Origin of the sequence: Stieleria sp. JC731, assembly GCF_020966635.1 — a bacterium.
Taxonomy (GTDB): domain Bacteria; phylum Planctomycetota; class Planctomycetia; order Pirellulales; family Pirellulaceae; genus Stieleria.
In genome coordinates this window covers 115,343-230,685 of the sequence record NZ_JAJKFQ010000001.1, presented here as the reverse complement: position 1 = coordinate 230,685, position 115,343 = coordinate 115,343, and the positions used below count along the sequence as shown (strand labels likewise).

Annotated in this window: 78 protein-coding genes and 1 riboswitch (1 of these 79 cut by a window edge); of the genes, 40 read left to right on the top strand and 38 right to left on the bottom strand. The window is 53.5% G+C overall.

Going from position 1 to position 115,343, the window contains the following annotated elements; genetic code table 11:
* Positions 1–63: 63 nt before the first annotated feature.
* On the bottom strand, positions 64–522 hold the full coding sequence (locus tag LOC67_RS00760; RefSeq protein WP_230260452.1) for an FHA domain-containing protein: 459 nt from the start codon (positions 520–522) through the stop codon (positions 64–66).
* Positions 523–652: 130 nt separating this feature from the next.
* On the opposite strand from LOC67_RS00760, the gene LOC67_RS00755 reads away from it, so the two are divergent.
* The 4 genes from LOC67_RS00755 (at position 653) to LOC67_RS00740 (ending at position 7,502) form a co-directional block, all read left to right on the top strand.
* Positions 653–1,729 (top strand): TIGR01212 family radical SAM protein, encoded by a 1,077-nt coding sequence (locus tag LOC67_RS00755; protein ID WP_230260450.1) that lies wholly within the window; start codon positions 653–655, stop codon positions 1,727–1,729.
* Between the two features lie 49 nt (positions 1,730–1,778).
* Positions 1,779–3,149, top strand: a complete 1,371-nt coding sequence (locus LOC67_RS00750) for a sensor histidine kinase (RefSeq protein ID WP_230260449.1) — start codon at positions 1,779–1,781, stop codon at positions 3,147–3,149.
* A complete protein-coding gene (locus tag LOC67_RS00745) occupies positions 3,131–4,546 on the top strand; it encodes a sigma-54-dependent transcriptional regulator (protein WP_230260447.1) in 1,416 nt (471 codons plus the stop codon). Before LOC67_RS00750 ends, LOC67_RS00745 begins: the two co-directional genes overlap by 19 nt.
* 376 nt (positions 4,547–4,922) lie before the next feature.
* The gene (locus tag LOC67_RS00740; protein WP_230260446.1) at positions 4,923–7,502 is read left to right on the top strand and encodes a glutaminase family protein; all 2,580 of its coding nucleotides are present in this window, start codon (positions 4,923–4,925) and stop codon (positions 7,500–7,502) included.
* Positions 7,503–7,585: 83 nt separating this feature from the next.
* On the opposite strand, the gene LOC67_RS00735 is transcribed toward LOC67_RS00740, so the two are convergent.
* From LOC67_RS00735 to glgA, 10 genes are all read right to left on the bottom strand, one after another.
* Positions 7,586–9,325 (bottom strand): sialate O-acetylesterase, encoded by a 1,740-nt coding sequence (locus LOC67_RS00735; RefSeq protein WP_230260445.1) that lies wholly within the window; start codon positions 9,323–9,325, stop codon positions 7,586–7,588.
* 193 nt (positions 9,326–9,518) lie between these two features.
* Positions 9,519–12,800: a DUF5724 domain-containing protein gene (locus LOC67_RS00730; RefSeq protein WP_230260444.1), complete on the bottom strand. Its 3,282-nt coding sequence runs from the start codon at positions 12,798–12,800 to the stop codon at positions 9,519–9,521.
* 222 nt (positions 12,801–13,022) lie between these two features.
* The gene (locus LOC67_RS00725; protein WP_410001114.1) at positions 13,023–14,165 is read right to left on the bottom strand and encodes a hypothetical protein; all 1,143 of its coding nucleotides are present in this window, start codon (positions 14,163–14,165) and stop codon (positions 13,023–13,025) included.
* A gap of 171 nt (positions 14,166–14,336) precedes the next feature.
* Positions 14,337–15,083: a calcium-binding protein gene (locus LOC67_RS00720; RefSeq protein ID WP_230260442.1), complete on the bottom strand. Its 747-nt coding sequence runs from the start codon at positions 15,081–15,083 to the stop codon at positions 14,337–14,339.
* Positions 15,084–15,252: 169 nt separating this feature from the next.
* Positions 15,253–18,381, bottom strand: coding sequence for a PAS domain-containing protein (locus LOC67_RS00715; RefSeq protein WP_230260440.1), 3,129 nt, complete (start codon positions 18,379–18,381; stop codon positions 15,253–15,255).
* A 99-nt stretch (positions 18,382–18,480) separates the two neighbouring features.
* A complete protein-coding gene (locus LOC67_RS00710; protein WP_230260438.1) occupies positions 18,481–19,587 on the bottom strand; it encodes a Gfo/Idh/MocA family protein in 1,107 nt (368 codons plus the stop codon).
* 6 nt (positions 19,588–19,593) lie between these two features.
* Entirely contained in the window at positions 19,594–20,439 is an 846-nt protein-coding gene (locus tag LOC67_RS00705; protein WP_230260437.1) for a phytanoyl-CoA dioxygenase family protein, read from the bottom strand.
* 151 nt (positions 20,440–20,590) lie between these two features.
* Positions 20,591–22,759: an alpha-amylase/4-alpha-glucanotransferase domain-containing protein gene (locus LOC67_RS00700; protein WP_230260434.1), complete on the bottom strand. Its 2,169-nt coding sequence runs from the start codon at positions 22,757–22,759 to the stop codon at positions 20,591–20,593.
* 579 nt (positions 22,760–23,338) lie between these two features.
* Positions 23,339–24,745 (bottom strand): DUF4921 family protein, encoded by a 1,407-nt coding sequence (locus tag LOC67_RS00695; RefSeq protein WP_230260432.1) that lies wholly within the window; start codon positions 24,743–24,745, stop codon positions 23,339–23,341.
* Between the two features lie 213 nt (positions 24,746–24,958).
* On the bottom strand, positions 24,959–26,452 hold the full coding sequence (gene glgA / locus LOC67_RS00690) for a glycogen synthase GlgA (protein ID WP_230260430.1): 1,494 nt from the start codon (positions 26,450–26,452) through the stop codon (positions 24,959–24,961).
* Positions 26,453–26,699: 247 nt separating this feature from the next.
* On the opposite strand from glgA, the gene LOC67_RS00685 reads away from it, so the two are divergent.
* On the top strand, positions 26,700–29,960 hold the full coding sequence (locus LOC67_RS00685; RefSeq protein ID WP_230260428.1) for a serine/threonine protein kinase: 3,261 nt from the start codon (positions 26,700–26,702) through the stop codon (positions 29,958–29,960).
* A gap of 124 nt (positions 29,961–30,084) precedes the next feature.
* Here the strand turns inward: LOC67_RS00685 and LOC67_RS00680 are convergent, their stop codons facing one another.
* Positions 30,085–31,929, bottom strand: a complete 1,845-nt coding sequence (locus tag LOC67_RS00680; protein ID WP_230260426.1) for an ABC transporter ATP-binding protein — start codon at positions 31,927–31,929, stop codon at positions 30,085–30,087.
* A 141-nt stretch (positions 31,930–32,070) separates the two neighbouring features.
* A complete protein-coding gene (locus tag LOC67_RS00675) occupies positions 32,071–33,864 on the bottom strand; it encodes an ABC transporter permease (RefSeq protein ID WP_230260424.1) in 1,794 nt (597 codons plus the stop codon).
* A 639-nt stretch (positions 33,865–34,503) separates the two neighbouring features.
* Between LOC67_RS00675 and LOC67_RS00670 the strand changes: the two genes are divergently transcribed.
* The 8 genes from LOC67_RS00670 (at position 34,504) to LOC67_RS00635 (ending at position 47,624) form a co-directional block, all read left to right on the top strand.
* Positions 34,504–34,899 (top strand): STAS domain-containing protein, encoded by a 396-nt coding sequence (locus LOC67_RS00670; protein ID WP_230260422.1) that lies wholly within the window; start codon positions 34,504–34,506, stop codon positions 34,897–34,899.
* Positions 34,900–35,180: 281 nt separating this feature from the next.
* Entirely contained in the window at positions 35,181–35,627 is a 447-nt protein-coding gene (locus tag LOC67_RS00665; protein WP_230260420.1) for an ATP-binding protein, read from the top strand.
* A 909-nt stretch (positions 35,628–36,536) separates the two neighbouring features.
* The gene (locus LOC67_RS00660; RefSeq protein ID WP_230260418.1) at positions 36,537–37,805 is read left to right on the top strand and encodes a DUF1559 domain-containing protein; all 1,269 of its coding nucleotides are present in this window, start codon (positions 36,537–36,539) and stop codon (positions 37,803–37,805) included.
* A 260-nt stretch (positions 37,806–38,065) separates the two neighbouring features.
* On the top strand, positions 38,066–39,235 hold the full coding sequence (locus LOC67_RS00655) for a hypothetical protein (RefSeq protein ID WP_230260417.1): 1,170 nt from the start codon (positions 38,066–38,068) through the stop codon (positions 39,233–39,235).
* Positions 39,236–39,305: 70 nt separating this feature from the next.
* Complete coding sequence (locus tag LOC67_RS00650; RefSeq protein WP_230260416.1) at positions 39,306–41,474, top strand: DUF1559 domain-containing protein; 2,169 nt, start codon at positions 39,306–39,308, stop codon at positions 41,472–41,474.
* A 98-nt stretch (positions 41,475–41,572) separates the two neighbouring features.
* Entirely contained in the window at positions 41,573–43,786 is a 2,214-nt protein-coding gene (gene pilM / locus LOC67_RS00645; RefSeq protein ID WP_315861017.1) for a pilus assembly protein PilM, read from the top strand.
* Positions 43,787–44,202: 416 nt separating this feature from the next.
* Complete coding sequence (locus LOC67_RS00640; RefSeq protein ID WP_230260414.1) at positions 44,203–45,321, top strand: PQQ-binding-like beta-propeller repeat protein; 1,119 nt, start codon at positions 44,203–44,205, stop codon at positions 45,319–45,321.
* The gene (locus LOC67_RS00635) at positions 45,318–47,624 is read left to right on the top strand and encodes a tetratricopeptide repeat protein (protein WP_230260413.1); all 2,307 of its coding nucleotides are present in this window, start codon (positions 45,318–45,320) and stop codon (positions 47,622–47,624) included. Before LOC67_RS00640 ends, LOC67_RS00635 begins: the two co-directional genes overlap by 4 nt.
* Positions 47,625–47,634: 10 nt before the next feature.
* Here the strand turns inward: LOC67_RS00635 and LOC67_RS00630 are convergent, their stop codons facing one another.
* Positions 47,635–50,091, bottom strand: a complete 2,457-nt coding sequence (locus LOC67_RS00630; RefSeq protein ID WP_230260411.1) for a tetratricopeptide repeat protein — start codon at positions 50,089–50,091, stop codon at positions 47,635–47,637.
* A gap of 471 nt (positions 50,092–50,562) precedes the next feature.
* Between LOC67_RS00630 and LOC67_RS00625 the strand changes: the two genes are divergently transcribed.
* The 5 genes from LOC67_RS00625 (at position 50,563) to LOC67_RS00605 (ending at position 55,074) form a co-directional block, all read left to right on the top strand.
* Complete coding sequence (locus LOC67_RS00625; protein ID WP_230260409.1) at positions 50,563–51,348, top strand: glycosyltransferase family 2 protein; 786 nt, start codon at positions 50,563–50,565, stop codon at positions 51,346–51,348.
* Positions 51,345–51,728, top strand: coding sequence for a DUF2304 domain-containing protein (locus LOC67_RS00620; RefSeq protein ID WP_230260407.1), 384 nt, complete (start codon positions 51,345–51,347; stop codon positions 51,726–51,728). Before LOC67_RS00625 ends, LOC67_RS00620 begins: the two co-directional genes overlap by 4 nt.
* A 22-nt stretch (positions 51,729–51,750) precedes the next feature.
* Entirely contained in the window at positions 51,751–53,031 is a 1,281-nt protein-coding gene (locus LOC67_RS00615; RefSeq protein ID WP_230260405.1) for a glycosyltransferase, read from the top strand.
* A gap of 45 nt (positions 53,032–53,076) precedes the next feature.
* Complete coding sequence (locus LOC67_RS00610) at positions 53,077–54,180, top strand: glycosyltransferase (protein WP_230260403.1); 1,104 nt, start codon at positions 53,077–53,079, stop codon at positions 54,178–54,180.
* Positions 54,181–54,243: 63 nt separating this feature from the next.
* Positions 54,244–55,074 (top strand): glycosyltransferase family 2 protein, encoded by an 831-nt coding sequence (locus tag LOC67_RS00605; protein WP_230260401.1) that lies wholly within the window; start codon positions 54,244–54,246, stop codon positions 55,072–55,074.
* A gap of 235 nt (positions 55,075–55,309) precedes the next feature.
* Here LOC67_RS00605 and LOC67_RS00600 read toward each other — a convergent pair whose 3' ends face one another.
* Positions 55,310–56,263 carry a glycosyltransferase gene (locus tag LOC67_RS00600; protein WP_230260399.1) on the bottom strand — a complete coding sequence of 318 codons (954 nt, stop codon included), beginning with the start codon at positions 56,261–56,263 and terminating at the stop codon, positions 55,310–55,312.
* A 30-nt stretch (positions 56,264–56,293) separates the two neighbouring features.
* On the opposite strand from LOC67_RS00600, the gene LOC67_RS00595 reads away from it, so the two are divergent.
* From LOC67_RS00595 to LOC67_RS00570, 6 genes are all read left to right on the top strand, one after another.
* Positions 56,294–57,631 (top strand): flippase, encoded by a 1,338-nt coding sequence (locus LOC67_RS00595; RefSeq protein WP_230260397.1) that lies wholly within the window; start codon positions 56,294–56,296, stop codon positions 57,629–57,631.
* A complete protein-coding gene (locus LOC67_RS00590) occupies positions 57,624–58,367 on the top strand; it encodes an FkbM family methyltransferase (RefSeq protein ID WP_230260394.1) in 744 nt (247 codons plus the stop codon). The genes LOC67_RS00595 and LOC67_RS00590 overlap by 8 nt, the downstream gene beginning before the upstream one ends.
* Positions 58,368–58,485: 118 nt before the next feature.
* Positions 58,486–59,367 (top strand): glycosyltransferase family 2 protein, encoded by an 882-nt coding sequence (locus LOC67_RS00585; RefSeq protein ID WP_230260392.1) that lies wholly within the window; start codon positions 58,486–58,488, stop codon positions 59,365–59,367.
* Positions 59,368–59,379: 12 nt separating this feature from the next.
* Complete coding sequence (locus LOC67_RS00580; RefSeq protein WP_230260390.1) at positions 59,380–60,222, top strand: FkbM family methyltransferase; 843 nt, start codon at positions 59,380–59,382, stop codon at positions 60,220–60,222.
* A 54-nt stretch (positions 60,223–60,276) separates the two neighbouring features.
* Entirely contained in the window at positions 60,277–62,169 is a 1,893-nt protein-coding gene (locus LOC67_RS00575) for a hypothetical protein (RefSeq protein ID WP_230260388.1), read from the top strand.
* Between the two features lie 198 nt (positions 62,170–62,367).
* Positions 62,368–63,531 carry an aminotransferase class V-fold PLP-dependent enzyme gene (locus LOC67_RS00570; RefSeq protein ID WP_230260385.1) on the top strand — a complete coding sequence of 388 codons (1,164 nt, stop codon included), beginning with the start codon at positions 62,368–62,370 and terminating at the stop codon, positions 63,529–63,531.
* A 49-nt stretch (positions 63,532–63,580) separates the two neighbouring features.
* Here LOC67_RS00570 and LOC67_RS00565 read toward each other — a convergent pair whose 3' ends face one another.
* The 3 genes from LOC67_RS00565 to LOC67_RS00555 form a co-directional block, all read right to left on the bottom strand.
* On the bottom strand, positions 63,581–64,630 hold the full coding sequence (locus LOC67_RS00565) for a ferrochelatase (protein ID WP_230260383.1): 1,050 nt from the start codon (positions 64,628–64,630) through the stop codon (positions 63,581–63,583).
* A 349-nt stretch (positions 64,631–64,979) separates the two neighbouring features.
* The gene (locus LOC67_RS00560) at positions 64,980–65,534 is read right to left on the bottom strand and encodes a chemotaxis protein CheX (RefSeq protein ID WP_230260381.1); all 555 of its coding nucleotides are present in this window, start codon (positions 65,532–65,534) and stop codon (positions 64,980–64,982) included.
* A 354-nt stretch (positions 65,535–65,888) separates the two neighbouring features.
* Positions 65,889–67,451, bottom strand: coding sequence for a sulfatase (locus LOC67_RS00555; RefSeq protein WP_230260379.1), 1,563 nt, complete (start codon positions 67,449–67,451; stop codon positions 65,889–65,891).
* Positions 67,452–67,543: 92 nt separating this feature from the next.
* Between LOC67_RS00555 and LOC67_RS00550 the strand changes: the two genes are divergently transcribed.
* The 3 genes from LOC67_RS00550 to LOC67_RS00540 all read left to right on the top strand — a co-directional run bounded on the left by LOC67_RS00550 (position 67,544) and on the right by LOC67_RS00540 (position 70,429).
* A complete protein-coding gene (locus tag LOC67_RS00550) occupies positions 67,544–68,278 on the top strand; it encodes a TVP38/TMEM64 family protein (protein ID WP_230260377.1) in 735 nt (244 codons plus the stop codon).
* Positions 68,275–69,837 (top strand): mercuric reductase, encoded by a 1,563-nt coding sequence (locus LOC67_RS00545; RefSeq protein ID WP_230260376.1) that lies wholly within the window; start codon positions 68,275–68,277, stop codon positions 69,835–69,837. The genes LOC67_RS00550 and LOC67_RS00545 overlap by 4 nt, the downstream gene beginning before the upstream one ends.
* A gap of 100 nt (positions 69,838–69,937) precedes the next feature.
* Complete coding sequence (locus LOC67_RS00540; protein ID WP_230260375.1) at positions 69,938–70,429, top strand: DinB family protein; 492 nt, start codon at positions 69,938–69,940, stop codon at positions 70,427–70,429.
* 91 nt (positions 70,430–70,520) lie between these two features.
* Here LOC67_RS00540 and argH read toward each other — a convergent pair whose 3' ends face one another.
* Positions 70,521–71,900: an argininosuccinate lyase gene (argH, locus tag LOC67_RS00535; protein WP_230261571.1), complete on the bottom strand. Its 1,380-nt coding sequence runs from the start codon at positions 71,898–71,900 to the stop codon at positions 70,521–70,523.
* 206 nt (positions 71,901–72,106) lie between these two features.
* Here argH and LOC67_RS00530 point away from each other — a divergent pair, with 206 nt between their 5' ends.
* Positions 72,107–74,851 carry a hypothetical protein gene (locus LOC67_RS00530; RefSeq protein WP_230260374.1) on the top strand — a complete coding sequence of 915 codons (2,745 nt, stop codon included), beginning with the start codon at positions 72,107–72,109 and terminating at the stop codon, positions 74,849–74,851.
* Between the two features lie 75 nt (positions 74,852–74,926).
* Here the strand turns inward: LOC67_RS00530 and LOC67_RS00525 are convergent, their stop codons facing one another.
* The 3 genes from LOC67_RS00525 to LOC67_RS00515 form a co-directional block, all read right to left on the bottom strand.
* On the bottom strand, positions 74,927–75,895 hold the full coding sequence (locus LOC67_RS00525; RefSeq protein ID WP_230260373.1) for a type II secretion system F family protein: 969 nt from the start codon (positions 75,893–75,895) through the stop codon (positions 74,927–74,929).
* Positions 75,896–75,950: 55 nt separating this feature from the next.
* The gene (locus LOC67_RS00520; protein WP_230260372.1) at positions 75,951–76,928 is read right to left on the bottom strand and encodes a type II secretion system F family protein; all 978 of its coding nucleotides are present in this window, start codon (positions 76,926–76,928) and stop codon (positions 75,951–75,953) included.
* A gap of 77 nt (positions 76,929–77,005) precedes the next feature.
* Positions 77,006–78,322 carry a CpaF family protein gene (locus LOC67_RS00515; protein WP_230260371.1) on the bottom strand — a complete coding sequence of 439 codons (1,317 nt, stop codon included), beginning with the start codon at positions 78,320–78,322 and terminating at the stop codon, positions 77,006–77,008.
* 211 nt (positions 78,323–78,533) lie between these two features.
* Here LOC67_RS00515 and LOC67_RS00510 point away from each other — a divergent pair, with 211 nt between their 5' ends.
* On the top strand, positions 78,534–78,848 hold the full coding sequence (locus tag LOC67_RS00510) for a hypothetical protein (protein WP_230260369.1): 315 nt from the start codon (positions 78,534–78,536) through the stop codon (positions 78,846–78,848).
* Positions 78,849–78,970: 122 nt separating this feature from the next.
* Here LOC67_RS00510 and LOC67_RS00505 read toward each other — a convergent pair whose 3' ends face one another.
* Positions 78,971–80,002, bottom strand: a complete 1,032-nt coding sequence (locus tag LOC67_RS00505) for a Gfo/Idh/MocA family protein (RefSeq protein WP_230260367.1) — start codon at positions 80,000–80,002, stop codon at positions 78,971–78,973.
* A gap of 707 nt (positions 80,003–80,709) precedes the next feature.
* On the opposite strand from LOC67_RS00505, the gene LOC67_RS00500 reads away from it, so the two are divergent.
* From LOC67_RS00500 to LOC67_RS00485, 4 genes are all read left to right on the top strand, one after another.
* Entirely contained in the window at positions 80,710–81,108 is a 399-nt protein-coding gene (locus LOC67_RS00500; RefSeq protein WP_230260364.1) for a thioredoxin family protein, read from the top strand.
* Positions 81,109–81,265: 157 nt separating this feature from the next.
* Entirely contained in the window at positions 81,266–82,141 is an 876-nt protein-coding gene (locus LOC67_RS00495; protein WP_230260362.1) for a UDP-N-acetylmuramate dehydrogenase, read from the top strand.
* A gap of 272 nt (positions 82,142–82,413) precedes the next feature.
* The gene (locus LOC67_RS00490; RefSeq protein WP_230260360.1) at positions 82,414–83,328 is read left to right on the top strand and encodes a hypothetical protein; all 915 of its coding nucleotides are present in this window, start codon (positions 82,414–82,416) and stop codon (positions 83,326–83,328) included.
* Positions 83,329–83,520: 192 nt separating this feature from the next.
* Positions 83,521–85,437: a hypothetical protein gene (locus tag LOC67_RS00485; protein WP_230260358.1), complete on the top strand. Its 1,917-nt coding sequence runs from the start codon at positions 83,521–83,523 to the stop codon at positions 85,435–85,437.
* 18 nt (positions 85,438–85,455) lie between these two features.
* Here LOC67_RS00485 and LOC67_RS00480 read toward each other — a convergent pair whose 3' ends face one another.
* Positions 85,456–85,947, bottom strand: a complete 492-nt coding sequence (locus LOC67_RS00480) for a DUF1579 family protein (protein ID WP_230260356.1) — start codon at positions 85,945–85,947, stop codon at positions 85,456–85,458.
* Positions 85,948–86,038: 91 nt separating this feature from the next.
* Positions 86,039–86,365, bottom strand: coding sequence for a hypothetical protein (locus tag LOC67_RS00475; RefSeq protein WP_230260354.1), 327 nt, complete (start codon positions 86,363–86,365; stop codon positions 86,039–86,041).
* Between the two features lie 190 nt (positions 86,366–86,555).
* On the opposite strand from LOC67_RS00475, the gene LOC67_RS00470 reads away from it, so the two are divergent.
* The 3 genes from LOC67_RS00470 to LOC67_RS00460 are packed head-to-tail and all read left to right on the top strand — an operon-like array spanning position 86,556 to position 89,662.
* A complete protein-coding gene (locus tag LOC67_RS00470) occupies positions 86,556–87,353 on the top strand; it encodes a class I SAM-dependent methyltransferase (protein WP_230260353.1) in 798 nt (265 codons plus the stop codon).
* Between the two features lie 4 nt (positions 87,354–87,357).
* A complete protein-coding gene (locus tag LOC67_RS00465; RefSeq protein ID WP_230260352.1) occupies positions 87,358–88,329 on the top strand; it encodes an NAD-dependent epimerase/dehydratase family protein in 972 nt (323 codons plus the stop codon).
* The gene (locus tag LOC67_RS00460; RefSeq protein ID WP_230260351.1) at positions 88,298–89,662 is read left to right on the top strand and encodes a glycosyltransferase family 4 protein; all 1,365 of its coding nucleotides are present in this window, start codon (positions 88,298–88,300) and stop codon (positions 89,660–89,662) included. The genes LOC67_RS00465 and LOC67_RS00460 overlap by 32 nt, the downstream gene beginning before the upstream one ends.
* A 28-nt stretch (positions 89,663–89,690) precedes the next feature.
* Here LOC67_RS00460 and LOC67_RS00455 read toward each other — a convergent pair whose 3' ends face one another.
* Positions 89,691–92,141, bottom strand: a complete 2,451-nt coding sequence (locus LOC67_RS00455; protein ID WP_230260350.1) for a CehA/McbA family metallohydrolase — start codon at positions 92,139–92,141, stop codon at positions 89,691–89,693.
* Between the two features lie 345 nt (positions 92,142–92,486).
* On the opposite strand from LOC67_RS00455, the gene LOC67_RS00450 reads away from it, so the two are divergent.
* On the top strand, positions 92,487–93,269 hold the full coding sequence (locus LOC67_RS00450) for a hypothetical protein (RefSeq protein ID WP_230260349.1): 783 nt from the start codon (positions 92,487–92,489) through the stop codon (positions 93,267–93,269).
* Positions 93,270–93,672: 403 nt separating this feature from the next.
* Entirely contained in the window at positions 93,673–94,221 is a 549-nt protein-coding gene (locus tag LOC67_RS00445; protein WP_230260348.1) for a hypothetical protein, read from the top strand.
* 9 nt (positions 94,222–94,230) lie between these two features.
* Here LOC67_RS00445 and LOC67_RS00440 read toward each other — a convergent pair whose 3' ends face one another.
* From LOC67_RS00440 to LOC67_RS00400, 9 genes are all read right to left on the bottom strand, one after another.
* On the bottom strand, positions 94,231–97,359 hold the full coding sequence (locus LOC67_RS00440) for an Ig-like domain-containing protein (protein WP_230260347.1): 3,129 nt from the start codon (positions 97,357–97,359) through the stop codon (positions 94,231–94,233).
* 175 nt (positions 97,360–97,534) lie between these two features.
* Complete coding sequence (locus LOC67_RS00435; RefSeq protein ID WP_230260345.1) at positions 97,535–101,560, bottom strand: heme-binding domain-containing protein; 4,026 nt, start codon at positions 101,558–101,560, stop codon at positions 97,535–97,537.
* Positions 101,561–101,839: 279 nt separating this feature from the next.
* On the bottom strand, positions 101,840–103,054 hold the full coding sequence (locus LOC67_RS00430) for an AAA family ATPase (protein ID WP_230260343.1): 1,215 nt from the start codon (positions 103,052–103,054) through the stop codon (positions 101,840–101,842).
* Between the two features lie 125 nt (positions 103,055–103,179).
* Entirely contained in the window at positions 103,180–104,751 is a 1,572-nt protein-coding gene (locus LOC67_RS00425; RefSeq protein ID WP_230260341.1) for a type II and III secretion system protein family protein, read from the bottom strand.
* 175 nt (positions 104,752–104,926) lie between these two features.
* Complete coding sequence (gene cpaB / locus LOC67_RS00420) at positions 104,927–105,964, bottom strand: Flp pilus assembly protein CpaB (protein WP_230260340.1); 1,038 nt, start codon at positions 105,962–105,964, stop codon at positions 104,927–104,929.
* A 279-nt stretch (positions 105,965–106,243) separates the two neighbouring features.
* Positions 106,244–106,801: a prepilin peptidase gene (locus LOC67_RS00415; RefSeq protein WP_230260338.1), complete on the bottom strand. Its 558-nt coding sequence runs from the start codon at positions 106,799–106,801 to the stop codon at positions 106,244–106,246.
* Between the two features lie 323 nt (positions 106,802–107,124).
* Positions 107,125–107,304 carry a Flp family type IVb pilin gene (locus LOC67_RS00410; protein ID WP_095736645.1) on the bottom strand — a complete coding sequence of 60 codons (180 nt, stop codon included), beginning with the start codon at positions 107,302–107,304 and terminating at the stop codon, positions 107,125–107,127.
* Positions 107,305–107,446: 142 nt separating this feature from the next.
* A riboswitch (cyclic di-GMP riboswitch) is annotated at positions 107,447–107,527 on the bottom strand.
* A 566-nt stretch (positions 107,528–108,093) separates the two neighbouring features.
* Entirely contained in the window at positions 108,094–108,273 is a 180-nt protein-coding gene (locus LOC67_RS00405; protein ID WP_230260336.1) for a Flp family type IVb pilin, read from the bottom strand.
* A 333-nt stretch (positions 108,274–108,606) separates the two neighbouring features.
* Positions 108,607–109,317 (bottom strand): SGNH/GDSL hydrolase family protein, encoded by a 711-nt coding sequence (locus LOC67_RS00400; protein ID WP_230260334.1) that lies wholly within the window; start codon positions 109,315–109,317, stop codon positions 108,607–108,609.
* A 22-nt stretch (positions 109,318–109,339) separates the two neighbouring features.
* Between LOC67_RS00400 and LOC67_RS00395 the strand changes: the two genes are divergently transcribed.
* On the top strand, positions 109,340–110,410 hold the full coding sequence (locus tag LOC67_RS00395) for a thiamine phosphate synthase (RefSeq protein ID WP_230260332.1): 1,071 nt from the start codon (positions 109,340–109,342) through the stop codon (positions 110,408–110,410).
* 182 nt (positions 110,411–110,592) lie between these two features.
* On the opposite strand, the gene recJ is transcribed toward LOC67_RS00395, so the two are convergent.
* Both recJ and rpmG read right to left on the bottom strand, forming a co-directional pair.
* On the bottom strand, positions 110,593–112,374 hold the full coding sequence (gene recJ, locus LOC67_RS00390) for a single-stranded-DNA-specific exonuclease RecJ (protein WP_230260330.1): 1,782 nt from the start codon (positions 112,372–112,374) through the stop codon (positions 110,593–110,595).
* A 206-nt stretch (positions 112,375–112,580) separates the two neighbouring features.
* Positions 112,581–112,745 carry a 50S ribosomal protein L33 gene (gene rpmG, locus LOC67_RS00385; protein WP_094412046.1) on the bottom strand — a complete coding sequence of 55 codons (165 nt, stop codon included), beginning with the start codon at positions 112,743–112,745 and terminating at the stop codon, positions 112,581–112,583.
* Between the two features lie 227 nt (positions 112,746–112,972).
* On the opposite strand from rpmG, the gene LOC67_RS00380 reads away from it, so the two are divergent.
* Positions 112,973–114,898, top strand: coding sequence for a sulfatase (locus tag LOC67_RS00380; RefSeq protein ID WP_230260328.1), 1,926 nt, complete (start codon positions 112,973–112,975; stop codon positions 114,896–114,898).
* Here the strand turns inward: LOC67_RS00380 and LOC67_RS00375 are convergent.
* Positions 114,861–115,343: the 3' portion of a hypothetical protein gene (locus tag LOC67_RS00375; RefSeq protein ID WP_230260326.1), read on the bottom strand. 282 nt of this gene lie beyond the right edge of the window; 483 of the gene's 765 nt are visible here — the last part of the coding sequence; its start codon lies off the right edge, out of view; the stop codon is at positions 114,861–114,863. The genes LOC67_RS00380 and LOC67_RS00375 overlap by 38 nt on opposite strands.

The following is a 115,343-nucleotide window of genomic DNA, read 5'->3' as shown; positions in this document are numbered from 1 at the left end:
CAAGCGAAAGGGATTCGCTGCCTCATCTGAAGGGCGTTGCGACTGTCTAGAAAGCTCGACCAGCTAGTCGATTTTCTTATTGGTGAATCCTTTCGCGTCGCGTTTGCTGACACCGGCACGGGACATCAGCGAACTTTTCATGACTTCATCCAAGTACTCGTCATCGGCAGGTGGTGGGCCATACGCGCCTAACGTTTGCGGGTCGTATTCGACGGTGTAGACGTGACGAGCGATTGCCAGCTTGCACTTCGGATCCAGGCGTTTTCGGATCACAGGGCGGCCGTCGACTTTGATGCCATTTCGGCTGTTCATATCGCGGATAAACCAATATCCCTGCTCCAAAGTCATTCGAGCGTGTTGACCGGAGACGTTATTAAACTTCAACTGAATGTCGCACTCAGAACGTCGTCCGACGACGAGCCGATCCTTCACTAGAGGGATTGGATCGCCACCGCCCACCGGGACCAATTGCCCATATTTTCCGGCGAAATCCAGGTCGTCATTGTCGTCAAAATCGTTCACCTTCACGCCTCGTGAGTGGTGGCTTGTCGAGCGAGTTAAACTGTGTCACAAAAAATTGCGTGTTCGCAAGTCACTGAAACAACGAACACCCTAATATCGATCGAACACCCCCGCTTGGCAACGGACTCCTTTGACAATTTCCGGTTCTAATGATCGTTTGGCCTGGCAACATGAGGGTCTTTACTTCAATGCCTTCGGTGCATCGCTAAAACGTCGCTTCGGCGGACGAATTCAGCGTGTGAGCATCGATGCGGGCTTCACCTGTCCCAATGTTGATGGCGCGGTAGCTCGTGGGGGGTGCAATTTTTGCGACAATCGGTCGTTCAGCCCTTCTCGCCGGGTTCGTCTAAAACGCGTTAGCGAACAGCTCGAAGGCGGCATCGAAAGTGTCCGTCGTCGCTACGGAAACGTCGCCGGGTTTCTGGCATACTTCCAACCCGCCACCAACACCTACGCTCCGGTCGATCAGCTGGAAGAGGTATTCCGATTGGCTCTGCGGCAGCACCCTGACGTTGTTGGGCTGGCGATTGGGACCCGCCCCGACTGCGTTCCCGATTGCGTGCTGGAGCTAGCCGAAAGCCTTGCGAGCGAGCGTTATGTTTCGCTGGAATTCGGCATGCAAACGATGCACCAGCCGGGTTTGGACTGGATGAATCGTGCGCACACCCATGACCATATGATCAATGCACTCGATCGAGCGAGATCGAGAGGCTTTGAATGTTGTGTCCATATCATTTTAGGCATTCCTGGGGAAACGCACGAAATGATGATGCAAACCGCTGATGAAGTTGCCCGTCTGGGATTCGACGCAATCAAGTTACACAACCTTTATGCGGTCCAAGGCACAAAACTGGGTGATGAAGTCATCAGTGGAAAAATTCAGATGCTGGAGCAGGACACTTATGTGAAAACCGTCGTCGACTTTCTGGAACGCATCCCGCCGACGACAGTCGTCGAACGCATCAGTGGTGACGCGCCGCCCAAATATTTGATCGCACCACAATGGTGCTTGGAAAAGTCGACGCTGAAGCTTCAGATCGAAGGCGAATTTGAAAGGCGGGGTTCTCGACAAGGCACGCATTTCGTTGCACCGGATATCGATCCAGAATCACGCCCTCGTCCCGCCGACAACACGCCGCAATCGATTCGAGATCAGATCGATGTCCGAGGACGTTTACCGGTCTTGAAGATCGAATCTTCCGACTGAGTGCGGAACAGTCTAAGCCAACTGCTTTTATCAACTCGCAAACCGCTGCATGCCAGAGAAACCTTCGCCATCACCCTCCGAGTCGACAGCGCATTGGTCGCCGATGGCATCGCTACGGTTTCGCCTTCTCGGTCCCATCATTCTTTCAACACTGGTTGTTGCGATCGGCATCTCAACGGTTGCCTATCGTTTCGGATCAGAACAGGCGAGCGCCGAATCGGAGCGGCGTTTTGATGATCTACAACGGACGATTTCGCAAGCCAGATATCCCTTCAACGAAAACGTACTCCGCTTGCTAGCCAGTCTAACTGGTGCCGAACTGCTGACTCTTGATGAAAACGAAGCGGTGATCCGAAGCACCATCACTGGCGTCGACACCGCACCGGCTGACCGAACCGACGTGGTGATCAATAGCGTTCCGTATCTTGCACGTCGGATCGCGATCGAAGGCTCGTCCCGAAGACAGGACGGTGTGAAAGAGGTCGCGGTGCTGTTGGATCAAAGCCAACTTGCCAAGCGCCGTAAACAGTACATCGCCCTGCCGATCGCAACCGGCCTGTTGACCGTTATTCCGCTGGGCTTGGTTAGCTACCTACTCGCTTCACGTTTGGTCAAACGCATTCGTCGCTTGCAACAACAAGTTCACACCATCGCCAGTGGTGACCTGCAGCTGACCATCCAAGACAATGATCGTGACGAGCTTTCACGGCTCGCCCATTCGATCAATCAGATGGCGTCGGAACTGGAAACGCTTTGGAAACAGACCGAACGACGTCACGGTGAAAAATTGATTTCCCAAGTCGCCGCTGGCATGGCACATCAGCTTCGCAACAGCCTGACCGGAGCACGGATGGCGGTCGAACTGCATGCGAATGACTGCGATTCGGGTGACGACGAAGGAATTGCGGTCGCGCTTGATCAGATCGAAAAGGCAGAGGAATACGTCCGCCGAATCGTAATGCTCGCTTCGGGAAGACTGGCCGACGCGGTCGAGATGCCCGTATCAGAGTGCTTGAAACAGATGCGTGAAACCATCGGCCCTATCGCCTCGCATCTGCGGCGACCGTTGCGGTGGGAGATCGACCCAACGATCGACGACACCACTGTCGCCGAAGGTTCGACCTTTGTTGCGGGTGTGTCCAACTTGATTCAGAATGCACTTCAGGCAGGCCAACATGTGACCGTTAGCGCGAAACGTTCGGATCAGGTGCTGACCGTCGCGGTGATCGATGATGGCCCCGGCGTGGACAACAAAATCGCGGCGGAAATGTTCGAACCATTTGTCACCACCAAATCGGAAGGCCTTGGGCTAGGCCTATCCGTCGCCGCCCGCGCCGCGATGACGCTTGGCGGGAACGTGGACTATTTTAGAACCGACCAAACGACCGAGTTTCGATTCACATGCAACATCAAGTCCTGATCGTCGATGATGAACCAGCGATTTGCTGGGCACTCGAAAAGACGCTTGCCGGTGAAGGTCACTCCGCAACGATCGCGTCCAGCGCCGAAGAAGGACTACGCTTGGCGGAAGACCAAGAATTCTCGATGGCGTTTCTTGATGTGCGTTTGCCGGGGATGGATGGCATCAAAGCGTTGCCAAAATTCATCGAACGCACCGCAGCGCCGATTGTTATCATCACCGCCTTTGGTGACTTGGAAACCGCTGTCGCCGCTGTAAAAAATGGCGCCAGTGACTATCTCACCAAGCCATTCCGCTTAGAAGATGTCCTACAAGTCTGCAGGCGAACGCTGCAAACCGTCGAACAATCTCGTGTTGAAAAAGCTCAGACGGCAAAGCCGACCCATACACCACCCAGCGCGGCATCAATGGTCGGCGGCTCGGCCGCGATGCAACAGGTGTTCCGGCAAATCGCATTGGTTGCCGATAGCGACCTGTCTGTGCTAATCACGGGTGAAACGGGAACCGGCAAAGAACTGGTCGCTGCCGCGATCGCCAAACACTCGGCCCGATCACAACAACCTTACATTGTGACCGCACCGGTTGCCTTGAACCCGGAACTGATCGAAAGCGAACTCTTTGGTCATGTTAAAGGCGCGTTCACCGGTGCGATCGCCGACCGCGAAGGCTTATTCGAACAAGCCGCCGGCGGCACGATTCTGTTGGATGAAATCGGTGACTTGCCGATGCGGATTCAAGTCAAACTGCTACGCGTGTTAGAGTCCGGCGAATTCAGCCGTGTTGGCGAAGTCCGCTCGCGCATCGCGGATGTCCGCGTTATCGCGGCAACCAATTGCGACTTGGTCAAAGCGATTGGCAAAGGTGAGTTTCGCGAGGACCTTTACCATCGCCTAAGCGGCATGCAGATCCATCTTCCGCCGCTTCGTGAACGGATCGATGACATCCTGCCATTGTGCGAGCACTTCCTTTCTCGCCTATCGACACCGGTTTCGATCGACCTCAGCGACAACATCATCGAAGAACTACAAAGGCGTCCTTGGTACGGAAATATTCGTGAGCTGAAAAACGCGATCGAGCATGCTGCCGTGATTGCCCGAGGACGTCCGCTGGCGATAGAAGACCTGCCCACCACGACGGTGCATCATCCCGGCGACGGCGATGACGCGGTGTCGTCGGGTTTACCGGAAACCGTCGTCGAAAAATGGGTGCACCGTCAACTCGCCGAAGACGACTCCAACAATGCGAATTTACACGCCAAATTTCTTGATGACTTTGAACCCGCACTGATGCGGCGAGTGCTGCAACACACTGGCGGAAATCGTGCGAAAGCCGCGGAAATCTTGGGGATTCACCGCAGCACACTCCGCGAGCGATGCAAGGAATACGGACTGGACTGACAAGGCCTCTCAATGCGCCGACGGCTTGTCTCATGTTCTGATCCGATTCGGCTGCTATCTTGATAATCCCCACGATTCCTCCTCAATCAGCTCTTAATGCGGCGATCGGCCCCGCGCCGAATCGCCACCGATGATGTCCGTCGCTGACTCATGGCGACGTCCCGGTTGGCGGAGGCGTACGTTTAGAAAGTGACGTTCCCCGGTTGCTGCATGGTCGATCGACCCGGCCTTCGATTCAGACGAAGGTGATGCCACTGTAAAGGAGCCTTGTGTTATGAGGCCCGATGCAATCAGGCCTGCGTAATGGGTCTTGGGAAACCGAATTCACGGTGACCGGATAACGTCGTCCAATCTCATCACGGCACTTCAAACCAAAATGATGAATCGAACTCTACAGACCTGCTTGATGCTGGCCAGCGTTGTGCTCGGCATGTCGGTCACGAAAACGACGTCAGCAGAAGAAGCTTTTCGCCCACCCGCGGTCCCCTTGGTCGCATGTGACCCGTATTTCAGTGTCTGGTCGCAAAGTGACAACCTTTGGGAAACCGCGACAACCCACTGGACCGGAAAGTCACAACCGATGGCCGCGCTCGTTCGCGTCGACGGACATGCTTATCGCTTGATGGGTGATTCGCCACAAACGATCGCTGCTCTCAAACAAACGTCCGTTCGCGTATTGCCAACTCGGACCGTTTATCAATTCGAAGGGCATGGCGTGTCGGTGCAGTTGACCTTCACGACGCCGGCACTGCCTGGCGACATGATGTTACTCAGCCGCCCGACGACCTATGTCAACTGCGAAGTCTCGTCGACAGATGATCAAGAACACGACGTTGAATTCTACTTTGATGCCAGCGGTCAGCTTGCCACCAACCTGGCAGAACAAGAAGTCACCGGCTCGACCGAGAAACTTAAGAACGCCACCGCATTGAAACTGGGTACGGTGTCTCAGTATGTGCTTGGAAAGTCAGGCGATGACCTGCGTATCGACTGGGGCTACCTCTACGTCGCGGCAGATCAAAAAGCCAACGCCCAAACCAGTTTTGGATCGTCCGCGTCACTTCGTGAATCGTTCGATAACGCAGGCGTGAAAGGTCTCTCTGAACAAGACGCGGAATTCCCGATCGCTTCGGATCAAGTGGTTGCAGCAATCGCAATGTCGCTGGGCAAAGCATCGAAAACGTCAGCCGCGTCGGGCTATGCCCTGATCGCCTATGACGATCTGTATTCGATCGAATTCATGAAACACCGCTTGCGACCGTACTGGCGAAAAGACGGCTGGAATGCCGAAGATCTGATCAACGCCTCCATCAGCGAACATGCTGACCTGGAAGCTCGATGCGAGAAGTTTGACGACAAGTTGATGGGCGATTTGAAAAACGCCGGCGGACAAGCGTACGCTGACATCGGCGCGTTGGCCTATCGCCAGTGCTTTGCAGCAGGCAAGTTTGTTGCCGATGATAACGGCCAACCGCTGCAATTTAGCAAGGAGAACCACTCCAACGGCTGTATCGCTACCTCGGACGTCTTCTACCCGATGGCACCCCAGTTTTTGCTGTTCGGACCGTCGGTATCGAAATCGTTCATCGTTCCGTTCATGGAATATGCTGCGTCGAGCCGTTGGAAATTCCCCTTCGCTCCGCACGACTTGGGTACTTACCCCAAGGCCAACGGACAGCGTTACGGTGGCGGTGAAACCAGCGAAGAAAACCAAATGCCCGTGGAAGAATGCGGCAACTTGCTGTTGCTATTCGGCGCGGTCGCACAGATGGAAGGCAATGCGGACTTCGCCGGCCAATACTGGAAACAGCTCTCGCAATGGGCTGACTACCTCAGCGACAAAGGTTTCGACCCCGAGAACCAACTGTGTACCGATGACTTCGCCGGTCACATGGCACATAACGTCAACTTGAGTGCCAAGGCCATCTGTGCGCTCGGTGCCTATGCAAAGCTTTGCGAAATGCGAGGCGAGTCTGCCGAGTCAGACAAATTCAACAAGGTCGCAAAGCAATACGCCCAGCAGTGGATCAAAGCCGCTCGCGATGGTGACCACTATCGCTTGGCATTTGACCGTGAAGGCACTTGGAGCCAAAAGTACAACTTGGTTTGGGACCGCATCTTGGGATTGGATCTATTCCCAAGCGAAGTCTACGAAACCGAGATGAAATACTATCGCGATATTCAAAACGAATTCGGTTTGCCGTTGGATAACCGGTCGGACTACACCAAGCTGGACTGGGTGCTTTGGACCGCCACGTTAACCGAAGACCGCGATGACTTTGATGCCCTGGTTCAGCCCGTGCATCATTTCTTGAATGAAACACCTGATCGTTCGCCGATGACCGACTGGTATTTTACGTCGACTGCACGCAAGCGTGGCTTCACCGCGCGTCCTGTGGTTGGCGGTGTCTTTTTGAAGCTCTTGTATGACGCCAAAGTTTGGCAGTCTTACGCTTCGATGGACACGACAAATGCCGCCGGTTGGGCCGACATGCCGACGCCACCAAAAACCGAGAACTTGGTTGCCACCGCTGCCGACACCAAAGCGACTTATCGATTCACGACCGAGCATCCGAGTGGGGACTGGTTTGCTGTCGATTTCGATGATTCGTCTTGGTCAGAAGCTCAAGGCGGTTTGGGGTCGCGTCAAACGCCGAGCGCTCCCGTCGGAACCATTTGGAATACCGACGACGTTTGGCTGCGACGAACGATCAAACTATCCGATGTCTCCGGACGACTAGCCTTGCGTATCTGGCATGATGAAGAAGCTCAGGTATACGTCAATGGGAAGCTTGTCGTGTCACTTGGAGGCTACACGACCGCGTATGATTCATTCGAAATTGAATCAGACGCGTTTCAAGAAGGCGACAACGTCGTGGCAATCCATTGTCACCAATCGACCGGTGGACAGTTCATCGATTTTGGTATCGATAAAGTTGTCCCCGCGAAAAAGTAGTCGACCTATCAGTCTTCGGTGACGAAAGTGACCGATCCTAAAATGCCGGTGGTTCTGCCACCGGCATTTTTTATTGGCAGCTTCTATTGACGGCTGGAAAGCTCCTGCAGTTGCTTTTGAAGCTTTTTTTGTTCGGCAACCACTTCATTGAATTGGTCGGTTCCGCGTTTGAGCTCACTTCGCTTCGTGGCAAGCTGTTTAATCTTTGCTCCTAAGTCACGACGCAGCAGAAGCCTCTCGCGAGCTGACAATGCGGTCTGTGGCTCGACATCCTGCCAGTCATCGGTGCGGAAAACAGAAGCGGGCAAACCTTCGCTGTTGACCAGGTTCGCTCCTTCCGGATTCGCCGCCCAAGCGTATCGAACCGCGACAGGGACACTGACGTCATCGCTGTGAACACGAACAGAATCTTTCCCGATGATCTCGGCATCGGCCCAATGCCAAGCCTGATCTTTGCCAGCGACTTCGAAACGCTGCAAAGGTTCTTCGTCGCGTGATTTCAGCCCCTCACCGACGTGATCAAACGTAATGGTGATGGCTCCATTTTTGGCTTCACTCGATCTGAACAACGGGCCGGAATACACCAAATCCATGTCATAGTCTTTTGCCAATGCCCAGCGAGCTAAGCGTTCACCGACGTCGTGCTTGTTCTTTGGGTGGATGTCTTTGGCTTCACCAACATCATTGATGACCGCCATCCCGGTCTTGGGAACGTCGCCGACGACGCGGCGCATCCTGTCCTGCAACAATGGCCATGGATCGTTATTGCCAGGCTGTGTTGTGGGATCGCGAAAATTAGCAAGCTGAACGAAGTAGAAAGAAAAATCATCGTGCCAGCGCTGCCGCCAATCAGTGATCAACAGCGGTAGGGTTTGATCGTAAGGCACCGCATTTGGCTTCGCGTTTCCTTCTCCCTGGTACCAAATCGCTCCGCGAATGGTGTATCCGACGAACGGGTGAATCATTGAATTGAACAGGACGCCGGGCTGACCTTCGGTATCCAAAGGCCGCTTGGGCGTTGCCGGACGTCGTGGAGCCCTACCACGTTGATCGGCTGGCTTTTCCCGATAGGCCGCCATGGCTTGCTTCCATTGTTCCATCCGCTGTTCGTATTGCTGCTGCGCCACGCTGGCGTCGTAGCCCGCATCAGCTTTCTCAGTCGCTGCGACCAATTTCGCAGTGCCATCGTTGGTACGTAATGCTTCACGGCTGGTGAAGGTCTCAACGGGTTTTCCACCCCATGCCGATTTGATCACGCCAACAGGCACATCCAATTCCTCGTGCAGCTTCTTTGCGAAGAAGAAAGCGACGGCGGAATACTGTGGCACCGATTTCGAGTTGGCAAGCGACCATTCCCCATCGATGTCATCTTGTGGCAGGACACTGGTGACTGTCGGCGCGTTGAAAAAACGCACTTTGGGTAGGTCTGTTTTGGCAATGATGTCTGCATAGGCAGGCACACGGTTCATCGTGAACACCATGTTTGACTGGCCCGATGCGAACCAGACTTCACCCACGAGCACATCTTCGATCTCGATCGATTCATCGCCCGAAGAGATTTTCAACATCGCGCCATCGGCGTCGGCTGCTCCGGATGCTAGCGCCGCTGACCATTTGCCATTTTCGTCAGCCTTCGTGTCGACTGACTTTTCTTTAAACGAAATGGTTACCGTATCGCCAGGATCGGCGCTACCCCACAGGCGCACATCGCGATCACGCTGGATCACCATATGGTCACTAATGAAGTGGGGAACCGTCAGCTCGGCGAATCCGACGCTTGGCATTGCCATGCCAAACATCAGAAGCAAAGATCGAATTTTCATATCGGGTGGGGAAAGTTTGGGTGGGAGATCAACGACTACGCCAGCACACCCCACCATCCTACATCGCCCGAGCTACCGGCGTGCAACCCGGTGGCGAACTCCAGCCGTAGCAATTTGTTGATTGCCAGGTTTGGTCCCTGACATAGTCGCCTTCGACTGCGTGAAAAGCGACAATAGAAAACCAACAAGGCATTTAGACGCTTCCCACCGTCGCATCCACATGGTCGGCCCATTGTGGTGCCAAGGTACTCAGTTCGATTAGACGCTCGTCAGTCAAAACACCGGATTTGATTTCTTCGCTAAAGAGTCTGGCAAAGTTTTCTGGCGTATCGCTTACGGCGGGATAAGTCTTGATCGCAAGCTTCGTCAACACGACAGCTCGTTTATGCCCCGACGATCGGGTGCTTCGATCCCTTCGAAGCGGCGCATCGCCGACCGATCGTAGTATTTGCAGCAACGTCTGGGCACCGAAGAAGCTTTTGATTGCGGTGATCGCCCCGGTCGCCGTTGTTTCCGACTCGCCTCGCTGCAGTTCGATTTCTAAAAGCGTTTCCCGGATCTTATTTAGCAAATCCTGAATCTCGCTACGCTGCAGAAACTCTTCCAGCGACGGATCAACACGTCTGTCGGTGAATGTGCTTAGCAGTTCAAAGTCCTCTGCGGCGCTGTCATCAAACCGCGGCCCGATTAATTGATCCACCACATCGTCGAATGTCGCAACGCCCGCAAGATAGGCTTTCGCGATCACAACCGCATGGCAATGCAAGCGTCGCGCTCCCGGCGTTGGCTCGTCGCACCAGCGCAGCACCTTCCAAATCCGCTCCCACTGCTGCTTGGTCGGTTGGACATTCGGATCAACGGCTTTGGATTCCAGAAAGATCTTGCAAAGCCAAAGCCACTCGTTCGTCCGATACCGTTGATAGGGATCAGCGACTCGGCGATTCACGTCTTCCCGCTTCGCTGTCGGGATAAAACCTGGGTAGTCTTCCTGCGGAATCGACGCGGCGAGGTTTTCGGTAACGTCCAATAGATAGTCCAGCACATCTGATTCAGTCACCGGCATCAGCCAATACTCGAGCACACCTTGGACATGCTCGGGATATCGAAGCGGAGGCGTTTCGCCGTCTTGCCCGATACATTTGAGCAATGCTTTGCGTGACTCAGTTTCTTCAATGAATGGCAAGATCTCTGACCGGTCATAGTCATCATCGCTCTGCATCAAAAACAGTGCTCGCATGACTTCCAAGTTATCGCGGTCCGTGAGCGCTTTCGGTCGTTTGGCAAACCAGTCGTCCCAAAGGTCGGCGAGCGGCAATGCACTGCGTACCTGTTCGATCGTTCGACCGTCACACAGATCGACGAATGCTTCACCCGCTACCGCCAAGGCCTGTGTCATATCTTGTGATCCGTGCCGGAATGTGACCAGCGCAGCACGGTTTTCATCCACCAATTCATCGAGTGCCGACAACAGCTTTCGAGCGGCGGCGGAAACAGCCTGACGACGATTCTTCTTTGGCGTCACAACTTGTGTGCGGCGACTGGGACTGAACAACCCAAAACCGTTGGCTGTGGATAGTTTTGGCTTGTAGCTTTTCAGGATCGCATTGATTTGCAACTGCTCTTCTTTGCTAAGCTTTTTATGTTGTTGGCTATATCCGCTGGCGGCATCGACACAGGCGGAACGATCACGATTTTCCTTTGCCAAGCAACGCAACAATTCCAAACCAGCCAATCGCTGTTGTTTATTCCGTGACGAACACAGCAAGTTCGCCATTTCCATCGCGGTATCATCGTCTTGCAACAGCAGTAGCTTGATGATTTCGTTACGCAGGTCGGCTGACTTTCGCTTTAGAAACTCACAAATCAAGACCAGCTCATCACGCTGAAGGCCATGCTCTCGCAACGCCTTGACGGCGATTTCGCGAACGTCCAAAGAGAGATCGCCGACCATTTCGACCAAGGCGGCCCGTGTCTCTGCATCCCAGTCATCTGAATCAGCAAGATGATTGGCAAGCTTCTCGCGACCTTCGGGACTGAGGTCTTTTCGATGCGGCAACAGCAACGTGGCCGAGCGATTTCCGAGTGCTAGAAACAAAGCCTCTGTCAGATCAATTCGTCTCGCCTTCGTTTCGGTCCAAGGCCAAACGATTGGTGCAAATCGCAGTGTTTTGACCGGCAACCGATCGAACAAAGACTCGACATCCGCGAGGACGAGGTGACTGCTGATTTCGTCTACGGTCAGGGCTTCGAAATCATCGATCCCTCGAAGCGATTTCAGGGCAACGCGTTCGTCTTCATCGCTGACCGCCTTTCCCAGCAGCGGCAATGCGGGGGTGAACTCCAGCCACGCGAGATAGCACACCGTCGCATAGCGGACTTCAATAACGGAATGTTCGATCAGGTTGCCAGCGGCGGCTAACGCGTCTTCGACCGAACGGACTCCCACCGCCCATAACGCGAGATAAACATCGGATGCATTTTCGGCGTCTAAGAATGGATCTGCCAGAAAACTTTCCGCCTGTCCCGGCTCGCTCACAAAATGCGCAAGCGTTTCTTGCGCATCGATTATTTCATCGGTTGATTCTCCGGACCAATGCCAACCCAACCAATCATCCATCGCTTGAACGACCGAACCGTGGCGAGTCATTCCCTGTTCATGCAACAAACCGAAAAGCCGACCGAGCGCATCGGGATGAGCATCAAAAGCTGCCAACAAAATCACTTGCCGCAGACCTTCGCTCGTGTCGGTGGCCAGCAGTAACCGTTCAATGATCTCCCAACCTTCGACGCAATCGCTCGCCCACAATGCGTAGAAAACATGATCACCGAGCACGCCGACTTCATGCTCTTGCTGAACAATCTGATGCAACACGTCCAAGGTTTCTTCGGACTGTTCGTGCCCCGCAGTTAGGTTCGCCGCGATGAGTTGACCGAGTTGTTGCTCGCGAGTGATATACCCGGTCTGAAGATAGGGTGCCCACGCCGCGATCATCGGAAGCGTGAGAATCTCGTCCTGGAACGTCAAGCAGATCTCAATCATCGCCTTCAGCCAGAGCGCACGACGCACCTGGACTGCCGGACCGATACTAGATGATCGGATTGTTTTCTTTTCGTAGTGATAGCTCTCGCAAGTCGTAGCCATCCAATTCCATGTGGTCTCAATCAATGGTGCGATATTGCCGGTCGCTGCGGCAATCAGCTGTGAAACCTCGCTGTCGGATAGCTGTTCTAAGGCGTGATGGGCATCCGCCTCCGCATCGTTGATCTGGCTCCAATCGAAAAAGGAATTTCCTTGGTGATCTCGACCAAATAGACCGAAACAGATTCGCCTCAGCTTGTCGGGAGCCAGCTCAAGTCGCTTGGCCAGTTCTGCCTGCACCTGTTCGTCAAACGTCAGGATCACCCCATCTGCGGAGGTTCGCGGCAGCAGCCACTGAGTTACTTGCTGTTGAGCTTCTTCGGGTGATAGTGCCAATGTTCAATTCCCAACCGACATCGCCAAACAAGTCTGCTCGTTTGGCATTTTCGAAATAGCGTTGCGACAAAACGATCTCGCAGTAGCGACGTTTCCGAAACGTGACCCTGTCCGAGACAACCAGCATCTTGCCCGGAACGGTTTCGATTGCAAAGGCGGGATGAGGTGCGTTTTCGAATTCCTTTTATCACATCGGTAGCTTTGCAGCGACTTTGCAAGAGGCTACCCGAGAAGCTCAAATTCGACAGATTGAAAGATCTTTCCATTGATTTGCACCGACAGCTGATGCGTGCCCGGATAGAGCGTGAACGTCGTCGCGTTGGCGTGCAGCTTGTGACGTTTGGAAAAGCTTTTCGTTGCCCCCCGCTTCAAATCCGTCACACCGATTTTGAAGACCTTGCCAGCTCGGCCGCCATTGGATTTCACAAAATCAATGACGTAATCGATGATCAACGACTCGTCACGTTCGGCGTCAACAGAAAAGGAAAACTCTAACGACTCGCCGGGCTTTACCGAATCATTTTCCAACGTGATTGAGCTGACGGTGATCTTGGGGTCCGGACGATAACCTAGAAACTTCAGCGTCGACGGATGGCCTTGCTTGACCAGCGTTCGCAGCGCATGCTTGGTCATCCAAGTTAGCTCTTTATCATCTTGTCGCTGTTCGCTCCTCCATCGTTGCAGTGTTGTTAGCACCAGATCCGGATCTTTCTTGGAAATGTCATTCAAGTGATTGGCGACGCTTCGAGTGACATAGCGAGTTCGGTCCGAGTGCAGTTGATCCAATAGCGGAATCGCTGCCGTCAATTCCAATGGCACTTTCCCAGACCATGGCAATGACGGCCTGGTCCCTTCACTAACCAAACGCCGGACGTGGTAGTTGCGATGGACTGACCACTTTTCGAGCTCGGCAATCGTCGCCTCTGGATACTTGCGAATGAACGCCCGAATCGCGTCCTCCATCGAGAATCGTTGAGTGATCTCTTTGAGAGTCTTTAGCGAAAGTCGCAGTTGCTTCTTGTCCAGTCCATTGCGCACGACGTATTCACCCAGCGGCGCAAGGATGAAATCGCCAAAGTCGTCGTCTGCCAGGGACTCATCCAACTTCGGCGGCAGCGCCGCGACAATTTGCTTTGCGGCGACCTTGTAGTCCGATGAAAGGTGCTGCTCTAAAACTTCGGCGATATGAGTGATCCGCTGCTTGAGCTCAAGCTCTTTGAACTTCGCCAGGACTTGTTTGACGAAGGATTTGTGATCAAAGCTACTGTCAGCCGCCTGAAACTGATCGGCCAGATAGGTGACCGTTTCTCGATTGAAAAGGTGATCTTTTAAACTGAAACTGCCCACCGCGTTTGTCTCGTAAATGTTGCACTGGATTACGACGCATCATTGATGCAGCAACTTGGTCGGCAATCGCCAAAAGTGCAAGGGCAAACCGTGAGACCTAAAAACACGAAGCCCTCCCAATGATCCAGACAGAATCCGGGACATTGGGAAGGCAACGTGTTTTGGTATTGGCTTCGGTCACTTTCACGTTCAATTCTGAGTTTCGATCAAGACGTCTTCATTGGTATCGAAGTCAGCAAGCGTTTCCTCATCAACCCGAGTGGTTTGGGTTTGCCGAATCGCGGTTCGGCTTGATGTGACACCTCGCAACATCAGTGGATTGTAAAACTGATACGGCTGAAAGCTATTTAGCGTGACCGTTTGATATTTGTAGTACTGGATGAAAGTATCAGTGCCTTCACCTCCTTCCAAGCGATCTTTTTCGCCGTCAGGTCCGCCATGCAGGACATCGGCCCCACCACGCCCGAACAATTTGTCTCGTCCTGGACCGCCCTGGAGGTTATCGCCGAGCATGCTTCCTTCGATATAGTCATTGCCTTCTTCACCGAAGACATAGATCTCGACAGGAACGTCGGGATCGCAGAGCACGACGTCGTTTCCGTCCCGACAAAGAATGAAGACTTTCTGAATGTCATCGAACTCGTTGTCATACTTGAAATCCTCATCTGCCATGTCTTCCAACTCGTCTTCGGTGAAAGCAAACAGATCAGGCACATCGGCGAACTCGTTTTGATCGAACATCAGTCCGCGAATCACCAGTTCGTCATCGTCTCGGCTGATCATGACAAGGTCATGTGAGTCGTCCAAAAAGATTTGAACCCAACCGTCTTCTTCGTGGCAATAGTCTTCGATGTCGTAGTCAACATCCGCTCTGGCGTTCCCTGCCAAGATTGCCAAACAGATTGAGAACGCAGCCAAAATTCGTGTACAACGCATGATTTGATCCCCGTGTTTGCGGTTGCCCGCGGTTAGTTGCCTTGATGGGCAACCAAGCGTCTGCGAGGAATCGATGTGTCGTGTTTTTTATGATTTCGAGACCGCAATCCGAAAACAAGGCCTTTAGATGAACATCATATCACTGCGAATTCAGTGAACCGGAGCGACTTCAACTGTGATGCATGACGTCAGTGACTCGTTGCACTTCCGCTTTCAGGTCGCTGTACAGCTCGGCGAGATCATCACGGCTAGTGTCCGAATCGATCACCTGCAGCCGGTTGGCTTTTTCTGCCGCTCGACTTGCGCCGACACTTCGTGAAGCGCCGCCAAGGGTATGTGCCAAGCGATGGATCTGCTCGACCTGCTGGTTATCAACGGCGGATTGAATCTGGCCCAGCAAAGATTGACTCTCCTGCGTGTAGGCAGTGATCAAATCCTGCAATAGCTCTTCGCTGCCGTTGACCAACTGGCGCAGCTGTCCTAAATCGTACCCATCGGCTTCCGGTTCGTTTGCCGGAATGTTCAATTGCTGTACCGCATCGAATCGTCCGAACTGATCGACCACGTGTGACAGCTTCTCTTTTAACGTTCCGATGCGAATTGGTTTGGGAATGTATTCGTCCATCCCCACTTCGAGGCATTTATCACGATCACCTTTCATCGCATGGGCAGTCATCGCAATGATCGGAACCCGCGAACGTCCTGTTTCCTGCTCTCGTTCTCGGATTCGTTGCGTCGCCGCCAAACCATCGACAACGGGCATTTGAACATCCATCAAGACAAGATCGAAGGATCGCTGTTCCAACAAATCGATCGCGGCTTGCCCATCCCCGACGACGGTCACTTCGATCTGCATTCGCGAAAGAACACCTATCGCCAGCTTTTGATTCACAACGTTGTCTTCAGCCAACAGAACCCGAAGTCCATGGAGCGATTCGTCGGCAATATCAGCAACTGCGTGGGCGTGCTCATCCTCGACGCCGTTGACACCAAGGGTTCGAACGATGGCGTCAAAGATTTCAGATTGCTTCACCGGCTTTAACAGTCGCTCGGCGATTTCCAGTTCGATGTTTCTGGCGTGATCTCCCTGTCTTCCCGCACTGGTCAAAATGATGACCGGTGTTTCGGCAACACTCGCATCCTGCCGAATCTGCTGCACCAAGTCATAACCGCTCATTTCAGGCATGTGAATGTCGGTGACGATCAACTTGCATGGCTGATCGCTGCGTTCCGCTTCACGCAACAATGCCAACGCGACTTTACCTGATTCGGCGACGATGGGGTTCATTCCCCAATTGGAGAACATCTCTTTCAAAATGGCTCGATTAGTCGCATTGTCATCGACAACCAAAACTTTGGTCCCGCCAACTTGAACGAGGCCTTGAGAGGCTGTTGCCTCTGCGTCGGCAGAGACGCCCAAGTGCAAATCAAACTGGAATGTACTGCCGCGGCCGACTTCACTGTCAACTTCGATCGCTCCGCCCATCAAGTTCACCAACCGGGTCGAAATGGCCAACCCAAGTCCCGTGCCACCGAATCGCCGCGTCACCGACGTATCCGCCTGCTCAAATTCACGAAAGATTGCCTCGCAGCGTTCGGCCGGTATTCCGACGCCTGTGTCTTGAACCTTGACCGAAAGGACCAATTCCTGATCGGTCACCTGCTTTGCTTTGGCATCGACAAAGACTTCGCCCTGCTCGGTAAACTTGATCGCGTTGCCGACCAAATTGACCAAGATCTGTCGGATACGCCCGGCATCACCAACCACATAGCGTGGAATTGCAGGTTCGACACGGAAGGCAAGCTCGATGCCTTTGGCGTGAGCCTTCAGTCCCAGCGTTTTCATCGTGTCGCCGATACTTTCGCGAAGATCAAACGTCTGCGGTTCGATCTCCAACTTACCGGCTTCGATTTTCGAAAAGTCTAAAATGTCGTTGATGATCGACAGTAAGGCTTCGCCGGACTCCTGAACCATCGACAAGAAGCTTCGCTGCGTGGCATCTAGCCGCGTGTCGAGCAACAGATCCGTCATCCCGATGATGGCGTTCATCGGGGTGCGGATTTCGTGACTCATGTTAGCGAGGAAATCGCTTTTGGCGCGATTGGCTTTGTCGGCGACTTCCTTCGCTTGAACGATTTCCTTTTCGAACTTCTTTCGTTCCGTGATGTCGTGCCCGATGCCAACGACGCCAACGACCGTGCCTTCTGAATCACGCAGCGGGACTTTGGTGGTCAACAGCCACCGCGGCTGTCCGTCCGATCCCTGATGAGACTCCTCACGATCGAACAGCGCCTTGCCAGTCCGCATCACGTTCTGATCATCGGTCACATAGTTGCACGCCAGCTCGGCTGGTGAAAAGTCATAGTCGCTTTTTCCGATGATTTGATCCGTTGACTCAAGACCAAGCAGACTGACCAAAGATTCGTTGGCGGTCACAAACCGTCCGGCACGATCTTTGACATAGATCAAGTCTGGAACGTTATTGATGATCGTCTTCAACAGGTCGCGTTCTCGCGACAGCTCTTGTTCGGCACGAATCTGTTCGGAAACGTCGCGTGAGATCCCGACGGTACCGACGACCTGCCCGAACGAATCCACCAAGGGCGCTTTCGTTGTGCTACACCAAGTGTCATCGCGATCGAGATAGGTTTCGCGTTCGATTTTGCCTTGGATCATTTCACCGGTTTCTAAAATCCGGCGTTCGTCAGCGAGTGCCTCTTTCGCATGATCGCGACCGAAGAAATCGGCATCGGATTTCCCAATCGCCTCGCGTGCATCCTTCAGACCGAGCTTTGCGGCACAGCTTCGGCTTAATCGAATGAAGCGGCTTTCGGTGTCTTTGAAGTAAATCGAATCTGGAACAGTCTCTAACAGAATCGAAAGTAGATTGCGTTCAAATTCGATCTGATGTTCGGTGTTCTTTTGATCCGTCACGTCCCAAAACATGACTTGGATCCCGACAACGCTTTCCGACTCATCACGCACCGGTGCTTTCCACACCTCGACGTATTTCACGGTGCCGCTTGCATCCTGATGCCGTTCGACGTTGTGGTACAAGGCTTCAGTTTCGATGACATGATGGTCATCGGCCAAATACTTCTTGGCCAAGTCCTCGGGAAAGAGATCGAAGTCAGACTTGCCGATCAGCTCCGCCACGGGGCGTCCGATCGATTGACACGCGAGTTCATTTGCGTATTGAAGTTGACCTTGCAGGTCTTTTCGGATCACGCAAAGTGGCAGACTTTCGATCAAAGACCGATACATCGCCTCGGATTCGTTAGAGCTTGTTTGGGCCATCGCTTGGTCGCCTCGCTAGCTTTGGCTTGTCTCCGCCTTCTCTGTTGAATTCTACGCAGCATCGACCCGTTTGGCTTACAGCACGGACGAGATTTTTCATCACGATTGATTTTCCAGTTCGATCGCGCAGTGAGTCTCCGCCGAGCGATAACAGGCGTCTACCAGCTTCATCGTCGCCAAGTTGTCTTGCCCCGACATGGAAGGCGATTTTTCTTCTTCGAGCGAACAGAGCAGCTCGGCCATCGGCCCCAAGAAAGCGTCCGGAAACCAGACTTCGTTCCATCGTGGCCGATGCCAAGTCGCAGATTCGGTCGTCGTATAGTCCAACGTGCTCGGTGTTCGCTTAGGATAGTCCGGCCATCCGATCGTCCCCTTAGCCAATCCGCGAATCCCCTCGATACGATAGCGAATCCCTAAATCTGCCGCCGCGCCTTCTTTTGCAGGCCCCGCCCACACGTCGTCGCAGATCATACATCGCAATCCACTTTCGTACTCCAGAATGTAAAGCCCGATGCCGTCGGTATGCTCAAATGATGTCCGCGGGTCTGTTCGGAAACTCGCAAACACTCGCTGCGGATTGCCGAACCAAAATCGCATCGCATCGAGATGATGAATCGACATGATCCTGCATGTCATCCACCCCTGTCGCTCTTGCCACGGCATCCAGTGCGGAATAGCTCGCATGTCGATCGTCGCCAATACGGGTTCACCCAAGACACCACGCTGAATCAAGCTTCGTGCGGCCCGGACCGATTGATCGTATCGCATGTTCTGGTTGACACACAAAACGACCCCCGCATCTTCGCAAAGGCGAACGATCTTGGTTGCTTCTGAAAGGCTGCAACCGAGCGGCTTTTGCGCGAGGATCCCACGGACATGCGAAGCTTTAACGATATCCGTGACCACAGACAACAAACAATCTGGCGGTACGGCAACATCAACGACCTCAACCGACCGATCGGCGAGCAATTCTTGGTAGGTCGGATAAGAAGTCGGAATCCTATGGCGTGCGGCGACTTCTGCGGCTCGCGAAGGTGTGCGTGAAGCAATCGCGACCGGCGTTAGCCCGGCGGCGCGATAGGCGACAAGATGGCAATCGGCCATGATGAATCCAGCACCAATGCAGCCGATCCTAAAATCGCTTCGCTCAGGCAGCTTGGGCCGATAATCCAAAGCGGCATTTTCCAAAGGTTGATCGTCCGGCATCGATGCTCAACTACTTTGCTCAAGCGATTTGGCACTGGCATCGTGGTTGGGATCTAAAAACGCAACCTCAGAATCATCGTCATCTGCGAAACGGCGGACACCGATCTGCTTGATCGCCGCATCATCCATGCGCTCCAGTGGTATGTATCGCGGGTGGTGCGAATCTTTATACGGATCATTGGACCTGGCGTTGTAACAACATACCATCGCCCAACGCGGAGAATCGGAACGGTTTTGGTCGCTCCGGTGCAGCAAGTTCGAATGGAAAAACAATGCGTCACCGGGTTCCATTTCCACGTACTGATGCTCCATTCGCTTGATGATTTCCTCAACGCGATCCAGATCCGCGCCGGCTTGCTCACCTGTCAATCGATGGTCAATACGTCCACATTGATGCGACCCTCGGATCACTTGCAAACAGCCATTCAAACGAGTGCTTGGGTCGACAGCGATAAAGACACTTAGCATGTTCGGCGTCAACACACCGTTGCCATACCAGTAGCCATAATCCTGGTGCCACGCCCAAGCGCCACCAACCCGAGCATCCTTCATGATCATCTTGGAGTGATAATGATAGGGCTCGTCACCAAGCAATTGCTCCGCCGCTTCAACGATACGGCTGCACCTGGCGAATGCCCCGTAGATGCCTTCCCCGGGATGATTCCACAACGACAACCGAACGGTGCCACCTTCGCCATCGTTTCGACCAAAGGCATGATCGTCGAGACGCTTGTCTTCCTTGGCTGAACGACGGAGCAGATCAATCTCATCGTGATCGAATAGCGCCCGCCGTAGCAAATATCCGTCACGTTGATAGTCGCTGACATCAACAGCGTCCAAAGAGCTGGTCATTGCGAAAGTGCACAGGGAGGGAAAAGAGGGGGGGAGTGATTTGGATCATACCACGGATACATCGCGCGATAGTGATCCGCAAACAAAAAAACGGCACACCGTATTTGGGTATGCCGTCTTGTTCAATTTGATGCAGCGAGACTCAGGAAGTCTACAACTGGATGACCTGTTCTTGGTCGATGGTTTCCGCGTTTTGCTCGCATGCAGCGGACATCTCGATCGTTACGTGCCAGCGTCCTTCACTGTCTCCACGGACTAGCCAGTGCGGCTGTACGCACACACTTTGGTGGACCAGTTCGAACCCGGCCTCACTTTGACTGACCGTTTCAACTGGAAATGCCCAAATACCGCTCGGTCGGTCCAGCTTCAGCGAAACGTCGATACCAAGCCAACGGTCCGACAGACTGAGCGACGATGCGTCGTGCAAGTCCAGGGGCTGTCCCAATTGACCAAGACGCTGATCGTGTTCGTCTGTGAAATATCGGTCATCGGCACCTGCAGGCAATCCGGCAAAGTTCATCTCGATGCCGAAGTGCAAATCACGATCCTGTGGAAGGTTCTCCAACAGGTAGGTCACCTCCAATGTTTCGCTTCCGGCGACCAAGGTGACGGCCTTTGTCAACACGATTGGGATCCCCCAGGCGTTGCCCTCACGGCGCATCTGGACCTGAACACGGTCCGAGCCTCGGCGGAGCTTTGTTTCGAACGGAAGCTCGACAAAGTCACCACGCTCCATCGCTTCGCCACGCCAAACCGCTTCTAACGAAGCATCGTTGTCATAGAAGTGATCCATCAAGCTCTTGCGTGCATAGCGGTCGTACTGCAATCGCTTGTCGAGATCCGCTTGTTTGAAGACGACGCGATCGTGAATGCTTGCGACATCGTCACCAGCCGCATTGGGACCGGCAAGCACCTTTTGGTGATAGCTTTCCGGACGACGCTGCAGGGTCGCCAGCAGGTTGTGACTGATACTACGGACGTCCAGTTCGTACATTCGACCACCACGGCCAGGCTGCACCCAAGCACACAGCTTGTCGTTGCTGAGACGGACTTCTTGCATGCCGTCAAAGTTGTAATCGTCGTTCGTCGCCGTCACTGCGTTGTCGTTGAACTCGCCAGTCATCTGCGACAGCAAGTTGTCGGCGGTAATCAGGTGCTCATAGATCGCGTTGCGAAGGTGAGGCAGGTAAATCCCGCCAAAAGCACCGTGCCAGTAAGGGCAGTTGCACTGGCCGCGGTACAAGTGATCACGGATGACAGCCAATTGACTCGCATCCACACCGGCCGCTTCTGCGTCAACGATACGGCGACTGACGTGCATCATTCGCGCGTACATTTCGTTGGTTTCTTCATACTTACGCTTGAAGTTTCGCCAGTAACCGCCACGCACAAAGTTCTGCAAATCCTTCCAATGAGGATCAGACTCCATTTCGTGGGTCACATGATCAAGCGTCTGCTGAGCCTTAGTTGGCAGTGACCATTCGCCCATTTCACGGTAGCTGCAATCGGGCAGGTAAACCTTTCCACGCGACGGGGTGCGATTGATCGCTTCGTTCAACGTCACGGTGTGCAACCACGATGCGTTTGCAGTTAACGCATCAAACAGCCCACGCAACCAACCACGCTCGTAAACGTGCACCTTGGTATCTGGCCAGGTACCAAATTTCTCACCGTCGTCACCAAACGTCAGTACCGCACCGGGCGATCGCTCGGCGACTTCGCGGCAGTGATCAATGGTTGCTTGAACCGGTTGGAATGGGATGGTGTAACGGAGATGTTCCGACCCTGGGAAAATACGCAGCAAACGCCCATCGTCTTCGGTGATGAAGTAGCCGGTCATCTCCTCGTTGCGAAGCCCTGCCGCACGAAAGTGATAGTCGTCTAAGACGGTGTAACTGATCCCCGCATCCACGATATCGCGGCTCAACCCCGACTCCCAAACACGTTCGGGCATCCACATGCCGTCCGGGCTGGTGCCAAGATTGCGTTCCAGCCAGCGACTATAAGATTCGATCTGACCGACACGATCTCGCGAAGGCAACATCGTTAGGATGGGCTCGTACTGCGGGCCACCGATGATTTCAACCCGACCGGCCTCCACCAATAACCGCAAACGATCCAGGTAATCCGGATGCCGCTCGGCAAGCCAAAGCATCAACGGCCCTGACGTGTGCAGCGAAATCTGCAACTGATCGTAAGGCTCGAAGACTTCTAAGAACGGTAAATAGCTGTCCTGATACGCTTGCTCGAAGACACCGTCAAAGTTACCGATCGGTTGATGGTTGTGAAGAACCAGGCAGAGATGAACGTGAGCGGACATATCAGGTGGTACGTGATAGATTTGAAAGCAAGTCGTAAATCAGGACGATTGGCAAGCTCGGACGATTCCGTAGCCGTCGCGGATTGTACGGAATCGTCTGACAATCCCGAATAACCCGCACACTAACCATTGTGCTGATAGCAAAAAATGTCGCCGAAGTGAAAGCCAAAACTGGCCCACAGAGCACAGACTCCGCACGCGGCACAGCTTCCCTAGTCCGACTAATCCAGTCTATCGGCAGCTAAAGGCAAACTTCGTAGCCGGAGTGGCTTTAGTTTTTGGAAAACTACAGCCCCTTCATAGTGACTGTCTCCGCGTGTCGCGCAGGGGCAACCGTTTTTTTAGGGCGAAAGCGGCCTCAGCCCAGATTCGGGCTTCCATTTGAGTCCCCCTGCATCTGCATAGACACTCTGCAGATGATGCGAAGGCGTGGAACACAGCCGGTGGGAAACTCGAACTCGCGATTGCAAGCGGCTCCGGCATTAGGCCTCCAACACTGAGCTGTTCGCCGAGCGAGCTTGCGAAGGGGCAAGCTCGCATCAGTGACATTGTTGCAGGATCGTCGAACTGAATCGCAACTCAGCCGAAAGCGAGCACACGTCGTGGATCATCACGTCGTGCGATGCGGCGATAGTTCGCAGCAGCGACTTCGGGAAGCATCGAATTGATCATGCAGTCGCTGCTCCATTCAAAGCCAGCGGCTTTGTTGAGCCGTGGGAAGATATCCAGCCACCACTGAAATGCTTCAGGCTGTGCCGATGAAGGTGGGCAAGTATGAAGCAAGTAATTGTATGCCTTACCCGGGAAGGCTTGGTTCACCCAATAGATGACCCGTGTCAGCATGCTGGCAAGACGGTCGAGCGTCCCGTCGTCAAATGACTCAAAACGCGGTTGATGACTCATCGAAGTCAAGCGGATCATGCCGGCGAAGCGACTTGCGAATGGGCAGTAAGCAACGAAGGAATCCGTCTTGGCGATCACACGGCTTCGCTGACTGCACTCCGCTCGCAACAGATCACACCCTAGCGAACTGCCAACACGGGCGCGATGCGATTCACACCTCGCCATGGTCACGCGTGCCGCCTGTGGAAGCAAACTGGTTGCGATCAGTTGGCTGTGGCTGTGATGCAATGATGCACCTGCTTCCGGCCCACAGTTTTTGAACACGCTGATGTATCGGATCCCATCGACCGAAGCCCAGTGACGGATTCGTTCGCGATAGGCGACCAGGGTAAGGTAGACCAAGGCCGGATCGAACGACGCCATGTTTTCGGCGTGACCCGATGACTCGATGATGACTTCGTGTCCGCCGACCACAGGTGCTGAGGGGAACAGGACATCGGTGGTAGGCTCGGTTCGGTTCTGGGACGCGCCGTCGATCGAGGTGACGGCAGGAAACTTGTTGGGAACAACACGAACGTCCCAGTCGGGTTGCTCGCCATAGCAAATACTGATCGCAGGTCGCGCGAATCGGTCGGAACCCTGATCGGTATGGAACGCGGTCAGGTCACCCAATCGTCCTGTCCACAGGGCTTCAGGGGTCTGCCCTTCGGATCCGGCACAAAAGGGACAACCGACTTGTGCTTCGCCTTGGCGAAACGGGGTTGCCTGCATTGATCGCAAGGATGCAAATTCGTTGGGACGTTCGTCACGCTTGGGCGCGTAAATCGTCCACCCGCCAGTCAATTGGTCGCGACGGGAATGAGATGCCGAGTCGTCATTAAGCCAAGCGTGCTCGGCTAAAATCTGATCCTGTGTATCGGGATCGACTTCCCAGCGGTTGTCGACGCCTCGGCTAGTTCGGCGAACAGATAACATGACCCGTGTCCGCTCGTCTGTCGCCAGGCGAGTGTCCATATCGATAGGGCCATCAGTCTTAGGAGCCGTACGTTTGACAGCAAACTCTAACTCCGCCTCATGCACGCGTTGTGGTGCTGAAGAGTCCGCCGTCTCTGGGTGCGTCTCAGAATCGGCGTTTGGATGCATAACGGACTACTAATGTGGTTGGTCAACAGCGAATGATTCGCATCGGCGAACATTGGTTCTCCTTAGCGAAAAACGTGCGGATTCGGCCTCCAAAACTCTCCGTGTTTCGGTGACTTGCCGCATACTCCCTATCGCACAACTCTAGCGATTCTGTCCGGGGTTCAAGGTAAGAATTTAAATATTTTCCGATGCCGCTAAGATCGGTTCGGTGACCTATCGTGTCGCTGGTGTGGTAAGGGCAACTGCACTTTCATAAAGGGAGACATACTGGGAAGCACTCTTCCTCCAAGACCAGTCGCACGTCATCCCTCGTCGAACGAGGGCATCCCAATTTTTTTCTTCGTGATAGCGGAGATACAGTGCTTTGCCGATGGCTTCGTCGAGTCCGTAAGAGGAAATCTCAGCGAGATGGAACCCTGTAGCGGTCTTTTTAGCGATCGATTCAGGAGTCGTATCTACGACAGTGTCAGCCAATCCGCCCGTGGGTGTGACAACTGGGACCGTTCCATATCGCAAGCTGTAAAGCTGATTGAGCCCACAAGGTTCGTAGTGACTTGGCATCACGAACAAGTCCGAGCCCGCTTCGATTCGATGGGCCAATGAATCGTTGAACCCAATATGCGCGGCAACTTGGTCAGGCGCTGCTTCGGCCAGACGACGTAGTTCCTTTTCGATAATGGGATCACCGCTACCGAGCACCATCCATTGCGTCGGCCGACCCTCGGCAACATGCCGCTCAATGACCGGCAGGATCAAGTCCCAGCCTTTTTGTTCGGCAAGCCGTCCGACGAGCCCGATCATTGGGACGTCGTCATTCTCTTCGAGTTTAAATTCCTTCTGAAGCGAACGTTTATTTGCCAATTTTCCTTCGCGCCAGTTCTCAACGCCAAATTGAGCCGGCAGATTCACATCGGTCTCGGGATTCCAAACGGATGTATCGATCCCGTTCGTGATCCCCTGAACTCGACCGCCGCGTGAAGCAATCACACCATCGAGCCCACATCCGTGGTAAGGCGTTTGGATCTCCATCGCATAGCGAGGGCTGACCGTCGTGACGAGATCACACATTGCGATCCCGGCTTTGAGAAAGTTCATGTAGCCGTAGTACTCGTAAGTCCGATGGTTGAACTCGAGCCAAGGCAATCCGGTTAACGGGAACTCATCGGCCGGGAACTGGCCTTGGTACGCCATGTTGTGGATCGTCATGATCGTTGCGGCATCCTTGACCGTGCTCAGCTGCTTTTGGTTGGCCCTGATCAAGCCAGGGATCAAACCGGTCTGCCAGTCGTTGCAGTGCAGGATGTCGACCTTTTTTCCGATCCGTTGCAGCGCGACCAGTGCCGCACGACAAAAGAACGAGAACCGCTCCGCATTGTCTGGATAGTCACCCGCTGCATCGCCATAGAGCGAAGGGCGATCGAAATATTGCGGCTGGTCGATCATCAAGACATCGACGTTGCTGTCGGGCAATTGGCTTTTCAGCAATCGCCCACCGATCAGCTTTCCAGGGCTCATCGGAATCGCAAAACTTAAATCCGTCGTCTCGATGTCACATCCGGATCGGCGGATGGATCGAAATGCGGGGATGATGACCGTACAGCGATGTCCGAGCGCTGCGACTTCACGTGGTAACGTGCCGCAGACGTCAGCTAACCCCCCGGTCTTTGCAAACGGGACAGCCTCGGAACTCAGGTAGACGATATTCAAAATTCAAGCAAACTTCGATTGGAACGCATGTTGGGCTGCGGTGTAGGCAATCATACGCGCGTCAAATTATCGCTATCGCCCACCCGTACGAAAAATTATGGAACGCAAATAGCGGTCATGCGGCAGTTGCATTGCAGCTATGGGACCGAAATTCTGTTGTATCAGCTAGACTGTGTTGTACGGATCGCCTGTTTGCCCCTAACCCGTTTTTATTGCCTGCATGTCGATCGAGCCGACTGAGTTTTGGATGCGTCTGGTCAGATCCGGTCTGACGGATCAGCACGGTTGTACGAAGTACGCGGACGAATTCGCACAACAATCCGGCGGACCTTCGTCGGACGCCTCCGCCATCGCTGCCTACCTCGTTCAAGCAGGTGCGTTGACGAAGTATCAAGCGAAACAGATCCTCACCCAGCCTGAGCCTTCATTGCGTCTGGGGAACTTCGTCGTCAAAGACGAAACCCCGGTTCGTCCACTGACCCACTGGATACCAGTCCAAACGGCTTTCCAAAGTGACACCCAATCAGCAGCCGGTCAGTCGCCTGCCGAGTCACGACACGGGTTTCTTCTCCGAGCGCCGCTGTCAGCCTTGGACGAATCACGACGCAGTTGGCTTGCCGCCCACAGCGAAATCCGCCATCCAAAATTGCAGAGGATCGAGCTATCCGGCGGCGCACAATCTGGTGATACAGAACAAATCGTCGAGATTTTTTCGCCGTTGCCAACCGGGGCATCTCTTTGGAGCGTCCTGAAAAACAAACCCAAGCTAAGCGTTCGCAAGACGGTTCGCCTGGGCGTGGACCTAGCGGACGCGCTCACAGCAATGCACAACTCGGCCAATGGATGCGTTCCGCACGGAGCAATCGGCGCCGACCATGTCTGGGTGACCGGCAAAGGAAATGCGGTCTTACTGCGTGACCCATCCTCGCCCGCCCGCTCGCCACGAAGCGACCAGTCTGCTAGCTGGATTGAGCGAATCGAATCGCCGGCAACCTATGCGGCGCCAGAATTGGCCGACCCCAGCGTGATGCCATCAGCCGCATCGGACATTTACTCGTTGGGCTGTCTCCTTCTTACCGTCCTTACCGGGCGACCAGTTTTTGGCGATGCGGACACCGCCGATTTGTTCGCGGCGCACAACGAGCTGACTCCGCCAGAACTTAGCGAAGCGATCGCCCTTGGCGCCGATGGCGACCCGCTGTTCCGCGTGCTCGCTTACGCGATGGCCAAAGACCCGGCCGCCCGATTCGATTCAGCAGCAACGTTCTCTGCGGCTCTGCAGCGAGCAGCCGAAGTCAAAGCGAGCCAAACCGATCAGGCACAACCCGAACGAGCTTCCGCAGAAACACCACCGACAGCAAAAACCTCAGCTTCAGAGATAGCTGATCCCGAAGAGCCAAGGGATCCCGCGCCAGCAGAGCCCGAGATCGCGGCACCCAAGGTCACGGCACCCGAGGTCGCCGCCCCACCGGCCGCCGCCCCACCCTCTGAAGCGACTGCGGAGAAACAGCCCTCTGCTCCGATCGTCAGCGAAACTTCCGAGCCCCCGGAAACTCCCGCGGCACCACGGGTTAAGAAAAAGAAAGCGGCTTCTGTCCAATCTTCAAAAACACCCGCGACGCCCAAACCAGAACCACAGCAGCCCGAGGCGAACGAAAGCCCCACTGCCTCCACACCAGCTGCCCCAACAATCACACCGGCGGTGCAGGTCACCGAAACCAAACAGCCGCAACCAACCGTTTCAGCTGAAGGTAGCGCAGCCGAAGACGCTGCGATCGATAGCGGCGCAACGACGGAGTCAACAGCTGCGTCACCAGCCCTCCGCAAGCGTCGCCGCAGAAACAAAAACCGAGTGCCGATTCTGGCCGGCATCATGATCCTGCCGGTACTGTTGCTGGGGCTCGCGGTCGCACTGCGCGGACGCGGACCGGTAGAAAAGCCTAGACCACGACCGACCCCCAACTTAACTCGCAACCTACCCAAGGTCGGCAACGCACGAAACGAAACTCCAGCCACCGATCAACCAACAACGGTTCGTGGGTTCGAAATCGTTGAAAGCGATCGCTTACTGTGGGTACCTCCATTCGAAGCCGACTCGAATTCGCCTTCGCTCGAATTGCTACCTCCAGGACCGGCGATCATCGCCAAGTTGGAAATCGCTGAACTTTCCAAAGCGAACCAGCCGATTCAACAAGCCTTCCAGGTCGAACTCGATTCACTTTTGAACTTTGTTTCGAAACACGCCGGAGTTGCCGCGAATGAGATTCAGAGCTGCGTGATCGGCTTCTTCCCCGGAATCAATGGTATTCCTGAAACGGCAATCACGGTTCGATTGGTGTCCCCGACACCAATCGATACGCTTCTAGAAAACTGGAAAGCCGTCGAAACTCGGGCGGGTGACCAAGTGCTTTACACCGACGAAGACCTGAAAAACGCTTACTACGTCGGCGGCGGAGAAGGCGGTCAACCTCCCGAAGGCGACGAGGTCACCACCTTTGTCTGTGGACCGATGAAGCGAATTCGCGAAGTCGCTGACAACGCAGGCGGCTCGATCCCGCTCGTTCGCAACATGCAAACGTTGTGGGATCATGCCAGCGAACAAACAGACATCGTCATCCTAGCGACGCCGAACTTCCTGTTTGCCGACGGCCGCGAACTGATCAATTCAAGCGTTCCCGAACTGCGTGACGCTTTGAAAGGATGGCTGATTCCAGATATCGCCGCGTTCATGATCGCGATCAAATCCGACGAAGAATCGTGCTACATCGAACTGCGAGAAGTTCCCAGCGGCGGCGCGACCCAGGCCACCCTATTAAGCGACATGCGAGAAACGATGCAATCCTGGCCTGACTGGGCTGATAAGTTTTTGCTCGACACGATTCCTGATCGTTCGTGGCGAGTGCTGGCATCTCGATTGCCGCTGATGTTGCGCTATGTGGCCGACCAGACACGAAGCACCATCGATGGGACAACCGTGGTCGCATCAACATACTTGCCAACGCAAGCGGCCGCGCAAGTCTCACTCGCAACAGTCTTGGCCATGAACACTCCTCCCGGTGAAGCATCACAAGGCGCAATGGAAAGTGTTGCGTTGTCCGTTGACGATATGCTTGACCGTCCGATGTCGATTTCGTTCCTACAACTGTCGCTTCAATTTTCGATCGATGCGGTCGCCGATGAATTCAAGCAAGACTTGCCCAAAGGCGCCTCGACACCGGCCTTCAAAATTGTCGGTGGTGACTTAGAACTTAACGGCATCACGCAAAACCAACAGATCCGTGGTTTTGACAAAGAAGACGTTCCGCTCCGGCAAGTCCTTACCGACATTGTCCTCGCGGCCAACCCAGACCCGACGTCCACAGGACCAGGTGATCCGAAACAGGCCTTGGTATGGGTCGTTCACCCTGTTGGCAAACCACCAGAAGAAACAGAGATCTTGATCACGACTCGCGATGCGACGAAAAAGAAAGGCTATAAACTGCCTGCCGAATTCGAGCTTGAACAATAACGATCAAGCTGCATTTCTCTTCAAACAATGCTGGTTGATGCTCAAAGCCAATCCGACCGTTCACAGGCATACGATTTCCAAACGCATGCCTGGAACCTATCTCGAAATTTGCTTCATGACGGGATCAACCCGCTCGTGATCCCTGTCGCGACGGCCCCGAACGATAGGGATTGAACAGCAAATAATTCATGTGACGATATAAGTCACTGTCGTTTAACAAGTCCGTGTGCCGACCTTCACCTGCCAAGTCAGGACCGTTCAATAAGATCACTCGGTCCGCCGAACGCAATGTTTGCAAACGGCGAGGCAGCACGACGACCAGAGAACCTTGACTGGCAAGCTTCTTTAGGGCTTTTAAACATGGATCATCATCCAGCTGGGTGCTCACCACAGGCGGCTCACTGACAAGCAAGATCGGCGGCCGATGCAACAACGCGCGGGCCAGACCGATGCCATAAGTCGCCTCGGTCGACAACGACTTGTCTTCGACGAACGCGTAGGTAGCGAGCCCTTCTGGAAGACGCGAAATCTGTTCGTAAACGTCGACTTCACGCAATGCTTCTAGGATGTCCGAATTGTTGATCGTGCTGTCGCCGCCCAACAAGTTTTCTTCGATTGTCCCATCCCAAAGCGGCCCTGATGGATCGATCCACATCACGTTCTTCGCCAATGACGCGGGATGCACATCAAGCAACTTCAAACCATCGATCCGCACTTCGCCAGTGGCAGGCCGACCGAAGCCCATTAGCATCTCGGCCATCGCTTGTGTCGAAACCTGATCGGTCCCCAACAACACGGCAAGTGACTTTGGTTTAAAGTCAGTTGTGATGTGATTCAGAATGGCCTGACCGTGTGATCCGAACAACGAAACGTCACGGAATTCGACACCGTCACGCAGCCCGGCAAGGCCGACGCGCTGCTCCGAAGGTGTGGCTTCGTCGCTTCGCTTAAGATAGGCGTATACGCTGTCGCACGCGGGGCCGCTGCTGGTTCGAAGATTACGACCGAGCGACAAGATCCGCCAGACCGCTGAAAAGGCACCGGCAAGTGACAAACCAAGCACGATCGCTGATGACAAGCTAAGCCCGATGTCTGTTTCGAGCCGGTTTAGCCCGAGCCCAATTAGCATGATCGCGATTGCCGCCGATGCTGCTAGGAATAACGTCGGCCAGATCCTTCCTCGTCGTGACTCGTTGTCATTGAGCGAATGATAAAGCTGATCAACCTCATGGCGAAACGACTCTTCGGCAATTCCGCTTGCTTGCAGTCTTGCCATCTGCGGTGCTCGTGCGACCAAGCCTGCGATCTGATCGCGCAGCTGCGGTAACTCCCATTTCCCGACGTCATCGATGTCAGTCCCGCGCACCTGCTGGTAGAGCCGCCACATCATCACCCCGCTGATCACTGCGATCACCGCCAAGTAGACATGAACCAACAAGGCAACCGCGACGCAGCCGATAAGCAGCAGCACACTTCGCGGGACTACGCGATACCAAAGCGATAATCCCCGACCGAGTGACGGCAGATGACGACTGATCAATGCGCGAGCACTGGCGGACTGCGCAGCAGCCCCTTCAAGTTCGGCGCGGCGGACACTTTGCTTTAGCACTTGGTGATGCAGCGACTTGGTGATCGCTAGTGCACGACGGTCGGCCGCACGACGATGCCGCCAGACCGCAAGGCAAAATATAACTGAAACCGCAAACGCTACCGAAGTCAGCTGGGTGAGCTGAACTAAAGGCGCGCGGTCGATAAAAGAAGGCGGAACCGGGACATAGAGGTTGACGCCTAACCTGACCGGGGAGCTGGTGATTTCTTCCTTTTCAAGCAAGAACGAAATCAAGCCGAACATCAACACCAGCACCGGGACCAACGCCCCAGCGAGCGTTGCCCAGATTAGAAACGTCAATGAGCCGGTCTTCGCGTCCGGCTCGTGTCGCGCCGCCGATAGGGTACGGAATCGATTCAAAGCTGCAGATCTCCGCTAATGGTCCCACCTAAGCCCGATGATGCGGATCGGCGCTGATGGAGCGGACAATTCGGCGGATGACGCGTCACTAACGTGAACGCACAACACGCCGAAACTGAACGTGATCTGCAGCGACCCGTACTAGGCCAAATCGCGGTCTTCAAATAACAACATGGCAACCATCCATATCGCGACCGCGAATACAACAAGATAGTTGAAAGAGGCTGCAAGGTAGATCCATGGAACCTGATTTCCGCTGTCAATCGCACTCTGAACGTTAAAAATGTTCAGGTTCGGAACCACGATGGCAATCAGGTTGCCAACAAATCCGACCAGCGGATTCTCGCCGCGTGCTGAAGCGACCAATGGTTGTGTGAGGTTTCCGATCACGTAAATCACTAGGCACGATATCAAATTGCTCAACAGTGGCAAGCGTGTCGCCAAAGCGACGGCAATCGCCGCGATTGACATCGTCTGCATGAAGTACAAGCCCAACACGGGGATCGTCGTCATGATCTCTTCGAATCCCATTTGCCAGCCGGGAGTGGCGCGAGCCGTTTCCCGAGCATCGTAAATCGGCTTGTAAGACATCAGCAACAACAACACCGCACCGATGATGACGAACATCACCGCGATACTCATCATGATTCCGGCATACTTGCCTAGCAAAAACGATCGACGTGAAACCGGTTTGCTGAGCACCGTCAACGCGGTACGGCCTTCGATCTCATCGCTAACACTTGTTCCCGCACTCCAAACCGCTTGGCCCATCGCCAGCACCATGATCAACATCACGCTGCTGTCTTTGAACATTCGGATGTCGTCGCCGAGTGTGTTGAAGGGATAAATCGAAAACACGACCACACCGAAGATGCCGATCGCCAGCAGAATCAGGTACAGCGTCTGCGCCATCTCATTCTTGGCCGTCGACAAGGCCAACGCCCAAACACGCGGTGCGGCTTGCCTGAATGCGACAAGGGCGCTGATCATAAAGAACACGATCACACCAATCGCAACCGCCTGGGAAATCTCCGGTACCTTGGGAACCGACGTGATAACGAATCGGACGGTCGCCGGATCCAATTCACGGTTTTGAATGTGTAGTTTTGTTGGGTCCGATGGCAGCGGCGGGACATCCCGATCCTCATATCGGTAGACCATCCGTTCGCCGGCATCAATCCGAGCTGGCTTGCGTGAGAATTCGGCAATGTTAGCTCCGTCGCCCAACATGATTGTCTTGTCGGTCTCAATGACCAATTCGGACATCGATCGCAGGTCGTAATCAAAATCCTGGGCATGGAAGACCGCTTCGTCGGGGCCGACCGATGGATCCGCACCGGGCACGGTGACTTCATGAATCAACGTGCCATTGCTGATCAAGTTCACCTGCGGGATCGATCGCACAAACTGCATCGGGTCGGTCACATAGATGGTGCCCAGCAACCCGACCACTGTGAAAACACCCAGCGTCGACAAGATGTATGGCACGATGCCTTCGCCCAAAATGTCAAACCATTCTTGGCGAGTGCGGTACCACATCCCATACACCACCGCGTAGCCCATCACGATGCCCATCATCATCAGCGGCAAATAAAGCGACTGAGCATATTCCTCGTCCGCAGACGCAAATCGCATGCAAAGCAATCCGCCAACCACTACGCCAATCACCAGCGAAACCACGTTGCCGCGGGTCGAGTTGTCAGCGAGCTTGCCTAGCGGCGGAATCAATGACAACGCTGCCAACAATCCGTAGAACACAGCGGCAACAATAGCACCAAGCAACAGACCGAGCGAAATCGCGTAAATCGGCGTTGCCCAACTGGGCATCCAGTCGCCAATCTGCGCAAGCGGCATGCCACCAGAAAGGTTGGAGGCGGCGTCGAAAAGTAGTCCAGACGAAGCGGCGGATAGGTTCGCAAGCACGGAAGGGGTCACCAGAAAGGCGTCGCTTTGGGTAGGTTTAATACGATCGAAAAGTCCGATGGAGACCCATCGAGACTGAAGCTACGCATCGTCACCGCAAAAGGTTGCGGTTCGGTCGCGGTTTTTGGCTATAAATCTTGATTTCCCCGGTGGCATTTTCCGCATCGCTGCAAACCGACAGGCCGTTCGGCATCCACCCCACCCATGCCCCGTCTGCCCCGGAAAAGCCATCAGCCGCTTTCACCACTCGCTTTTAGGAGCAAACAGGATTTCTAAAACCCAAACACTCAATCAGAGCCGAACGCTCAACCAGCACGGTGCGGGTTAGCCAGAATGCATGGGCGTTAACGCACGGCTTGCGGAAAAGGGAACCCAACGGGTGGTTTCCGTCAGCCCGAATTCCGGATCGCTGACGATATCCAAGGTAGATTTGCGATGGCGGCCGATGACGCCATTACCAAAGCATGGCAGAAGCGAATTTTATTGCGAAATTGACATGTCTTTGATATCATGCAGGTCGATAAAACATACGGAATTGACGGGGATTTCATCAAACCGCATGGCGGAATGCCGCATTAGCCCAGTTTGGTGCATTGAGGTCCGTTAATTGATGCAACGGTAATTTTACGCCCCCTTAGCATTGAGTCTGTTATGGAATTTGGTCGTCGTCAAAAAACGAACATCCGCATCGACGACTCCGTTCTGGTCGCCGCACCGACCACAAAAGGCATTAGTACGCGGAAGCTAGCCAAATATTTTTCCGCCGATATTGAAGAGCATTTAACGGCCGCTCTTGAGAATCCGTTTCGCCGAGTAATCGTCGATCTGTCGAATGTGCAATGGATCAGTAGCGCTGGGCTGAACGAACTGATTCACCTGCAATCGATGATTCGCTCCTCAGGAACGGAACTGCAGCTCCTAGGGCTGTGCGAAACGGTTCGCGACGTTTTCCGGATCACACGCCTGGAACGATTCTTTGACGTTGAACGTAGTGAATGGGAGACATCCAAACCCCCAGGCCGCGAACTCGACCCGACCCTCTCATAGCGTTTGGCTCCACTGTCGCGGACGAAGCGTCACAGCTAACCCAAACAGAGCACTTTCTAAGCTGCAATCGCATTCAGCTCGCCAGACGGCTTCCGTTCATCACACACCAACTACTGGTGACTGCAACATTGATGGAGCGTGCGGAACCGTGCACGAAAGGCCGCTGCTTTTCAAAGGCTCCACACAAATCTTAAATCAACGGTATGATGTGGTTGTTCGTTTGACGCCCCTTCGTCATCTCTTTCTAGATTTGCTTCACCTTTTCTCAACCGGCATTCGTGATGTCATCTGACCGCGCCGCCTGGACCCTGCGCCGGGAGATCCCCAGTGACACGACCGTCGGCAGCGAGCTTGTCGAAGAATTGCTTGGCGCGATGACCGATCGCGAGTGGCCCGCAACCGATCTGTTTCGCACTCAATTGGCGTACCAAGAAGCGATTGTCAACGCGATCCGACACGGAAACCGCTGCGACCCGGAAAAGCAGGTTTTGGTTGAAATGACTTGTGATGACGATCGCGCCGTGATCACGATCACCGATCAAGGCAAAGGCTTTGACCCGAATTCGGTCCCGGACCCTCGCAGCGATGAACTGCTGGAAGTTCCCGGCGGACGTGGAGTCCTGCTGATCAGCGAGATCATGAACGAAGTCACCTACAACGACCGCGGAAACCAAATCCGCATGGTCAAAATTAAAGGCGACAACCCACCTTCGGACGACGAAGAGTAACACTGCATAGAGTAACGCTGCATACAGCCGGTTTTCATCCGGCCCGTTTTCGAGCTTCGCGAAAACCAACCATCATCAGCATCGGCGTTTGCTCAATTCTCTAACTCCGCTCCGCAGTACTCGGGGACACTCCTCGGGAATACTGATCGTTCGCAAAAGCGATTTTCCACCGGCGCTTTTAGACAAAATCTTCGCGCCTTTACGGTTCACTCCCAAGCCTTTCTGGCTTTGAAGCGGCAGAACCCCAGATCAGAGCCCAAAAACGAATTAGAAGATTCGATGAAGGGAATGTTGTGAACCGGCGACCGGATGATTTTGCACTGCGTTTTGCAGTCTTTTAGCGGGGCCACTTCTGCTGCCCGGTCACACAATGCGAAGGAATGATGAAGTCCGCTTCTTTGCGATTGCGAGATTATTTTCGCTCGATTGAATTACGCCCGTGATGCAAATCAGGTTCGCGCCTGGCTGAGAGTGGTTTCACGAGAGACCCAGACGAATGAGCAACAGCTTTCATCGAAAGCTCATCTTCATTCCATCAAGGCTTCGCACTGACTTGATTTAATGCTGCTCGACGTTGGGGCAGCGTTACCGGGTAACAGACAACTGTCAGTTACCGGTGATGTGCCCAGCGGAGTGGCTCCGCGAACGGAGAACAGAATCCTTGGTGTGTCGCCGAGGCTCCGTCACGAGAAGCATCGGCAGGTTCGCGTCGCGTGATCCACTGCCGTGCATTGGAGTAATTAATAAAGAGGTGCCGGCTAGCAACCCCAGTTGAACTTCGAACCGAAGAGTCGCAATCAACGCTTCAGTCCAACTGCCGTTTGCCAACCGACAACCTCAGGTCGTTTTCCCAATTGTGGACCGGTCCTTGATTCCTGTCCACTAAAGTCCAGAGAAGGAAATTTCGAAATGTCGCGTATGCGAAAGTCAGGTTTCACCCTGATCGAACTGTTGGTGGTTATCGCCATCATCTCTCTGCTGGCAGCATTGGCATTGCCAGCTCTGACGAAAGCACGTGAAGCAGCTCGTCGTGCAACCTGCTCGAACAACCTACGCCAGTTCGGCATCGGTCTGTACACATTTGCTGACCGTGACCCATTGACCCGTATGTGCTCAGGTGCATCGGACTGGAAGCGTGACGGCGACATGGACACCTACGGGTGGGCCGCCGACTTGGTCAACATCGGATCGGCTTTGACCGGCGACATGTTGTGCCCCAGCAACCCAGCGAAGGGCCTGGAAAAGGTTAACGACTTGATGGGTGGTCAGACCACCGCGACTGCAGGTGCTTCTGCAGGCAACAACACCACTCGTATGACCGAAGGTGCAGGTTCTGTCCTGTTCACCCCAACGTCGGCGACCGCTGGTACCTACAACACCGTATCGTACAACTACAACGGCAAAACCCTCGACAACGGCGGATACGTTGGTGTCTTCTACGTCGAAAAGGGTTACATGACCAACTACGCGTCGGGCTACCACTTGGTCCGTACCGCTCCAGTTACCGCCCAAGCCGGTACTGACCCGTTCTACATCGCTGCCGGTGCTGGCGGAAAGTTCAAAGAGCGTCAAGACACCATCGGTTCATTGACCTCGAGCCTGATCGACACCTCGCGTGTTTCGGCTTCAAACATCGGCCTGTTGGGTGACGCTGGTCCTGGCGACATCGACGAAGCCGTTCTGCTTGCAGACGTTACCAATGCTGAAGGCGAAGTTCTTTTGCCAAAGGGAATGCTGTTGGCTGAGTCGTTCAACGACGGCCCTGCCTATTACGACTCGAGCACCAACCGTCTGCACCTGTTGGACAAAGACGTTTCTCTGGAGTCGCAAGCTCAGTGCGAACGCGGCCAAGCGACCACCATCGAATGTGTTAGCCCAGTCGACAGCGGAACTCGCGCTGCCGGTGCTACCGGAACTTACTTGCAAGACACCCGTGACTGGTTCGCCATTCACACCGACGCTTGCAACATCCTGATGGCTGACGGCTCGGTTCGCTTGTTCTACGACGCTTCGGGCGACGGATACCTGAACCCAGGTTTCCCTGTCACCACCGCTGCTGGTACCGACTACAGCCGTATCGGATACAACTCGGACAAAGTCGAAGTTGGTCCTTCGGAAATGTACAACGGCCTGTGGCTGAACGACACCTACTTCAAGAACGCTTTCGAAGAAGATTGATCGTTTGAAATTCAAGCCTGATTTGCTTGATTAATCGTGGGTCTCATCGGCTTCCGGGCCGTTGAGACCCATGTTCGTTGAATACTGTTCATTCAATGCAGTTCGTTGAACGCCACTTGTGAATCATCAACACAAGCCTTCCTATCTGATGTCCGACACGGGCCGTGTGAGATACACAGAACAGTGAGATGCCCAGAACGGATAGCCGTCGGGATCCAAACTGGCCCGATGCCACAACAGCCATTTATTGAAATCGATCGATGAGTGTACTTGCTAAACGATTGTTAATCGCCCTCGTCATAACAGTGGGTTTCTCTGCAGTCGTATTCGCCCTCTCCCAAAACGTCGTTTACAAACCCTGGGGCGTGCCGGATAGTCGACGTGACGAATACGACGCCATGCTTGCCGAGATCGAACGCAAGGAACAGCTAAAGTCGATCCCGACTGCACGCGTCCGATCAAGCGTGATGCAACACGACTTCGAATGGGTTGCCGCTGGCAAAGTTTGCCGGCACTCATTCAAGGTTTCCAATGTGGGCGAAGTCGACTTGGAACTCGACGTTCTCGACAAAGGTCGTGACGACATTCGCGTAACTCTTGACACCAACGTGGTCGCACCCGGCCAATCAGCGAAATGTGATCTGGAATGGACCGTCCCCGAAAGCGATTCGATCGATGCCGCAAACTCGGTCTTCCTGGCAACCAACGATCCGATCAATCCGAAGGTCAGGTTCTCATGCACCGCTAAACGACGCCAGGAAATCATCGCACCTAAATCGATCCGCTTTGAAAAGAACGACTTGGGCGAATCGGCAACGGCTAGCTTTTACGTGTTCACACAACTGTCCGATCAGTTTGAGGTCAAATCTGTTTCCGCTGATGGATTCGAACTGGATTGGACCACCGAACCCGCATCTCCTGATGAAGGCGAATTGAAGAATCATTCGGCGACATCTGCTGTCGCGATGACGGTGAATCTTAAATCGGGCGACTTTGGAAAGTTCAATGGAATGTTGGTCGTGCATGCAGAAACGGGCACCGGCAACCACGAACATGCCATTCCGTTCTCTGGTAAGGTTCGCCCTCCGATCGGTTTCTATGGCCCCGAGCTATATCAAAAGACGGGGCTCGACATGGGGACCTTAGACGGTGGAAAGCGAAAAGACTTTTATGTCACCGTCCGCTCACGAGTAGACAAAGCTCGGGAAATTGAAGTCCTCGAAATCGTCCCTGATGCGTTGGAAACCGAACTGACGAAGGCCGATCAAGACGGCTCCTATCGGCTGCGAATCACGGTTCCAGAGGGTTGTCCCGACCTGCAGTACAACCTGGATCAAAACCGCGGCTATGTCAAAGTCGGCGACCCCAAGTCCGACACATACTCGAGCTGGCTACCCATCTGGGTATCTGTTTCAAATGTCAAAAACTAAGTTGAGATTTCGCGATCACTCGGCTCGGGATCACGCAGACCTCTTCGGTTCTTTAAGGACTGGATATTTGATGAACCATACATCTATTTGTCGACGTTCGATCGTCTTTAGCATTTGTGTCTTGTCGGTTCTGTTCGTTCAGGCCGGCTGTTCGGACGACCGCGAAGACCTATTCATGAAGGCCGCCGCACGCCCTCGTGGCAATCCGGATGGTGCCGACCAAGTCGCCGCGGCAGAGCCCACTCCCGCACCTGCCGCACAACCCACGCCGTCCCCCAAACCGACGCCGACCGCTCCGCAAGTATCGCAAGTCTCCGCTGTCAAAAGTACGGACACGGCAACCACGGCTGTCGGGGAACAAGCTGACGTGGCAGAGACAAGCGTTGCCGAGATCGAGATTAAACCACTAAGTGAACGCCCCGCAACTGGCGACATTTCGGACGAAGAGAGCCGCCGCGCGACAGTTCAAAAGATGCTCAAGATCTTTGATGCCTTGATGGCGTATCGCAAAGACCACGATGGAAAGTTGCCAACCCCAAGCACCGTTAATGACGCGGGTATCGCGTGCCTCTCTTGGCGAGTCGAATTGCTGCCTTACCTCGGCTACCCTGAGCTCTACAAGCAGTTTGACCATTCGACGCCTTGGAACTTCGGCGTCAACAAAGAATTGCTGGAATACATTCCCGACGAGTTCTTCACCCATGGCAAGACGCGAACAAACATCGTCGGAGTCGCTGGTGAGTTTTCAACTTTCTTGGACGCCTCCAACGGAATCGGGCTGGATCCCAACCATATTCGCGACGGTGCAGCGAACACGCTACTGCTACTCGAAGTCAACGACTCCAAAGCTCCGCAATGGACGGAACCCGCTGACTTTCCTGCTACACGTCAAGTCGCCGGCGAGATCGAGCCTTATTTGTTTCACAAACGTGGCGACAGCTTGATCGGCCTATGGGCAAACGGCCTTCCAACCTTGATCCAAAAAAATGTCGAAATGCGTTTGCTGATCGACGCGATGTTCATCAAAGACGAACAGGACTTCAAGGCTTCGGAAATCCACCAAACGATCGCATTTGCAGAACCTGGCGAAGAGAACGCCCCGTCCGATGAAATCATGCCCGGACAAACCGATGCGATTACCGATGTGGATTTAGCAGTCTCAGGCGATGACTTCGTCGTTGATCGCGTCTTAATTGAAGAGCATGACTATGCTCGCGACGCAGTTCCCACCGTCGTGCAGATTCGGTCCGCACAAACCAAATTGCGTTCTGTGTTTTCAAGCCGTATCAAAGAAGCCACAACGAATGATGATAAATCGACGTTGGCTGGCGAGTTTCTAGATCTCGCTTACGACATGACGAGCGATCCAGGCGGTGCCTATGCGTTGCAACAAGCCGCGATCAAATTTGCGATCGAAGCCGAAGACGCGGCGTTGGTACTTCGCGCGATCGATCAGCGGGTCTCCCGGTTTGACGTCAGCGCACTGGACGAAAACTTGAAATGGATTCAAGAATTTGGCGAAGGCACCTCGTCGCGAAACGATAGCGTCATCGACGGCGCACCGCTGCTTAAACGCACCGTCCCGGTCGTACTGACTGCGATTCGAGAAGACGAGTACATGCGTGCTGCCTCAATTTGCCGAATCGCTGGTCGCTATACCGGCGGTACACGATTCGACGAAGTCTCTCGTTTGATGAATCGACTACGCACTCAGCTGGGACTCGCCAAAGGTGAATACGAGAACGCCAAAACGTATCTTGATGAATACCGCCGTGATCCCGAAAACGTGCGGGCCGGAGCTGCTTTCGGACGCTTCGTCTGTTTCATCAAAGGCGACTGGGCGACCGGACTGAAACTAATCGTCGACGGCCCGCAAAATGACTTGCGCGAAGTTGCTCGAATGGACCTTCAAGGTGCTGGAACCCCGCGAGGACAGGTTGCCATTGGCGACGCTTGGTGGGACCTAAGTCGACGGGCTTCCGGACCGTACCGCCAAGGGGCTCAAGACCGAGCCGTGAAATGGTACGAGAAAGCCATTGAACGACTACCAGAGTCACTTGACAAGATTCATGTGAACAATCGATTGCAGGACGCCCGCGATTCCACAGGTGCTAGCCCGATCGCCATTTGCATTCAGCTAGCGGACCTACTTGGTGTCGACGTCTCGCAGAGCTTGACTTCGGTTGCCGTCGAAGGTGCGAGAGCATCCGGCGGTCGTAGCAACGATGACGATAGCTAGAGATAGATCGTCCTGCTCGTGCTTTAATTCAACTCAAGTTTCTTGATGGGGCACTTAACTGCTTCCCTTGGAACGGCCCACGAAATTGTTTGTTTTTTATGTCGACAGATCACATTCAAGCACAACCAGCCACGACTGCGACTTCTGGAATGGTGTCGTGCGGTAAATGTCAAACAGCCAATGTGTCTTCCAGTCAGTTTTGTGCTGAATGTGGGCACACGCTTTATGAAAAGTGCATCGGCTGCGACAAACCTGTTCTGCTAACCCAAGCTTTCTGCGGCAGCTGCGGCCAAGACTTGCGCGTCGCGATCGGAAAGCGAAAACAGCAACTCGAACAGAAGCTCGCCGATGCAGTGGCGTCAACGAAGAACGCCGATTACGAACGCGCTCGCGCATTGCTGGCCGCCGTCATTAGCAAGGAATCCGACTATCGATTCAACGACATCGTTGCCAATGCAAAAGTCGCATTGGAAAAGATCGAGCAAATCGCCAGTCAATTGACCACCAATGCGTCCGAGTCGATCAAGGCTGCAAAAGCAGCGTTCGAAAGCGAAGACTACAAAAAGGCTGTCTTGCTTCTTCAGAACCTGCCTGAAAAGCTACTGACCGACGACGCTCGACGAATCCTTGAAAAATCACAACTGACCATTCAGCAGTCGGAGTTTGCAACCAATGAACTTCGCAAAGCAATCGAAGCACGCGATTACGCCGCTGCCGGTCAACACCTTGAACTGTTGCTTGAACAGCAACCGGAGAATCAAAAGTACCAGCGGCTTGCGAAACAGGTTGGCGAAAAACTCCAGCAAAAGGCGGAACGTCGGCTCGATCAAAATCGCTATCGTGCCGCGATGGAGTTACTCAATAGTGTCCCCGGTTTTTCTAGAGACGATAAGCACACCGCTCTCGTCGAAAGATCTGAAAAGCTACTTTGGATCTCACAGCAGTTTGCCGGTGAACCCTTTGCAACTCCATCACTCGGTCGCCTAGCGAAACGATGGTGTGAAATCGCTCCTGCCGACGCAAAAGCGAAAGAAGCACTGACGATCATCGCAAAACGAATCAAAGCCGAACGCCAAGATCCGCGATCACTATTCGCCACCCGCGGCCCCAAAGCCCACAGCCGCATCGGCGGCGATCTAAACGTACTCGCATTCCCAAAGTGCGTTCAAGGTTTTGATCATCCCGAGATCCAGCGTGCCCCGGCGGAATGCAACGTTGCGCTCGGATTGGCGCTGCAAGGCTTAGGCGAAGCCCCCATCACAGATCAGTTTTTCCAACCCAAACAAGGATTACTGGGTCGGCTGCGTCGCAAAAAGCAAAACCGTTGCTGGGGATTCGATATCGGATCAAGTTCTATCCACGCCGTTTGCCTACAGCGTAACGATGAAGACGGTTCGATCAGTATTGTCGATGGTTTTGTAAAACGCTTCGACAACTTGGGCGCGCAATTAAAAGGCGGCGATCTCAACCAAGATTGGCTGAAAGAAAGCATCACGGAATTTATTGAAGGCCGCGATCTGACCGAAGTCCCCGTCTGGGTTAGCCTTCGTGGACGCGAATTGGTCACCCGGTTTGTTCAGTTGCCTCCGGTCAATGACAAACAAGCCAAACTGCTGTTCGAACGCGAGATCAAAGACAGAATCCCTGTCGAACTCGATGATGTTGTCCTCGTCAAATGGCTTTGTGAATTGCCTGATGATGAGGACCACGGTATCGGCCGTCCTTCGTTTGTTGCGGCCGCTAAAAAGTCTCACTTGGATCCCTTTGTCGCAATGCTCGAAAGCGCGGGCCTGACCGTTAGCGGTATCCAAGCGGCGCCAATCGCGTTGATGAACCTAGCAGCGGTTGAATTCAAAGAGCTAATTTCGGGGCCAACCGATGACCAAGACAAACCTTCCGTTGATGCGGATGACCGTGTGGGTCAGCCGCAACTTCCTGCCGTCGCCTTGGTCGATGCAGGTGCCGAAACCACTACGCTGTGCTTTGTTTCAGCCCGTGCCTATTGGTTCTGGACCATCGAATCCGGAGGCGGCGAGTTCACTCGGATGATCGCCCGATCGAGCCAGAAGACACATGCCGAAGCGGAACAACTCAAACGTGATGTTGCCTCGATTGACCGCCCGCATCTGGTAATGGAACCCGTCGAATTGCGACTCGATGAACTCCGCTCTCGACTGGAAAAGATCGTCATGGACGCAAAAAAGACCGGTGCACCATTTGACGTTTTGCAAACCTGGTGCTGTGGTGGCGGTTGCAAGCTACATGGTTGGATCAAAGCGATTTTGTCTGACCAAGCGTCAATCGACACGTAGCAACCATCTGTGTTTGGGTACATGACGCCCCTAGCGGGTTGCTTATCAAATCGAAATTTGACATGCAGTTCACTTCTGGGCATCAGCAGGCTTAAAATCCTGGTTCTTCAGGGCGATGGTGATTCGAATTCCTATTCATCTAAACAGTCAGCACACCACAGTTAACCATGATCACCCAGCGGCGGAAGCTGATTCGGCACCACCAATCAGCTCTCTTATTTTGCGGCGTGATCAGTGTGCTTCTGGGAATCGTATTACACGGTTCTCCAGAGAGAGACGTGGCGAAAAATCCCATCGCGGCTGGTGTTTATAAATCGCCAGACCCCACATCCGCAAATGTGGGCGAACCGATCGAATGGCCGCAACGCTTCGGCAAAAACCGCACATCTAGCCTAGAAGCGAACGTGCTGCCACTGATGTTTCCTAGTTCAGGACCAAAGCAAGTTTGGCAAGCCGATGTGGGAACCGGATATGGATCGCCGGTAACATCACGATCACGCGTGTTCCTGATGCACCGGATCGATGATACCGAAATCATTTCTTGCTTTGATGCCAAGACGGGTTCATTGGTGTGGGAACATCGATACCCAACCACATTTCACTGTGAATTCGAATATAGCGATGGCCCAGCTGGGAGCCCATTGATCGACGGAGACTACGTCTATGCGGTTGGTGGGCAACACCAAGTCTTTTGCCTGAACATCGCTGACGGAACGGTTTGCTGGTCGCGTGACCTCGGGTCTGAGTACTCAATGGACGATCTCGATTTTGCGGTCGGCTCCTGCCCACTGATTGTCGATGGAAAACTGATTTACAACCTGGGCTGTGAATTAAAGGAAGCCGGCGTGATCGCGATTGATCAGTTCACAGGCGAAACGATTTGGACAGCCACAGACCACGCCGCAGGCTATTGCTCGCCCATTTCTGCAGTCATCCATGGCGAGCCCTTCGTTTTTGCCATGACGAGCGAAGGATTGGTTTCGATCGATCCTTCGACCGGACAGGTTGACTGGCATCACGAACACCACCCGCACTCAGACCTGTCATACAACAGCACGTCCCCCACGGTGGTCGGCGATCTGGTGCTCGCCGTTTCCGGCCCAGGTCCCGGGGCGGTTTGCTTAAAGGTCAACGCGGACCGTAGCTATCAAGTTATCTGGAAAGATCGTCGTATACTCGATTCGCAGTTCAACAGCTTGATCGTACAAGATCACTACGTATTTGGATTCACAGCCAAGCGACAGGGCGGATCAAAGCTTCGCAGCATTGACATCCGCAGCGGAGACATGATCTGGGAATCCGAGTCAAGCCAACTCGGTCGAGGCCAAGGCTTGCGACTTGGGGCATCGTTGCTGCTGACAGGCGAAGATGGCCACGTCGCGATTGCCGAAATCAAGAACGGCGCAGCAACTCGCATGATGGTCACAGAAACTCCAATCGCTCAAGCTCCGCTCTACACATCACCTGCCGTCTTCGATCGGTACTTGTACATCAAGGACGAAGCGAAACTCGTTTGCTTTGAATATGCTCAATGACCGAGAAGCTTGCTCCCAAAGACTCTCTGGTGGAATCAGAACAGGCAGCTCAATCGTTGCAGGAAACCAATTCCACTGATTTGATTCCCATCAGTCGGTGGCAACATACGAAGGCCATTGTGGCGTTAGCCGTTGTATCATTGGCTGTCTACGCCCCATCATTAAACGGCGTATTCCTGCTGGACGATCACAATAATATCGTCGCCAACAATCAAATCCAAACTGGCGTATTGAATCCCGAACTTTGGACCAGTGTCCGCGGGCTGACGATGGGCACGTTCGCGATCAACTATCAGCTTTCCGGTTTGGATCCTCGCGGGTTTCATTGGGTCAACAATTCGATTCATACGCTATCGGTTGTTTTACTCTACGCATTCTCGATCCGATTGCTACGAAACCCTCGATCCAGAATCCGATCGGTTCAGCTGGCCGCATTTTTGATCGCGATGCTTTGGGCGGTACATCCGCTCTGCACCCAAGCGGTTACCTATCTGGTTCAACGAGCCGAAATACTGATGGCGATGTCAATGCTAGGCTTCCTGATCGCCCTGGATCATTCGTCAGTTTCGTCACGGAAACGAAGGTGGCAATGGTTTGCAGTGGGCATTTTCCTGGCTGGAGCGGCAAGCAAAGAAGTAATGGTCATGGCGTTACCCATCGGAATGCTCTACGACCGTTTGTTTTTGTCGACCGGTTGGGGCGAGACGCTGAAACGACGTTCGACAGTTTGGGTCGGCTGCGCCACATTGCTATTGGTCGCTGCAGCGATCAAAGGCCCTACGCTGTTAGCATCCAACTCGAGTGTGGGCTTCTCGATGGAGTCGATCCGGCCTGGGCAGTACGTCGCGACTCAACCGTTGATCTTGCTTCACTACATTCGATTGATGCTTTGGCCAGAACCATTGGTATTTGACTACGGCTGGCCTCCAGAAACTGAGATGTGGAAGATCGCGTTAAGTACCGCTATCGTCTTCGTTGCCGCGGTCGGATGCATTTTAAAAGCGAGTCGTTTTCCTGTATTCGCTTTTACGATTTTGGCTGCTTTGCTGATGTTTGTCCCGACCAGCTTGATGCCGCTTCAGGATCTCGCTGTGGAACACCGTGCATATCTATCTTGCGGGTTTGTCTTGATAGCGATTGTCGCCTCGCTGTTTCGCTGGATCGAATCATCTGAGGAACGATCAAAAGTATTGCCGATCGCACTGTTTGGAGGAGCGGCGTTTGTGTTTGCACTGCTCACGGTCAATCGAAACGCAATCTATTCGTCCCGTGTTGCCATGTGGCAAGACGTAATCGACAAGACACAAGGGGCAGGCCACCAAAATATGTATTTGGCCCGTGCATATACCAACCTGGGTGAAGCCTTCGCAGAGCAGTCCGAATGGGATCAGTCGATTGATGCCCTTGAACACGCTGTCCAAATTGGCGGCTATCCACAACAAGTTCACGGCAACCTCGCGCGTGCCTACATAGAATTGAATCTTCCTAACAAGGCTGCGGTGCATATTGTGGAAGCCGTAAAACGCAACCCAAAAGACGCTCGAACCCGGCAACAAGCCGGCCTACTGGCGATCCGGCAAAAGGACTTCGAAACGGCAGAAAAGATGTTTTCCGTCGCTGCTGAGCTATCGCCACAGGACGAAGTTATCCTCTTCAACCTTGCCAAATCTCAGGTAGCGCTGGGACAACTGGAGTTGGCGGAAGCAAACTTCCGACGTTCGATCGAACTTCGGCCGTCCGAGGCCGCACCACACTACAGCTTGATCGCTTTGTTGGCACGACAAGGAAAATTCGATCCAGCAAAACAACTTTGCGAAACATGGCTTTCCGACCACCCCGAAGACGGACGCGTTAACGTCCTGCTCGGAAGTCTCTTTGCTTCGGAACAAAACATGGATGAAGCGGTACAGCATTGGAAAGTGGCGGCAACGCAGTCACCTCCGACAGAACAAGCAAATTTCCTACTAGGAAACTATTATCTGCAAACAGGTGATCGAAAACTCGCGCGACAGCACCTCGAAGCCGAAGTCGGTGTCGATGCGACGAACGTCGAGGCTCTTGTCAATCTAGGTGCACTGTCGGCGGAAAATGAGCCCCGAACCGCCCGGAAATACTTTCAAAAAGCCTTGGCGGTGCAACCGACTTACCTTCAGGCCGATTTCAACATTGCGGCAATCGATGCTCGCCTTGGGAAACGTGACGAAGCAACCACGAGATTAAGAAGCATCATTGACCGGCATCCAAACTTTGCACCGGCGAACCAGTTGCTGCAAGCGTTGGAATCAATCCCCATATCGCAGTAGCAACGCCGAACTATTTTGCCGAATCGTTTTCAAGCCTGGCGAGGCGATCCAGCACGATTCTTGCAGGCTGAAATCCTGGGTTAATTTGCACTGCAGATTGGTAGCACTTAATCGCGTCTTGTAATTTGCCTTGGCGGACCAAGGCGTTACCAAGGCTGTGCCAGGCGTTGAAATTTGAACGATCAATCTCGACTGCCCTTCGAAGGTACCTTTCGGCTGCAGCCGGGTCATCGTTCGAAATCAAAGCACCGAGATTATTGAAGACGCTACTCTCGGGCTGACCAAGCTCGATCGCTTCGCGATAATGCTTGATCGCTTCTGGCTTTCGGTCCGACCAGCGGAACACATCAGCAATCGCGGCATGAAAATGAGGATCATCATTGGCTTTCCCCTGCAGTCGACGCAATTGATCAAGCGATGCGTTTAGTTCACCACGCCGGGCGTTCATCAACGCCGCCTCAATCTCCCAATACTGTCGCTGATCCGATGCAACGCTGATCAACTGTTTCTTAATCATTGACTCGGCAAGATCCAGGTCGCCATTGCGAAATGCTGATCGATAACGGAGTTTGGCGACATCAGGATTCTGGCTTGGCCTTTCACCGATCACCGCAAGCACACGTTCAGATTCGTCAAAGCGATTGGACTCGGCAAGCCATCGCCCCAGTTCACGGACAGTGTCATCAATATCTCCCGAACCTGAAAGCGAACCTAAAACCTTGTTGGCGGCTACCTGATCGTCGTTCATCCAATCGAGTTGAGCTTTCCGAAGAACGAGCGAACGATCGTCCGCACCGCATAGAGAGATCCCCTTGTTGATCCATTCCAAAGCAACGCCCCATCGCTTCTGTGCAGCTAGCACCGATGTTAAGTGAACGTACAAATCAGCTCGGAGAGGTCGATTCTGGATTGCTTGGTAAAGCGATTGCTCGGCTTCTTGCAAATGGTTGTGTGCAAGATGGACGTCGGCCAAGCGAATCAAATGTTCGCTTCCGCCGGGCGTCAGCTTGACCGCTGTTTCGGCTGCGACGACAGCTTCCGCCCATTGATCCACCGCAGACAAGGCAGCGGCGTAGCCAGAATACACATTGGCCTTTTCATAATCTGGTTGCCATTGAAGACCGCTCGCTTGAAATGCTTTTTCAAAATACGGGAGTGAATCTTCAGGTTGATCAGCAGTCAGAAGCGTCGAACCGATATTGAAGAACGCTCGGTAGTTCCAAGGCGCTTTGTTCGCGGTGTCTTTCCAAAGCTCTACCGGCGAGGCATAAAGTTCCGACCGGCGGAATGTTGAAACCCCAAGAACCAGTGTCAGCACAAACACAATTGCTGCAGCTGTATGCTTTGACGGCTGAATAAATCGAATCGAGACAAGCACGATCGCTGCGATCACCCAAACGCTCGCCAGATAGATTCGATGTTCAACGATGATATCCAGCAACGGGACGAATGCAGTTGTCGCGATACAAACAAAGAATCCCAACGGAAAAAGACTCCACCAATTCCGTCGCCACAGCCCCCAAAACGTACCGATCAGCATCGAACCGATCAAAGCGATCGAGACGAGGATCTTCTGCGGGTTGGTTGCTGGAGGCCAAAGGTAGTCAAACGTTTGCCCAGCAGGCCACACCACCAACCAAAGATATCGCAACGTGACCGCTGGCTGTGTTAGCCAGTATTGAATTGGTAAAAGGTGTTTGATCGCAAATCCGGCGGCGGCGGAATCATCCGAATTCCACAGCGTTGGACCGACCACGAACAGGCCACCCAACAACACCGGCGCTAGTAACAACACAAAGAAGATCCACCGACTCCGCAACCACTCGCGTCCACTAACGTCCGAAGAAAGCCAATCGAACGCGGCGACCACCGCGAGTGCAAAAACCGCAGGCTCCTTGGATCCGATCGCCAACCAGAACACGATGATCGAAGCGACTTGCCACACACGTCTTCCCTGGGCCTTCAAGTACAACCACCATCCGACCAGAAACAGCAATCCCCAAAGTGACTCGGCTCGCTGGATCGTATACGCGACCGCTTGCGTTGTTATCGGATGAACCGACCATAGCAACGCAATTGCGTAGGCGATCGATCGACTACTAAAACCACTGCGCAGTCTCGATGGTATAGACAAACGTTCGAACAGTTCCGTGAGAACGATCCAAACTGCGAACGAGTTGAGAATGTGGATTGCCACATTGACCAAGTGATAGCTTGTCGGCGACGAGCCACCAAACCAATAGTTCAACCGAAGCGTCAAATAGGTGACTGACCTGGTTCGCAGCAATTGAGAGATCGAGGGAACCTGCCCCAGACTCGGGTTGTCGCGGATCTCCGGAACATCATCGAAAACAAAGGCTCCGTTGACTCCAGGTAAATGGGCGAACACGACGAGCGTGAGCAGCCCAATGGCAAGTCCGCCACCAAACAAAAAGTCTTTTCGAGATTGTGTCCGGGCGTCCATCATAGGTTGAAAACAACTTGAGCCTGCGAAGAGGCCACGGCAGCGAACGAACTTCCGTCGTCAACTAAAAATACGTGCCGATCTTCTTAGCCAACGTCTTTCAGAGGCCTGATGACCTGTTGAGAGATGCCTAGACGATACGGACATTTGATCGCGAATACTGCCGCGAATCTGTTTAAGTTTGCGTTAACTTTTGCGCTGCAGAGGCTTCACATTTCAGGATCGTATTTGCGCCAAAATGCTGTAGATCTCCGCTTTTGCGAAGAATGACCGCCGAGTGAACCTGAGCGTCTAAGAACACTTTTGTGTAAGGGATGACGGTTGATCGCGAATACCACTCTCGGGGACTTGATCGCACCGTGCTATTCGAGTCATTCTGGCCAGACATAAGCAGTCAACCACACCCGGTTGAATGAAGTGTCACCGAACAGGACGAAGTCCGCGCCGATCGTTAAACCATACCTGAACTGTCACGTGTCATTGGTAGCAAGCCGACCTATCGAAACATCTGACGCGTCTGTCGAACGCAAGTGTGAAAGCTTGCCGCTTGACAGCGTCACGGAGAATGCTGTTCGAAGCTCGGTCGGGCGTCTGTTTGTTGTCATTCCGGCGTATAACGAATCATCCAGGATAAAGACGGTCATCGACAACCTGCGGCGATCGGGAGTTCGTGACATCGTTGTGGTTGATGATGGGTCAGCCGACGATACCGCGAACCTTGCTGCGGCCGAAGATGTTTGGGTTCTCCGCCACATTGTCAATCGCGGCCAAGGTGCGGCACTGCAAACCGGAATTGATTTTGCAATTTCAAACCAAGCGGACTTGATTGTCACCTTCGATGCCGACGGCCAACACCGTGGCGAAGACCTGCTCAAAATGATTCAGCCCATCGTCGATGGCCGAGCCGACGTGACGCTGGGAAGTCGCTTTTTAGGCAATGCAGAAAACGTGCCTCCACTGCGTCGACTGATCTTGAAAGCTGGGGTTGTGCTGACTCGATTGACAAGCGGATTGCCATTAACTGACACACATAATGGCTATCGTGTAATGACATCAAACGCCGCAACGCGATTGCGAATGTTTGAAGACGGAATGGCGCACGCAAGCGAATTTCTGGACCGTTTGGCAGCCTCAAAACTGCGATGGACCGAAGTCCCCGTCACGATTCGATATACCGAAGGGACGTTAGAAAAAGGGCAACGAAATTCGGCCGCGTTTCGAATTCTCTTTCGAATCTTTATCTCAAAGGTGACCCGATGATTCCCTTTCAATGGCTCTTTGGCGGGCTGTTGCTTGCCGCGCTCGCTGTTGAAGTGATGCTTCAGTTGCGGCACCAGAGTCGTCGCTCGATTGGTTTGATGCGTGGTTCGGTCTGGGCCACTGCACTTGTGCTGGTGCTGAACCCCAACATCTTGCAGCAGATCGCGTCTCGCTTAAGCATTGGTCGTGGAGCGGACTTTCTGCTCTACACGCTTGCCGTTTGCTTTCCGATCGTGGGATTTTACTTGCTGCATTCAATTGAAAAGCAGCGTCAGCAGATCACGCAATTGGTTCGCGCACTCGCGCAGAAGACGCCCTACCATTCTCCCACCGAACCGATCCTGGCCCGGCCATTGGATCGTGATAACGGTGATGCATAGCGGCTGACCGGCACGTCTAACCATGAACGTTACTCTTGTCAGCACGCACGGCGTCCGGGGTGGCGCGGCACGAGCGACCAAACGGCTGCACGATGGCTTGCGAGCCCAAAACTGCGACGCACGCCTGTTGACTCGGTTTCACAGCGGCGAAGACACGGCTGGCATTCAGCCTGTCTATCCAGCCACGGCAGTTTTCAAGAATGCCTACCTATCGGCAAAAAGCTTGATGCTTCGACTGCCGGTGATGCGCTACCAAACCGGACCAAATTGCGATCTGTTCTCGCTAAGCCGAGGACCGATCGCAGATATGGATCGTCGCTGCCAAGATGCAGACGTCGTTCACTTGCACTGGATAACGGCGATGGTTGACCTTCCATCGCTACTGACACAGCTGCCAAATCACATCCCAATGGTCTGGACTCTTCATGACCTAAACTTGATGACTGGTGGATGCCACTACAACGGCCCCTGCGACTTGTATCAACAGCAATGTGGATCTTGCCCAGAACTTCATTCTCGTCGCGTCAAAGACCTGGCCCATCGAAATTTCAATTTTAAACGAGACCTCTTTGATCAGATCGATCCTCAACGATTGACCATCGTCGCTCCGTCGCGATGGATCGGTGAGTGTGCTCAAAAAAGCCGATTGCTTCGTCGTTTTCGAATCTGTCATCTTCCCAACGGTATCGACGTCGATATTTTCAAACCGACCTATCGCGACGCACGCAGGAAGCAACTTCAACTGCGTCGTGACGAAGTTGCGATGTTATTTGTTGCCGATAGTGTTGGCAATTTCCGAAAAGGGTTCGACTTGCTTCTGAAGGCACTGCGTCAATTGAAGACGGCCGATCCTGTAGTACTGTTAGTGCTTGGACGCGCCGAACAAAGTCAGCTTGCTAGGGTCGCCTCACCCAACATCAGAATCATCTCACTCGGCTACATTGAGGATGAACACGAAATGGCCGAGATCTACAGCGCTGCTGATCTCTTTGTGATCCCCTCGCGGCAAGACAACCTTCCCAATACGGTCCTGGAAAGCCTCGCGTGTGGAACCCCCGTTGTCGGATTCCGCCAAGGTGGAATCATCGACATGGTAATCGATGGTGAAACGGGTCTACTTGCCCGTCCGAACGATTGCGAAAGCCTTTCGGCGATGATCAGTACAATGATCGAAAACCGAGACCTTCGTACACGAATGTCGCCACTTGCAAGGCAATGGGTGTTACAACATTTCACACTTAAACAGATGGCTAGCGAACATATCTCGCTCTATCAAGAACTGACTTCGCAAATCGCCGCTTAGCCACAGTGCCCATCGTCGGTCGCTTCGCCATCTCAAAATAGTCCTTTGCGCATCGCCATCATCGCAACGCTAATCCATCCCGATCGAGTGGGCGGCGCGGAAACCTATGCCCGAGCGATTGTGCCACGGCTTCCCGCGAAGGCCCCCCATCACGATTTCACCATCGTGCTTCCCAAGGGACACGACGCGAATCTCCAGGGAGTGAATGCCAGGACAGTCGAGCTGGACCTGCCGGTCAAACACGTCTATCGCAGGGTCATTTGGGAACACACTTCGCTAACTCAGTATCTGAAACGGGAACGCTTCGATCTTGTTCATTTCCTTGGAACCACGGCTTCCATCGGAGTTGCGGGACCGGCAGTGGTGACGGTTCATGAAACCCTACGGTTCCAAGCACCTGAAAGCGCCGGCGAATTAATTCGTCTGTATTACTCGCTCAACCATAGGTCCATCGTACGACGAGGATTCAATCTCGTTGGCGTCTCTGGTTATGACACAGCGATGATGCGGAAGCACCTTCATTCGCCAATAGACAAAACGCATGTCGCAGCATTGGGCGGAAGCGAACGCTTTGAGAACATTCCTGACAATGATCAAGCCCTTGATTTTTTATGGATTGGCCATCCCTATCCACACAAAAATGTCCCATTGCTAATCGAAAGTTTTGCAAAGGCACAAATAGCGTTGCAACCGAATTCGCGTCTGCGACTTGTGGGACTTCCCGAACGTGAACAATCGAAAATGCGAGAGGTTGCTGCACAATTTGGGATCCAACATCGAGTATCCCTGCATGGGAAGGCCAGCGAACGGGAACTCCGCGCGCACCTTGATCAATCGGCTGTCGTCTGCTTGCCATCAAGCTGTGAAAGCTTTGGACTGCCGATTCTGGAAGGCCTAAGCTGCGGACGAAGCATCGCGTGCAGCCCACACCCGGCACTGAATGAACTCTATGCAGGCCACGTCTTTGCTTGCAGCGAACTGACCTCCGATGCATATGCCAATGCGTTGATATCAGCACAAGAAGAGTACATCATGGGCGAGTCTCGCGATCGCCACCGTCAATTTGCAAAGCGATTCAACTGGGACACTTGCGCACAAACAACAGCCAATGTCTACGACATCGCTCTCAAGCAATCAGACTATGCTTAAGCTTCCTGCGACCGTTGAAGGCTGTGGCTCATGCGGCAAGGATTCTCGTCCTGGTTCATAAGCATGGTTCGCGTTTCATTCATTATTCCAACACTGAACCAAGCTGCATTCCTGGCGAGATGCATCGACAGTTGCCTAGCGCAAGGCATCTCGGACAGTGAAATCCTTGTTCAAGATGGCGGATCAACCGACGGAACAGATTCAGTTCTACTCCGCTATGGATCAAAGGTTTCAGCCATTTCCGAACCTGATGATGGGCAGTCCGATGCGATCAATCGATGCATTAGGAGAGCCGATGGCGACATCATCGCTTGGATTAATTCGGATGATTACTATCCGACCGGCGACGTTCTTAAAGTCGTGTCCGACGCTTTCGAAGCCGACAACGACGTAGACATCGTCTATGGAGACGGAATGTACGTTGACCAAAGCGGAAATTCGCTGCGTCGATTCAACAGTTTTCCGATCGAATCACCACGAAAAACGCTCATCGCCCACCCCACCAGCCCATGCTCGCAGCCGGCACTATTCTTTCGCCGTGAGCTTTTCGAAAAGGTTGGTGGGTTGAGACAAGATCTGCATTGGGCGATGGACCATGAGTTGTGGTTTCGGATGTTTACCGAGGCGCGGAAATGGCGATATATCCCCCAAGTGTTCGCGCACATGACGCTGCACTCCGACGCGAAAAGCGTGCGGGCGATTTCGAAACAGATCAACGAGGTCGCCGCGATCAAAAATAGTTTTCTCAAAGCCAATCACGGTCGACTGTCAGAGTACGTACGCGTGATGCGCGGCACCTGGATGGTTCGCTGCTATCAGCTTGCGTATAACAGCGGTTTGCTGAAATACTACTGGCGTTACCTGCAAAAGCGACAAAGCACTCGGAAACGCTGATTCCCGTGCTGGGTGGCTTTCACTCCAATGGCCGTACAGGATCAGTCGCTATCTAATTCTGGTAGACGAACCTCGTCCTTCGTTCCATATGAAAATACGGGTTCGATTCATCGGCCAATGGACAATGGGCAATGGGCAATGGGCAATGGGCAATGGTCCTAGTTATTGCACTGAAACCGTGGCTAACGCCACACGGCTAATTCTAAAAGCGAGTTGGAACGAAGCACTAGTGACTTCATGATTGGTGATAAAGCAACTGAAACACTTTTGAGACCAGCTTGGGTGGAATCGCGAGTAGTGCTTGCTCGGCACACATCCTGAATTTCGCCGACAAGGCCATTTCATCCCGCCAGTGTTCTTTCTTGACCGCGATCGTTCCGGCGATTTGGCTTCGCAGCTTTTGGCTTTTGATTTGGCCATCGTGGATTCGGTATTCCAACAACTGCGTTGCATCATTGTGCAGCTTGGCACCCTGTTTTAGCATTCTGCACCAAAGGTCGTAGTCCTCCGCATAAGGATGGTCCTCGCGATAGCCGCCAAGGGATTCAACCAGTGACTTTCGAAACATCGCACCGGGATGTGGAATCACGTTTCGAATCATCATCATTTGACCAATCGAGTCCGATTCGACCGGATAGAATCGCTTCGCAGTCGCCTTGCCTGATTGGTTGATAATCTCAAGCTGACAACCACAAACACCATACTCGGGCCGTCCTTCTAGAAACGCGAGCTGCTTCTGCAAACGTTCCGGCTTGCAGCGATCGTCAGCATCAAACCTCGCGATAAAGTCTGACTGACAAAGCGACAGTCCGAGATTGAGTTGCTGCACAAGCGACGTACGTGTGCTGTTGTGATGGTAGCGTATTCTTGGGTCACCGATCGCTCCCAAAACCGCATCGGACATCGACTCCGAAGGGTCTTCCACAACGACTAGTTCCCAAGATTGCAAAGACTGGCCTTGCAAACTTTTGACCGCCTCGGTCAAGTAGGTTTCATTCGCATTCCAAATGGGCATGAGAACAGAAACGGCGGGTCGAGTGGTCGTCATCATTCCGGGAAATTTTGTCGTACGAATCGATCGGTTCTGCAACGCTAACAAAGGCTCGGCCTTACGCAACGGTTGAAGCCCTGAAATCACTCCAATGAACGAGATTGATCGCAGAATCTTCACCATGTCGACAATGGCCATGTCTCGTCCCCACGACCGACTACACTCTAGATGACGGCCCACTCAATCTCGGATCGCCATCAAGAATTGCGTTCCAGAGTTCCCAGCAATCTTGCGTGGCTGTTTTTTGGCAAAGGCGTTGCGGTTCTCGATAGCGTCATCATCGGGGCGATCGTGGCTCGCTATCTCGGGCCATCCCAACTGGGGATCCTTAGCTACGCCGCTTCACTGCTTGCGATTGCATTGCCATTTCTAACCTTTGGTTTTGACAGAATACTTGTTCGAGACTTCGTCCAAGCACCCAACCGGCGTGATGCCGACTTTTGGTTGGCGGTGATTTTCCGACTTGTGCTGGTGTGCGTTGTCGCTGCAGGCGGTGCTGCGCTGCTTCACTCCGGTACGATCGAGTTTTCGTCGCCGCAAGAGTACCGAGTGCTTTTAATAACACTGCTCGGACTGCTCGCGGTTCCGCTTTCGGTCCCTGTATTGCTACTGGAATCGATGGTACTTTCGAAGTGGAACGTCTGGGTAACCAACCTATGGGTCTTGTTAGCAGCATTGATCCGTGGCGTCTTGGTGTTCTGTTCGGCACCGCTTGAGGCATTCGCCGTCACGCAAGTGCTATTTTCGATCGGTGTTGGTCTCAGCCTATTTGCGGTACTCGCTAAACTTGGACAACTGCCAACACTGTGCATGCCCAAGATTTCGCGGTTACGTGAACTGGTAGCCGAGTGCTGGCCATTAGCGATCAGTGGTATTGCCGTCACGCTCTATATGAACGCTGATCTATCGATGCTTCGCTGGTTGAAGACCCCGGAAGAAGCAGGGACCTACTCGGTCGCGGCCAGCATGTCCGCTCTGTGGTACTTCATCCCCGTTTCACTGCAGTCATCTCTGTTTCCGACATTGTCATTGCGACACAAGCAAGACGCTGAAGCCTTTCGCAATGAATACCAATCGTTCTTGAACTTGATTGCGATCGTCACATGGTGCTCCCTGGGAATCGCCTATTTCGTTATGCCGATCTTTATCTTGATGCTGTTTGGCGAAGGCTATCGCCTCAGCTGCGAGGTATTCAAGATCCACGCCTGTTCGTTGCCATTTGTATTTATCGGCGTTGCGATTCAACCTCTCGTTGACCTCGGTCGCTTCCAACGGCCGTTGTTAGCAGTGCTGCTGATCGGAATGTCAGTTAATTTGGGGTTGAACGCATGGCTGATCCCAAGTTTTGGTGGCTTTGGTGCCGCATGGGCAACCGTTATCGGCTATGCGATTTCTTCCCTGGGCATCTGCTTGACCCCGAAAGGACGCCCCCTCGCCATGATGCTTGTCCGATCATTTTTCCTTTGTCCACTGACGTCGATCCATCGGGCACTTCGCCGTGGCTAAAAGAACCTTTCGTCAGCGTGTCGTCTCGATACTGCGTCCTGTTTACGAAAAGATCGCGATGCCGCTATGCCACCGCCTAGGGCTGAGGGCGATCAACTCGGTTGCCCTGGATTACCTAGACATCCGGCTGATCGACATTTTCGACCGAAAGCGAAACGGGACATTCATCGAAGCGGGTGCCAACAATGGCATCTCGCAGAGCAACACGTACTATCTTGAAAAAGTTCTTGGCTGGACCGGACTGCTGATCGAGCCGAGTCCGTCACTCGCCGAAGCTTGCCGTCGCAACCGCAGTAGTTCAGCCGTTTTCAATGCTGCCCTGGTCCGTGATGGCTACCCAGACAGCCACGTCGTCTTGGAGCAGGCAGGCCTGATGAGCGTTGTCAATGATGGCGTCATCGACGAAGCCACCATACGGGAACACGTCGACACCGGCCGAGACGTGCAACACCTTGAAGCAGAAGCGGCAATCAAAGTTACAGCTCGGACGCTGCAAAGTATTCTTGACGAATCAAACCTAACTCACATCGACTTTTTCTCATTGGATGTCGAAGGCTACGAACTTGAAGTTCTCAGCGGAATCGACTTTACCAAAACCAACATCGATTGGATCTTAGTCGAGGTTCGCCAGTCAAACGAAGAACGAATCGACCAAATGCTGCAGACACATGGTTATCGCTGGGAGCACATTTGGAAAACTCGAGTCTACGCCAACAAGCTTTACCGCCGCCAATGACAAACAGCCAACTTTCTCGACTTGGCGAAAGTAATTTGCCTGGGCCAATGAACTGATGGATGTTCCGATCCTTCTACTTGTCTTCAACCGACCAGAAACGACCGATCGAACTTTTCAGATGATTCGTTCGGTACGCCCAAGTCAGTTGTTCATTGCTGCCGATGGTCCTCGTGCTGATCACGCTAGCGACGTGGCACAATGTGAATTGACCCGGAAGGTAACCGAAAACGTCGACTGGGATTGTCAAGTCCGCCGTCTCTATCGCGATGAAAACCTTGGCTGCCAAGATGGCGTTTACACCGCGATCAATTGGTTTTTCGAACACGTCGACTTTGGGATCATCCTGGAAGACGATTGTTTGGCGGACGCTAGTTTTTTTCCGTTTTGCGAAGAACTCGGCAAACGTTACGAAAGCGACGAACGGATCGCCGTTATCACAGGCGACAACTTCCAAAACAACCAGCGCCGCGGTGACTGCAGTTACTACTTTTCAAAATTCAATCATTGCTGGGGATGGGCGACATGGCGTCGTGCCTGGACACTTTACGACCACAATCTATCATGCCCCACTGGAAAGTCTGACGATGACGTGATCCAGAGTTTCGCAACTCGTCCTGGCGAAACACGATACTGGAAGACGATATTCCAACGTTGCCGCGAAGGAAAGATTACGGCTTGGGACTATCGCTGGACGTTTACCGTCTGGAAGCACCGAATGCTAACGATCACGCCACAAGTCAACTTGGTGCAAAACATCGGATTCGGGTCCGACGCATCCAACACCACCGGTTCAGACTCTCGCGTTCCCAAACGCCACACAATGGAATTCCCACTGACCCATCCTAATAACGTTTCGCAGCATGAAGACGCAGACCGGTTTTGCGCCCGCTATTGGTTTGGCGTTGGCGATCCTGTGCACTTCGTGATGGGACTACTGCAAGGCGTCGCTGGGTTCCTTCGGTCGATACGACGTAAAACACGGGGCTCTCAACGAGGCTGATTGGGCTTACCCATGTTCCTTATCGACTATCTCTACAACGCGCTGCGTTTGCGCACGGGCGAATCGCTTAGCGGTGAAAGCTTGCGCATGCATCGCGTTCTTCATCGATCGCGTTGGACCCTAGGAACGGTCCGAGTCGCTGGTCACGAGCTGACTTATGTCGACGGTGCGTCAGCCTACTCTGCTTGGCACGCAATCTTTTTGCAAAAGCTTTATGACTTTCGATGCGGCCATGAATCTCCCGTCATTATCGACTGCGGCGCCAACATTGGTATCGCCGTACGTTATTGGCTGTCACGATATGAATCGCCAAAGATTCTGGCGATCGAACCCGACCCGGCTATTTTTGAAACCCTAAAACAAAACTGCGACGGAGCGGCGAATGTCACGCTACTTCAATCGGCGGTTTCCAAGACGGGCGGACCACTATCATTTTGTTCCACAGGCGATGATGCGGGACACCTACTACAAAACGACGCCGGTCAGCAAACAGATCAAAAGCAGACAAATACAATAGCGATCAACTCGGCTCAGCTTTCCGAACTGATCGAACAATCAGACTCACCGATTGATTTCTTGAAACTGGATATCGAAGGCGCCGAAACGGAAGTCTTGAAAGAAGCCGCATCAAAACTTGACAAGGTTCGCAATCTGTTTGTCGAGTACCACGGCTTTGCTGATCAGCAGCAGACCTTGCATGAGTTGCTCGCAGTTCTGTCTGAAGCTGGCTTTCGATACCACTTGCTACCCGAGCTTTGGTCACCCAGCCCCTATCAGCAAATCAAAATTGACAACGGCATGGACCAACGCGTCAATGTTTGTGCCTCACGCGACTTCAACGGATCGGCCATATAAAACTTCAATGAACCTAGCCTCGCCTCGTCCCGTATAGACGGGATCGCGAGATTGATGTCCACCTTTGCATGCTTCCCGCGGGTGGTGAACATCATCGCACTCCTAAATTCGATCGGCGACCATGTTGCCGCCGCTATCGGTCTACTCATCTTTTCGCGGGGAGTTGTGATGGTTAGTGAATCCGAGCACGGGCAGCCTGAAAACAGCCCACCAGAGAACCAGCTCAGGCATGACTGTTCACCAAAGGAGCCAAACACACCGGAGGAAGCGGTACCGACCCAAAAGTCAAAGCCTGCGTTCGTTCGGTTTCTCTACAACCAAAACCCCTTCTACCTGATTAGCTGCTTGCTGGTCATCTATGGTTGCCAAAGTCTCGTCGCAACCGGCGAAAGCCTTCTTGAAAAAACGATCATGATGGGAGGCGGAATCCTAGCCTATGGGATCTTGATGGCACTCGTTTGCGTCGGTGTCGTTCGGATCGCAAAGGTCTGGGATGATGCGAGATCGATTTTTATCGTGGTGATCATCAGCTTGATCGCGATGACAACAAGCTTCGATGAGCTGAGCATTTGGGATCGAGCAAACGCGTCGCTATTTGCCGCACTGGCAGCCATTGCGGTCGCTGCGATTACAGAGTCCACTTTGTTGGCGTGCCGCATTCGACTGAGGCGTTGGTATCGCTTGGCATACTACGCCTACTTTCTGATCCTGATCGGCGCGCCACTGATACTCGGACGAGCGGTCGCCGAACGAAACGACCCGCTTGCCAATTGGGGCGCGGTGTTGTTTTCGATTGGGATCGCAGTCAGCATGCTATTGCTGATCCCCGCGATACGCCAAGCAAACCGATCGACTGCAAATAACGGTACGCCCTGGTCATGGCCACTTTATCCGCTTTCGGCATTTATCGTGATGTACGTGCTAGCCGGAGTCCGGTCGCATGCGATCTGGATGTCATTCGGTTTCTATGGAACTGTGGGAAGCTTTGAACCATTTCTGCTGCTACCGATTGCTGCCGCAGCACTGGTTCTCTGTGTCGAGTCGGGCTTGGCCAATTCCTACAAAGGCCTGCTCCAGTTTGCTCTCTACGTGACACCAGTGCTGCTAGTTTGCGGAAGTGCCAATTCGGGTCAAACACAACTTCCAATCAAGGACAGCTTGCAGCTTTACGCCGGTTCTGCGATCGGCATCTCGGGCCTTGTGGTCACGGCTCTCTATGCCTACTACGCCATTCGCGGATTGCGAGGAGCAATCATTGGGGTCCCACTAACCCTGTCACTACTGGGTGCTGTCGCGACTATCCCCCAGTGGCTTATCACCGTTGGCGTTGATCGCTGGGTCCTGTTTGCCTTGGCAGCGGGTTGCTGGTTCGCAATCGCATTTCGATCACGTCGCCCCGAATGGATCTGGTTGTTACACGGCGTATCGATGGCGATCACGGTCGCAATCGCGGGACGCAGCATTGGGTACACGACCGAAGCACTAATACTCGGTAGCGTTTACCTAACGGTGGTCATATTGATCGTCGGTGCGATCTACGAAGGTGCGTTTGCCGAAGCCTTGCGTGTTGTCGGAGCGTGCTTGGTTAGCTGTGGCGGCCTTGCATTGGCATATCAAGCAAGCCTACCAAGTCGTTACGCAATGGCATCGATCGTTTTAGCCATGGCGATCCTCTGCGTCGCGTACGCATATTGGGTAAGACGGCGAGCATGGCTGGGAGTTGCCTTGCTGAATCTCTGTCTGTGCATCACGGCTTTGTCATACCAAGGTCATCGCAACGGTCGGCTTTACCGATTGAACTGGCCGATTGCATCTGGTATCGCATCACTTGGAATTGGCTTGGCAATTACCACCGGCAAGTCCGGCGCCTTCGCCATTCTGACATCACGACTGCACCAATCGCGAGAAAACCAACGCGGTCGAAGGGTGTTCCAGGCTGGATTTTAGCCCACCTTCCAAAGGCATGCGGAGCTCTGGTTCATCAAGGGACTAGGTTGCCAAGGTGGGACCAATATCGACCGCAGTCATCGCGATTAATGCAGCGAGCCCCACATTGAGTGATGCCAGATTGATTCGATTGTTTAATCGTCGTAGCGTATTGGTCTTACAGGATGGACGTTCGATGGCTCCTCTGATTTCAATGCGATGCGACAACACTGGCAACTGAATCCCGAAATTGACTACCTGAACCATGGGTCCTTTGGGGCCACCCCCACAACGGTTTTGCAAGCTCGTATTGGCTATATTGAACAGCTCGAACGTGATCCGATTGAGTTCCTTGCGCCAGAACGTGACCTAGAGCCCAAACTCGATCACGTTCGCGCTGTCGTGTCGGACCTAGTCGGATGTGAAGATGAATCCCTGGTCTTCGTTCGAAACGCAACTGATGGAGTCAACGCCGTTGTTCGGTCGCTGAAACTGCAGCCGGGCGACGAAATTGTGATCACCAACCATGGTTACAACGCATGTAACAATGCGATCCGATTCGCAGCAGAGACCATTGGTGCGGTCGTGCGAGTGGCTCAGATACCGTTCCCACTGCAGCATGAAGACGACGTTATCCAAAGCGTTGCGGCGGTCCTAACCGAACGCACTCGGCTGCTGGTTGTTGACCATGTCACAAGTCCTACTGCGATCGTCTTTCCACTGGAACGCTTGGTCGAACTTGCTCACGAAAACAAAACACGCATTCTGGTCGATGGGGCACATGCTCCGGGGATGATTCCGATCGACCTGCGGCAACTTGGTGCAGATTACTACACCGCGAATCACCACAAATGGATCTGTGCCCCGAAAGCGTCGGGGTTCTTATATGTGGACAAGTCCTTGCATCAAGAAGTTCGCCCCACCGTGATCAGCCACGGCGCCAATAAACAAAGCGATAGACGAAGCCGTTTCCATGCGGAATTCGATTGGCCAGGAACATACGATGTGACACCGATTCTTGCCGTGCCTGCCGCTCTTGATTTCCTGGGCACGCTTTTCCCAGGTGGACTGCCGCAGTTAATGGATCGAAACCATGACTGCGCCATCCAGGCCAGAAAGATCATGAATGACGCACTCGGCGCAGAAGCGGCCACTCCCGAACCGATGGTCGGATCGATGGCTGCGGTGACCCTAGCGAAAGACAAGTTTAGCTCATCGAGCGACTTGGCCACCTTTCAGAAACATCTCTTCGACAAACATCGGATCGAAGTCCCAACGTTCATGGGCCCCAACGACACTCCGATTTTGCGAGTGTCAATGCAGGCCTACAACGACCTCGCTCAGGTTGAACGGTTGGCAGACTTGCTGAGAACCAGCATCTGAGTCAAGGTCGCTGTATGCCAGGGTCCCTGCAAACTAGGGTCCCTGCAAACTAGGGGCGTTGGGGACGCCGGGGCGTGTAGGTGCAGCAGTCTTTGGGACAAACATCGTGCCACGGGCCGAGCGATCCTAATGAAGCCTTTTCAGTGCTCCCTTCGATCCTTTCTTGGACAAGCTGTCGAATCATCGAAACGAAACTTGGGTGAACTCCGGCAGTCGCAGCGCGGCTCATCGCGATCCCACGATCTTGGCATAGCTTTGCCGCTTCGTCATCCAGATCGTAAAGCACTTCCATATGATCGCTGATAAAACCGATCGGCACGATCACTAAGTTTTCGATCTTTTGCTCAGAATCGAGAGCCTCGATTTCGTCGCAGACGTCCGGTTCCAACCAAGGCTGTTGTGGTGGGCCACTGCGACTTTGGTAGACCAGTTTCCAATCCGGCGTTCCAGCCTTCTCAGCAACAATGCGGCATGCTTCTTCAAGCTGTTTGACGTAGTCACAATTGTCAGCCATCGACATAGGAATGCTATGTGCGGTGAACATCACCTTGGTTTGCGAAGGCTGCGTCCCCAGTTGTTGAACTGACTTTTGAACACCGTCCACCATTGAATCGATGAAGCCTGGGTGATTGAACCCCATTCGTACCTTTTCAACAATTGGCGCGCCTTCACCAACCTCGTCCTGTGCGTCGGCGATGTTTTCGCGATATTGGCGACAGCCGCTGTAGCTGCTGAACATGCTGGTGAAGAATGCGATCGAGCGCTTTCGACCATCCGCCTTCATTTGCCGCAAAGTATCGGGAAGCAGTGGATGCCAATTTCGGTTTCCCCAATAGATCGGCAAGTCGATTCCGTGCTCCGAAAATTCCTTTTCGATCGCTGCGAGCAATTCGCGGTTCTGGTCATTGATGGGGCTGACACCACCAAAACCCTTGTAGTGCTCGGCAACTTCCAGCATCCGTTCGTGAGGAACGTTTTTCCCTCTCAGCACGTTTTCCAAAAACGGCATGACGTCATCGGGGCCCTCGGGACCACCGAACGAGACAAGAATGAAAGAATCGTAAGGAAGGTCACTGCTGGAGGAATTTGGATCGGTCATGAGAATTTGGACTGAGCGTTGACATCGAATGGCTTTGCAACGCTATTTTTAGCACGCGTCAATGTCATCGTCAGGGGGCGACATCGTCAGGGAGCACGACTCACTGCTTGCTGCCGGAGCAGGCTGTGCGAGATGCCAGCCCTAGAGGATCACAGCCCTAGAGGATCACAGCCCTAGAGGATCACAGCCCTAGAGGATCACAGCCCTAGAGGATCACAGCCCTAGAGGATCACAGCCCTAGAGGATCACAGCCCTAGAGGATCACAGCCCTAGAGGATCACAGCCCCAGAGGATCAAGGCCCGAGACTGATTCGATGGCCAAACCAAATTGGTTGGTTGATCAGTTCTTTTAGAAGAGCTGCAAACTTCCCGCTGTAGCGGCGGCAGATTGTGGAAGCTTTCGCCAGCGGCTTTCTTCCTGAGCGACCTGCAGAGCAAACGTCACCCACACATTTCCAACATTGGTGGACGCTTTCAGTTCAAGCTGGTCACCGGGACAGGTCACGTTATTGAGAAGGATACCGCGTGACGTTAGCGGGATTCCCAGGTGAGTGTCGACGCCATAGTCGAGCAGGTTATTCTTGAATCGGCCCAGGATTTGATTGCCAAGTTCGCCAATCCAGTCCGGTGCGAATTGCAATTCTTGTCGGCACAATTTAGCAATCACGCACGCATGCGATGTCAACGTGAGTGAGCCAGAGAATCGGGTTCCATCCAGACGAGTCATTGATGCGATCGTTTCACATCCTATCGTCGGACATTCGATCGTCTCATTGAACACCGCTGCAAGGCTATCGCAGCTGGTCGACTGAACTGTCACTTCGGCTTCAGAATAGTACTCAAGCAACTCAGTGAGCGACTGAAATATGCACTGAGTGCAGATGTCTTTCGCGTATTGATTCATCTATGCCCCTACCGCTGCGAGTGACGTTGTTGAGCTGTCGGGGCAAACAGCCTTGAAAACTGACTTCTTAGGTATCCGCACGTAGAACGGCGCGGTAACCCTACAAAACAATCGTCGTGTGAAAGCGAGCTGATTGACGGGCATTAAAGGCAACAGTTAGGTCGCTTCGCAAAATTGGGCTCCTTTCAATCAGTCATGCTTCATTAGGAAGTTAGCCCATTTCACTTCGAACGAGATGAAAAACTGCGATTTGACTGTTTATCCTAACCGCGAACAGGGCAGTCACCTTGGGTCAGTGTGACTCTACGACTTGGCAGTTCCTGCGGGGTTAGGGCCTGCTGGGTTGGGGGCCTGCTAATTTGGCTTTGCCTGGCTGGGGTAATACGCAGCCATCTCGCCCCACCAATCGTTCAACTTTTGCCGCATCTCTGCGGCGACGTCGGGATGTTGGTCAATCACGTTGGTGGTTTCACCCATGTCGGCCTTCAAATTGAACAACTTGCCCTCTGAACCGTCGACGTTCATCAGCAGCTTCCAGGGGCCATCTCGCATGGCTAGATCGGGACTAACATGTTTTTCATTCCCCGGAAGAATGCTTCCATGGACTCCGTATTCCCAAAAGATTGGGGACTCGCGTTGGATCGGTTCTCCAAAGAATGCCTTCGACATGTCGATTCCATCGAATTGGACATCCGACTGGACATCCACGATGGAAGCGACCGTTGGCAATAAATCGATCGCGGCCATTGTCGTCGAATCATCCGTCCTACCTGCCTGGATATGACCGTTCCATCGAGCGATAAACGGCATTCGGATCCCGCCTTCATAGAGGCTCCATTTTCGTCCAAACAGAGGCCCAGTGAACCCGGGTGGTTGATGTCCCGCTTCGTAGTATCGCGGCCAGTCGGTCGGACCGTTGTCGCTGGTAAAAAGCACAAGCGTTTCATGCTGTAACTCCAGTCGGTCGATCGTATCCAACAGCCGACCGATCTGACGATCCATTTCATCCAGCACGGCGAAGAATTCCACGTCGGGTGGATTCGCTGACTTGTTAACCCACTTTGCCCGCTGCTCATCGGATGGCATGTGCGTGTCATGCACATCGTTGGGAAAGACTCGCACGTAGAACGGGGAGTCATGATGTTGCTCGATAAAATCGATGGCGTGATCAACATACGTCTCCGTGGTTTTGTGCTTAGGCAAGTCCAGAATTTGGCCACGCCCGTGCTTCCAACTAAGACGTTGATTCCCCGTCTTGGTCCAGAGAATTCGATCACCTAAACCTTCAAACGAAACCAAAGATTCGTCGAATCCATAAGCTTGTGGCAGCGGTGCGTCATCGACGTCTCGACCGCCACCCATGTGCCACTTACCGAAGTGCGCCGTCGCGTATCCCTTTTGCTGCAGCAGTTTTGCCAAGGTTGTCACGTTCGGGTCCAACCAATCGGGCATCAACCGACGTCGATTGGCCGCACGTGCGGCAAGAAACGAATGAATCCGATATCGCTGCGGATACATGCCCGTTGTCAACGCCACACGTGAAGCCGAACAAATTGGCGAGTTCACATAAAAGTTCGTGAACTTGGTTCCTTCCTGCGCTAAGCGATCGATATTGGGAGTCTTCATTTGCGGGTTACCGAAACAACTCGGGTCCGCAAAACCCATGTCGTCAATAAAAATGACGACGATATTCGGTGGACTACTCGCCTCGGCTTTTCCCACACATGCTGAAATCCCGAAAAGCAAAAACGTGCAACCGGCAACGATCACAGAGCCGAATTTCTTTACCAGCGTCGAAAAATGATCCATGGAAGTGCTGTACTTTCGGGCGAATAACATTGGTATCGTGAACTTATCGTCGTATCTTGCCAGTCGATGACAATGCTTGGCTGGCAGGTGAAATATTGAATTGGTCATTCAACAGGATGAAACAGCGGTTCTGCTCGCCAGAACCGCTTTGACCGCCGAAACAACTGAGAGCCGAATTGAGTAACAAGTCAACCGATCGAATGAAATTCTTCGTCGCGATTGGCTTGGTAGTCGCGGTCATTGTTATTTGGGTAGCTTTTGGTGACCAAGTCAACTTGACCAGTTTAGCCGAACGAGAAAGCCAATTGCGATCCTTTCAGACGCAACATCCTTTTGGCGTCTATGCGATCACCTTTGTGGCCTATGTGATCGCGACCGGACTTTCGCTTCCCGGCGCGGCCCTGATGACACTGGCGATCGGCTGGTATTTTGAATTACTCGAAAGCATTGTCCTCGTCAGCTTTGCCTCCACCGCTGGCGCAACAATCGCTTTTAGTTTAAGCCGATACCTGTTTCGGCAAAGTGTCGAAGAACGATTCGGCGAGCGGTTAAAATCCTTCAACGAGTCTCTTGAACGCGAAGGGCCGTTCTACCTTTTCTCGCTTCGCCTGATCCCAGCGGTTCCATTCTTTGTCATCAACGCGGTGATGGGATTAACGCCGATTCGCACCCGAACGTTTTGGTGGGTCAGTCAACTCGGAATGCTTCCTGGGACGATCGTTTATGTCTACGCCGGTTGGAGCGTCCCTGACTTACAAAAGCTGGCTGACGAGGGAGCCGCAGCGGCTTTCAGTTCCCAGCAACTGAGTCGGATCTTTGTCGCCTTCGCTGTGCTTGGCTTGTTCCCTGTGGTCGGACGCTGGGTTACCAAACGAATCCGCCAACATCGATCGCAAGCATCACTAAATGGGCCGACCCAGGAGAAGACATCATGAGTGACCGTTCTGGCACTGACGGTGAAGCGATCACGATGCCTCTGATTGACCACTTTGATCAGCAACTACGCGACAACGTTCATCCGGCGGACTGGAAAAACCCAACACCTGACCTGCCCTACCAGCTAGTGGTCATCGGTGCGGGCACGGCAGGTCTTGTCACCGCGGCCGGTGCAGCAGGCTTGGGTGCTCGCGTGGCATTGATCGAAAAGTCATTGATGGGTGGCGATTGCCTGAATGTCGGCTGCGTCCCATCAAAAGCAATGATTCGATCGGCCCGTGTCGCAGCCACTATCCACCAAGCCGACAGATTTGGTATCCACGTAAAAGACACGGATGTCGGGTTTGCAGAAGTCATGCGACGGATGCGACGTTTACGTGCCGAGATTAGCCCCCACGATTCGGCCAAGCGATTTTCAGATCTTGGCGTAGATGTGTATTTCGGAGCTGCAGCTTTTGTCGATCGCCAAACATTGGAGATTCGATCAGAAACCGGAACCAATGGTCGATTGAGTTTCAAAAAGGCCGTCATCGCGACCGGCGCTCGCGCGAAGGCTCCTGACATCGAAAACCTCAATCAAGTCGACTTCCTGACCAATGAAACCCTCTTCTCGCTGACCGAGCTGCCAGACCGGCTCGGCATTATTGGGGCGGGGCCGATCGGCTGCGAAATGGCGCAAACCTTTGCCCGGCTGGGAAGCACCGTCGCTCTTTTTGACCGTAGCGAGCGGTTGCTTTCGCACGAAGATCCCGACGCATCAGACCTGCTGAAAACACAGTTCGAAAGAGAGGGAGTTCAACTTTGCCTGGGATGCAAGGATCTTCGGGTGGGACGTGTCGAACAAGGCATTGAAATTTTGACAAAAGAAAGTCGCGGGCCGACGACCGTCGATCAACTTCTTGTCGCGACTGGACGCGCGCCAAACATTGAACATCTCAATTTAGAAGCAGCAGGTATCGAGGCGACCTCACAGGGTGTCACCGTTGATCATCATTTGCAAACGACGAACCCGAACGTCTTCGCAGCAGGAGACGTTTGCTCGAAGACAAAATTCACCCATGCCGCAGATTTCCAGGCCCGAACCGTTATTCAAAATGCTTTGTTTGCGATAGGCCCGTTTGGAAAGAAAAACGCAAGCAAGTTAATCATCCCCAGGGTGACGTACACATCGCCGGAAATCGCGCACGTGGGACTTTCCGAGCAAGAAGCTGCGGATGCAGGTGTTGCGATCCAATCCTTTGTTCAATCGATGGATGGAGTCGACCGTGCTGTACTTGATGAATCAGATATGGGCTACGTCAAGATCCATGTGCGATCCGGAAGTGATCAAATTGTCGGAGCAACAGTGGTTGCCGAGCACGCTGGCGAGCTGATTTCGGAAATCACCATGGCGATGAATACCAAAACCGGACTGTCAAAACTGGCCAGCCACATTCATCCTTATCCAACACAAGCCGATGCGATACGAAAAGTCGGCGACCAATTCAACCGCACGAAACTGACGCCGTTAAACAAACGAATCTTAGCTTGGTTGATGCGATGGAACGTCGGACGCTAAGTTACGCTGAAGCTTTCGAACTGTTTAAAACATGTAGCTTTCAAAGCTCATCCGACAAAGTTCTTTTCCCCTTTCCATCATTACTAAACACGGTTTCACCATGGCGACGCTTTCAGAAATAATGCTGCCCGAATTTGATCGCGAGATGCCACGGACTCGCGACGTCTTGGCGGCCATCCCGGCAGACAAAATGGATTGGCAAGCAGATGAAAAGCTCCATACGATCGGTTGGAACGCGAATCATATCGCCGACTGTGTGGGCTGGACCAAGCACGTGACTGACTATCCCGAGTTTGACATCCAACCCGAAGGTTGCCAGAGCCCAACCTTTCCCGCACTTTCGAGCCCTGGCGAAGTCCTCGCATTGTTTGACAAAAACGTAGCCGAGGCGAGAGAAGCGATTGCGAACGTCAGTGACGAAGAACTTGCGAAACCCTGGTCGCTGCTGATGTCCGGACAAACGCTTTTCACGATTAGCAAAGAAGAGTGCCTAAGAAACTGGGTTTTCAATCACATCGTCCACCACCGTGGAATCCTATCGGTCTATCTACGCATGGCCGGAATCGAGATGCGATCGGTCTTTGGTGCATAAAGAAAAAACAAAATGCACTCGCCGAAAGACGAATGCATTTTGCGACGTGATTTAAAAACAAAGCGAAACCAAGTGATCGCCTTAAGCGGGTCTATCCGGACAATCTTTCTTGCCAAAGATTGATCTGCCGACGGACTTCGCTTGGGGCGGTCGACCCATAGCTAACAAATGCGGCAACCGCGTTGCTTGTCCCAAGGCTTTCCAAAATTGATTCATCAACTTGGGAGGCGTGCTTTTGCATCTCGCTAATCGGCAACTCAGCCAACGGAATTTTCTTTTCCATCGCTGCGCCGACGATCGCACCGACAGCATGGTGCGCTGTTCGCTGAGGAATGCCTTTCTTGATCAGCCATTCCATCAATGTGGTCGCATCAAGATAGCCCTCTTCGATACGCGCGGTGATACGCTCACGCTGCAGCTCGCTTCCGGCAACAATTGGGATAGCCAATTCCAACATTGCGGTGATGGTATCGAACGAATCGAACAATGGCGGCTTGTCTTCTTGCAGGTCACGGTTGTAGGCAAGTGGCAAGTTCTTGACCAACAACATTAAGGTTTGCAAGTTCCCCATCACACGTGCTGATTTGCCCCGCGTCAGTTCCAGAGTATCTGGATTGACCTTTTGCGGCATGATACTGCTGCCGGTACAGAACTGATGCGGCATCTTGATAAAGCCAAACTCCACGGTGCTCCACAAGATCCATTCTTCGGCCCAGCCGGAAAGGTGCGAAGCGATCATCGAAAGCACGAATGCACTTTCGATGATGAAGTCTCGGTCGCTACTGGTGTCCAAGCTGTTCGCGGTGACACCGTCAAATTCGAGTGCCTTCGCCGTCTGCTGGCGATCGATCGGTAATGTCGTCCCTGCAACCGCAGCGACACCCAAGGGGCATTGATTGACACGGGTTCGGCAATCGGCCAGTCGATCGCGATCACGCTGGAACTTTTCGACGTAGGCCAACCAGTAGTGCGGAGCCAGAACCGGTTGGGCACGTTGCAGGTGGGTATACGCGGGCAAGATTACATCAAAGTCGCCTTCGCAGCGGCCCAAGAATGCCTTTTGCAGTTCTTCTAGAAGCGTGGAAACGTGATCAAGTTGCTCGCGAATCCACATTCGGGCGTCCGTACTGACCTGATCGTTGCGGCTGCGAGCGGTATGCAACTTTCGCCCGATATCGCCGATCCGCTCGATCAAAACGGACTCGATATGCATGTGGATGTCTTCCAATTCCAAACGGATCGGAAAGTCACCCGCTTCAATTTCCGTTTCGATTTGCCGCAAAGTGTCGCGGATCTTTGCGAAATCGTCTTCTTCAATCAAACCGACGTTTTTGAGCATCTCGGCATGGGCGATCGAACCGCGAATATCTTGTCGATACAGCCGCTTGTCGAAGCTAATTGATTCCGCAAATGCTTCCAAACGGGCGTCGGTGCTGGACTGAAAAACACCACTACGAGAGGGACTGTCCACGGTTTGCCTATCCAAAGTTGGTGTGCTGGGGGATAATGCCGTCGATATGCCAGCGGTAAACGGTGCCGCCAGTACGCCCTCGTTAGTATCGTCCAGAGCATGAATTCTGGCGAGCGGGCGTCTTAAATACGTCAGAGTCAAGCTATCGAATGCCCTTTCATCCATCGCCCCGCCGCCCCGTGCAGTTTGCCATTTTTGCATTCGGCATGATTGTCGTCACATTCATTGCCACCTCAAAACCCTCCCAGGCGGTCGAAGTTTTAGCCTCGGCACTCGCCGCCCCCAGAAACGGTGGAACGTCGGTCCCGACCGAAAACTCACATCGCTATGGCGTTGCCATTGTGGAAATCCCGCTCGCGGTCCCCTTGGTTGGCCAAACCCCTAGGCCCTTGGCGGTAACCAGTGATTCAGGGCGAATCCACTATCCGATCACCGAAGACATTGAAATTCCCATCACACCTGCGAGTGAGCGTCCGGTCCCCCAACCCGGAAACGGTCGATTGCTGGGACGATTGGGAAAACTGATCAAAGAACTGACAGATGACAATCAACCGACAACGCAAATTGTTGCTCGGCGTGCAACGTTTCTATTCACAGGCGATGCGCCACTAACTGTTGAGCTGGCTGACGACGCGGGAACCATTGGCACCTATGAATTGGTCCCAAAGCTTGATCCGGCCCTGCATGCGACGGCGCTGAATCAATGGTGGGTCGCATACATTGATCGAGCGAAGTCGTTCATTGATAACGGTGACTATCCGCCGTGGGTTGAAACGTACTTGGTTGCGATGCTTAGCGGCCGCACCGGCAACGGTCTTCCCGATTGGTTTATCGCGCCGAGTGAAAAATCTGATCCCCTGCTCGAAACGCTGAAGTATCTAACGGGCGCTGAAGAAGTCACCAAAGAAATCTTTCGGCGAACGTCTGCAGGCTTGAACGACAACAATCAGCCGGGCCCCAACGCATCACCCAATGCGACCGTTCCATTACCATCGCCACCTCGTTGGCAGGACACTGCGTTACCCACCGTTGACGAATCAACGGTCACCGAATCGATTGCCGGGCATGTGCCTCCGGAATGTTTCTATATCCGGTTCGGATCATTCAATAATTACCTATGGTTTTTGGATCTGGCCGAAGAGTATGGTGGTGACATCGGTCGCATGATCACACTGCGCGGCACTGTGAACAAATCGACCGAAAGGTTTCAGAACCAAATTGCGACGCAAATTAATCAGCTATCGCGAATGCTAGGCGCAAGCGTCGTCGAAGACCAAGCAGTCATCGGCCGTGACCTGTTTACCAATGATGGCGCATCGATGGGCGTGATCTTGAAAGCCAGCAACGCTTTCCTGCTGCGATCATCGCTTAACAACGATCGATCCACACGTGCATCCAGTGATGACAAAATCACATTGAAACAGATCGATGTCGATGGGCATCAAGTTTCCTTTCTGTCCAAGACGGACAACTCGATTCGGTCGTTTCTTGCCGAAGACAACGGCTACTTCTTAATCACCAACAGTAAGACGCTGGTAAAGCGATTCTTCGAAGTCAGCAAGAGCGGTGAATCACTCGCCAAGACACCGTCTTTCAGATTATCCCGATCGCTTGTTCCTGTTGATCGAGACGACACGATCTTTGCATACTTTTCGCCTCAGATGCTGCAAGGGCTAGTATCGCCGGAGTACATGATCGAACTACGTCGGCGATCGGCAGCCGAAAGCGATGTCTCGCTGGTCCACCTTGCCCGCTTGGCGGCTGCATCCGAATCCAACGATGCAAGCTCGACCACGCTTAGCGTAGAAGAATTGATCGAAGAAGGCTTCCTGCCGCTCTCGTTCGGAAAACGTCCTGACGGCAGTGGCATCGTGACGATCGGAGAACGCGTGATCGACACGATGCGGGGCGGCAGAGGATCATTCTTGCCGATCGCCGACGTGGAAATCGAAAAGGTGACCGCACAAGAAGCAGAGTGGTACAACTCGATCGCGAACGAGTACAGCGAGCGGTTTCCGCAAATGGACCCGATTATCGTCGCACTTCGACGTGACGATGTCCCCGGAAGCCCGTCCCTGGAACGAATTAACATCCATGCGGAAATCGCGCCTTTGACACCTGAAAAATACGGTAAGTGGGCGAAGCAGCTCGGACCACCGACCAAAGTTGCGATCCGTTCGGCACCGGACGACATTGTCACTTTGCAAGCTCACGTCGCTAGCGAACAAATCGGACCGGCGACCCATCTGTTCGTTGGCATCAAAGATAACTTTCCGCCGGAACCGGAAGACTTCGATGGGCTGCTAAACATCTATCGATCCCTTAAAAGCCTTCCGGGCTACCTCGGTGCCTGGCCGCAACCTGGAGCCCTGGATCGCCTACCTTTGGGCCTTGGCCGCGGCCGCCCTGTCGGCCCCGGCATGAGTCGATTGATCGGTGGTTTGTATCGCTATAGCGGTGGCGGATTCAGTGTGTTGTCTTTTCAAGACGAAGTCCTGACATCAACATTGCCATTCCTTGAAGCCACCGAAGTCCCCGAAGCGGCTACCGTCCGTGGACACATCGGAAGCCTCCTAGGGAGCCAGCTGGAAGGTTGGGTCAACAACCAACTCTACCAGCGGGCTGCACGAAGTAGCGTAGCCGGTGCTGACTTCCTGAACTTGCTGACGCGGCAACTTGATGTAGCCCCCGAAGACGCGTTCACCCGTGTTCGACAAGTCCTCGACGCTGATCTTCAGTGCAGCCTCGGTGGACAGTACGAATACAACCCACAACGCAAACGTTGGGAAAGCACCGCTTGGAACGGCCCGGCGCCTAGCGAGCTACCACCGCCTGATTACGTTTCGCCGCTACTACATTGGTTTCGGGGAGGACGATTCACGATGACACAGTACACCGATCGTTTGGTCGTTGACGGGCGAATGACGGTGGCCCGCAAACCAGCTCGCTGATAGCCCTTCCGCCCAAAAAAAATCGCTGTGCAGGTAAATCCTACACAGCGAAGTGGGCAAAGACTGTCGATCTTTTTACTGGCTCAACATGTTTCGATACATGCTGATACCGGCAGGACCGACTAGAACCACGAAGATGCCAGGGAAAATGAACAAGACTAGCGGGAAGATCATTTTCACCGCTGTCTTCGCCGCTTTCTCTTCGGCGATCTGACGTCGACGTGTTCGCATCGCGTCACTCTGGACTCGCAAAGCGGACGCGATCGACGAGCCAAACTTGTCAGCCTGAATCAAGATCGAAGCGAGCTGTTTGAGGTCATCAACACCGCTGCGGAAGCCCAGCGCTTGCAACACTTCGTTTCGTGTTCGGCCTAGCTGCAATTGCTTGTTTGCGATCCCGAATTCTTCGGCGATCTCTTTGTGGCTCTTTTCCATTTCTTCGGCGACCTTACGCAGCGCTTGGTCCATCCCTAAACCGGCTTCAACACAAACGACCATCAAGTCGAGTGCATCAGGCAGTCCCAAGAAGATCTTTTCCATTCGCTTCTTCGCGATGAAATCAAGCGAGAACTTGGGGATCATGAAACCGATAATCAATCCGCCACCGACCTTGATGATCATGTCCTGGCCGAAGCCGTTGGCGAAGAATCCGTAGGTGCTGCCGACAAACAATCCGAATGCGGCGGTGCCCAGCTGGATCGTTTTAAAGACCACCGGTGCGGCTTCGCGGCGGAAGCCAGCGTTCATCAGCTTTTCACGGAGCTGCCCCATTTCCTTTTCGTTACCACTAACTTTGTCAGCCAGCGGTGAAGCGGCACGTTCCAAGTATGCGGTCAGAGCCTCGTTCTTTGAGCGATTGCCATCGGCAGCGGCTTGGCCACTCGCACGACGTTTACGCATCATGTCAAGCCTCGCTTCGGCGCGAGGTTTGTCATCACCGGTGATCCGTGTTAGGGCGAACCACATGCCAATTGTCACAAAGGCGAAGATCGCGCCTGCGGTCAAGTAGATCGGGTCGATTGAGATGGCCAGTAACAAGTTCATTGCATTGTCCGAATCAGGGGCATTGATTGCCAGTGTGTGTTGGTTGGATGGATGTCTAAACTTTGATCGTGATAATCTTTTTGATCACGATCGCACCGATCAGCTGGGTCACCAATCCAAAGCCCAACATGTACCGACCGATTTCGTCGGTAAACAGCATCATCACGTATTCGTAGTTCAATTTCAGCATCACCAAGAACAAAACCGGCGGCAGTGCCAATAGCACCGCACCACTCATCCGGCCTTCCCCGGTCAACGCTTGGATTTGCCCCAAGATTTGCAATCGCTCTCGAATCAGGTGACCGATTTTGTCCAGAATTTCAGCCAAGTCACCACCGGTTTGCCGCTGCAAAACAACGGCGGTCGCGAAGAATCGAAGGTCCATATTGGGGACACGATTGGCCATGTCCTCGATCGCTTCGTCCAACGGAATACCAAGGTTCTGTTCTTCGAACGCACGTCCGAACTCGCGAGCCAATGGATCTTCCATTTCCTTTGAAACCAACCCAAACCCGGCGTTCAAAGAGTGACCGGCACGTAGCGAACGCCCAAGCAATTCCAATGCTTCGGGCATTTGCTTGCCGAACTTATTGAGCCGACTTCGGCGTTTGAGCATCAGCCATCCGAATGGCACCGCGGCAAACATTGGCCCGACGAAAATGGCCAGCAGCTTAAACGGGCTGGCAAGACAGATCGCGACGCCCAATCCCATCGCTCCCATGCAGATCATTGCGAACTGGGCCGGTGGCATTCGGACGTCGGCTTGGTCCAAGTAGTCGCCGATGCCGGGAAGGTTCTCAACGATGTTGCCAAGAAAACCTTTCGCATCATCGAATCCACCGTCCAACAGCAACGACCCGGATTCCTGTTCACCGCCATGTGATCCGCCGCCGCCGCGACGACGCGATGCCATCTGTGCAAGTCTGTCTTCGGTTGCAGTGTTGTCGCCGCCCGGCACAAGGACATTTGCCGCCAAGGCGACAAGTGACGCAACGAAGACGCCAACGGCAATAAGAATGACGGTCGCTGTCATGGGAATATGCAGAAGTGGTGGGGAAACAGAATGATTGTCGAGTCGACTTTGCAAATCGGCTCGGTCGGACAAATAACCTAGGCGTGCATCATCGTGCGTTCACGGAATGCACTTGAAGGCAACCGAACGCCGGCCGCTTCCAGCTTGTCCATAAAGCTCGGACGGACACCCGAACATTCGAACGTTCCGTAAGCTTTACCGTCTTCGCCGATGCCTTTTTGCTCGAAGCGATAGATGTCCTGCAGGACGATCGTTTCTTGTTCCATACCGACGACTTCGGTGATCGCGGTCACACGACGTGGACCACCTTGCAAACGGTTCGCTTGGATCAAGACGTCGACCGCACCGGAAATCTGTTGGCGAATCGCTTTAACGGGCAACTCGAAACCGGCCATCATGACCATCGTCTCCAAACGGGCGATCGCGTCACGAGGCGTGTTGGCGTGAATCGTGGTCAACGAACCGTCGTGACCGGTGTTCATCGCTTGCAACATGTCCAACGTTTCGCCACCACGACATTCACCGATGATGATCCGTTCGGGACGCATCCGCAGGGCGTTTTTCACCAAGTCCGTCGCGGTCACCGCACCGTTGCCTTCGATGTTCGGCGGGCGTGTTTCCAATCGAACGACGTGATCCTGTTGCAACTGCAATTCGGCCGCGTCTTCGATCGTGACGATACGGTCGCTATGGCCGATAAAGGACGACAGCGTGTTCAGCAACGTCGTCTTACCAGAACCGGTACCGCCGGCGATGATGCAGTTCAAGCGAGCTTTGATGCAGCCTTCTAGCAACATCACCATCTCGGGCGTGAACGCCTTGTAGTTCAACAGGTCTTCCAGCTTCAACGGGTTGCTACCGAACCGACGAATACTGACCGCGGCACCATCGAGTGCCAACGGAGGAATAATCGCGTTGACCCGCGAGCCGTCTTCCAAACGCGCGTCAACCATCGGGCAGGTTTCGTCAACACGCCGACCGACCTTACTGACGATTCGGTCGATGATCTGCAGGAGGTGCTTTCCGTCGCGAAACTCGACGTCGGTCTTCTGCATCTGACCGCCCTTTTCGACGTAGATGTTCTTCGGACCGTTGATCAAGATATCGCTGACTTTGGGGTCTTTTAAGATCAACTCCAACGGCCCCAAGCCGAACGTTTCGTCAAGAACTTCGTCGACAATCCGTTCGCGTTCTTGACGGTTCAGAAGTGTGTCTTCGGCATCACAAAGGTGCTCGATGACGACCCGGATTTCCCGTTTGAGGGCATCCCCCTGCATGTCGCCGACGCGAGACAAGTCAAGCTTATCGACCAGCTTGCTGTGAATTCGCGATTTGATCTCTTCGAATTGATCTTGGCGGTTATCCGCTCGCCCTGGCATTGTTCGCGTGGCCATGATTCGTTTCTCGCTGCTTTCCTTCGGCAAACCCGTGTCGTTTTTTTCGGTTGTTCGGGTTACGCGCCCAGCGACGTCCGGTCGAGTGGGTCAACTGGCGCGGACCCTGGGAAAACATAGGACGGAAATTACCGCTGCCCGATTGACGGGAATAGAAATTCGGTAATTCACGCCAGACCAAAGGTGTCAATTGCGGCGGAACAATCTGGACATGAGCCTCGCCACATTGCCAGAACGACCGAACACACTTCCAGTCAATCACCGATTGCAAAGAAGCTTGCCAGCGAACAGCCTGCCCGCAAGCAGTCGCCCCGCGGCTTGCCGGATCAGTTCACAATCGCTCCAGGAGTGTGAAGCACTGATGATCTTGCTGGGATCAGGAAAGATCGTCGTTGTCCACCAGGACCGTCCGGTTCAGCTTTGGTCTGCAGAAAAACTGTGCAAACCCATCCGACAATTCCGGCCCGGCGAATCGGTTTACTACAACGGCGTGCTCGAACGTGTCCGAGCGATCACTGTGTATTAAGGAGCACGGTGTACTAAAGGAGAACTGGATACTTGGTAAGCCCTTGTATTGACCAAGTGTCTATCGAAGCGTGATCAAGCTACAGCGCGAGAAAGACACTTGGTTGGTTTGACCAGAAGAGCCTAGGCGGGCAACGGGACACGACACCCAGTTTCATGACTTTGCCGTGCCGCTTGGACAACCGCAGCGGCTTCGTATGCATCGACAAGCCCAGTCAGATCGCGGACCAAACTGGTCACGCTGCGATGAAACTGTCGCAACATTCGCTCACCCACAGGCGACTCGGTTTCCAAGGATTCGACATGGCGACCGGCGTCATCAAACCAAACCAAATTGCTTGGCAGGTCGATAAATGCGACTCCGTTTTCGCATTGGACTTTCATCGCCGCAGGAGAACGGAAACTCGCCGCTTCCTTCCATTGAACAGGAAGTGTGCTATCGGTTGCGATTTCGGCGATCGCACCTCGATCAACTTTTGACTGGTCCGCACCGTCTTTGGTGGTACGACAACCGGAATCCTGCTGGTCGTAATTCAAGATCAGCGATTGAAAGAGATCTTCTTTGCAAACCGAGCTAACTGCTGTTGGCGACCGTCCGACAATGTAGCGACACCAATCAACCAACTCGACTAGCTCGCTATCGTCGGTCCGACAGGTGGCAGGCCCCGGATGGGGCGAATTATCGGAACAGATCGCTTGGCGGTGAACTCGGATTAGCCGAGGTGCGCCCAGGTGTGTGGCAATCAGTTCTTTCATCCGCAGCGTCGCTGGGGCGAATCGTCTTGGCAGTTCCGCCATGAAGGCAACGCCACTGCTTTCGATCGTCTGCCGAACGGATTTTTGGCCCACGGGATCAAAATCCAAACCGGCGCCCCAGTACACCGCCTTTCCAGCCTGGCAGGCGGCCAGAGCTGGCAGCCAACCCAGCCAGCACTGTTTAAGAATCAGGACCGCATCGATATCACACCGGTAGACCAAGCTTCGGTATCCGTCGATGGGATCGGCTTGAAACTCTTCTGCCGTAGATTCGGCCAGTTTTGAAATCGTGCTGTAGACGGCACGAACGTCAAATCGGTCGTCCAACATTCGCAGAGCTGGGCGATAACGTGATTGCCACTGTTCGCCGAGACCGATCAATCCGACTCGCAACCTCATTTGACTGCCCCTGCAGCGACAAGAGTTGCGGCGATTTCCTGCGTAGCGGTGGCGCCAGTTGCGGGACCAAAATCGGCAAAGCACCCGAATCGGCAAACGGGTGAAGTAATCGTGCTGACCGAGGACAGGTTTTCAACAAACATCATTTGGGGGCAGACCTTTCCTTCGATCGGGTAAGTGCACCTGCGTACATGCTTTATCACGGCGGGGCGTCGTCGATTGGCATGCTTCAAATGGTTGGTGGATCGAAGCTTAGCGACTTTCGGTAAATCCTGCCCCAACTTATTTCAATTTTTGCACGCTTCGGCGTTCATGGAATTTGGTGATTTCTGAACTGTACGCCTTGTTGACGGCCTGGGCATCCATATACTCCGCCCAACCTTCCGGAGCCGCAGTTTCGGTAGGGTTGCCCCAGGTTCCCCAGAATGGTTCTGGGAACCACCGATGTGGGAATGATCCCAAGTTGGACGATCTCCCATTAGGGCAATTTGTTGGCCACCATAGCGCCCACGAATCGGGTCGCGCGTAAATGGAATGGATCAGCGTGGACAACAACGAATGACTCGCCCTCGGCGGCTTGTTCGAGTGAATCGAATGACTCATCGAAGCATTCACTCGAACTCACTGACTTCGAAGGACTTCCCTTCGAACGAAATGACATTGTGTACCGCCGATCGGTAACCATGCTTTAATTCAAGGAGCTCGGAATGGTTTCGTTGCTGTTAGCTGTATTGCTCGGAAGTGTTACATCAGCACCAATCAAGACCGATTACGCGGAAGCGTACAAGGAGTCTGTTAAGGAAGGCAAACCTTTAATGGTTGTCGTCAGTGCACCCTGGTGCCCTGCATGCAATGTCTTGAAGCAGACAACATTAGAACCAATGGCAGAAACCGGTGAACTGGACGACGTCAGCATCGCCGTTCTTAACCGCGACGAAAACTCCGAATTGGTCGATCAGTTGACCAAGGGCGAGAAAATGCTGCCACAGATTATCGTGTTTTCACGAACCGATGCCGGTCAGTGGAAACGACACCTCCTAAAGGGCTATCAGTCCAAGCAACCGGTTCGCAACCTTATCCGGTCCGTCGCAGTTCCACGCGGCTAGAACCAAGCAAGCGATGCGTTAGATCGACTTGGCGTTAAACGAGTCGGTCTAACCGTTTGTGCGTGATTTCATCTGATTTGAAAACGGCGAGTGTGAACTGCTCCCCAGCTTGCATAGTCCCACTGGCAGGATTCGCCTGCTGCGGTATTATCGGTGCATGATTCCTGAACGCCTTCAACACGTAGTCCGCTCCGACGAATCGCTCGCTCCCTTAGTTTGGTTGGGGATCGGCGGTCCGGCACACTTTTTTGCCGAACCTGTCGACCTCGAACAGATGACGGAGATCATCGTCTGGGCTGGTGAAAACGACCTTCCCGTTCGCATCCTCGGGTCGGGCAGCAATGTGCTTGTCCGCGAATCAGGTTTCGACGGCGTTGTCATTTCCATGGCTGCCGCGGCAACCAGCGGACTTGCCATTGATGGCAACCGACTGACCGCCGGTGCCGGTGCAAAACTTTCGCACGCGGTCGTCAAAGCGGTCGGCGCAGGTCTTGGCGGCCTTGAGCACCTTGTCGGCATCCCCGGAACCGTGGGGGCTGCCGTCATTGGGAATGTTTCCAGTGGCGGACGTGACATCAGCCCGGTGGTTAACGCCATCCGCGTCATGGAGTCGGACGGATCGATCCGCGAAGTCGACCAGGATGAAGTCGGCTTTACCTACCGAAAAACTTCGCTGACGGGTTCGACCATTGTCGAAGTCGACTTCCTGCTAGAACCCGGAGATGCTGTCGCGCTGACCAAGCGGATGCAGAAGCTCTGGATTTCACGCAATTCAACACGTCCGTCCGATATGGAACGGATCGCAATGCCGTTTATCGATCCCGATACCATCTCGGCTCGCGAACTGATCCAAAATGTCGGCCTGGCGGGAAGCCGCGAAGGCGAAGTCTCCATCGATTCGCAGCAGCCGCACTACATGATCGCTCATGATGGTGCCACCAGCGATCAATGTCTCAAGCTGATCGAGCGTGTCCGCGAACAAGTTCTGCTGCAAACCGGGATCGACTTGCAACTGAATCTACAGATTTGGTAGAGCGTTACCTTGTCTAACAAATTGAGTCATCTTCGCGGCTGATCTGCCGATGATTGATTCATGCACGGCGAGCAGTTGAATTGCCTCAACTCGCGACGTCACGGTCTTATCAAACCGTCGATCGACAAATCTGCCGCGCAGTAATAGTTGGACAAACAGCGACTGACGACATGTTTCACGCGCCGTGAAACAAGGCTCTCAAAACGGAAACTTGAGAGGTGATGTCGTAGTTCAAACGGTATTGCCTCGACAAACTTTCCAGGGAAGGATCAATGGCACGCAAAGATGATGCTGATCCTCGGCCCATTCGTCGGTTGCTGCGGCGGTTGATCAAAGCACCAGCCGTATGGGCCTTGGTCTGGCCGATGGCACTGCTGGTCGGATCTTACTTTGCCTACTCGCAGTGGTTTGCGCTGTACTTTGCGGCCAAACACCAAGGCATCGATCCGGCAAATATCATCTTGAACGAGCCTCATGAATTCATTCATGTCGACTTAGTGGAGGATGTCAACCGCTGGGCGCATTTGAACGAACTGTCCTCACTGGATCGCGAAGCCACAGCGAAGCTCGCTTCCGCATTCAAGAACCACCCTTGGATTCGCGACGTCCGTTCAGTCACCAAACTTCCTGGCGGCAAATACCGAATCGATGTCGAATACCGACGTCCTGTCGCGGCGTTTCACGTCACCGGGGATTCGCAGTGGATGCGAGAAATTGAATCGCACCTCTCAAGTATGGGACTGGCAACCCAAGGCCGCTCCGATGAGATGTACTTCCCACTTGATGGCGAAGGACACATGCTGCCGACCGCCAACATCTCACCCGAAGACGTTCGACGACTGATTCAAATCGAAGTCGAAAATGTCTATCCCAATGGAGTCGAAGGCACACCATTTGGTGAGCGTCGTGTCGAATCGGCAGCGATGCTTGCCAACTTACTGTCGGCGGTCAGCGATCGAATTCAAATCGCCAAGATCACCGTCAGTGGTGATCCACGAATGAACATTGTCCCTCAACTACACCTACTCACCGGCGACCACACCCAACTGCTTTGGGGAAGCCCTCCAGGGATGGAACAGCCCAACGAGCGCGGGGCGAAAGAAAAGCTGACCGATCTGCTTAGCGGGAACTTTGTTGCCGACGGTGACCTTAGGGTCGCGACGGGATCGCGCGGGCGAATCCGATAACGATTCAAGCACCAGCTCATCAAACAATCGACAATTCCAATCAAACCAAGCGGTATAGACGCCAAGGCTCCACGTCTGCCGCTCGAAAAATCCTTTTCCATCGTCGGGGCCGCCTGCAAAACCCTTGCAGATTCACTATCTTCTCTTGTCGGGTTATCTTTCGATCCCATTTCAGCTGTTGGGAACATCTCCATGGTCGGTCAGTTCTGGCAAATTCGTTTTAAAAACATCTTGGTTCGAGCGTCTGCAATCGCGGCTGTTGGAATCAGTCCTTTTGTCATTTGCCATCAATTGGCGGCACAAAACTGGCACTCCTCAATTGAACAGGCCGCACGGCAGTCAATCGAGCAGCTATCGGCGGAACGGATCGCAGATGTTGCCCCAACGCGCGAAGCCTTCTTATCGGCTGTGCAGAAATTGCGTGCGCATTTGTCCAGCACCACTGGTGAAGCCAACGCGGCTGCCTGGCTCGACTATCTAAGGATCGAAGCGGCAGTTCAGTCGATCGAGATTGAGGCTGATGATCGAGAGATTGCTGAACATCTTGATAAAGTCAGTCGTCGTGCGACGGGTGTCTTCCCTGGTCTGGAGACTGCTGCGATTCGCGACGTTCGCACAGCAGCCCATCAGTACAGCGATGCGCTTCGCTATCGCCGCAAAGATGTGATCGCTAAAGCACTCGGCCGACAACTCGAACGATTTTCCGACCAATGGTCAGAGATCCCTGCTGAGCCCACGCCAGATAACATCGCAACACTGAGGCTATTGCTGGATCTGCTCGAACGCACCGACCAATCGGTTGAACTGGTCGATGAGTCGCAGCGATTGTTTTCGTCTCCCAATGTTTTCGTGCATGTCGACGAAGCGATGGTCCAACAAGCAATCAACCGAGATGTGAGTCAAACGACACCGGTCCGTGACTGCATTTTGGGGACCAGCATCTACGGAAGTGCGACAATGAACGGTCAAGTGACCGCCGACTTGCTACCCGCCGAAGACAGCATTCGCATTCAATTGGCATTAACCGGAAACGTCACGACATCCAATATCGGATACAACCGCGGCGTACGTGTTCGCACCAGTAGCAATGCCCAAGTCTACGCGACTCGCTTATTGATCGCCGACGAGTCTGGCATACAGCTCGGTCAGGTCAGCACCGACGCATCGCTACACACCAACCTGAATTCGATCGAACACCGCTTAAAGCTGGTCCGTAAAATCGCTCGCAAAAAAGCGGCGGAACAGAAGCCGATCGCCGATCGCATTGCCCACCGCAAACTTGTCCGCCGAATCAGCGAAGAATTCGCCGCCGAAACGGATCAAGCGGCGACGGGGCCAACGCCAAGCTTCTTAGATGATTTTCAAACCTGGTTATACCGGTTGGATTTCGAAGAACCGACCCGGCAGATTGGATCATCCACCGATGCCATCTTTGCAAACTCGACCGTGCGTAAAGGCAACCAGCTTGCTGCCCCCTCAGCACCGCCAGCGGTCAATGAAAACAGCGGTGTCACAATCCAGATTCATGAATCGCTAATTGACAACACCCTAGGCAGTTTTCTTGCCGGTCGAACGCTTAGCAAAGCAGAGCTTGACCGCATGATCGAACGATCCGACCTACCAAAGCAGTCCACAAGCTCCGACGATGAGCCCGCTGAAGATTTCGAGATTGACTTCGATCGCTCGCGACCGGTGATTTTCGAAGCTCGCGACGGCAATCTTGTGGTCGGAATCCGTGGAACCCGTTTTGCGCAAGGCTCACGCGAACTCACTCGTCCGCTGGAGATTGTCGCGTCGTACCGTCCAGTTCCTTCCGACGACGGCACCGTCGTCCTAGAACGCAATGACGAAGTGCAGATCAACTTCCCCGGCACGAAACGACTATCCGCTACACAAGCCGGCCTGCGCAACTCGATCAAGAAGGGGTTTGCCGAAGCATTCCCACAAACGTTGCTTCATCAAGCGATGAAGATCCCAGAAGATGCGAAAGTCGAAACCCTTGCTGGTAAAACCTTTCGAGCCAAACAGGTTGAATCCAACGATGGATGGTTGACGATCGGCATTGGCCCATCGGCATCCGATGCGACAATGGTTTCGACGTCTCGCTAGACATCGGACGCTTAGCAATCAGAAGTCATATTCCGGCGGTGGTGAGACGCGTAGATAGGTCACCTCAACCGCCTTGGCTTCTTCTCCTTCAGGCGTGACATTGAACGAAGTGATAACGACTTCGTTCTCGTCGGCGAATTCTAAAACGGTTTTCCAGCCCCATTGCGGGTGCCCGTCGCCGACGTCGTAATTGCCGAAAACGGCCAGCTTGTTTTCAAGCCATTCGCCTTCCGAAAACATGATCGCTTCAGACATGTGAAAGCTGTCGACCCAGCTGCATTGCCAACGCCTTGTGACTGGGTTAAAGGCGTAAAGCTCTTCGCCAAAGCGAGCTTTCATTTTGAGCGAACTGCAATACAGATGCCGGATAAACCGATCATTGATCGCCAGCTCAAACGTACCGCTGATCTCGGATTCATCACTTAACACATCGGGCTCAAACCAAGTCCGACAGATCCCCTGCCATTTCCCCGGCAAGCTTTGATATAGCTGCTTTGTTGAATCGAGCATTTCGAAATCTTTGTTCGTGCCAACCATCACGCCAACAAGAACGATCCATTCTAGCGGCCGATGCACACGCCGTGGTCGATTTTGATCTCGGCTAAACGTCGAAGCCTTCTCGCCGAAGGCGTATCGTGGCCCAAGAGCGAACGAAAAACGCGACGATCATCACCGGAATCATCACGACGCCGATTAAGAGCCCCCTGGATATCCCATGGGCGATCATTGCCGGTTCGACCGACTGTTGCTGCATCGCCATTCGAAACGTCATGTAAATTCGCAGCCCTGGCCCAACCACCGTGATAGCAATAGCGGCCCACATCACAGTATTTGCAATGGATTTGGTCTTTAGCAGCGACTTGGGAGGCTCCGGTGTCTCGGGTTCATTTTGGAATTCAAGCTCATAGGGATTTGGCTGGCCGCGCATCGTTTCATCGAGCGAATGACTTAGGTGCCTAACAGGCGAAGGTCCGTCATTCTAGCACAAGCCCCACTTCGGTTTGCGTTTCGATGTCTCTTGCCTATCGTTCCGCATCGCTGCTACAGTCCTGGTGCGGTGCGCGACGCTGATTCTGCGATGCAACGACTTGCGAATACTCTGGAACGGATTCCAACCAATGCTGCAAACCGAAAAGAAAGTGCTTCGATGTGATCAAGGCGTCGATTCCGGGCCCTGCCGAACCGTTTATCAGACTGCGGGAACGCAATGGCTGGAACCGGTACAAGTCAGCGCCCAAACGATTCTTCGGATGGCAACGAGTGACAAAACGCTAGGCTCCATTCGCCAGATGATGAATCGTTTGACCGACGATGATTACCTGACATTTCTGAAAGGCTATTACGACACCGGTCGAGCCAACTTTGGTGACGACTGGTATTACGCCGACCTGCTGACATTTTTGCATGCCGCTGCCACGGTCTTGCGTCCCCGACGCTACTTAGAAATTGGTGTCCGACGCGGCCGGAGCTTGGCTGTCGTTTCATCCGTCGCACCGGATTGCGATGTCACCGGATTTGATCTTTGGATGGAAAACTATGCTGGTATGCCCAACCCTGGCGCCGACTTCGTTTTCGAAGAACTGAGCAACTTGGGACACCGCGGATCGCTCGAATTGATTTCGGGGAATTCGCATGAAACCGTTCCGGCGTTCTTTGATGAGCATCCCGGTTACATGTTTGACTTAATCAATGTCGACGGCGACCATTCCGAAGATGGCGCGCGTGCGGATTTATTGACCGTCATTCCACGCTTGGCCGTCGGTGGCGTCATCGTTTTGGACGACATCACCCATCCCCAACACCTGTACTTAGAAAAGGTTTGGGACGAAGTGATCGGCAACAACCCCGCATTCAGCTCGGCAAAATACCGAGAACTCGGCTACGGTGTCGCAGTCGCAGTTCGTAAACAAGGCTAGTCTCATGGCACCGTCTACCGTTTTGGTCACGGGTGCATCGGGCTTTCTTGGATCGACAATCGGCCGCGTCGTGCGTCCCTTATGTGACCGATTGTTGTTTGTCACCGGATCCAGCAGTCCATCACTTGCGACGGATCTGCCGGACCGCACTTATTCATTTCGATTGCCCGACCATCGCTTGGCAATGATCCTTGCGCGTGAACGTCCACAATGGATCATTCACTGTGCGGGGTCAGCGAGTGTGCGTGCTTCGATCGCCGATCCGAAAGCGGACTTCAAAAACAATGTCATGGTGACAGAGTCGCTTTATGACACGATATCGAAGCACTCGCCGGATTCAAACGTTGTCAACTTATCCAGCGCCGCCGTCTATGGTCAGCCACAAAAGCTGCCGATCACATTGGGAACCCCGGTTAAACCGGTTTCGCCCTATGGCAAACACAAACGACAATGTGAACTGATCACAGACCAGTACCGTCGCCGTTTCGGCATCCACACGGTTAACCTTCGAATATTCAGTTCTTATGGTCCTGGGCTTCGCAAACAAGTGCTATGGGACATCTTCCGAAAGGCCAAGTCGAATTCCGAAGTCACCTTATTCGGCGATGGGACCGAAACGCGAGACTTCGTGTTCTCGCGTGATATCGCAAACTTGATCGGGAACTTGGTAACAACTCCCGAATCACGTCTGCACCTGCATCCGCATTACATCAATGTTGCGACCGGCAGGTCGGTCGAAATCAAAACCATCGCTCAGCTGTTTTTAAAGCAACTGGGCTCGGATCGGCCGCTGCGATTTTCCGGCGAGAGTTCCTCCGGTGACCCAAAGCATTGGGCGGTGGAGATCAATCACGACAGCGACTTTACCATCCAGAACGTCACACCTCTTGAAGACGGCTTAGCGATCTACGCCAACTGGATTCGATCGATTACGGAGAACACTGATGCGGATCGCATTCTGGCTTCTGCAGGATAGTATTCGACAATGGGCAGGATGGGTTGCAGGACTTCACTATGTCCGCAACTGTTTGGAAGGATTGGCAAGCCTGCCCAACGACAGCGTGCCCGAAGTCGTCGCGTTCGTCCCCACAAGCCTACGTGAAAAGCTACTCGCCGGAGCGGCCTTTTCCGATTCATCTTGGTTCCGCATTCACCTGATCGAAGACGAACTGTTGCTGGACCTTTCGCGTCGCGATGAATTGGCCCGTCGCGTCAACGACGAACACTGTGATCTACTTTTTCCTGCGATCACGCCGCCTGCTGTCCCGTTTGATGGCAAGTGCGTCGGTTGGATTACAGATTTACAACACAAACATTACCCCGAGTTTTTTTCCGCAGCCGAATTGCGGCATCGAGACGAACTGTTTTCTTTTTTGTCTGCGACTTGCGACCGAATTGTGTGCAGCAGTGCGGCAGTGCAGACTGACATGCTTCGTTTCTTTCCCGAAGTGGAAGATCGAACTTTCATTCTGCGTTTTCGTACCCATCCGCCCGCATCGGCCATCTCGGGCACACCGGATTCGGTGATGCATGAACTGCAAATCGATGAACCCTACGTTTATCTGCCATACCAGTTCTGGCAGCACAAGAACCATCGTGTCGTTTTTGAAGCCTGGGCGCGACTGCACCAAGAATCGAAAGCACCTTTGTTGGTCTGCTCCGGCGCGAGGGTTGACGGACGAAATCCAGAACACTTCCCTAGCCTAGAGCAGCTGATCGAATCGAATCGGCTTGCCGACCGCATTCGTATCCTTGGAATGGTGCCACGCGAGCAGCAATGGCAGCTCTATCGGAATTCGACGTTTGTTATCCAACCATCACTCTTCGAAGGCTGGAGCACTTCTGTCGAAGAAGCACGCTCACTTGGGAAAACGGTTCTACTTTCTGATATACCCGTTCACCGCGAACAGACAACGTCACCGGACGATATCTTCGAGCCTCATGATGCGGATCGGCTTGCAGATTTAATCAAGGTACGTTTCCAAGATGCACCGACCGGTTATTCACCGGAATCGGAACGCCACGCGATCGAAGCCTCCACGGAGCGACTGCAGGACTTTGGACGCGATTTGGTGCGATTGTTTGAATCGACAATGCAGTGTGACCGCAAACCGATGTCGGCGAGTGTTCTACCACTCCTGCTGTCAGCTCAAAACGAAGCGGCTAAACGCTTGGAAGTCATTGAGCATCTCAAATCCCAAGTCGAGAGCTTGAACTCGGCTCAGCTGAACTCTCAGCCAGGTCATCAGGCAAGCCCTCCACCGCGGCGACGATGGTTTCGTCGCCGACAAATCCGCGCCGACCAGTAAAGCTCTGACCTATTAAGACGACCAATATCTAGTTGCCTGCTGCCTCCTCGGCACGCTGAGCATAGATCGCTTTGGCTTCGTCGTATGCCTGCTTCGCCGCATCCAATTCATCAGGACGAATGTTGTTTCGTTTCTGTGACCAGCAGACGTCCACAGCATCGCGGCACCACAACGCACTGCGGCGGCTAACGCGAATCGGTTTATCATCGACAGTGACGAAAATCGGGTTGCTGTGCATTGATGGCAACACCCGCACGGCGAACCACGTCGATGAATCAATCTCGACATTGAATTGCAAATCAACCGGTTTGCCATCAGCCTCGATCATTTGCGTTCCGACGACATTTCCACCGGCAATCAATTCGACGGGGACTTTGCGGCTATCACCTTGCCGCGCCCTCTCGAGATGCCAATAGGGTTTTTCATCCAATCGCCGCTGTGCGATCGCTCGCCCACGGTCGTCTTGCTTGGCGGGCAACAACGCGGCAACTTGGCAACGGACGGGATGGATCCCCGGTCGCGATAGACGCAGTTCGCTTGAACTGGATTTCGAGTCGCCGCCATCGCCCAAATCTGTATCGCCGACTGAAAACGACAGCAAGTGACACATCCCATCACCAACATAGCTGCGTCCCGCTTTCAGTCCCTGCACCCACTGTTCGTAGTTCAACTGCGATGCATCAGTGACACCGGGAACCTGCACATAGCTGCGTCCCAGTCCGACGCGTTCGCCATAGATACACGGAAAGTCTGTCTCGCCACTAATGCGAGTTCTGAATCCGCTGTTCAGCACGTGATACCAGATATTCAATTCCCAGATCGCTGGTGTATCGACGGCACTGATAAAATCACAAACGTCATGTGCGGCGGTAACGATGTATTCATTCGCGCCGATTCCATCGAACGGTGGCATCGCATAGTCAGGCAACTGATCAGCGGAACGGCCCCGGCCAACGTTACCGCCCCATTTCCGAGGCACACTTCCCCGTGTCCCATCGGGAAGGTAGTCCGGCAGTGCCAAACCCCATCCGCTGTGGCTGTAACCGACAACACCGCCCTGCTCCTTCCCCCAACGCAGAACGGGCAATGTCCATGAGGGCCATTGCTCGATGCGATCTGTGCCCGGATAGTCATCTTCGCGAAGCTGCAACAAACACAAGTGCCCGGCATGCGAGGAAGGGAATCCACTGACTTCGACGTCGTATCGCATCAGGTATCCCGGACGCGATAGCTTTGAAACGCTGCCTTCGAAGAACTGCTTCTGGAAATACCAACACGGCCCCCAACTGAGAACACAGCCGACGTTCAAATCTTCGCCGACGAGGTGCCTCATCATGTCCTCCGGTTGGACGCCTTGGCTAGGATTTTCGTAGTGTGCACACCCCGCCGCGTGAACATGGTGATCGCCCGAAAACCAACCTTGTTCGGCCATATGGATCCAGCGTTTGAGATCAATTTTCAGTTCGGCGGATTTACCAGCTTCGACGTGTAGCTGTTGCTTCGTCTCCAGATATTCCGGTCCTCGATAGGCTGTGACTTGATAAGTCCCCGGCGCAAGATTTACCTGTTCGCCTGAGGATCGATAGACCTGACTGTGAAAAAAGAAATCAGGCGCAAGCCGTCGCGACGGATTGGGGTAAACACGACCGTATTGGTCCGTTACCAACAAACTACATGTGGTTGGCTTCCCATCGTGGTCATGAATTGTCAGCCGAACGGGAACTGACGGTCGGCAATCGAAAAGAACCGAAAATTCATTGCGAAACCCTAAGTCTTGTGTTCCCTGCCCGACGTCCATCGCCAGAGTCGCTTCACGTTTTCCGGAATCGCGACTGTATAGCTGAACGATTCGGTACTCGATCCCCAAGCCACTTAGCCTGGGCTGCAGCGGTTGAGAGTTATACATCGCGATATCAAGCCAACGCCGTTGTGCATCAGCAGGCGTGATTGATAGCTGTGGTTCGGCGGCGGAACTGCTGCGCCGAACCATCGGCGCCGCTTGCGGGCTGGTACAGACCAGCGGTGCTGTCACCCCGGCTTCATTGACGACCTTGATTAGCAGATTTGTCCATCCGCCTTGGTCCAAGACCGCTGCAACCGGACCTGCTGCGACCTTGACGCGACTCTCGGGATTGATTGACACAATGGCCAAACATTTTCTGTCTAGTAGCTCCTGCGTTTCGCGAACGACTTTGGTGTTGTCTTCGCTATGCCAAAGCTCATCAAGCTTCTTTTTATCAGCTCTCGAAAGCGGACTGCCGGCAATCTCCAGTGCCTGCACAAGTCTTTTGACGCCTGCTTCGAAAGGCTGACGATCAACGGTACCGATGATCGGCTCCGGGACATTCACCTCCGAGGCTGGCTGTGCCCAAACCGGTCCTCTCAACACCGCCAACGCACAAACGATCAGCATTGACCGAGAGAGCACCGATGAAACCGATGATTGCCGAAACATGTCCATCTCCAAGTGGCGTCGCATGCAAAAAGCCTTCGCGACATCATCGCAGAGCCGTTCCAGGCATGCAAATTTTGGCGTTAGCGGGACAAGCCAACGGGGCGGTGAATACTCTCAAGCCTGTTATCAAACATTGCAGTCGCGTTGCGACCAATACGGTCGACGAGTAGGCTAAAGGTCGGGTTCTGTCGGAAAGGCTCCCGCAAACACCGAACAGAAACGATGGGCAATCACTGAAATCCCGTATCGGCTGACTTTCATAATTGTTTGCCAATTTCGGTCTCGCGAAAATACGTTTGGGTGATGTGATGCCAGACAGAACCTTTCGTTCTCCATTGACTTCCCCAATTCGCGGTGTTTGGACGCCTGATGATTGAACAGTTTACCGAACGTGTCTTATCGGTACTGCAACGAGAATTCCCGTCTCAAGGGTTCAAACTCGGTGACGAGCCCGGTGTCATTACCGATGGGTCGGTCACGTTTGGGATGTCCAATCTGCTAGCTCAGTTTCAACAGGGCGTTTTCACCGAAGACAAGTTTGACGAAGCGATTCGTGACAAATTCACGCAGATCCTGCGGATGCTATCCAGTTCGACCGAAGCGATCCCTGAGCAATGGGACGACGCCCGAACGCGTCTGCGGGTCCAATTGGTAAGTGCAAAACTGACCAACATCGCCAACGCGATCACGTTTCCTTTTGCCGATGATGTGCATTCAAGCTTGGTAATCGATAGCGATGGCGGATATGCCTACATTCGTCAAGCAGATCTCGATCGTTGGAAGCAAACCGCGATCGATGCGATCGAAATCGGAAAACAAAATATCGTCGCCTCAATGCCACAGCTTCCTATGGCTGTGATGCCAGGTGATGTGCGACTTGCAGCAATCCAAACGGGCGATGGGTACGATGCGGCCCGAATCTTGATACCAGAGATTCGTCAACAAATCATTCTGGAACTGACTGGTGAAACCAACGGCGAAGTCTTTGCAGCGATTCCCAATCGTGACTTCTTAATTGCTTGGCCTACCGATACCGATCCTCAAGTTCATTCGCAACTTTCCGAAACGGTCGCACTCGATGCAAAGCGTCAAAGCCATCCGCTGAGCGAACGTATACTGCGTATCACGAGCGATAAAATTGAGCTTACTTAATACCTGATCTGTTCAGGTGTTAGCGTCCTCTCAGCACCAGTCACCGGGGGAGAAATCCCTTTCGGATGATGGTTTCTACTCAATCAAATCAATCGCTCCACCGCCCCTCAACCCTGGGGGTACTATCTGGTGGCATGAATCAAGGCGATTGGCCACGTACAAGGCCGAAAATGTGAGCGAAATCGCACTGTTTTAGATAAGTGCGGCGCTTTCGAGCACAGGTTCAGCCCAAGGAACGGACACACGTTCGTAACGCGCGACATTGCGAAGGGACGGCAGTCACCGGGATCACCCTCGGTTGACCCTCGAAAACCTGACTGCAATCCGCCGTAATGGAATTCCCCAATTGTCACGATGTGGCAACTTACAAAACTACCAAGTGTCACCAGAGAGGTGAGGCGACATGAGTGAACTCGCACAAGATATCTGTCTCGAAGGCTTGACTCAGTCACTAACCAGCCTTTTCGAACACTACACCAACGGCGAAGTGGATATTCGCTTGCTCGTTGGTGAGGAAGGGCTGCAATCTTCGGAGCTATCAGAAGAGTGCCAATTGGAATTCGACTTGGCCTCGTCAACCATCGAACTTGTTGGAGAAGGCGTCCGATACTTTATCTGCCTTGTTTCTCCCATCAAAACGGTTCGAGGACTGTGCGACGGTGGCGCCAATGATCCGGTCGATTGGATCGGCGAACTTGCCAACCAACTGTTCGGCCGATTTAAAAACCATCTGCTCGAATACGGCGTGGACTCACAACTTGGCATCCCGATCGCATCCGAAGGCGTTCAGCAGAAGTGCATCGCATGCGGCGACGGATCATCGACGTTAGAAATCAAAACCCCAGCGGGCTATGTCTGGGCAGTTTTCAAGCCCGAAGTTGACCCAGATTTGTGCTGGGAACGCGGCAATGCGATCGCAACCTCAGAAGAAGGCAGTATTGAACTGTTCTAGCTTCGATCGTTACTCAGCAACATCCAGCAGTTCGATCACTACGTCGATCGCTTCTGTTGAAGTTCCCCTAGCAGTGATATCCAACGCAAACGATGGATTGACTTCGAAATCAAGCTCGGCCGGATCAGCGACAAAGATTTCACCCGTCAGTCGATCGAGTGAGAAAACTTCATCGACCGCGTTAAGTTCCGCCTGAATTACTGAACGGAAACCCTGGACCGTTTCAGGATTCGAAATCGACTGGCCATTCAAAAAGAACGAAGGCGTCGAGGTCAGTCCCAAGTTTGATGCCGAAGTTCGATCGCGAACAATTCTCGCTTCAAGGTTCGCATCTTGTTGATCGCTGGCGAACTGAGTCAGATCGAGCCCTAATTGCTGAGCGTATCCGTTGAACACCGAAGTCGGATCCGCCAGTGCTCGCCAATCATCTTGGTTTGTGAATAACAGATCGACCATCTCATCGAACTTGCCTTGACGTGCAGCCGCTTCAGCGACAAATGCGGCCTCTTCACTGTTCGGGAACACAAAACTGTTGGTGCTCGAATTGAACAACAGCAGGTGACGTCGAACAACTAAAAGCTCACCGGCAAACTCGGTCTCCAGTTGCTTTAGGGCCGCATGCGCATCTGCACAGTGTGGACATGACAAATCCAGGTATTCGATCAAGACAACCGGCGCCGCGGCATCGCCATGTAAGTGATCCACTGCACCCAAACGTAATTCGGCAGGCATGTTTGGATCATCGACTTCGAAGATCACGGTATCGCCTAACTCGCTTTCTGGATCGATGGTGCCGACCAGGACACCCGCATTCGAATTTTCGTTGATGCTGAACGTGTTTTGATCTGTGACGGTGATCGCGACCGTTACGGGACTTGAGAAGCCGCTTCCGTCGCTAGCTTGATAGGTGAAACTATCATCGCCACTGAAGTCCGCTTCAGGAACATAGGTAAATGAGCCATCGGAATTCAGTGTCAGCGAGCCATGACTAGGACCGCTTGCGACTTGTGCTGTCAGTGTTCCGGAGTCTGGATCGGTATCGTTGGCCAGCACCCCGTTCGCTGCGTTGACAGTCAACGTCTGATCTTCGCCCACCGAATATGCGTCGGCTGTCGCCACAGGAGCATCACCAACGCTGATGGTGACGGTGACATCGGCCGTCGGGAAATTCCCATCATCAGCCCGATAGGTGAATGTATCCGTCCCTGTAAACCCGCTGTCAGGAACGTAAGTAAACGAACCGTCTTCGTTTAATGTAACTGCCCCATTTCCTGGAGTGGTGATCAGCGTTGCGTACAGTGTCTGGCTGTCAGCATCGGTATCGTTCGCCAAAACACCGTCCGCCGCATTCACCACCAGTTCAGTGCCAGCAACGGCGGTATAAGAATCGTTTTGAGCGACAGGCGCGATCTCGTTGGCGTCAAACAAATCTACCGTCACATCGATCGATTCGGATCCACTGCCTGTCGCATTGACAGTGAATTCAAACGTCGGCGTCGTTTCAAAATCCAGTGAATCCGGATCGGCGACTTTAATGTCGCCGGTAAGTCGGTCAAGTGCGAAGACTCGGTCAGAACTATCAACCTCGGTCTGGATGACCGTCGTGAATGCCGACAATGTTTCGGGGTTGGAAATCGCAGATCCGTTCAAGAAGAACGACGGCGTGGAGCTAAGCCCCAAGTCTGCTGCAGATGCGCGGTCTCGATCAATTCGATCGACAATCGCTTGGTCCTGCTGATCGGTTGCGAACTGATTCATGTCCAACTGCAATTGCTGAGCATAGCTGTTGAACAACGTTGCCGGACTCGCTGCGCTTCGCCAGTCGTCCTGGTTAGTCAACAACAAGTCGACCATCCCATCGAACTTACCTTGTCGCCCGGCTGCCTCAGCAGCAATTGCAGCGGCTTCGCTGTTTGGAAAGATCGGAGTGCCGTTGTTCTCAAGAACTAGATGGCGTCGCACCACCAATAGATCACTCGAGAAACTCGTTTGCAGCTGCTTCAGAACCGCGTGGATGTCGGCACAATGGGGGCATGACAGATCGAAGTACTCGATCAGTAGCGCCGCCGCGTCACCTTCACCTGTGTAGTGATCATCGGGAAGCAATCGCAACTGTGATGCGACGGATGAATCGGCAACTTCAAAGACGACCTCGCTTCCAAGACTGCTTGACGCTTCGACTTGCCCAACGAAGGTGCCGGTCGCGGCATTTTCGTCAACCGTAAACTCGTTCTGGCTGGTGACTTCTTCGGTAACGGTGATCGTCACCGTTGCCGTGGACGAATTCACAGTCCCATCGTTCACTCGATAGGTAAACGTATCGGTGCCGAAGAAATCAGCATCTGGTACATATGTAAACGAACCATTGGTTGCCAAAGTCAACGTGCCGTTGCCCGGTGCCGAAACGACGGACGCTGACAACGAATCCCCATCGGCGTCTGAATCATTTTTCAAAACGCCATTGGACGCGCTAACAGTTAGCGTTTGATTCTCTGCAACGGTATAAGCATCAGCGGCTACCGTGGGTGTGTCATTCTGGTTGGGATTCGGATCCGTTGTTGTTGGAGGAGCTTCCGCTGCACCGCTGCGAATCGCATCCGCCAGCTGCTGGTTGCCCGCAAGAGCTTCGCCTTTGGCAACACTCTCTCGCAGCATGGTCGCTTGCGAAGGTGTTGATGCTAAAAACCAAGCCATGTTGACGTAGCCGGGTTTTAACGCACGTTCTGCGAAGTTCACGTTGGCAACGTTCTGATTAGCCGAAACCACCAAGTTGGACACCTGATCGCTGCCAACAACTGCACCCGAATGATCGCTCGACTCTTGCCCATCAACCGTCGCTTCGGGCTGTCGTTGGGAAATGCGATAGGTGCCCGCCGAAAGCTCATCAAATTGATACGAGCCGTCATTGCCGGTCAGCAAAGATTGTTCGACTTGCTCGCCGCCAGTTGTTGTTCCCGAAAGAGTGATCTCGACACCTGGCAAACCATCTTCACCACTGCCATGCACGCCATCACCGTCGCTATCGATGAAGACGAATCCAGACAAACTGGCATCCATCACCATACGTTTTTCGAGGGATTCGAGCAGCATCCCACGGCGGGTGCGGCGACGGACTGGGCGTTTTCGTGAATGGCTCATCTGGTACCGATTGCGAAGGCGTCAGCTTTTGACGGTTGGCGGACATCAAAGTTCCCCCATTTGCCGGTCAGTTCAGGCTAAACGGCAATCTCTTCCTCGTCCACGAAATGTGTCTCAGCGGCACCATCAATGGTCACCAGACACCCTCGTAAACCCGCCAATCGGCACAGTGATACTATTCGACGATCATCTCGCCATTCATGACTTTCCAGTGCCCCGGAAAGGTACAAAGGTACGGATACCTTCCCGGCTGTTTGGGTGCTCGGAAATAAACGGTGAACTCGTCGCGTGGCACCACTACATCGGTATAGGCCAGGACGTCTTCACTGTCGGGAACGTAGTGCCGGAGCGAGGCGTCTGGATCGGAAATCAACCGATCGGCCATTCCCCCGATCCGTTCAAGTGCATCTGGTTTGACCAACGCCCAATTATGTGGAACCACATCCGGATTGCGCAGTGTTAATGCGATCGCCTCGCCCGGACGAACACGAAAGTGACGCGTGCGATAAGACAAGTTGGTTGCCGTTTCTATAACGACTTTCCGTGCATTGTTGATCTTCTTTTGATAGGGATTGGGAACGCTCCGTGTCACCATCGCCATGTCCAAAACGATTGGGTGCGGATTCACTTTCTTTGAAGACGAAACATACCCTGGGATATCAGTACGGTCTTCATCAAGAGCATGCACCGTTGCGAACAAGTCATGGAAGCCACCTGCAGACGACTGAACACGCATATGCAATTGATTCACCGGTTGAAGCTCCGGCAACTCAAGAAACAAAGTCTTGCCATCGTCCAAAATGCTTGCCGATTTGATCGCTAGCGTGTCGTGCCCTCGAACCCCAAGGTGACGCGTTGAGAATTCGGGCGATCCGTATGCAGAGCTGTACCGATAATTCCAAGCCTGAACAAAGTGATTGCCGGGCTCGTGACAGAATTCGGCATCTAGAGTCTGAGCAAACTGAATTGCTACCCCATTGCGATGCACGTGAAATCCCACTGGCATCTGAACCTGATCACCGGTGTAACGAACTCGTGAAAAGCTCCCATCATCAGGCGTATAAGACCCCCAGCCTTGCATTCCGCTGACATACAACTGCCCGTCATGTGGGTTGAACTTGGCTCGGTGAGCACCCGAAGCAAATTCACCTGGCAGTGGCACGGCCGCACCTTGCACCTGACCGGACACCTCATCACGAAGCAGTAGATAGTAGGTACCTGTCCCGAAGGAGAAATGCAGCACCTGATCATCCAGTGGGCCCCAGCGATTGCTCGACACATAAGTTTGCCCACCACTGGAGTTATCAATCCCGCGTGGCAGATACACCAATGGCAGTGAAGGCGACTGATCGTTTATCGGACCGCGATATCCGAAATGCGGTATATCTTTGCCGGCACCAGCAAATGGCTCGACTGGCTTAAAGGCACAAACCATCGACGATGGTGTCCACGACCCTTCTGAACACGGGACCGTTACCGTTCCATCAGGTAATACTCCTAACCCATCGGGATTTCGAAATCCGGTCGCAATGACTTCGGCACGCTGCCCATCGGGCGACAAACGGACGATGCCTTGGTTGCCGGATGCTAGGTAAAAGTAACCGTCACGATCTCGTTGCAATCCACAAATGAAGTCATGACCTGCAGGTGACGTTTCGTACGCGTTGCTAAAGCACTCGTAGAAATCAGCTTCGCCGTCTTCGTTTAAATCATGTAACCGTGTGACCTGGTCGCGACATAAAACGAAGATACCATCCTGATCGATCACCATACCCTGAGGATGGTGAAGACCAGAAGCAAATCGACTCCAGGTTGCATGTTTGGACGGATACTCGAAGCCACTAACTTTCCAAACGTCACCATGCATCGTACAAACGAGCGCCGAACCGTCTGGAAGAAAGCCGTGGCCTCCGCAGAAAAACAAAGCCTTGAAGGGATTCTCCCAAGGCAATTCAATCGAATCGATCGCGTATGGCTTTTGCTCTCCGAGAATGACTTCCGTTTCCAGCGTTGCCGGCCACTGACGAGGCGCATTTGAAAGTCTGCCTGCCAGCGGATGCTCTGCCCACTTTGTTGCATCGATCAGGACTTCACCATCAGCCAATCGCGCCTCGACAAGATACTTGATGGAGTCGGCTTCGTATGCAAACAAGACTCGGTCGCCGAAACGATAAAAGCCTTTGTAATCCGCGTTTGCCGGAGGTGATTGTTTGGGTAACGCTATAAGCTTTCCGTTGGGCGCGATACCGGACAAGAAACCATGACGATGATCCGAGAAACCGACAAAACCTTTGGAGGTGTCTTTGCCATCGTTTTCCCAGCCGGCAACAAAAGTCAGTGACTCGGGATTAAAGCAAACGGCAGTACTTTTAGGCCCACCCAGATCGACACAGACCGAACGCGCAATGGTTTGCTTGCCATCGCGAAAGATGCCCGCGATCATTGACCCCAATTCAGTTTGGTTCCATCGACCATCTGCCCAGACGGAATCGTTCTGGTTGCCCCAATGACCCAAGGATCCACCATCAAGCCCCGGATACTCAGCCAGCAATGACGGAACAATGGACTGTTGCCTGAAGTAATCGGCTTGCTTGGAGTAAAAGTCGTAGACGCGATCGCGATTGACCTGCTCCGTCCAATCAGGATGCAGTTCAGGATTCAAAGGAGCTCGATCGTAGGGGAACTCTTCCGGCGTATGGGCATGACCTTGTGCATGAGACATCACCGAATCGATGACGTCGGCATCAAGGCTTTCGGAAGTTCCCAATGACTTCAAGAATCGCACCATGTCAATGAAGTCTGACTTCGTCATCGTCGCGGCAAGATTGTCGGGCATCAACGTCCCGATTTCGCGACGCGCTTCGATCTCATCGATCTGGATTTCAACGTTCCGCTCTTTACCATTCCCGTCTCTTAACACCAGCAGCTGATCATCTTCGCTAACCACATAGCCTTGAAACGTATTCCCGGAGTCATCCAAGATCGCGTGTGCGACGTACTCTTTGGCAATCAGCCGACTGGGCCATAAAACAGATTCCACAATTTCAGCCGTCGAACGTTGCTTCCCAACTGTTGTCAGATCGGGACCAACGGTTCCTCCATAATCACCGATGCGGTGGCAGGAGACACAAGCCGCTTTGGCGTTCCCAAACGCGATCAATCCTTGTTGCCGATCGCCGGTCTTGTTCGCGAGATTTGAAATCGTCTGAACAAGCTCACTGGAATACTCTGGCGCGATATAGCTGGACTGATCCGCGTCAGTCGGTTTCGACAAAACCGGTTTGGCTTGAGGACGCTGATAGGTCCGCAGCGAAGGCCTTGGTCCAGGAGCCTCGCCAGACAGTTGAGGCAACAACCAGTGCAGACCATCTAAATTGTCTTGCAAACGTTGTTCAACGTCGTCTTGTGTATGCCCGATGATCCCAACCGGACCTTGGTATCCAGATTCGACAAGATCAGTGATCAATCGCAGTTCGGCATCACCTTCGCCGAGCGGTAAGATCTTCTTCCCGTGCTGGTCACCTTCGGCCACCATGCCGTTCAAGTTGAAACACAGCAGGTAGGGCTTCATCAACTGAAGGGACTTGGCAAAGGTATCTAAATGCCCATGACCATGATGCAAGTTGTAAACAATCCCCACATGGTCCGCATCGTGATGGGTGCGAAGGTATTCGCAGACCGCAACCATGTTTTCCGGTTCACCACCCCAACCGCCATGGTTGTACAGTCCGAGCTGACACTTTGCCTGACGTGTCTGTTCAACCAAAGGCAACAAAGCCTTCGATGCCGCAGCGACCTTCGCCGCTTGGCCTTCGACCGCCGGGGATGGGAGCGTCTGCCAAATCTGAGGATGTAGACCGTACTTTTCGAAAAGCTGAAATGCCTTTGGGTGAGCGCCCCAAAATGCGAAATACTCGATTCCGTGTTTTTGATACTCCAGGATTTCCGTTTCAAATTCGGCGACGTGTTCGGCTCGCCAATCGTAGGCAACTCGCTTTAGCCCTAGGCCTTGTAGCATCGCCGCACGCTCGGCAGGGTTACGTTTTTTTGCATCGAAGGGGACGATGCACCAAGCAACCAACTGATCATCTTGCAAGTTTTCGGGAACCGATTCCGCATCTGTCGACGGTAAATTCGGCTGCTGTGCAAAGGCATGACAAAGCGTCAGAGAAACGATGAGCAAGGCGGGGAGAGATCGCATTGGCAATCAAATGCAAAAGGAGGGCGAGGCGGGGATACTCGAACTGCGAACTGGCGTTGCTGTTCGCATATTAGAGTCCCACACTATAACCGAAGGGCGTGGCACAGGTATTTCCGGCACGCAGCGTTTGGGCTTTCATCGGTTTGGCGAGCGCCCCCAGTGGCCAAAACAAAAACGCCGCGAGGAAATTACATCCCGCGGCGTTTTCGATTTTCATTCGCGTCAGACAGAAGATCGCCCCGAAGGCTGATCACCCAGACGACTGGGGTTTGGCAACGACTAGGATTTTGCGGATCCCGGCCAGAACATTTTCCATTTGCTTTCCGAAGACTTGGAGCCTTCGGTTGGCTGGCCAGCCCCTTCTTCGCCCATCAGCTTGCCAGCTAGATCCTTCATCGCTTGTGTGATCGCGGACTTTGGTGCCTGGTTTATCAGTGGTACACCGTTATTGCGAACCTCAACCATCGTTCGATAGTCGTTGGGCAACAACGCATAGATCTCGCGTCCCAGCGTTTCCTTTGCCTTCTTCAAGCTGATCTGGCCCGACTCCAAACCGGCTCGGTTGACCACGATTTCGACTTTGTCCTGTAGCCCGTCGATCTCTTCGAAACTCATCATCAGTCGAACGACGTTACGCAAACATGGTAAATCCAATTGCGTAATCAACAGCACCTGAGACGCGGCTTCGATTGCCGCCATATCCACAGGGCTGTAGGTCTTTGAAAGGTCGATCACCAAGTGCGTAAAGGTTGCCTTCAACAGGCCGATCACTTTCCGAAGGCTTTCGTCGGTGATTCCCTGAGTGTCGTGAAGCTCAACCGGGCGTGGCAGCAGATAAAGACCGCTTGAGTGTTTGGTCAACGACTGCTTTAGCAGCTGGATATCAAGTCGCGAGACATTCTGCACGACATCAGCAAGGGTGTAATCGGGGATCGCATCTAAAAAGACGTCGGCATCGCCCAGTGCCAAATCCAAGTCCAAAAGTGCGACGCTATTTCGATTGTCAGCCGCAAAGATACAGCCAAGGTTCACAGCGGTACTGGTCGTACCGACACCACCGGTCGCCCCTGCAATCGCGATCACTTCACAGCCACGAGCCCCGCCCTCGCTACTGCCGAACTTCTGTTGGCTAACACGCCCCAAGGCCGCAGAAAGATCTTCGTGCGACATCGGCAAGGTAAGAAATTCTCGTGCCCCTGCACGAATCGTCTGAAGAATCAGATGTCCGTCGGTGCTTTCACTCGCCGCCAACAAAACCGTTTCAGGCGAGTCGCCAGCCAATCTGGTGATCAGCCGGATCGCTTTTTCGTTGTCGTTATCGAGCGATATCACACCGACATCGGGTGCGGTCTGCTCGATGATGTCCGGGAAAAACTCATAGCGTGAACAGTCGGCTTCAAGCCAGACTGTATCCATGCTCAACAGCATGCCTTTGAGTGATTCACGTGTATCGTCATTGGGGTCAACCAACGCGATTCTTAGCACATTTGTCATAGCAGATTCACCCGATGGATCATTTCAATTCCTTCATCAATGCCGGGCTTATACTCGTTTCGCAAATCCGGCAATCGTGTGGCATCGATCGCGGGAGATCGATGCCACGTCACAGCCCTGGGCAATCAGTAGCCCTCGGGGGTGCTTACCACAACACCGTCACCGACGACCTTTGGTTGGTCACCTGGGATGACTGCACCTTGCGGAAGGTTGCTGTCGGTGATGGTGGCCCCGGTGGGCATTCCCATCAATTCAGGTGACGAAAGGTTGCCGCGTGGCATCATTGCACCATGCTGCATCACGTTGCTATGGATTAGGCTTTCGCTTGCCGATCGACCTGGATCCGATTCCATCGAGCATCCGTCTCCGCCAAGCAGATTGGGAACTTCGATGTGACCGTTGTAGTACAGATCGTGATCGTTAGGCGAGGCACTGTTCAAACCTGGGCCTCCACGTGGGACTTGATGGGGATCCATCGCGTCGACTAGCTCAGGAGTCACCGTCATCAACAGTTCAACGTCGTTGCGTTGTTCGCGAACATTTCGGAAGAACATTCCGATCGCTGGCAACTCACCCAAGATTGGCGTCATGTGCGTGGTCGCTTCTGTACGGCTTTGCAACAAACCCGCAATCGCGAAAGTCTGTCCAGCCTGAAGCTCAACCGCGGTTTCGACGTAACGCTGACTAAAGGCAGTCACGTTTGTGTTACCAACGATGATCGCACGTGTGTCGTCTGGTTCTTTAACTTCAGGTCGAACTTCCAAACGAATCCGGCCGGGGCCGACGACGAAAGGCAGAAAGTCAACCGAGGTGCCGTACTCTTCGTAGGCGACCGTAACCTGTCCGTTGCCCGATGGAACCGTGTAAGGAACCTTACCACCGACGGTGAAACGTGCAGGTCGACCATGGGTCGCAACGACGGTGGGTTCGGCCAGGTATTTGATCAGGTCTTGTTGACGCAAAGCGTTAATCAGCGTCAAAAACTCTTCACCACTGAAGACGTTCGTCGCATCGCTTTGGGTAATCGCCAGTGGCGCACTTGATGCAAACCGAGTTTGGTCGGTCCATGAAATGTCGACACCAAGTTCACGCAGCTTGGTACGCGAGACTTCCATGATTCGGGTGTGCAACAAAACCTGTTGGACACCGATCACGCGGATGTTGTTAACGACCGTTGGATAGTACTGTTCGACAATCGCGATGGCACGGTCGACATCATCAACGCTTGTGACGTATCCGGAAACGATCGCCGACGCGTTGATGGGCATGACCTTCAGGGTTGCCAGTGGCAACTGAGCCGAAAGGATGCCTTCGATTTCACGAGCATCCGCAATAACGGTGATATTCACCGTGTATTGCTTGTCAGCGGTATCCCAAAGGTTGATTGCGGTCGTCCCTGGGGTCTTCGCAAAGATCTGCAGCTGATTCTGCGAGATCGGTGTCGCACCCAAGACTTCCTCGTTGTGCACTTGGAAGCGAGGAATCTTTGCTTCCAGAGTCAGAATGGAGCTGGACTTGACCAGCATCTGCATCTGCTCAAGGGGACGGGTGATGGTGTGGTTAACCGCACCAGCCGTCATCGCCGAAGTCAATGTTGTTGACTCAGCTTCCTGAGCTCCGGCGCCCGAGGCGAAACAAGTCGCCGAGAGAAGAGCGATTATTTTTAGCGCGGCGGGGCGGACCGCAAATCGGAACATTTCCATCGCAGATGCATCCTTGCAGAACTGGTATTTGGGAAATCCCAAAGTACGAAGACGTCCGTTTCGTTTCAGTTCGTTGCGAGTAACGTCGGGTTAAAAAGTTTGGGTCAAGCTCGCGGCGCGAGGACCGCAGAGCACTCTAATTTATCTTTACATCAAACGAAGACGGGCACTATTCGCCAGCTTCTCCCGTTGTCGGGGCGAAAAACGGGCTGTCGGCACCACGGAGGAAGTCGTCCCCGCCGGCGGTCGTTTGTGTATCGTCGTTATCGGTTTTCGATGCGGATTCGGTTGCCGCATCGCCAGTCGGATTCAGCTCACCACTGATTCGTGGCAGCGATTCACCTTCCAGCCATTCGTATTGAACCAAGCGTCCACCTTCCATTTTGATCATCGTGTGGATGACCTTCTTTCCGTTGGATTTGACGGGTGCCGGTTCGCTATCGTCTTTGTCGGTTTGGTCTTGCTCGGCAAGCTTGCGTAGTCGCTCTTGCTCATCGCGACGCTCTTGCAAATCCTGCAAGAACTTTTTCGCGGACTCGCTCATCTCACCGTCTTTCAGTCGTCCTTCGTCAGCAGCGGGGCTGCCGAGAGAGAGTGAAATCTCGCCAAGCTTTTTGGCGAAGTCGAAGGCGTCTACGTCAGCTCGGCGAATCAGCATTTGAATGTTGCGTGCGTTTCGCGGACGAGGTGTCTCCTCGTCGAACTTCGTGATTCCGTCGATGCCGTAAACCTTCACTCCGGTCAACACATCCAGCGCGGTGTCTCGCGGGAAGAACTCGCCTTTGGTGAAGAACCCACGAATATCTACTCGGTCGCCAGGGCTAACCAAGTTGACCGTTCCATCGCGTCCGGCTTCAAGTGAGACGACGGAATACCCTTGCGGAACAACCTTATCCTCAACTTCGTTCATCAATTTGACGTCAAGCATTGGTTCGCCTTCATAAAGCGGCACCTTTGCAAAACGATTTTCGAACTGTGTCAAATCCGCTGATGCACCCGCAGGAATCCGGTCAGCAGGCCATTGTTCCAAACGCAATTTGTCCGGCGTGATCTGCTCTTCAGCATTGATGGCCTGGGTGGTAACCAGGATCTCAGCCATCTGTATTTGGGTGTTACCGTTCTGGGCCTGCATCCACTGTCCGACCCCGACGGCCGCAATAGTGCCGCAGATTCCGGCAAGCAACAGGAAAAGTGATTTGTTTCGCATGGCTCGAACTGGTGCTGGACCAGGGAATAGACGTTTCGGGTGAGGAGGACGTAGCTGGAAGGAAGCTTCCGACCCGCTCTTTTCACTCGGTATCCGGAGGCCACCGCCTACAACAGCAAGAATTGCAGGCCTAAGATCGCTGCAACGGTTCAGAACCGCCTGTCTGACACACCCTTCCCAATCCGCAAGGCCTGCCAGTAACAGCACCCGGAAACCATCAACCAACCCCTTAATTGGGCGGTTTTTCTGGTGTCCGGATGCGGACTTCTGAGCCTACGTTCAGACCAACATTCCCGCGTAGGCAAAATAGAGAATTGAGCCGATTGCCATGGGAATTCCGTATGGGAGAAGATACATGGTCGGCTTTCGCTCACGGGCGATCTTCGATAGCTCCGATGGCTTACGAATTGTTTTCCATTCTTCCAAAATTTGCATGCCTTGGGCGTAGTGCTTTGTCCACTCACCGCTCTTCCAAACCATGACAACTGCCATAATCCCGCCGACGATTGCGGTCGCGGCAAAGGCATACAAGGTAACGACGGTTCCCAACCAAGCTCCGACACCCATCAGCAGTTTCACATCACCGCCGCCCATGCCGCCAACATTGCGAAGAACCAGCAACAACATCATGCCGACAAAGGTTCCTAGCAAGCTGTAGCCCAAACCGGCCGCGCCACCTTCGAGCGTGCAATTGATCCAACCACACATGATGAATGGAAAGGTCAACCAGTTTGGCACTTTCAGAATCTTGCCATCGATGACCGCTGCCACGATCAAGACAACAGTGACGAACCAGACAGTCCAGTTCTCTGTGATTCCTTGGATTAGCGTATCCATGAAGAAACTCCCCGTAGCGAACAATTTGTATTTGGTAGGTGGTTGTGGGCGTGCTTCGATCGGGCGTGGGGCAATGTCAGTGGATTGACGTCAACGCGGACCCAAAACCCAGCTGAACATCGCGAATAGCAACGTGATGAAACAGCATGTGAGCTGCCATACATGTTCGGTCGCGTCAGCGGGAAGCAGTGGATAGTTCATGTTTATTCTGTTGCGCAAAAAGAACTCGACGCGACCGGTGAAAGGTTTTGGCGTTTCACCGATCAGACGTCGAGAATCTCTCAAACAGTTATTGGCAAACCACAAGGCCGCCAAGAACCAGATCAGTTAGCGGCGATCGCCGTTCCAACTTCTTGGAACTTCTTGTTCGACTCGGTACCGATCGTTCCGACAGCTGCCAAGCAGACGACGACGATCAGAGCCAACATCACAGCGTATTCAACTGCGGTTGGGCCATCTTCTTCCTTCAAGAACTCAACGATGCTATTTGCAAATTTTTTCATTAGTCAAACTCCACGGGTGAAAGCCGATTGCTTCTCAGAACCGACTTCCGACGTTGTCTTAGTGGGCCCATTCAACGTGAATAAGGTCCCGAAAAAGAAGCAGCCACGTCTCCTTGAAGCCTCGGTGATCTGGCGATCGTCCCTCGGCAGCCCGGCTGTCCTTAAGTGATAAGGACCCGTTGCTTTGCGCCCCGCCCTTACGAACGGTTTGCCTTTATCAGGGGATTAAGCTGTCCGTTGACCGCGGTGACCGTCTTTGGTCTGGTCCTCGGAAGCGGGCCTCGTTACCCGCTCTCGACTGAAACCTATGTCAGGAAATGGACGTGTCAAAAAAGTCGCTTCAAACAAAGTTTTCCAGCTACCAAGGCGTTGCCGTTAAACCAGATGTAGCGGTTGAAGAGGCCTTTCCATCCGACAGCGGGAGAAAGAATGCACAGAATTGCTACTTTGCACGGTGAACCTTTTCAGACCAAAGCGGAGGCAATCGCAAAGAAACTGGTGCCGTCAACGCTGTGGACTTTGGCTTCAATCAACAAGTCTCCACAATGTTGGTTGCCGCTCAGTGCCTACCGCAAGCACGACCTACCGCAAGCACGCAGTGCAGCTCAGATAGAAGATCGACCAAACCCCCAATGCTTCACATCATTGACTGTTTTGGTCACGTGACAAACGATTTTCAGACCGCAGCAAAAGTGATTCGTCGCAGACCCAAACAAAAAACCCCAACGCCATTGCTGACGTTGGGGCATGTCCGGGTTGGTATTCCCGAAAGAGAGCTGCGCCACTCGGTTAGTTAGCCGAGATCGCGGCACCGACTTCTTGGAACTTCTTGTTCGATTCGGTACCGATCGTTCCGACGGCTGCCAGGCAGACGACGACGATCAAAGCCAACATCACAGCGTATTCAACTGCAGTTGGACCATCTTCTTCTTTCAGAAACTCAACGATGCTATTGGCGAACTTTTTCATTATCAAACTCCAAAATTTTTAATCAAAGGTAAGTCGAGGTCCGCACCCGATCGACCAGAGGCCGATCAGCAGCTCCCTCACTATCGAAACTATGTCAGTTTCCTACCCACCGCCGGTAAAGTGACTTGATCCCTTGACGCGAATTGACTTTCGCATGGAGTTGAAACGAACATAACGATTGCACTGGCTTATGACTGCCTTCGCGAGTCACCGGGCCGGAAGTTTGACACCCCAGCCCCTCACATGACTATCCCAACACTACACTGCCGCAACCACACCCCTTGGTTGAGGCATAGGCAAGCCATGAACCAATCGCTTGGACAAACAGTCGACTTATTGCAGTGCCTTCTCGACGACCTCGGCAACGTGTTGGCCCAGCTTCTTTGATCCCTCGGATGTGTAGTGCACATTCGCGGGACGCTGTGTTTCGGCAACAGACATCGCGAATTCGAAAAACGGATCCGTTTGGATTCCGCCAACCTCTTCGATCGCACGTGCTGCAGCAGCGTTGTATTTTGCCGAATCACCAGGAACACGACCTTTCGCTCCCTCGGGGACAGGCGATGTTTCACGCCAAATCACTTTTGCACCCGTTTTCTTCAAACGCTGTGCAATGGCCTTGATGTTCTCGGCATACTGGTCAATCGGAACCTGCTGGTGGGCCCCTTCGGATTCCGGATCAGCTAGGTTCTGATCGTTGGGCCCCATGTATTTCAAATCATGAAGTCCGAAATTGAAATGAATGACGTCCCAGTGACGATCACCGAGCCAACTGTCAAGATTCTTCACACCGTTTGTCGTTGGTCCGCAGTTCGTCGCCGGTCGAAAAACGTTCGCCTTGCCAGCCAGTGCTGCTCGCGCGTTCAGCATATACCCGATCGAGATCGAATCACCGATCAACAAAACGTTGGGCAGATCTTGTTGGATCTCCGGTTCGGCAAACGCCGGATTTTGTTTCCGCTGTGCGCTGACATCGGTCACGAAGCCGGCACACAAAAGCAAACTTAAAAACGCCACTGATCGTCGCCTGAATTTTTTCATCATCTTTGATCCGCACAGAAATCACGTGGAAAGCCATACTCGAGAAACCACCTATCGTATCCTGGACGCTTCCGCGAATCGAGTTTCTGAAGGATTGCGGACGATTGAAGAGTTCTACCGCTTCGGACTGGACGACGCCCAGGGAACCGAGAACTTAAAGCGACTGCGACACGATCTGACCACCGCTCTCAAACGACTCGACCGCCAAGACTTGCTTCGAAGTCGTGATACCGACGCAGATGTCGGCACCAGCGTTCAAACAGATCAGGAATACAAACGATCTCGACTGAGTGACGTTCTGGCTGCCGCATCACAGCGAATCCAACAGTCGCTACGCGTCATTGAGGAGTACGGCAAAACGGTCGACGCGGCCTTCGCCAAACAGATCGAATCGATTCGCTATCGAAGCTATACGCTGATGAAGGACTGCGAGTTGAAAGCGATCTTCAACGACCGCTTAACCCGATTGTCCCATGCCACCCTCTATGTGCTGGTCGACGCAATGGGTAGCGAATCAGAATTGGTCCATCATGTCAGCTCACTACACAAAGCAGGGGTTGATGTCTTTCAACTACGTGACAAGCGGGCATCTGACCGCCAATTGGTCCAGCGTGGCAAAGCAATCGCAAGTGCACTCCGTTCAACCGAAGCATTGTTCATCATGAACGACCGAGCTGACTTGGCCATCATCGCTGGCGCCGATGGCGTCCATGTTGGCCAAGACGAATTGACCGTTCAGCAAGCCCGTCGAATCGTTGGCGATGAAATGCTGATCGGAGTTTCGACACACAACCTAGATCAAGTCCATGACGCAATCGCGGAGGGCGCTGACTACATCGGGTGCGGTCCAACATTCCCTAGCAAGACGAAGTCGTTTGAGTCTCATCCGGGATTAAAGTTTCTAAACGATGTACACGTCGGAACCAAGCAAACGCCTCGACCGGCATTTGCGATCGGTGGCATCGACGCAAGCAATGTCGACGCGGTGACAGCGGCTGGATTCCATCGCATCGCAGTGACCGCAGCGATCAACCAAGCGGACGATCCGGTTGCCGCAGCAACAGAACTGAAGCGAAGCCTGAAAAGATCGGAATAACCGACGCTAACGCGTTTCGGCTCAGTTGTTTGACCTTGAGCCGCATTGGCGCTAGCCACGGTTGAGTGGTTGGGATCAGGGTGGTGGATAACCGACGCTAGCGCGTATCGGCTCAGTTGTTGTACCTTGAGCCGCAATGGCGCTAGCCACGGTTAAGTGACATCACAAACCGAGACCGACACTCAGCTATTCACTTTGACCGATGGCTTTGAGACCTGCTTTCGCGACGGCCGCCAATCGACGATATGAACTTCGACGCGTCGGTAACCGCCGAACTCATTGATCACCGGTCGGTAGGCGACGTTGATTGGCCCATCGCATCCGTTCAACTCTTCGCACCAATCGCCTTCACCGAACGCGACTCCGCGTATCACTTTGCCGCCCTGATCGAGACGAACGGTTAAGTGTCGATCACCCGAACCCATCCTGCGGGCCGGCTCTGCCAAAGTCACTTCCTGGCATAGCAACGTTGGCCGGGGATTGCCTTCGCCGAACGGTTCCAACGTTTCAATCTGCTTTACGGTATTCAGACTCAATTGCCCAAATGGTGCCTCGGCATCGATAATGATTTCAGGCTCGGCTTTCGACTCCGCAATCTGCTGTGCGACCGATTCACAGAACTCTTCACGAAACGCGTCAATCTGACGTTCGTCAATACTCATACCGGCTGCGGCCTTGTGCCCGCCAAACCTCGAAAGCCGTTCGCTACAAGAAGCCAGTGCATCATACAGATCGATTGTCGTTGGGCCGGCGCGACCCGAACCGACGGCATCCGCTTTCCCTGACGAATCCATCGAAAGGATGATGACCGGCTTGCCGTACTTATCGCTTAAGCGACCGGCGACAACACCAATCACTCCCTGGTGCCAGCCAACCCCGGACAAAACCAATGCCGGATCGTTCTCGGCATCGAACCGTTCTTTGACCTGCTTTTGAGCGGCCAATGTCACGCTTCGCTGCAAGCTATCACGATTCTTGTTCAATTGATCGATGTAGTCTGCCAGCGACTGTGCTCGCTCACCTGCCGGTGCAGTCAACAGCTCGACGCCAAGCTGCGCCTGCCCCAATCGCCCCGCGGCGTTCAGTCGTGGTGCGAGCGAAAACGCAATCGTCTCGGTATTGAGAGTCGTGCCTTCAGCGATCTTGGCAACCTTCATCAATTCCGTCAGCCCAGGTGAAGGCTCGGCGGCCAGCATTCGAAGACCGTGAGAAACCAAGATTCGGTTTTCATCGACGAGTGGAACCACATCGGCAACCGTTCCAATGGCCGCCAGCGATAGCGATTGCATCAGAAAGCGTCGCATCGGTTCGGTGACTTTCTTGGCACCGCAGATTTTCTGACACAGGGCCCAAGCCAACTTGAACGCGACGCCTGCACCGCACAACTCGCCAAAGGGATAGCTGGTCCCCGGCAGACGCGGATGCACGATCGCATCAGCATCAGGCAGACTCTCATCAATCGTATGGTGATCCGTGATGACGAGCTTCAGGCCAAGCTCTTTGCATAGCTCGGCACAGGCTAAACTCGTGATGCCACAGTCGACCGAGATGATCATTTTCTTGCCGCGATTGGCAAGCTTTGTAATCGCCTCAGCATTTAGTCCGTAACCATCCTCCAAACGATTGGGGATGTGGTAAGACACATCAGCGCCGAGCAGCTTCAGACCGTTGTACAGAATGGCGGTGCCGGTCATCCCGTCGCAATCGTAATCACCATAAATTACGATCGGCGTCTTTGCGGCGACTGCTTCGGCAACGATCTCTGTCGCTTCGGGAATACCTGGTAAAAGCGCAGGGTCACGCAAACCGGTCAGCTTCGTTGAAAGAAACGAATCGGCAGCGGCAGCGTCATAGACTCCGCGACTGACCAACAGCTGAGCGACCACGGGAGGCAATTTAGAACCGCGGATCAGTTGCTCAACGCGGGCGGAATCATGAGGTACGATCCGCCACTTTCGTTTCATCCTTGACTCGTGCTCGTTCTAGGAAGTTGACTTGCGACCGAAACGCGATTCGAGCGAACCGCATTGCGTAGAAGCTTCGTGACTTAGCTGGACAGCGAAAGTCTTCGTGACAACCGAGGCTGGGATTAACGAGAGCGCAGTAGGAAACGCACCGAGCGGGTTTGTTTCACCTGCGACAGCCCGCGGCTGCCAGATTGAAAGGAAGCTTATTTCTTCTTTTCGTTGTGCCAGGTGTGCTTACGCACGCGTGGGCAGTACTTCTTCAGTCGCAGCTTTTCGCCGCCAGGCTTACGCTTGAGTGTGTAGTTGTAATCGCCAGTTTCTTCGCAAACCAGGAAGACGGTTTCGGCTTTCTTCTTGCTCTTTGCCATCGCAGTTGAACCAGATTTGGTCGTCGTCAGCGTTTAGTGGATTTCTATCGAGCCGCGAATTATGCCCATTGGCACCCCGGTACGGCAAGCCATGTTTTTGAACTTCCCGGCCCGAGAAGCGTAATTTGGGTAAAATCATGTCTATGACACGCTGTCGAAACAGGAATCGGTCGTCACAATCGTCCTAACCTGGAACAAAACGCCGCCTTTTGCCCAACCCCATACTGATGAATCGCCTCCCCCTCTCGCGACCGTTCGCGATGCTCACAGCACTGCTGTTGCTGACCACGGGCATTCTCGCTCATCAATCGACTCCCGTATTTGCCCAATCGGCCTCGACGACAGACGAAGCCTCTACAGCCAATCGACCCAACGTTGTCTGGATCATGTCCGAAGACAACTCGTTCGACTATCTCCGGCACTTTCATCCCGATGGCGCTCCGGCCCCGAACATCGAAGCCATGGCGGCCCATGGCGTGACCTTCGATCGTGCGTTCTCGAACGCGCCGGTATGCTCCGTCGCGCGAACCACGTTGATCACTTCCTGCTACGGCCCCCGCATCGCGACTCAGTTCCACCGCAAGCATACATCCGCCACGATGCCCCCCGGCGTGGAGATGTTCCCCGCCTACCTTCATGCGGCCGGATACTACACCACCAACAACAACAAAGAGGACTATAACGCGGTCAAAAGTTCCGACGTCTGGAGCGATTCGAGCAAGAAAGCTCACTGGCGAAATCGCCCTGACAAGTCGATTCCTTTCTTTCATGTCAAAACCTTTACCGATTCACATGAAAGCAAGCTGCATTTCCCCGCATCCGACGTTGAGAACGCTCCTACCGAAACAGATCCCGCGTCAGTCAAACTGCAGCCGTATTTTCCCGACACGCCTCTCTTTCGTTACACCCGGGCACGCTATCACGATCGCATGAAAGTTATCGACCAACAGGTCGCAAGCGTGATCGCCCAACTCGAAGCCGACGGCGAACTTGAGAATACATTCGTGTTCTACTTCGGTGACCATGGTGGTGTACTGCCTCGATCGAAAGGATACGCCTACGAATCGGGACTTCATGTTCCACTTGTCGTTCGCGTCCCCGAAAACTTTCAACAACTAGCAGGTCGTGATTTGGGAAGCCGCACGGACGGATTTGTCGAATTCGTCGACTTCGGCCCCACCGTCCTCAGCTTGGCAGGACTCGAACAACCCGAAGGGATCGACGGTCGGCCATTCCTCGGTATGGATGCTGATCCCGACAAGGTCGACCGGCGCGACGAAACATTTGGCTATGCCGACCGTTTTGATGAGAAGTACGACTTGGTTCGAACCCTGCGCATTGGAGACTGGAAATACATCCGTAACTTCGAACCGTTCTATCCAGATTCACTGCAGAACAATTACCGCTACAAATGCGCCGCCTACCAACAATGGCGTGACCTTCACAACGAAGGCAAGCTAAGCGGACCGCCAGCACAGTTCTTCCAGCCCAAAGCAGCCGAGGCACTTTATGACCTCAGCAGTGACCCTCACGAAATCAATAACTTAGCCAGCGACCCGGCACAACAGACTCGGCTTCTGCAGATGCGCCAGCAGCTTGACGATCGCCTAAAGTCGATGCCAGACCTGAGCTTTGCAACCGAAGCCGTGATGGTTGACGAAGCGACGGCCAACCCGATTGCGTTCGGGCAAGCTCACGCGGCCGAGATCGTGCAATACATCGACACCGTCAATTTGTGCCTGCAACCGTTTTCGGAAGCTTTTCCTAAGCTTCAACGTGCTCTCGATCCCGCACAAGAATCTGACGGCTGGGTTCGCTACTGGGCTCTCGTCGCATGCAGTAGCTTTGGCGAAGAAGCAAAACCGCTGGTGCCCATGATGGAAAAGCTGCTTACTGATGTTGAGCCACTCGTTGTCACTCGAGCTGCCGAATATCTGGAAATGCACACCGATATTGAAACCGATCGTTTCTTACGGCGGTCGATCGAGCGTGCGACCAACGAGCCCGAAGCACTGCGAATCCTAAACACAATTGTCTTTCTGAAAGACTTCCACGGATTCGAAATGGACACCACCAAGTTTCAGATGCTGGTCCCCCTCGAAAAGAACGGACAACTCATCCGTCGCTTGGACTATCTGAATGGTCGCCTTTAGTCGACTTTAACTGCAGCAGTTGCTTGGTCCCTGCGAAAAGGGACCAACCGGCTGCGACGAACACCGCCCCGAGGCCTTGTGTGGTCCTTAAAGTCGAGCGCGACTGTGAAGTGATTTCCCAATAGGTCATCGCAATTGCGACCACCAACCCGGCAGCACCAAACCAGACTAGCGTCCAAGGTTCACGCTGCCGTGGTTGCGTTTCAAACTTATTTGCCCAGTAGCCTGTCATCGCAAAGCCAAGGATTGCGATGCCAAGCATCAAATGTGGCAACGTGAAGACGAACAGATGCGAGAAATCTCGACCGGCAAAAAGCTCGGAATTCAAAGCGGTTCCGGCGAGCGAAACGAACTCGAGTAGACACGCGGCCCAAATCGAAGGACGGAGGCTGACCAACAACGCGATGAATGCGCCCGTGACCGCCGACGTCAGTAGATACTTGAC

Bases quoted from the DNA above. Each gene is read 5' to 3' on its own strand.
- LOC67_RS00480 (WP_230260356.1), bottom strand. From the start codon at position 85,947: ATGCTCGATTCAACAAAGCAGCTATATCAAAGCTTGCCGGGGAAATGG.
- LOC67_RS00715 (WP_230260440.1), bottom strand. From the start codon at position 18,381: ATGGCCCAAACAAGCTCTAACGAATCCGAGGCGATGTATCGGTCTTTG.
- LOC67_RS00685 (WP_230260428.1), top strand. From the start codon at position 26,700: ATGCGTCTGGTCAGATCCGGTCTGACGGATCAGCACGGTTGTACGAAG.
- LOC67_RS00475 (WP_230260354.1), bottom strand. From the start codon at position 86,365: ATGCGCGGCCAGCCAAATCCCTATGAGCTTGAATTCCAAAATGAACCC.
- LOC67_RS00665 (WP_230260420.1), top strand. From the start codon at position 35,181: ATGTCATCTGACCGCGCCGCCTGGACCCTGCGCCGGGAGATCCCCAGT.
- LOC67_RS00660 (WP_230260418.1), top strand. From the start codon at position 36,537: ATGTCGCGTATGCGAAAGTCAGGTTTCACCCTGATCGAACTGTTGGTG.
- LOC67_RS00720 (WP_230260442.1), bottom strand. From the start codon at position 15,083: ATGCGTTGTACACGAATTTTGGCTGCGTTCTCAATCTGTTTGGCAATC.
- LOC67_RS00455 (WP_230260350.1), bottom strand. From the start codon at position 92,141: ATGCGACGCCACTTGGAGATGGACATGTTTCGGCAATCATCGGTTTCA.
- LOC67_RS00565 (WP_230260383.1), bottom strand. From the start codon at position 64,630: ATGACCGATCCAAATTCCTCCAGCAGTGACCTTCCTTACGATTCTTTC.
- LOC67_RS00550 (WP_230260377.1), top strand. From the start codon at position 67,544: ATGAAATTCTTCGTCGCGATTGGCTTGGTAGTCGCGGTCATTGTTATT.
- LOC67_RS00505 (WP_230260367.1), bottom strand. From the start codon at position 80,002: ATGAGGTTGCGAGTCGGATTGATCGGTCTCGGCGAACAGTGGCAATCA.
- LOC67_RS00740 (WP_230260446.1), top strand. From the start codon at position 4,923: ATGATGAATCGAACTCTACAGACCTGCTTGATGCTGGCCAGCGTTGTG.
- LOC67_RS00530 (WP_230260374.1), top strand. From the start codon at position 72,107: ATGATTGTCGTCACATTCATTGCCACCTCAAAACCCTCCCAGGCGGTC.
- LOC67_RS00510 (WP_230260369.1), top strand. From the start codon at position 78,534: ATGAGCCTCGCCACATTGCCAGAACGACCGAACACACTTCCAGTCAAT.
- LOC67_RS00445 (WP_230260348.1), top strand. From the start codon at position 93,673: ATGAGTGAACTCGCACAAGATATCTGTCTCGAAGGCTTGACTCAGTCA.
- LOC67_RS00705 (WP_230260437.1), bottom strand. From the start codon at position 20,439: ATGACCAGCTCTTTGGACGCTGTTGATGTCAGCGACTATCAACGTGAC.
- LOC67_RS00400 (WP_230260334.1), bottom strand. From the start codon at position 109,317: ATGATGAAAAAATTCAGGCGACGATCAGTGGCGTTTTTAAGTTTGCTT.
- LOC67_RS00525 (WP_230260373.1), bottom strand. From the start codon at position 75,895: ATGAACTTGTTACTGGCCATCTCAATCGACCCGATCTACTTGACCGCA.
- LOC67_RS00490 (WP_230260360.1), top strand. From the start codon at position 82,414: ATGGCACGCAAAGATGATGCTGATCCTCGGCCCATTCGTCGGTTGCTG.
- LOC67_RS00620 (WP_230260407.1), top strand. From the start codon at position 51,345: ATGATTCCCTTTCAATGGCTCTTTGGCGGGCTGTTGCTTGCCGCGCTC.
- LOC67_RS00540 (WP_230260375.1), top strand. From the start codon at position 69,938: ATGGCGACGCTTTCAGAAATAATGCTGCCCGAATTTGATCGCGAGATG.
- LOC67_RS00545 (WP_230260376.1), top strand. From the start codon at position 68,275: ATGAGTGACCGTTCTGGCACTGACGGTGAAGCGATCACGATGCCTCTG.
- LOC67_RS00520 (WP_230260372.1), bottom strand. From the start codon at position 76,928: ATGACAGCGACCGTCATTCTTATTGCCGTTGGCGTCTTCGTTGCGTCA.
- LOC67_RS00700 (WP_230260434.1), bottom strand. From the start codon at position 22,759: ATGTCCGCTCACGTTCATCTCTGCCTGGTTCTTCACAACCATCAACCG.
- LOC67_RS00410 (WP_095736645.1), bottom strand. From the start codon at position 107,304: ATGAAAAAATTTGCAAATAGCATCGTTGAGTTCTTGAAGGAAGAAGAT.
- LOC67_RS00580 (WP_230260390.1), top strand. From the start codon at position 59,380: ATGTTCCTTATCGACTATCTCTACAACGCGCTGCGTTTGCGCACGGGC.
- LOC67_RS00615 (WP_230260405.1), top strand. From the start codon at position 51,751: ATGAACGTTACTCTTGTCAGCACGCACGGCGTCCGGGGTGGCGCGGCA.
- LOC67_RS00560 (WP_230260381.1), bottom strand. From the start codon at position 65,534: ATGAATCAATACGCGAAAGACATCTGCACTCAGTGCATATTTCAGTCG.
- LOC67_RS00750 (WP_230260449.1), top strand. From the start codon at position 1,779: ATGCCAGAGAAACCTTCGCCATCACCCTCCGAGTCGACAGCGCATTGG.
- LOC67_RS00515 (WP_230260371.1), bottom strand. From the start codon at position 78,322: ATGGCCACGCGAACAATGCCAGGGCGAGCGGATAACCGCCAAGATCAA.
- LOC67_RS00435 (WP_230260345.1), bottom strand. From the start codon at position 101,560: ATGCGATCTCTCCCCGCCTTGCTCATCGTTTCTCTGACGCTTTGTCAT.
- LOC67_RS00440 (WP_230260347.1), bottom strand. From the start codon at position 97,359: ATGAGCCATTCACGAAAACGCCCAGTCCGTCGCCGCACCCGCCGTGGG.
- LOC67_RS00735 (WP_230260445.1), bottom strand. From the start codon at position 9,325: ATGAAAATTCGATCTTTGCTTCTGATGTTTGGCATGGCAATGCCAAGC.
- LOC67_RS00575 (WP_230260388.1), top strand. From the start codon at position 60,277: ATGTCCACCTTTGCATGCTTCCCGCGGGTGGTGAACATCATCGCACTC.
- pilM (WP_315861017.1), top strand. From the start codon at position 41,573: ATGTCGACAGATCACATTCAAGCACAACCAGCCACGACTGCGACTTCT.
- LOC67_RS00630 (WP_230260411.1), bottom strand. From the start codon at position 50,091: ATGATGGACGCCCGGACACAATCTCGAAAAGACTTTTTGTTTGGTGGC.
- LOC67_RS00380 (WP_230260328.1), top strand. From the start codon at position 112,973: ATGAATCGCCTCCCCCTCTCGCGACCGTTCGCGATGCTCACAGCACTG.
- LOC67_RS00470 (WP_230260353.1), top strand. From the start codon at position 86,556: ATGCTGCAAACCGAAAAGAAAGTGCTTCGATGTGATCAAGGCGTCGAT.
- LOC67_RS00695 (WP_230260432.1), bottom strand. From the start codon at position 24,745: ATGCATCCAAACGCCGATTCTGAGACGCACCCAGAGACGGCGGACTCT.
- rpmG (WP_094412046.1), bottom strand. From the start codon at position 112,745: ATGGCAAAGAGCAAGAAGAAAGCCGAAACCGTCTTCCTGGTTTGCGAA.
- LOC67_RS00465 (WP_230260352.1), top strand. From the start codon at position 87,358: ATGGCACCGTCTACCGTTTTGGTCACGGGTGCATCGGGCTTTCTTGGA.
- LOC67_RS00635 (WP_230260413.1), top strand. From the start codon at position 45,318: ATGACCGAGAAGCTTGCTCCCAAAGACTCTCTGGTGGAATCAGAACAG.
- LOC67_RS00570 (WP_230260385.1), top strand. From the start codon at position 62,368: ATGCGACAACACTGGCAACTGAATCCCGAAATTGACTACCTGAACCAT.
- LOC67_RS00585 (WP_230260392.1), top strand. From the start codon at position 58,486: ATGATTCGTTCGGTACGCCCAAGTCAGTTGTTCATTGCTGCCGATGGT.
- LOC67_RS00640 (WP_230260414.1), top strand. From the start codon at position 44,203: ATGTTTCCTAGTTCAGGACCAAAGCAAGTTTGGCAAGCCGATGTGGGA.
- LOC67_RS00415 (WP_230260338.1), bottom strand. From the start codon at position 106,801: ATGGATACGCTAATCCAAGGAATCACAGAGAACTGGACTGTCTGGTTC.
- LOC67_RS00485 (WP_230260358.1), top strand. From the start codon at position 83,521: ATGGTCGGTCAGTTCTGGCAAATTCGTTTTAAAAACATCTTGGTTCGA.
- LOC67_RS00600 (WP_230260399.1), bottom strand. From the start codon at position 56,263: ATGGCCATTGTCGACATGGTGAAGATTCTGCGATCAATCTCGTTCATT.
- LOC67_RS00650 (WP_230260416.1), top strand. From the start codon at position 39,306: ATGAACCATACATCTATTTGTCGACGTTCGATCGTCTTTAGCATTTGT.
- LOC67_RS00595 (WP_230260397.1), top strand. From the start codon at position 56,294: ATGACGGCCCACTCAATCTCGGATCGCCATCAAGAATTGCGTTCCAGA.
- recJ (WP_230260330.1), bottom strand. From the start codon at position 112,374: ATGAAACGAAAGTGGCGGATCGTACCTCATGATTCCGCCCGCGTTGAG.
- LOC67_RS00670 (WP_230260422.1), top strand. From the start codon at position 34,504: ATGGAATTTGGTCGTCGTCAAAAAACGAACATCCGCATCGACGACTCC.
- LOC67_RS00655 (WP_230260417.1), top strand. From the start codon at position 38,066: ATGAGTGTACTTGCTAAACGATTGTTAATCGCCCTCGTCATAACAGTG.
- LOC67_RS00500 (WP_230260364.1), top strand. From the start codon at position 80,710: ATGGTTTCGTTGCTGTTAGCTGTATTGCTCGGAAGTGTTACATCAGCA.
- LOC67_RS00605 (WP_230260401.1), top strand. From the start codon at position 54,244: ATGGTTCGCGTTTCATTCATTATTCCAACACTGAACCAAGCTGCATTC.
- LOC67_RS00405 (WP_230260336.1), bottom strand. From the start codon at position 108,273: ATGAAAAAGTTCGCCAATAGCATCGTTGAGTTTCTGAAAGAAGAAGAT.
- LOC67_RS00450 (WP_230260349.1), top strand. From the start codon at position 92,487: ATGATTGAACAGTTTACCGAACGTGTCTTATCGGTACTGCAACGAGAA.
- LOC67_RS00710 (WP_230260438.1), bottom strand. From the start codon at position 19,587: ATGCCGGACGATCAACCTTTGGAAAATGCCGCTTTGGATTATCGGCCC.
- LOC67_RS00425 (WP_230260341.1), bottom strand. From the start codon at position 104,751: ATGTTCCGATTTGCGGTCCGCCCCGCCGCGCTAAAAATAATCGCTCTT.
- LOC67_RS00555 (WP_230260379.1), bottom strand. From the start codon at position 67,451: ATGACCAATTCAATATTTCACCTGCCAGCCAAGCATTGTCATCGACTG.
- cpaB (WP_230260340.1), bottom strand. From the start codon at position 105,964: ATGCGAAACAAATCACTTTTCCTGTTGCTTGCCGGAATCTGCGGCACT.
- LOC67_RS00460 (WP_230260351.1), top strand. From the start codon at position 88,298: ATGCGGATCGCATTCTGGCTTCTGCAGGATAGTATTCGACAATGGGCA.
- LOC67_RS00430 (WP_230260343.1), bottom strand. From the start codon at position 103,054: ATGACAAATGTGCTAAGAATCGCGTTGGTTGACCCCAATGACGATACA.
- LOC67_RS00495 (WP_230260362.1), top strand. From the start codon at position 81,266: ATGATTCCTGAACGCCTTCAACACGTAGTCCGCTCCGACGAATCGCTC.
- LOC67_RS00745 (WP_230260447.1), top strand. From the start codon at position 3,131: ATGCAACATCAAGTCCTGATCGTCGATGATGAACCAGCGATTTGCTGG.